Annotated in this window: 80 protein-coding genes, 1 pseudogene and 1 riboswitch (1 of these 82 running past the window's edge); of the genes and pseudogenes, 50 read left to right on the top strand and 31 right to left on the bottom strand. The window is 74.6% G+C overall.

Features of this window, described 5'->3' with window-relative positions; genetic code table 11:
• On the bottom strand, positions 1-1,478 hold the 5' portion of the coding sequence (locus CRP51_RS19460) for a right-handed parallel beta-helix repeat-containing protein (protein ID WP_097232550.1). 946 nt of this gene lie to the left of the window's left edge; the window shows 1,478 of its 2,424 coding nt (coding positions 1-1,478); its start codon is at positions 1,476-1,478; its stop codon lies off the left edge, out of view.
• Between the two features lie 456 nt (positions 1,479-1,934).
• Here CRP51_RS19460 and CRP51_RS19455 point away from each other — a divergent pair, with 456 nt between their 5' ends.
• On the top strand, positions 1,935-3,371 hold the full coding sequence (locus CRP51_RS19455) for a family 2B encapsulin nanocompartment shell protein (RefSeq protein WP_097232549.1): 1,437 nt from the start codon (positions 1,935-1,937) through the stop codon (positions 3,369-3,371).
• A gap of 352 nt (positions 3,372-3,723) precedes the next feature.
• Complete coding sequence (locus CRP51_RS19450) at positions 3,724-5,121, top strand: family 2B encapsulin nanocompartment shell protein (protein WP_097232548.1); 1,398 nt, start codon at positions 3,724-3,726, stop codon at positions 5,119-5,121.
• A gap of 52 nt (positions 5,122-5,173) precedes the next feature.
• Here CRP51_RS19450 and CRP51_RS19445 read toward each other — a convergent pair whose 3' ends face one another.
• Positions 5,174-5,749: a DUF6643 family protein gene (locus tag CRP51_RS19445; protein WP_097232547.1), complete on the bottom strand. Its 576-nt coding sequence runs from the start codon at positions 5,747-5,749 to the stop codon at positions 5,174-5,176.
• 245 nt (positions 5,750-5,994) lie between these two features.
• On the opposite strand from CRP51_RS19445, the gene CRP51_RS19440 reads away from it, so the two are divergent.
• The 3 genes from CRP51_RS19440 to CRP51_RS19430 are packed head-to-tail and all read left to right on the top strand — an operon-like array spanning position 5,995 to position 8,663.
• Complete coding sequence (locus tag CRP51_RS19440) at positions 5,995-7,287, top strand: TerD family protein (RefSeq protein WP_097232546.1); 1,293 nt, start codon at positions 5,995-5,997, stop codon at positions 7,285-7,287.
• A gap of 52 nt (positions 7,288-7,339) precedes the next feature.
• A complete protein-coding gene (locus CRP51_RS19435) occupies positions 7,340-8,134 on the top strand; it encodes a glutamate racemase (protein ID WP_097232545.1) in 795 nt (264 codons plus the stop codon).
• 7 nt (positions 8,135-8,141) lie between these two features.
• The gene (locus tag CRP51_RS19430; RefSeq protein WP_097232544.1) at positions 8,142-8,663 is read left to right on the top strand and encodes an NUDIX hydrolase; all 522 of its coding nucleotides are present in this window, start codon (positions 8,142-8,144) and stop codon (positions 8,661-8,663) included.
• On the opposite strand, the gene CRP51_RS19425 is transcribed toward CRP51_RS19430, so the two are convergent.
• Genes CRP51_RS19425 through dhaK form a run of 3 tightly spaced genes read right to left on the bottom strand, consistent with a single transcriptional unit; the run spans position 8,648 to position 10,674 of the window.
• On the bottom strand, positions 8,648-9,055 hold the full coding sequence (locus CRP51_RS19425; RefSeq protein WP_097232543.1) for a PTS-dependent dihydroxyacetone kinase phosphotransferase subunit DhaM: 408 nt from the start codon (positions 9,053-9,055) through the stop codon (positions 8,648-8,650). The genes CRP51_RS19430 and CRP51_RS19425 overlap by 16 nt on opposite strands.
• A complete protein-coding gene (gene dhaL, locus CRP51_RS19420) occupies positions 9,052-9,663 on the bottom strand; it encodes a dihydroxyacetone kinase subunit DhaL (RefSeq protein ID WP_097232542.1) in 612 nt (203 codons plus the stop codon). Before dhaL ends, CRP51_RS19425 begins: the two co-directional genes overlap by 4 nt.
• 12 nt (positions 9,664-9,675) lie before the next feature.
• On the bottom strand, positions 9,676-10,674 hold the full coding sequence (gene dhaK, locus CRP51_RS19415; RefSeq protein ID WP_097232541.1) for a dihydroxyacetone kinase subunit DhaK: 999 nt from the start codon (positions 10,672-10,674) through the stop codon (positions 9,676-9,678).
• Between the two features lie 221 nt (positions 10,675-10,895).
• Here dhaK and CRP51_RS19410 point away from each other — a divergent pair, with 221 nt between their 5' ends.
• From CRP51_RS19410 to CRP51_RS19395, 4 genes are all read left to right on the top strand, one after another.
• Positions 10,896-11,633 (top strand): maleylpyruvate isomerase family mycothiol-dependent enzyme, encoded by a 738-nt coding sequence (locus CRP51_RS19410; protein WP_097232540.1) that lies wholly within the window; start codon positions 10,896-10,898, stop codon positions 11,631-11,633.
• 206 nt (positions 11,634-11,839) lie between these two features.
• Positions 11,840-14,056 carry an MMPL family transporter gene (locus CRP51_RS19405; protein ID WP_097232539.1) on the top strand — a complete coding sequence of 739 codons (2,217 nt, stop codon included), beginning with the start codon at positions 11,840-11,842 and terminating at the stop codon, positions 14,054-14,056.
• Positions 14,057-14,200: 144 nt separating this feature from the next.
• Positions 14,201-16,030 carry a serine/threonine-protein kinase gene (locus CRP51_RS19400; RefSeq protein ID WP_097232538.1) on the top strand — a complete coding sequence of 610 codons (1,830 nt, stop codon included), beginning with the start codon at positions 14,201-14,203 and terminating at the stop codon, positions 16,028-16,030.
• A 154-nt stretch (positions 16,031-16,184) separates the two neighbouring features.
• The gene (locus tag CRP51_RS19395; protein WP_097232537.1) at positions 16,185-16,682 is read left to right on the top strand and encodes a hypothetical protein; all 498 of its coding nucleotides are present in this window, start codon (positions 16,185-16,187) and stop codon (positions 16,680-16,682) included.
• 25 nt (positions 16,683-16,707) lie between these two features.
• Here CRP51_RS19395 and CRP51_RS19390 read toward each other — a convergent pair whose 3' ends face one another.
• The 4 genes from CRP51_RS19390 to CRP51_RS19375 form a co-directional block, all read right to left on the bottom strand.
• Entirely contained in the window at positions 16,708-17,703 is a 996-nt protein-coding gene (locus CRP51_RS19390) for a LacI family DNA-binding transcriptional regulator (protein WP_097232591.1), read from the bottom strand.
• Between the two features lie 111 nt (positions 17,704-17,814).
• Positions 17,815-18,303 carry a pyridoxamine 5'-phosphate oxidase family protein gene (locus CRP51_RS19385; protein ID WP_097232590.1) on the bottom strand — a complete coding sequence of 163 codons (489 nt, stop codon included), beginning with the start codon at positions 18,301-18,303 and terminating at the stop codon, positions 17,815-17,817.
• A gap of 13 nt (positions 18,304-18,316) precedes the next feature.
• Complete coding sequence (locus CRP51_RS19380) at positions 18,317-18,799, bottom strand: SRPBCC family protein (protein ID WP_097232536.1); 483 nt, start codon at positions 18,797-18,799, stop codon at positions 18,317-18,319.
• Positions 18,796-19,179, bottom strand: a complete 384-nt coding sequence (locus CRP51_RS19375; protein ID WP_097232535.1) for an ArsR/SmtB family transcription factor — start codon at positions 19,177-19,179, stop codon at positions 18,796-18,798. Before CRP51_RS19375 ends, CRP51_RS19380 begins: the two co-directional genes overlap by 4 nt.
• Positions 19,180-19,352: 173 nt before the next feature.
• Here CRP51_RS19375 and CRP51_RS19370 point away from each other — a divergent pair, with 173 nt between their 5' ends.
• Entirely contained in the window at positions 19,353-20,876 is a 1,524-nt protein-coding gene (locus tag CRP51_RS19370) for an alpha-N-arabinofuranosidase (protein ID WP_097232534.1), read from the top strand.
• Between the two features lie 24 nt (positions 20,877-20,900).
• On the opposite strand, the gene CRP51_RS19365 is transcribed toward CRP51_RS19370, so the two are convergent.
• The 3 genes from CRP51_RS19365 to CRP51_RS19355 form a co-directional block, all read right to left on the bottom strand.
• Positions 20,901-22,865, bottom strand: a complete 1,965-nt coding sequence (locus CRP51_RS19365; RefSeq protein WP_245880680.1) for a DUF2264 domain-containing protein — start codon at positions 22,863-22,865, stop codon at positions 20,901-20,903.
• Positions 22,866-22,954: 89 nt separating this feature from the next.
• Positions 22,955-24,091, bottom strand: coding sequence for a substrate-binding domain-containing protein (locus CRP51_RS19360; RefSeq protein WP_245880679.1), 1,137 nt, complete (start codon positions 24,089-24,091; stop codon positions 22,955-22,957).
• 411 nt (positions 24,092-24,502) lie between these two features.
• Entirely contained in the window at positions 24,503-25,600 is a 1,098-nt protein-coding gene (locus CRP51_RS19355) for an aminoglycoside phosphotransferase family protein (RefSeq protein ID WP_097232533.1), read from the bottom strand.
• Positions 25,601-25,835: 235 nt separating this feature from the next.
• Here CRP51_RS19355 and CRP51_RS19350 point away from each other — a divergent pair, with 235 nt between their 5' ends.
• Positions 25,836-27,284: a DNA-binding protein NsdB gene (locus CRP51_RS19350; protein ID WP_097232532.1), complete on the top strand. Its 1,449-nt coding sequence runs from the start codon at positions 25,836-25,838 to the stop codon at positions 27,282-27,284.
• A 189-nt stretch (positions 27,285-27,473) separates the two neighbouring features.
• On the opposite strand, the gene CRP51_RS19345 is transcribed toward CRP51_RS19350, so the two are convergent.
• Positions 27,474-28,853, bottom strand: coding sequence for a PP2C family protein-serine/threonine phosphatase (locus CRP51_RS19345; RefSeq protein WP_097232531.1), 1,380 nt, complete (start codon positions 28,851-28,853; stop codon positions 27,474-27,476).
• Positions 28,854-29,079: 226 nt separating this feature from the next.
• Here CRP51_RS19345 and CRP51_RS19340 point away from each other — a divergent pair, with 226 nt between their 5' ends.
• Both CRP51_RS19340 and CRP51_RS19335 read left to right on the top strand, forming a co-directional pair.
• Complete coding sequence (locus CRP51_RS19340; RefSeq protein WP_097232530.1) at positions 29,080-30,501, top strand: HEAT repeat domain-containing protein; 1,422 nt, start codon at positions 29,080-29,082, stop codon at positions 30,499-30,501.
• A 212-nt stretch (positions 30,502-30,713) separates the two neighbouring features.
• A complete protein-coding gene (locus CRP51_RS19335) occupies positions 30,714-34,304 on the top strand; it encodes a hydantoinase B/oxoprolinase family protein (RefSeq protein WP_097232529.1) in 3,591 nt (1,196 codons plus the stop codon).
• Between the two features lie 10 nt (positions 34,305-34,314).
• Here the strand turns inward: CRP51_RS19335 and CRP51_RS19330 are convergent, their stop codons facing one another.
• Positions 34,315-34,767 (bottom strand): Crp/Fnr family transcriptional regulator, encoded by a 453-nt coding sequence (locus CRP51_RS19330; RefSeq protein ID WP_097232528.1) that lies wholly within the window; start codon positions 34,765-34,767, stop codon positions 34,315-34,317.
• Between the two features lie 197 nt (positions 34,768-34,964).
• Here CRP51_RS19330 and CRP51_RS19325 point away from each other — a divergent pair, with 197 nt between their 5' ends.
• The 4 genes from CRP51_RS19325 (at position 34,965) to CRP51_RS19310 (ending at position 44,848) form a co-directional block, all read left to right on the top strand.
• Positions 34,965-37,430 carry an ATP-binding SpoIIE family protein phosphatase gene (locus CRP51_RS19325; RefSeq protein WP_170970607.1) on the top strand — a complete coding sequence of 822 codons (2,466 nt, stop codon included), beginning with the start codon at positions 34,965-34,967 and terminating at the stop codon, positions 37,428-37,430.
• A 354-nt stretch (positions 37,431-37,784) separates the two neighbouring features.
• Entirely contained in the window at positions 37,785-39,287 is a 1,503-nt protein-coding gene (locus CRP51_RS19320; protein ID WP_097232526.1) for a hypothetical protein, read from the top strand.
• Positions 39,284-40,159, top strand: coding sequence for a hypothetical protein (locus CRP51_RS19315; protein ID WP_097232525.1), 876 nt, complete (start codon positions 39,284-39,286; stop codon positions 40,157-40,159). The genes CRP51_RS19320 and CRP51_RS19315 overlap by 4 nt, the downstream gene beginning before the upstream one ends.
• Before the next feature lie 54 nt (positions 40,160-40,213).
• Positions 40,214-44,848: a hypothetical protein gene (locus CRP51_RS19310; RefSeq protein WP_097232524.1), complete on the top strand. Its 4,635-nt coding sequence runs from the start codon at positions 40,214-40,216 to the stop codon at positions 44,846-44,848.
• Here the strand turns inward: CRP51_RS19310 and CRP51_RS19305 are convergent.
• Positions 44,752-45,162, bottom strand: coding sequence for a hypothetical protein (locus CRP51_RS19305; RefSeq protein ID WP_245880678.1), 411 nt, complete (start codon positions 45,160-45,162; stop codon positions 44,752-44,754). The two genes, CRP51_RS19310 and CRP51_RS19305, sit on opposite strands and share 97 nt — an antisense overlap.
• Before the next feature lie 291 nt (positions 45,163-45,453).
• On the opposite strand from CRP51_RS19305, the gene CRP51_RS30010 reads away from it, so the two are divergent.
• A complete protein-coding gene (locus CRP51_RS30010; protein ID WP_281259682.1) occupies positions 45,454-47,805 on the top strand; it encodes a sensor histidine kinase in 2,352 nt (783 codons plus the stop codon).
• An 88-nt stretch (positions 47,806-47,893) separates the two neighbouring features.
• A complete protein-coding gene (locus CRP51_RS19295; protein ID WP_097232522.1) occupies positions 47,894-48,331 on the top strand; it encodes a roadblock/LC7 domain-containing protein in 438 nt (145 codons plus the stop codon).
• A gap of 282 nt (positions 48,332-48,613) precedes the next feature.
• On the opposite strand, the gene CRP51_RS19290 is transcribed toward CRP51_RS19295, so the two are convergent.
• Entirely contained in the window at positions 48,614-49,345 is a 732-nt protein-coding gene (locus tag CRP51_RS19290; RefSeq protein ID WP_097232521.1) for a M15 family metallopeptidase, read from the bottom strand.
• Positions 49,346-49,492: 147 nt separating this feature from the next.
• Between CRP51_RS19290 and CRP51_RS19285 the strand changes: the two genes are divergently transcribed.
• Positions 49,493-51,514, top strand: coding sequence for an acetoacetate--CoA ligase (locus CRP51_RS19285; RefSeq protein WP_097232520.1), 2,022 nt, complete (start codon positions 49,493-49,495; stop codon positions 51,512-51,514).
• Positions 51,515-51,546: 32 nt separating this feature from the next.
• A complete protein-coding gene (locus CRP51_RS19280; protein ID WP_141514627.1) occupies positions 51,547-52,263 on the top strand; it encodes a hypothetical protein in 717 nt (238 codons plus the stop codon).
• Between the two features lie 77 nt (positions 52,264-52,340).
• Here the strand turns inward: CRP51_RS19280 and ptsP are convergent, their stop codons facing one another.
• Positions 52,341-54,017, bottom strand: a complete 1,677-nt coding sequence (gene ptsP, locus CRP51_RS19275) for a phosphoenolpyruvate--protein phosphotransferase (protein WP_097232518.1) — start codon at positions 54,015-54,017, stop codon at positions 52,341-52,343.
• A 200-nt stretch (positions 54,018-54,217) separates the two neighbouring features.
• On the opposite strand from ptsP, the gene clsA reads away from it, so the two are divergent.
• The 9 genes from clsA to CRP51_RS19230 all read left to right on the top strand — a co-directional run bounded on the left by clsA (position 54,218) and on the right by CRP51_RS19230 (position 63,244).
• Entirely contained in the window at positions 54,218-54,826 is a 609-nt protein-coding gene (gene clsA / locus CRP51_RS19270) for a cardiolipin synthase ClsA (protein WP_097232517.1), read from the top strand.
• Between the two features lie 132 nt (positions 54,827-54,958).
• Positions 54,959-57,454 (top strand): mannose-1-phosphate guanyltransferase, encoded by a 2,496-nt coding sequence (locus CRP51_RS19265; RefSeq protein WP_097232516.1) that lies wholly within the window; start codon positions 54,959-54,961, stop codon positions 57,452-57,454.
• A 53-nt stretch (positions 57,455-57,507) separates the two neighbouring features.
• The gene (locus tag CRP51_RS19260; RefSeq protein ID WP_097232515.1) at positions 57,508-58,440 is read left to right on the top strand and encodes a DUF881 domain-containing protein; all 933 of its coding nucleotides are present in this window, start codon (positions 57,508-57,510) and stop codon (positions 58,438-58,440) included.
• The gene (locus CRP51_RS19255) at positions 58,437-58,769 is read left to right on the top strand and encodes a small basic family protein (RefSeq protein ID WP_097232514.1); all 333 of its coding nucleotides are present in this window, start codon (positions 58,437-58,439) and stop codon (positions 58,767-58,769) included. The genes CRP51_RS19260 and CRP51_RS19255 overlap by 4 nt, the downstream gene beginning before the upstream one ends.
• 5 nt (positions 58,770-58,774) lie before the next feature.
• The gene (locus CRP51_RS19250; protein ID WP_097232513.1) at positions 58,775-59,554 is read left to right on the top strand and encodes a DUF881 domain-containing protein; all 780 of its coding nucleotides are present in this window, start codon (positions 58,775-58,777) and stop codon (positions 59,552-59,554) included.
• Between the two features lie 164 nt (positions 59,555-59,718).
• Positions 59,719-60,420, top strand: coding sequence for a double zinc ribbon and FHA domain-containing protein (locus CRP51_RS19245; RefSeq protein ID WP_097232512.1), 702 nt, complete (start codon positions 59,719-59,721; stop codon positions 60,418-60,420).
• Positions 60,421-60,496: 76 nt separating this feature from the next.
• A complete protein-coding gene (locus CRP51_RS19240; protein ID WP_097232511.1) occupies positions 60,497-60,970 on the top strand; it encodes a bifunctional nuclease family protein in 474 nt (157 codons plus the stop codon).
• 143 nt (positions 60,971-61,113) lie between these two features.
• Entirely contained in the window at positions 61,114-61,734 is a 621-nt protein-coding gene (locus tag CRP51_RS19235) for a MerR family transcriptional regulator (protein ID WP_097232510.1), read from the top strand.
• A gap of 76 nt (positions 61,735-61,810) precedes the next feature.
• Positions 61,811-63,244 (top strand): DNA polymerase IV, encoded by a 1,434-nt coding sequence (locus tag CRP51_RS19230; protein ID WP_097232509.1) that lies wholly within the window; start codon positions 61,811-61,813, stop codon positions 63,242-63,244.
• Here the strand turns inward: CRP51_RS19230 and CRP51_RS19225 are convergent.
• Positions 63,163-63,537: a PRC-barrel domain-containing protein gene (locus CRP51_RS19225; RefSeq protein ID WP_439333193.1), complete on the bottom strand. Its 375-nt coding sequence runs from the start codon at positions 63,535-63,537 to the stop codon at positions 63,163-63,165. The two genes, CRP51_RS19230 and CRP51_RS19225, sit on opposite strands and share 82 nt — an antisense overlap.
• Before the next feature lie 144 nt (positions 63,538-63,681).
• Positions 63,682-63,785, top strand: a riboswitch (glycine riboswitch).
• A gap of 176 nt (positions 63,786-63,961) precedes the next feature.
• On the opposite strand from CRP51_RS19225, the gene gcvP reads away from it, so the two are divergent.
• Positions 63,962-66,853, top strand: a complete 2,892-nt coding sequence (gene gcvP / locus CRP51_RS19220) for an aminomethyl-transferring glycine dehydrogenase (protein WP_097232507.1) — start codon at positions 63,962-63,964, stop codon at positions 66,851-66,853.
• A 79-nt stretch (positions 66,854-66,932) separates the two neighbouring features.
• On the opposite strand, the gene CRP51_RS19215 is transcribed toward gcvP, so the two are convergent.
• Positions 66,933-67,502, bottom strand: coding sequence for a hypothetical protein (locus CRP51_RS19215; protein ID WP_097232506.1), 570 nt, complete (start codon positions 67,500-67,502; stop codon positions 66,933-66,935).
• Between the two features lie 272 nt (positions 67,503-67,774).
• Between CRP51_RS19215 and CRP51_RS19210 the strand changes: the two genes are divergently transcribed.
• Positions 67,775-69,265, top strand: a complete 1,491-nt coding sequence (locus CRP51_RS19210) for a glutamate-cysteine ligase family protein (RefSeq protein ID WP_097232505.1) — start codon at positions 67,775-67,777, stop codon at positions 69,263-69,265.
• 124 nt (positions 69,266-69,389) lie between these two features.
• A complete protein-coding gene (locus CRP51_RS19205) occupies positions 69,390-70,154 on the top strand; it encodes a CPBP family intramembrane glutamic endopeptidase (protein WP_097232587.1) in 765 nt (254 codons plus the stop codon).
• A gap of 89 nt (positions 70,155-70,243) precedes the next feature.
• Here CRP51_RS19205 and CRP51_RS19200 read toward each other — a convergent pair whose 3' ends face one another.
• Both CRP51_RS19200 and CRP51_RS19195 read right to left on the bottom strand, forming a co-directional pair.
• Positions 70,244-70,987, bottom strand: coding sequence for a DUF4232 domain-containing protein (locus CRP51_RS19200; RefSeq protein WP_097232504.1), 744 nt, complete (start codon positions 70,985-70,987; stop codon positions 70,244-70,246).
• A gap of 189 nt (positions 70,988-71,176) precedes the next feature.
• Entirely contained in the window at positions 71,177-71,848 is a 672-nt protein-coding gene (locus CRP51_RS19195; RefSeq protein ID WP_097232503.1) for a pyridoxamine 5'-phosphate oxidase family protein, read from the bottom strand.
• A 69-nt stretch (positions 71,849-71,917) separates the two neighbouring features.
• Between CRP51_RS19195 and CRP51_RS19190 the strand changes: the two genes are divergently transcribed.
• The 3 genes from CRP51_RS19190 (at position 71,918) to CRP51_RS19180 (ending at position 76,173) form a co-directional block, all read left to right on the top strand.
• Positions 71,918-73,273, top strand: coding sequence for an aminotransferase class I/II-fold pyridoxal phosphate-dependent enzyme (locus CRP51_RS19190; RefSeq protein WP_439333194.1), 1,356 nt, complete (start codon positions 71,918-71,920; stop codon positions 73,271-73,273).
• 80 nt (positions 73,274-73,353) lie between these two features.
• Positions 73,354-74,259: a LysR family transcriptional regulator gene (locus CRP51_RS19185; RefSeq protein WP_097232501.1), complete on the top strand. Its 906-nt coding sequence runs from the start codon at positions 73,354-73,356 to the stop codon at positions 74,257-74,259.
• Positions 74,260-74,985: 726 nt separating this feature from the next.
• On the top strand, positions 74,986-76,173 hold the full coding sequence (locus CRP51_RS19180; protein ID WP_097232500.1) for a glycoside hydrolase family 64 protein: 1,188 nt from the start codon (positions 74,986-74,988) through the stop codon (positions 76,171-76,173).
• 64 nt (positions 76,174-76,237) lie between these two features.
• Here the strand turns inward: CRP51_RS19180 and CRP51_RS19175 are convergent, their stop codons facing one another.
• Positions 76,238-76,690: a Rieske (2Fe-2S) protein gene (locus CRP51_RS19175; RefSeq protein ID WP_097232499.1), complete on the bottom strand. Its 453-nt coding sequence runs from the start codon at positions 76,688-76,690 to the stop codon at positions 76,238-76,240.
• A 671-nt stretch (positions 76,691-77,361) separates the two neighbouring features.
• Here CRP51_RS19175 and CRP51_RS19170 point away from each other — a divergent pair.
• From CRP51_RS19170 to CRP51_RS19160, 3 genes are read left to right on the top strand one after another with little or no spacing between them, the layout of a single operon-like run.
• The gene (locus CRP51_RS19170; protein WP_097232498.1) at positions 77,362-78,000 is read left to right on the top strand and encodes a sigma-70 family RNA polymerase sigma factor; all 639 of its coding nucleotides are present in this window, start codon (positions 77,362-77,364) and stop codon (positions 77,998-78,000) included.
• A complete protein-coding gene (locus CRP51_RS19165; protein WP_097232497.1) occupies positions 77,997-79,217 on the top strand; it encodes a hypothetical protein in 1,221 nt (406 codons plus the stop codon). The genes CRP51_RS19170 and CRP51_RS19165 overlap by 4 nt, the downstream gene beginning before the upstream one ends.
• Before the next feature lie 43 nt (positions 79,218-79,260).
• A complete protein-coding gene (locus CRP51_RS19160; RefSeq protein ID WP_097232496.1) occupies positions 79,261-83,937 on the top strand; it encodes an FtsK/SpoIIIE domain-containing protein in 4,677 nt (1,558 codons plus the stop codon).
• A 72-nt stretch (positions 83,938-84,009) separates the two neighbouring features.
• On the opposite strand, the gene CRP51_RS19155 is transcribed toward CRP51_RS19160, so the two are convergent.
• Genes CRP51_RS19155 through CRP51_RS19145 form a run of 3 tightly spaced genes read right to left on the bottom strand, consistent with a single transcriptional unit; the run spans position 84,010 to position 85,797 of the window.
• Positions 84,010-84,450, bottom strand: a complete 441-nt coding sequence (locus tag CRP51_RS19155; protein WP_097232495.1) for a hypothetical protein — start codon at positions 84,448-84,450, stop codon at positions 84,010-84,012.
• 10 nt (positions 84,451-84,460) lie between these two features.
• Complete coding sequence (locus CRP51_RS19150) at positions 84,461-84,766, bottom strand: hypothetical protein (protein WP_097232494.1); 306 nt, start codon at positions 84,764-84,766, stop codon at positions 84,461-84,463.
• A gap of 59 nt (positions 84,767-84,825) precedes the next feature.
• Positions 84,826-85,797 (bottom strand): serine/arginine repetitive matrix protein 2, encoded by a 972-nt coding sequence (locus CRP51_RS19145; protein ID WP_141514626.1) that lies wholly within the window; start codon positions 85,795-85,797, stop codon positions 84,826-84,828.
• A gap of 228 nt (positions 85,798-86,025) precedes the next feature.
• On the opposite strand from CRP51_RS19145, the gene CRP51_RS19140 reads away from it, so the two are divergent.
• From CRP51_RS19140 to CRP51_RS19115, 6 genes are all read left to right on the top strand, one after another.
• Positions 86,026-98,229, top strand: a complete 12,204-nt coding sequence (locus tag CRP51_RS19140) for a hypothetical protein (RefSeq protein ID WP_097232492.1) — start codon at positions 86,026-86,028, stop codon at positions 98,227-98,229.
• The gene (locus CRP51_RS19135) at positions 98,226-100,526 is read left to right on the top strand and encodes a right-handed parallel beta-helix repeat-containing protein (RefSeq protein WP_097232491.1); all 2,301 of its coding nucleotides are present in this window, start codon (positions 98,226-98,228) and stop codon (positions 100,524-100,526) included. Before CRP51_RS19140 ends, CRP51_RS19135 begins: the two co-directional genes overlap by 4 nt.
• 63 nt (positions 100,527-100,589) lie before the next feature.
• On the top strand, positions 100,590-101,483 hold the full coding sequence (locus CRP51_RS19130; protein ID WP_097232490.1) for an RICIN domain-containing protein: 894 nt from the start codon (positions 100,590-100,592) through the stop codon (positions 101,481-101,483).
• Positions 101,484-101,595: 112 nt separating this feature from the next.
• Entirely contained in the window at positions 101,596-102,459 is an 864-nt protein-coding gene (locus CRP51_RS19125) for an RICIN domain-containing protein (protein ID WP_097232489.1), read from the top strand.
• Positions 102,460-102,854: 395 nt separating this feature from the next.
• A complete protein-coding gene (locus CRP51_RS19120) occupies positions 102,855-104,204 on the top strand; it encodes an MFS transporter (RefSeq protein ID WP_097232586.1) in 1,350 nt (449 codons plus the stop codon).
• Between the two features lie 290 nt (positions 104,205-104,494).
• Positions 104,495-104,854 carry a peptidoglycan-binding domain-containing protein gene (locus tag CRP51_RS19115; protein WP_097232488.1) on the top strand — a complete coding sequence of 120 codons (360 nt, stop codon included), beginning with the start codon at positions 104,495-104,497 and terminating at the stop codon, positions 104,852-104,854.
• 84 nt (positions 104,855-104,938) lie between these two features.
• On the opposite strand, the gene CRP51_RS19110 is transcribed toward CRP51_RS19115, so the two are convergent.
• The 4 genes and pseudogenes from CRP51_RS19110 to CRP51_RS19095 form a co-directional block, all read right to left on the bottom strand.
• The gene (locus CRP51_RS19110) at positions 104,939-105,121 is read right to left on the bottom strand and encodes a DUF397 domain-containing protein (RefSeq protein WP_097232487.1); all 183 of its coding nucleotides are present in this window, start codon (positions 105,119-105,121) and stop codon (positions 104,939-104,941) included.
• A gap of 40 nt (positions 105,122-105,161) precedes the next feature.
• Positions 105,162-105,212: pseudogene (locus CRP51_RS30245) on the bottom strand (hypothetical protein); the annotation flags it as partial.
• Positions 105,213-105,330: 118 nt separating this feature from the next.
• Positions 105,331-105,804 carry a hypothetical protein gene (locus tag CRP51_RS19100; RefSeq protein WP_097232486.1) on the bottom strand — a complete coding sequence of 158 codons (474 nt, stop codon included), beginning with the start codon at positions 105,802-105,804 and terminating at the stop codon, positions 105,331-105,333.
• Between the two features lie 8 nt (positions 105,805-105,812).
• Positions 105,813-107,111, bottom strand: a complete 1,299-nt coding sequence (locus CRP51_RS19095; RefSeq protein WP_097232485.1) for a helix-turn-helix domain-containing protein — start codon at positions 107,109-107,111, stop codon at positions 105,813-105,815.
• 303 nt (positions 107,112-107,414) lie between these two features.
• Between CRP51_RS19095 and CRP51_RS19090 the strand changes: the two genes are divergently transcribed.
• The 5 genes from CRP51_RS19090 to CRP51_RS19070 all read left to right on the top strand — a co-directional run bounded on the left by CRP51_RS19090 (position 107,415) and on the right by CRP51_RS19070 (position 110,090).
• A complete protein-coding gene (locus tag CRP51_RS19090) occupies positions 107,415-107,777 on the top strand; it encodes a DUF7848 domain-containing protein (protein WP_097232484.1) in 363 nt (120 codons plus the stop codon).
• Positions 107,778-107,824: 47 nt separating this feature from the next.
• Complete coding sequence (locus CRP51_RS19085; protein ID WP_097232483.1) at positions 107,825-108,283, top strand: NUDIX hydrolase; 459 nt, start codon at positions 107,825-107,827, stop codon at positions 108,281-108,283.
• A gap of 11 nt (positions 108,284-108,294) precedes the next feature.
• Entirely contained in the window at positions 108,295-108,678 is a 384-nt protein-coding gene (locus tag CRP51_RS19080; protein ID WP_097232482.1) for a hypothetical protein, read from the top strand.
• The gene (locus tag CRP51_RS19075; RefSeq protein ID WP_141514625.1) at positions 108,675-109,529 is read left to right on the top strand and encodes a Scr1 family TA system antitoxin-like transcriptional regulator; all 855 of its coding nucleotides are present in this window, start codon (positions 108,675-108,677) and stop codon (positions 109,527-109,529) included. The genes CRP51_RS19080 and CRP51_RS19075 overlap by 4 nt, the downstream gene beginning before the upstream one ends.
• 102 nt (positions 109,530-109,631) lie before the next feature.
• Positions 109,632-110,090, top strand: coding sequence for a hypothetical protein (locus tag CRP51_RS19070; protein WP_097232480.1), 459 nt, complete (start codon positions 109,632-109,634; stop codon positions 110,088-110,090).
• Positions 110,091-110,211: 121 nt separating this feature from the next.
• Here the strand turns inward: CRP51_RS19070 and CRP51_RS19065 are convergent, their stop codons facing one another.
• Entirely contained in the window at positions 110,212-111,153 is a 942-nt protein-coding gene (locus CRP51_RS19065; RefSeq protein WP_097232479.1) for a hypothetical protein, read from the bottom strand.
• On the bottom strand, positions 111,150-115,343 hold a 4,194-nt coding region (locus CRP51_RS19060; protein ID WP_097232478.1), incomplete at its 5' end, for a DUF6531 domain-containing protein. The genes CRP51_RS19065 and CRP51_RS19060, both read right to left, overlap by 4 nt.

Raw genomic sequence — 115,343 nt, 5'->3', positions numbered from 1 at the left:
CCGGGCGCCACCGCCTCGTCGCTGTGGCAGTCGACCACCTCGGGCCCCTCCTGGGCGAAGACGTAGCCGCCCCGCGCGCAGCGCTCGGTGCGGCAGCGGTGCAACGCGGTGCGGCAGCCGTCCAGCACGTGGAACCCGTAGCCGCCGGAGTCCGTCACCCGGCAGCGGCTGAAGCGGCCCCGGCCGCCCGCGGAGACATAGACCCCGGCCTCCGCCGGGCCGATCACGCTGGTGTCGGAGACCTCGGGATCGGCGCCCTTGGTGACGATCAGACCGGTCCTGCTGCGCTCGATGGTGCAGCCGGTGACCGAGCCGCCGCTGCCGGCGTCCCGGAACCAGGCGCCGGTGCCGGCGCCCGAGATCCGGCAGTCGTCCAGCCGCGCGGTCGCGCCGTCGCTCACCGAGACCGCCGAGCCGCGCACGTCCTCCACCGTGCTGTCCACCACGTCGGCGCGTGACCCGGAGTCCAGGACGAACAGCGCGTCCGGCACCCGGCGCACCGTGCAGGACTCCAGCACGACGGTCGCCCCGTCACTCACCCAGACCGCCGGGTAGTCGCCGGTGGACTCGGCTATCTCGCAGTCGTGCACGTCCGCGTGGGTGCCCGGGTCCCAGGCCGAGACGCCGTTGCGGCCGAAGCGGGTCACCTCGGTGCGCATCAGCGTCAGCACCGAACGGGACCGCAGATCCAGGGCGTTCTCCGGGATGTCGGTCAACCGGCTGTCGGCGAGGGTCAGTACGGCGTCGGTCTCCAGGGTGATCCCGTCGCCGGTCGTTCCCGACACCTGACACTCCGTCAGGTGGGCGGTGGCGCGCTCGGCCAGCCGCACCCCGACGCCCTTCACCTGTTCGAGCACGCAGCCGAGCGCGTCCACCGCGCTGCCCTCGCCGGTCACCGAGAGCCCCGCGCCCGTCGCCCGCTCCACCCGGCAGCGCTCCAGCCGCAGATGGGCGGCGCCGGACACCGCGATGCCCGCCTGGCCCGACTCGGTGACATGGCACTCCTCGAAGAGCCCGCCGGCCTGGTCGCTCACGTTGATGCCCACGCCCGTCGCGTTCGCGACCACGCAGCCGCGCACCGTCGGGCGGGCGCCGGCCCGCACCTCGACGCCGGCCGCCGAGGCGGTCCGCACCCGCAGCCCCGAGAGCTCCGGTGTGCTGCTCTCCACCAGCACGGCGGGCACGGTCGTGTCCTGGCCCTCAAGCAGCAACTCCCGCACGGTCGCGGAGCCGCGCACCGTCAGCGGAACGCCCTCGACGGGTGCGATCCGCGCGGGGCCGTCCCGGTCGTCCTGGGGGCCGCGTATCGTCACCGCCTGCTCGATCACCAGGTTCTCGCGGTAGGTGCCGGGGCCGAGCAGCAGCACGTCGCCGTCGGCGGCGGCGGCCAGGGCCTCGGCGACCGTGGCGTAGACGGCCGTCCGCCGCCGCCAGCGTGCAGTTCCGGTGTGCGTCACCTGGACCGAGCCCTTAGCCATGGACTGATGTGCCCCAACCTCGTGCGAAATCGAAAGACGCCTCATCGCGCGCGTCCGGCCGCTCCACCGTAGCGCGCCGTGAACCGGACGTAATGACAGGCGAGTTCGGACAGGGCGCTGGTCGAACGCCAGGCGCACGTGCCCCGGCGCGTGGTCACCGCGTCCGAGCGCCCCCACCCTAGTGCCTGGTGGGGGCCGTTCGGGCATCGGTCTGCGAGCCGGTCAGCGCCCTCCTCCCGGGCCGGCGAGCGAGGCGTGCCCCGTCTCCGGCGGCCGCCCTTCCGCCGGATCGTGAATCCGGGCGAGCTACCCATCAATTCGTCCTGCGAAGCGGGGAGTTGGCGCCACTTTTGAGTGATTGCGGCGACTTGGGAAATGCGCCTAGTTTCTTGGCCGGCCCTGCTCCCCAGGGCATTCAACTGGCCGCCGGACAACCGCAGATGGGGCACTCTTCGCATGACAACCTCCCTTGAGGGCGCGCTCGACCCGACGCCCGAGAACCAGGCCGGAACCACGGACCCGGCGCCTCGGCTCAGCCTCGACACGGCGGCCGCGCGCAACCTGGCGACGACCACCAAGACCCCGCCGCAGATGCAGGCGATCACCTCGCGCTGGCTGCTGAAGGTGCTGCCCTGGACACAGGTCTCGGGCGGCACGTTCCGGGTCAACCGCCGGCTGACCCACACGCTCGGCAACGGCCGGGTCGAGTTCTATGCCACCGGCTCCGAGGTCTCCGTCATCCCCGCCGAGCTGACCGAGCTCCCCGGCCTGGCGGGCTTCGACGACCAGGCGACCCTCCAGGCGCTGGCCGAGGCGTGTGTGCAGCGGGACTTCGTCCCCGGCGAGGTGCTGCTGCGCGAGGGCGAGGCGGCCGACCGCGTGGTGCTGATCGCGCACGGCAAGCTCAGCAGGCGCGGGCACGGCGCCTACGACAACGAGACCGAGTTCGACGTGCTGGCGGACGGCGACTTCTTCGCCGCCGACGCGCTCACCGCAGCCGAGCCGGGCGCCTACGAGAACGGTCTGACCGCGCTGACCAGCGGCACCGTGCTCACCCTCGCCCGAGCCGACTTCGACCGGATCGCCGAGAACTCCGAGGCGCTGACCGCCCACCTGGCCGCCGCCCGCTCCCGGGTCCCCGGCCAGCGCAACGCCAGCGGTGAGTCGGAGATCGCGCTGGCCGCCGGCCACGTCGGCGAACCGGCGCTGCCTGGCACCTTCGCCGACTACGAACTCACCCCGCGCGAGTACGAGTTGAGCGTGGCGCAGACCGTGCTGCGGGTGCACTCGCGGGTCGCGGATCTGTACAACGAGCCGATGAACCAGGTCGAGGAGCAACTCCGCCTCACCGTTGAGGCGTTGCGCGAGCGCCAGGAGCACGAGCTGGTCAACAACCCGGACTTCGGCCTGCTGCACAACGCGGACCCGCGCCAGCGCCTGCACACCCGCTCCGGTCCGCCCACGCCGGACGACATGGACGAGCTGCTGGCCGCCGTCTGGAAGGAGCCCAGCGTCCTGCTGGCCCACCCGCGCGCCATCGCCGCGTTCGGGCGGGAGTGCAACGCCCGGGGCGTCTACCCGGCGCCCGCCGAGTTCGGCGGCCACTCGGTCGCCGCCTGGCGCGGGGTGCCGCTGCTGCCCTGTGACAAGATCCCGATCAGCAAGACCGGCACCAGCTCGGTGCTGGCCATGCGCACCGGTCTGGAGCGACAGGGCGTCGTCGGACTGCACCGCACCGGAATTCCCGACGAATACCAGCCCAGCCTCTCCGTGCGCTTCATGGGCATCAGCGAGCAGGCCATCATTTCCTATCTGGTGAGCGCCTACTATTCCGTGGCCGTTCTCGTGCCCGACGCGCTCGGCGTTCTCCAGGACGTCGAAATCGGCCACTGAGAACCGGCCAGCCGCTGGTCCCCCTCACTGGTAACCGACCACCGGTCACCTTCACTGGTAACCGACCACTGGTAACCAACCACTGGCGACCGGCAACTGGTCAAGGAACCACCGCTCGGCACGGGGCCGTTCGGCCCGCCGAGCGGTGCGGGCCACGCCACGCGGAAACGGTTCCGCGCTCCGCGCGGCCGTCCGCCGGGCGCACCGCGGCGCCCGGGCCCGCGCGCACCCCACGGCGGGCGCGCCCCGCCCGCCGTTCCCCGCAGGACAGCCGCCGCCGCGCCACCTCCGCCGCGCGGCGGCGGCCCCACCCCGCCCCGCCGCCCGGCGGCGGCCCATCCGAAAGGCGCCCGTGAACGCCCCCACCCCGACCACAGAACCCGAGGTCACACCGGCGCCCACCGCGCTCGGCACCGAGGCGGCCGGCCGGCTCGCCAGCACCCTCAAGACCCCACCGCAGAACCAGGGCACCTCGCCCCGCTGGCTGCTGCGGACCCTGCCGTGGACCGAGGTCTCGGGCGGCACCTTCCGCGTCAACCGCCGGCTGACACACACCCTCGGCGACGGCCGGGTCGAGTTCCACGCCACCGGCTCCGACATCCGTGTCATCCCCGCCGAGCTCCGCGAACTCCCGGCCCTCGCCGGGCTGGACGACCCCGAGACGCTGGCCGCGCTCGCCGACCGCTGCGTGCGGCGCGACCACCGTGCCGGTGAGACCCTCGCCGAGGCCGGCGCGCCGGTGACCGAGGTGCTGCTGATCGCCCACGGCAAGGTGCGCCAGTCGGTGCCGGGCGCCTTCGACGACCAGGCCGCCCTCGCCACGCTCGCCGGGGGCGCGTTCGCCGGCGCCCAGGCGCTCGCCGGCGAGCCCGGCACCTGGCCGCACACCCTGCGCACCACCACCCGCTGCACCGTCCTCGCCCTCCCGCTGGCCGCCGTCGCCGAGGTGGCCGAGAACGCCCCCGCACTCGCCGCCCACCTCGCGCGGGAGGCCGAGCGCCCGGCCCCCGCCGCCAACCGGCGCGGCGAGGCCGACATCGCGCTGGCCGCCGGCCACATCGGTGAGCCGAGGCTGCCCGGCACCTTCGTGGAGTACGAACTGGCTCCGCGTGAGTACGAGTTGAGCGTGGCGCAGACCGTGCTGCGGGTGCACTCGCGGGTCGCGGATCTGTACAACGAGCCGATGAACCAGGTCGAGGAGCAACTCCGCCTGACCGTCGACGCCCTGAGGGAGCGTCAGGAACACGAACTGGTCAACAACCCGGACTTCGGCCTGCTGCACAACGTCGACCCGCGCCAGCGCCTGCACACCCGCTCCGGTCCGCCCACCCCCGACGACCTGGACGCACTGGTCACCCGCCGCCGCGACACCCGGCTGCTGCTGGCCCACCCCCGCACCATCGCGGCGATCGGACGCGCCTGCACGGCCCGCGGCCTCTACCCGGCGACCACCGAGGTCGAGGGCACCCCCGTCCACGCCTGGCGCGGCATCCCCCTGCTGCCGTGCGACAAGATCCCGATCTCCCCGGAGCGCACCAGCTCCGTGCTGGCCCTGCGCACCGGCTTCGAACGCCAGGGCGTCGTCGGCCTGCGCCAGACGGGCCTGCCCGACGCACACGAACCGGGCCTGAACGTCCGCTTCATGGGCGTGGACGAACACGCCGTGCTCTCCTACCTCGTCAGCGCGTACCACTCCGTGGCCGTGCTGGTCCCCGACGCCCTCGGAGTGCTGGAGGACGTCGAGCTGTGACGTGCGCCCGCCGGGGCGGGCGCCGCGCTCCCTCGCGTGGTGTCCCCCCGTCTCACTCCGACCAGTAGCCGGGCGCCGGCGCCTGCTGCGTCTGCGGGTACGGCGCGGCGCCCGGGTAGCCGCCGGGGCGCGGCGCCGCGGGGCGCATCGGCTGCGGGGCGGGCCGCATCTGCTGCGGCGCCGCCGGCCTGGCCTGCTGCGGCGAGGGCGCCTGCGGGGCCGCCGGCGCCGGGTAGGGGCGGCCGCCCTGCTGGGGCTGCGGCACATAGCCGCCGGGGCCGCCGCGGTACCCGCCGGGCGCGGGGGCGCCGAGCTGCTGCCCGCCGAACGACTGCTGCCCGCCGAACGACTGCCCGCCGCCGAGCTGCTGCCTGGCGGGCGCCGGCTGGTGCCCCTGGTAGCCGCCGCCGTGCTGCTGCGGGGGCGGGGGCGAGGCGGCCGAGGGGAGGGCCGGCAGGGCGGGCAGCGCCGGCTGGGGCGAGGGGGACTGGTACCCCATCGTGTCGTAAGCGGCCGGCACCCGGATGGGAGCGATCTGCGGGGTACCCCGCTCTGCCACCAGCCTGTCGTAGATCGGGGTGTCGGGGAAGGAGGAGTAGCCACCACCGTAGGGGCGCGGGAGGGTCATGCTCCATAAGTTAAGCCCACCATCGGGTCGTTGGGGAGACCGATCAGCCGCTCATTTGGCAGGCTGGAGCCCCCGCGCACCCGGCGATCCCGCCATATGCGGATAAAGCGGCGATCGGTGCCCTCATGATGTTGTTTCAGGGGTGCCCGAAAAACGACCCGGGAACCGGATGGCATAGTGAGTCGTTCCCAGCGCGAACAGGGGTACGCAGACGGGAACAGGCCCACCCGACGGAGGAACGCACGATGCTCAAAGGCTCTAATGTCCCGGTGTCCGCGCGAGCGGTCCGCGTCGAGATCGGCTGGAACACATCGGCCGGCGCACCGGACGTGGACGCCTCGGCGCTGCTTCTGAAGGACGGCCGGGTCCGCTCGGACGACGACTTCGTCTTCTACAACCAGGCGCGCCACGCCTCGGGCGCCGTGCGCCACGAGGGCAAGCAGCCCGCCGGTGCCACGGTCGTCGACCGGATCGGGGTCGACCTCGCCGACGTCGAGCAGGAGATCGAGAAGGTCGTCCTGGCCGCGTCCGCCGACGGCGGCACTTTCGGCCAGGTTCCAGGACTGCACATCCGGGTGCTCGACGCGGACAGCGGCGCGGAGGTGGCGCGCTTCGACAGCGAGGACGCCACCAGCGAGACCGCGTTCGTCGTCGGCGAGCTGTACCGGCGCCAGGGCGCGTGGAAGTTCCGCGCCGTCGGCCAGGGGTACGCCACCGGACTCGCCGGGCTCGCCACCGACTTCGGGATCAGCGTGGACGACGAGCCGGCGCCGGCCGCCGCGCCCACGCCGCCCCCCGCCCGGCCCGCGACGCCCCCGCCGCCCGCGCCGGCCCCGGTGACGCCCCCGGCGCCCGTGCAGACGCCGCCGGCCGCCTCGGGCGGCTCGCCGATCCGGCTGAGCAAGATCACGCTCACCAAGGACGCCCCGGCGATCTCGCTCGCCAAGCAGGGCGCCACCAGCGGCCAGCTCCGGGTCAACCTCAACTGGCAGCAGCGCAGCGCCGGCGCCGCCCCCAAGCAGTCCAAGTGGAAGGACCGCATCGCCAAGGCCATGGGCGGCGGCCTCGACCTGGACCTGTGCGCGCTCTTCGAGCTGTCCGACGGTCGCAAGGGCGTCATCCAGGCCCTGGGCAACGCGTTCGGCTCGCTCCACCAGCCGCCCTACATGCACCTGGACGGGGACGACCGCACCGGCGCCGTCTCCTCCGGGGAGAACCTGACGGTCAACCTCGACCACGCCAAGGAGCTGCGCCGGGTCGTCCTCTTCGTGACGATCTACTCGGGCGCCACCAGCTTCCAGGATCTCGACGCGACCGTCACCCTCACCCCCGAGCGCGGCGCGCCCGTCGAGTTCTTCCTCGACGAGTGCAACGTGCCCTCCCCGGTCTGCGTGCTCGCCACCCTCACCCAGCAGAACGGCGAGCTGGTCGTCAACCGCGAGGCGCGCTACCTGGTGCCGGACAAGGGCGTCAGCCCGCAGCGCACCGTGGACCACGCCTACGGCTTCGGGATGCAGTGGACGCCGGGCCGCAAGTGACCCGCCGGGCCGTGCGAGGAACGGCGCCCGAGCCCGCGTAGGCTGGGGTTTCGTGAGAATCGCACTGTTGGACTCGGGCATCGGCCTGCTGGCCGCGGCCGCCGAGACTCGGCGGCTGCGGCCCGACGCGGACCTGGTGCTCTCCGGGGACCCGGACCACATGCCCTGGGGCCCGCTCACCCCGGCACGGATCGTGGAGCGCGCCACCGCGTGCGCGCGCTCCGCGCTCACCGAGCGGCCCGACGCCCTGATCGTGGCGTGCAACACGGCCACCGTGCACGCGCTTCCCGCGCTCCGCGCCGAGTTGGAGCCAGGACTGCCGGTCATCGGCACCGTGCCGGCCATCAAGCCGGCCGCCGTCGCCGGCGGCCCGTTCGCCGTCTGGGCCACCCCCGCCACCACCGGCAGCGCCTACCAGCGCGGCCTGCTGGCCGAGTTCGCCGGCTCCACGCCCGCCGCCGAGGTGCCCTGCCACGGACTCGCCGACGCGGTCGAACGCGGCGACGCCGCCGCCGTCAGCGCCGCCGTCAAGGCCGCCGCCGGGCTGACCCCGCCGGAGACCGCCACCGTGGTGCTCGGCTGCACCCACTACGAGCTGGTCGCCGACGAGATCTCCCGCCAGCTCACCGCGCTCACCGGACGGCGCGTCACGCTGCACGGCTCGGCCGCCGCCGTCGCCGCCCAGACCCTGCGCCGGCTCGGCGCCCGCCCCGCCCCCAGCGCCCCGGCCACCGGCACGCTCACGGTGCTGGCCAACGGCCGCCGCGTCCCGCTCCCCGAGCCGGCCCTGCGCTACGCCGAGGGCCGCTCGCTGCTGACCGACCCACCGCCCGCCGACCCGACCTGAGGTATCCATGGCCACCCCCGACTTCATCCGCGACCTGCGCACCTCCATCGGCCACCAACTGCTCTTCCTGCCCGGTGTGACCAGCGTGGTGCGCGACGACCGGGGCCGGGTGCTCCTGGTGCGCCGCGCGGACGACGGGCGGTGGACGCTCATCGGCGGGATCCCCGAGCCGGGGGAGCAGCCGGCGGTCACGGCGGTCCGCGAGGTCGAGGAGGAGACGGCGGTGCGCTGCGTCGTCGAACGGGTGCTGGCCGTCGAGACCCTGTCGCCGACCCACTACCCCAACGGCGACGTGTGCCAGTTCCTCGACGTCAGCCTCGCCTGCCGGGCGGTCGGCGGCGAGGCCAGGGTCAACGACGACGAGTCCGTCGAGGTCGGCTGGTTCGCCCCCGACGCGCTGCCGCCGCTCTCCGCGCACGCGCGGGAGCGCATCAGGCTCGCCGGCTCCGACGAGCCGACCCGCTTCGTCCAGCCCGAGGACTCCCGCCCCGAGGCGGCCCCGCCGGCCGGCGCTCAGCCCTTGCGGTAGTCCCACGCCTCGGCCGCCGCCGCCTCGACCGCGTCCAGGTCGGCGCCGGTCGACGCCGTCACCACGGCCGCCACCGCGCCCTCCAGCAGCGGCGCGTCGACCAGCCGCGTGCCGGGCGGCAGCGTGTCGCCCTCGGCCAGCAGCGCCTTGACCGTCAGCACCGCGCTGCCGAGGTCGACCAGCACCGCGACACCGGCGCCGCCGTCGGCCCGCGCCGCGGCCTCGGCGATCCGCTCCGCGCTGGTGCCGAGCCCGCCGTCCGGCGCGCCGCCGGCGGGCTCCACCGGCGCCAGCGGGCCCCCGCCGGCCAGGCCGCGCGCCAGCTCGGCGACCGAGACCGCGACCTCGGCGCTGTGCGAGACCAGCACCACGCCGACCACCCCGGCCGTCACCTGGACACCTGGAAGAGCGCCCCGAGCAGCAGCGCCGCCGAGGCGGCCCCCGGGTCCTCGTGCCCGACGCTGCGCTCGCCCAGATAGCTGGCCCTGCCCTTGTGCGCCCGCAGCGGGATCGTCGCCTTCGCGCCGGCCTCGGCGGCGCGCGCCGCGGCCGCGTAGTCCGGCAGCTCGGCCACCGCGGGCAGCAGCGCGTCCAGCATCGTCTTGTCGCCCAGCGCCGCGCCGCCCAGCTGGGCCACCGCGTCCACGCCGGCCTCCAACGCCTCCTTCAGCTCCGCGTCGGTGACCCGCTCCGCCTCGCCCAGCGCCTTCCCCGCCCGGCGCAGCAGCGTCCCGAAGAGCGGCCCCGAGGCGCCGCCGACGGTCGAGACCAGCGTCCTGCCGGCCAGCAGCAGCACCCCGCCGGTCGCCTCCTGCCGCTCCTTCTCCAGGCCCGCCACCACGGCGGTGAAGCCGCGCCGCATGTTGTTCCCGTGGTCCGCGTCGCCGATCGCCGAGTCCAGCTCGGTGAGCCGGTCGGCCTCCGCCCTGACCGCGTCGGCCGAGGCGGTCAGCCACGCCGCGACGAAGGCGGCGTCACGTTCCGTCGTCTGCCCTGCCACGTCCGACTCCTCTCAACGACCCCGGCGCAGCCCCGGTGTGGAGACGGGAGCGTCCCACAACCGCAGCAGCTCGTCATCCACCTGGCACAGCGAGACCGAGCAGCCGGCCATGTCGAGGGAGGTCACGTAGTCGCCGACGAGGCTACGCGCCGGCGTGATCCCGCGCGCGCCGAGCGCCCTGACGACCTCGGCGTGGAAGCCGTAGAGCTCAAGCAGCGGCGTGCCGCCCATGCCGTTGGTCAGGCACAGCAGCGGGCCCGTCGGCCCGGGGCCGTAGTCCGCCAGCAGCGCGTCCACGGTCAGGTCGGCGATCTCCGCCGCGCCGAGCATCGCCCGGCGCTCCCGCCCCGGCTCGCCGTGGATGCCGATCCCCAGCTCCAGCTGGTCGGGCGGCAGGTCGAACGTCGGGCTGCCCTTGGCGGGTGTCGTCGGGCCGTGCAGCGCGACGCCGAAGCTGCGGGAGCCCTCCGCCGCCCGGCGGGCGACCTCGGCGACCACCGCGAGCGGCGCGCCCTCCTGCGCGGCGGCGCCGGCCAGCTTCTCGACGAAGAGGGTCCCGCCGGTGCCCCGGCGGCCGGCCGTGAACGTGCTGTCGGTGACGGCCACGTCGTCCTGGACCACCACCTTGGCGACCTCGATGCCCTCGTCCTCGACCAGCTCGGCCGCCATGTCGAAGTTCAGCACGTCACCGGTGTAGTTCTTCACGATCAGCAGCACCCCGGCGCCGCCGTGCACCGCGGCCGCGGCCTGGGTCATCTGGTCGGGCACCGGGCTCGTGAAGACCTCGCCGCAGCAGGCGGCGTCCAGCATCCCGTACCCGACGAACCCGGCGTGCAGCGGCTCGTGGCCGGAACCGCCCCCGGAGACCAGCCCCACCTTGCCCTCGACCGGCGCGTCCCCCCGCACCACCAGCCGCCGGTCGACGTCGACCCGGAGCTCCGGATGCGCCGCCGCCATTCCGCGCAGCGCGTCGGCGACCACCCGCTCCGCTCCGTTGATCAGCATCTTCATCGCTGCCTCCTCGTGGCTGAGCGCGTGACCGGCCCCCGCAGTATCGACGCTGAGGGGGGCGTGGTCACGTAGGAAAGCGCCCCGGGTGTGCGGGTCGCGCCCTCCGCTCCGGTCGGGCTGACGGCCCATCGTTGCCCCCGCCCGACCTCCGACGCAACGGTCGGACGCCGGAACCGCTCGGCCCGTTCCCCCGGGGGCGTCCTCTCTGCCACGCTCTCGCCGTGGAGACCGAAGCGCACATCGAAGCCCTGCGGCGCGCCGGCGACGCGCTGCTCGCCGTGACCGCCGGAACCCCCTGGTCGGCCGAGGTGCCCAGCTGCCCCGGGTGGCGGCTGCGCGACCTCGTGCGCCACCAGGGCACCGTGCACCGCTGGGCCGAACGGATCGTGCGCGAGCGGCTGGCGGAACGGGCCCCGTTCCCGGAGGCCGAGCCGTCCGAGGCCGCGCTGAGCGGCTGGTTCGCCGAGGGGCTCGACGCGTTGGAGGCGACGCTGCGCGCCGCGCGCGACGACCTGGACTGCTTCGTCTTCCTGCCCGGCGCGTCCGACGCCCGCGCGTTCTGGGCCCGGCGCCAGGCCCACGAGACAACCGTGCACCTGATGGACGCCCAGCTCGCCGCGGGACGACCGCTGTCTGGCGTGCCGGCCGCGTTGGCGCTGGACGGGATCGACGAGTTGCTCACCGGCTTCCACGCCCGCGCGCGCTCCCGCGTCCGCGCCCCCGAGCCGCTGGTGCTCGCCGTCCACGCCGACGAGGGCGGCCGGTGGACGACGCGGCTGACCGAGGAACCGCCGCGGACCGCGCGGGAGGCCGCCGCCCGCTTCGACTGCCGGATCAGCGGCCCGGCCGCCGCGCTGTACGCGACCCTGTGGAACCGCGCCGACCACCGGGACGGCACGCTGCGTCTGGAGGGCGACGCCCGCGTCATGGAGCTCTGGCGGGCGCGCGCCACCGTCTGACGCCCACCGGCCGACGCACCCCGGGGGACCGCGTCGCGGCCCCCGCCGGCCCCGGAGCCGCATCTCATCCGGAGAGCCGGAAAAGAGGGGAACATGTGCGCGATGGGTTGTTTTTGGCGAAGCGCCAGTTATGCACGATAGCGTCCGGCTGGGCCGGTTGCGTGGGCCCGTGCATCACCCGTTGACTCACCCTCCGTGGAGCACCCATGGCCACCCTCCTCTACCGGCTCGGTCGCGGCGCCTTCCGGCGCCGACGGCTCGTCGCCTCGCTCTGGCTCGGCGCGTTGGCCGCCCTGCTGGCGGTGAGCGGCGCGCTGGGCAGCGCGCTCGACGACGAGTTCACCATTCCCGGCTCCGAGTCCCAGCAGGCGCTGGACACCCTCCGCGACGTGCTGCCGCCTGCCGGCGGCACCACGGGGCAGCTGCTCTTCACCACCCCCGACGGCAGCCCCGTCACCGACGAGAAGTGGGCCGAGCCCATCGCCCGCTCCCTCGCCGAGGCCGCGCGGGCGCCCGAGGTCTCGGCCGTCGTCCCGCCCGAGGAGGTCGGCACCTACTCGCCCGACGGGCGCACCGCCCTGGCCACCGTGCGGTACCCCGAGACCGCCTTCCAGCTCGCCCCCGGCACCACCGAGGCGCTGGAGGAGACCGTCGAACCGGCGCGCGACGCCGGGCTGCGCGTCCACGTCGGCGGCCAGGCGTTCTCCCCGACCGGTGTCCAGATGAGCGCCAAGGAACTCGTCGGCGTCCTCGTCGCCCTCGTCGTCCTGGTGATCACCTTCGGCTCGCTGCTCGCCGCCGGGATGCCCCTGCTCTCCGCCCTCGTCGGCGTCGGCACCGCCGTCGGCGGGCTGCTCGTCGGCGGCCACCTCTTCACGCTCTCCTCGACCGCCGTCACCCTCGCCGTGATGCTCGGCCTGGCCGTCGGCATCGACTACGCCCTGTTCATCCTCTCCCGCCACCGCTCCCAACTCGCCCACGGCATGGACCCCGAGGAGTCCGCCGGCCGCGCCCTGGGCACCGCGGGCAGCGCCGTGGTCTTCGCCGGGCTCACCGTCGTCGTCGCCCTCTGCGGGCTGTCCGTGGTCGGCATCCCGTTCCTCACCGTGATGGGCCTCGGCGGCGCCGCCACCGTCGTGGTCGCCGTGCTCGTCGCCGTCACCCTGCTGCCCGCGCTGCTCGGCTTCGCCGGCGAGCGGCTGCGCCCCGCCCCCGGCTCCCGCGCCGCCCGCCGCGACCGGCCCGCCGCCCAGGGCGCCCCCGCCGCCACCCTCGGCGCCCGCTGGGTCCGCGCCGTCACCCGCCGGCCCCTGCTCACCGTCCTCGCCCTCGTCGTCGGCCTGCTGGTCGTCGCCCTGCCCGCCCGCGAGCTGCGGCTCGCCCTCCCGGACAACGGCTCCGCGCCCGTCGGCAGCACGGAGCGCGAGACCTACGACGCCATCAGCGACACCTTCGGCCCCGGGCTCAACGGGCCGCTGCTGATCCTCGCCGACACCACCGACGTCGAGGGCGACCCCGCCGGCGCGCTGGAGACGGTCACCGGCCAACTGGACGGCCTGCCCGGCATGGCCGAGGTCGCCCCGCCGCGCCCCACCGAGAGCGAGACCGACTGGCTGATCGAGGCCGTTCCCACCACGGGCCCCGACCAGGAGGGCACCGAGCGCCTGGTCCACACCATCCGCGACTGGTCACGCGACCACGCCGCCGACACCGGCGTCACCCTCGCCGTCACCGGCAACACGGCCGTCGCGGTCGACGTCTCCCGGCAACTCAGCGACTCCCTGGTCCCGTTCGGCGCCGTGGTGGTGGGCCTCGGGCTGCTGATCCTGCTGCTGGTCTTCCGCTCCCTGGTGGTCCCGCTCAAGGCCACCCTCGGCTTCCTGCTGTCGGTGGCCGCCGCGTTCGGCGCCGTGGTCGCGGTCTTCGAATGGGGCTGGCTCGCCGGCCTCCTGGACGTCTCCCGCACCGGCCCCGTCGTCAGCTTCCTGCCGATCATCCTCATGGGCGTGCTCTTCGGACTCGCCATGGACTACGAGGTGTTCGTCGTCTCCCGCATCCACGAGCGGCACGCCCACGGCGCCGACCCGACGGCCTCGGTCAGGGAGGGCGCGCCGCTGGCGTTCCGGGTGGTGACGGCCGCCGCGCTGATCATGTTCGCCGTGTTCGCCAGCTTCGTGACCATGGAGGACGCCATCGTCAAACCCATCGCGTTCGGCCTGGCGGTCGGGGTGCTGGTCGACGCGTTCCTCGTGCGGCTTACCCTGGTGCCCGCCGTGCTGGTTCTCGTCGGGCGCGCCGGCTGGTGGCTGCCCGGCTGGCTGGGGCGGCGGCTGCCGCACGTCGACGTCGAGGGCCGCGGCCTGCCCGCCACCGACGCCCACGACACGCCCGAGCCGGTGCGACGGCCGCACACCCGCGTGTGACGCCGCGCCCCGGCGTCAACGGACGCCGCGCATCCGCCCGTTCCACCTCTTTCCCGCCACTTGGCATAGGAACGTCCCGCGCGGGACGCCATACTGGTGCCCAGGGCGGACAACGGGTCGACGACGGGGGGTGGGTACCGGACGATGGCGGATGGCGTGCTGCTGCATGGCCGCTACCAGCTGCTCGAACTCATCGGGCGCGGCGGCATGGGGGAGGTCTGGCGTGCCAGGGACGAGGCGCTCGGGCGCCGGGTCGCGGTCAAGTGCCTGAAGCCGCTGGGCGGTCAGCAGGAGGAGTCGTTCCTGCGCGTCCTGCGCGAGCGCTTCCGGAGGGAGGCCCGGGTCGCCGCCGGGCTGCAACACCGGGGCATCACCGTGGTCCACGACTTCGGCGAGTCCGACGGCGTGCTCTACCTGGTGATGGAGCTGCTGGAGGGCAGGAACCTCAGCGAGCTGCTCCAGGCGGCGGGCCCGGGGCCGCTCTCCGTCGGCGAGGTCATCGACATCGCCGAGCAGGTCGCGGCGGCGCTCGCCTACACCCACGAGCAGGGCATCGTCCACCGCGACCTCAAACCGGCCAACATCATGCGGCTCACCGACGGCACGGTGAAGATCTGCGACTTCGGTATCGCCAGGCTGGCCCAGGGCATCGGCCTGTCCACCAAGCTGACCAGCGCCGGAATGGCCATGGGCACCCCGCACTACATGTCGCCCGAGCAGATCGCCGGCGTCAACGTGGACGCCCGCAGCGACCTCTACTCGCTGGGCTGCGTCCTCTACGAGATCGCCACCGGAGCGCCCCCGTTCGACCTCGGCGACCCCTGGGCCATCCTCATCGGTCACCGCGACACCCCGCCGGAGCCGCCCCGGGCGCTGCGGCCCGAGCTGACCGAGGGGCTGGAGCGCTTCATCCTGGCGCTGCTCGCCAAGGACCCGGACGAACGCCCCGACGACGCGGCCCGGATGCTGCGGGAACTGCTGGGCCAGCCCACCCCCGCGGCGACCGGCACCCAACTGGTGCCCCGCGTCCGGCGCGAGCCCGCCCGGCTCCCCGAGTGGACCAGGGGGATGCGCGTCGGCTCGCGCGCCAGCGGCTCCTGGTCGCTGCGGCTGGCCCCGCCGGACCGGTCCGCCGGGCTGACCGGCCAGTGGACGGGGATGACCGCCACCGTGCTGGCCCACCCCACCACCGTCCGGCGCGGCCCCTCGCCCGAGCATCTGGCCGTCCTCGCCAGCCGCCACCGCGCCGGCCTCAGCCTGGGCCGTCTCGGGCGCTGGGAAGAGGCCCACGAGGTGCACAGCGCCGTCGCCGAGCTGCGCCGCGAGGCCCTGGGCGAGCTGCACGAGGAGACGCTGACCAGCCGCTTCGAGGCGGCCTACGCCCTGGCGCGGCTGCGTCGTTGGGAGGAGGCGCTGGCCGGGCTGCGCGACACGGCGGAGGCCCGGGTGCAGGTGCTGGGCGCCGAACACCAGGACACGCTGGAGGTCGTCTACGAGGTGGGCATCTGCCTCGGCCGCCTCGGCCGCCCGGCGGAGGCGCTGCCGCTCTACGAGGTGCTGATCGAGGCGTACACCCGCACCCGGGGCCCCGACCACCCCGAGACGCTGCGCGCCCGCCACGGCCGCGGCATGACGCTGGGGCGGCTGGGCCGTTGGGAGGAGGCGCTGGCCGAGGCGGTCGAGGTGCACCGGGCCAGGACCGCCGCGTTGGGCGCCGAGCATCCGCACACGCTGGTCAGCGAGCGGGAGATCGCGGTGGCGCTGGGCTGGTTGGGCCGCTGGGAGGAGGCGCTTGAGCGCTTCCACCGGGTGCGTCTGGTGCGCGAGCACGTGCTGGGCGCCAGCCACCCGGACGCGCTGATCAGCCGCAACGACGAGGCGCTCTGCCTCGAACAGCTGGGCCGCGGCGCGGAGGCGGTCGAGCTCTACCGCCAGGTCGCGACCCTGCGCGCGGAGGACGCGGACACGGCCTGACCCCCTCGGCGGGCGCGGGGCGCCGCGCGGGCAGCCGTTCCCGACGCGCGTCGAACCTCGCCCCGGCGGTGGCCGGGACCGTGGTCGCCCGCGCGGGTCTCCTCCCGCGACCTGGCTGCCTTCGAACGGTCGTCACCGACGTACGATGGCCCCCATGTCCTTCCTCCGCCGCCGCAACGCAGCATCGCCCGCCGGGCCCGACTTCGACGTGCTGGCCATGGACCCGGGGGACTGGCCCGGGGTGCTCGGCGCCGGTCTGCTGCCCGCGCCGGACGGCAGCTGCCAGGGCGTCGTGCTCCGGTACGACCTCTTCGGCGGGCGGGGCCCGGCCATGGTGATCGGCAACCTTCCCGAGGGCTCCCCGGCCAGGGAACGCGCCGACGACGAGGCGCCGTTCGAGGTCCACCAGCTGATGTCGGCGCTGGAGATGAACGAGGAGGTCACCTGCACGGGCACCGAGGAGGTCCCCGTGATGCACGACGGGAACCTGCTGATCGTCCGCCGGGTGCTGTGCAGTGAGGGCCGGGTGGCCTGCGTGCAGTTCGACCGCAGCGACGGCGTGCTGGTGACCATCGCCAGCTGGGAGCGGCCGATCACCGACGAGCTTTACCAGTTGTTGAAACCGCTGCCCGCGGAGATGTTCCAGCGCTGAACCGCGCCCGCCCCACGACGGGTGGTCAACGGGTGGTCGACTCGCGCACCACCAGACGGTGCGGCCCCGTGAAGCTCCGGGCCTCGCCCGCCGGACGGCGGCCCGCGATCCGTTCGGTCAGCATCTCCAGCGCCGCCCCGACCATCTCGGTGTGGCCGGGGGCCACGGTGGTCAACGAGGGCACCGCGTAGGCGGCCTGCGGGATGTCGTCGAAGCCGGCCACCAGCACGTCGTCCGGCACGGACAGCCCCGCGTCCCGCAGCCCGCGCACCACCCCGAGCGCCAGCGAGTCCGTGAGACAGACGGCGCCGTCGAACGGGACGCCGCCGTCCCGCAGTCGACGCACCGCCTCGGCCCCGCCCGCCGTGGTGAACGCGCAGCCGGCGAGCAGCGCGTCGTCGCGCGCCACCCCGGCGTCGGCGAGCGCCGCCAGATAGCCGGCGGTGCGCAGCGTCGCCGCGCCGCTCTCGCCCTCCGCCCGCCCGCCGATCGCCGCGATCCGGCGGCAGCCGCGCTCCAGCAGGTGGCGGGTGGCGTCCCCGGCCCCCTCGAAGTTGGCCATGCCGACGTGGTCCACGTGCGCGCCCCGGAACCGTTCGCCCAGCGTGACCACGGGGAAGTCGGCGAAGAGCGCGCCGCCGTCCTCCTCGCCGAGTTCGACGGTGGCCATGATCAGCCCGTCGTAGGTCCGCAGCCGGGAGTGGGCCAGCGCCTCCGTCTCGCCCTCCCGCGAGGCGCCGGTCTGCTCGACCGCCACCCGGTACCCGAGGCTCCGCGCCCCCGCGATCACCTGCGCGGCGAGATGCCCGTAGTAGGGCTGGTCGACGCCGGGGATGGCCAGGCCGATCACCCCGGTGGTGCCCGAACGCAGGTGGCGGGCCGCGAAGTTCATCCGGTAGCCGAGCCGGTCGACCGCCTCCGTCACCCGTCGCCTGGTCTCCTCGCTGACGTGGGGGTGGCCGTTGATGACGTTGGAGACCGTCATCGCCGAGACCCCGGCGGCCCGTGCCACGTCGCTCATCGTCACCACGAGACGGCCACCTCCTCGGCCCCGGGCCGGGCACCCGCCGGCCTCGCCCGGCAACGATACCCAGGGCCGGCGGCGGGCCTTCCCGGGTGCGGGGCCGGCCGCTCAACCACCCCCGTCCCGGGCCGCGGCGAGCTCCTCGAGGGCGCTGGGCAGCGTGGTCTCGAAGTCCAACAGCTTGGCCCACTCCGGGGTGACCGCGATCCGCGTCATCCGTCGGTACAGGGCGCGCGCCTCGGCCGCGAACGCGGCCCGCTCCCCGGCACCCGCGGGGGCGCTCGCGTCGAGGAACTCCTCCGGCACCCCCTCGACCGTCCCCAGCCGCGCCGTGCCCCGCACCAGCAGCGCGCGCGGCGGAAAGCCCTCGGTGTCCAGGGTGAGGGCCACCTGCGGCCGGGCCTCAAGGGCCCGCACCTTCGGGGCGCCGGGGGCGGTGAACATCAGGAAGCCGGCGCCGTCCCAGTGGTGACCGATCGGGACCACCCGGGGCGTGCCGTCCCGCGCGACATAGGCGAGCCGCGCGGGCGCCCGGGAGGTGAGAAGTGCGCGCGCGAGGGGGCGGGAGAGGACCTCCCGCACGTCGTCGGGTCGCATGGCGCGCACCGCCCTACGCCCGGCGGCCGGGGCCGTCGGCCAGGGCATCGGTGAGGACGTCGAGGGCGGAGGACCAGCCGTCGTACACGGAGTCGTCCCCCGGCCGCCCCGGCACTCCCCGGAGGCGGAAGGTCATCCCGGTCCTGTCGCCGAGGTCCTCGAGGTCCACCGTGACGACGGGGGAGTCCTCGGCCGCCGCCTCCGGGTGGCCCCAGGTGAAGACCAGGCGCTCGGGGGCGGCGATCTCCAGATAGACCCCGCCGGTGGGGGTGCGTTCCCCGGTGTCGTCGGAGACCATCACGTACGCGTAGCGGCCGCCGACCCGCAGATCCGCGCGGAGGTGCTCGCGCGGTGAGGTCATCCCCCGGGGGTGGAACCACCGGGCCATCTCGTCGGGTTCGGTCCACGCCCGCCACACGAGGTCGCGGGGGGCGTCCAGCACCCGGGTGAGCGTGAAGCCCGGCGTCTCGCCGTTCGGCCGCGTGTCTCGGTTCATCGGTCCGTCTCTTCCCTGTCGCGCTGTTCCTCCGCCGTCCCGGTGGCCCGCTCGCGCCGCATCTCCCGCAGCCGGTCCTCCAGGTTGTCGAAGCTCTGCTCCCACACGGTCCGTTGCCGGTCCAGCCACGCGGACACCTCGTCGAGCGGCTCGGTGCGCAGCGCGCACGTCCGCCACTGCGCCCTGCGGCCGCGCACCACGAGCCCCGCCGTCTCCAGGACCTTGAGGTGCTGCGAGACGGCCGGCCTGCTGATCCGCAGCGGCTCCGCCAACTCCCCGGCGGTGACCGGGCCGTGGCTCAGCCGCGCCAGCATCGCGCGCCGGCGCGGGTCGGCGAGGGCGCCGAAGACGAGATCGAGAGTCCGGGAGGTGTCCTGCATTTCTGGATCTCCTTAATTAAGCAACAACGCAAATATAGCGAGGCGTGAGGGCGGCGTCAACGACTCCGCCCGTCCGGTGCCGCCCCTTGACGCCTCGAAGGTGCCATGCCAGTTTTTATCGATACAAGACGTCGACCAGCGACGCGGCCCAGCGACGACCGAGGAGCATCCGCATGTCCGGCAGCAGCGGCAGGGCGATCATCAACCTGGACATCGAGGGGCCGGTCATCAGCCGCCATCTCTACGGCCACTTCGCCGAGCACCTCGGGCGCTGTGTCTACGGCGGCCTGTGGGTGGGGGAGGACTCGCCGATACCGAACGAGGGGGGTCTGCGCCTGGACGTCGTCGAGGCGCTGCGCGCGCTGGACATCCCCAACCTGCGCTGGCCGGGCGGCTGTTTCGCCGACGAGTACCACTGGAAGGACGGCATCGGCCCGCGCGAGGACCGCCCCCGGATGGTCAACACCCACTGGGGGAACGTGGAGGAGAACAACCACTTCGGCACCCACGAGTTCCTGGCGCTCTGCGAACTCCTGGGTGCCGAGCCCTACATCAGCGGCAACGTCGGCAGCGGCACCGTGCGGGAGATGAGCGAGTGGGTGGAGTACCTCACGCGCGACGGGGACAGCCCGATGGTGGCGCTGCGCAGGGCCAACGGCCGCGAGGAGCCGTGGCGCGTGCGGTTCTGGGGCCTGGGCAACGAGGCCTGGGGCTGCGGCGGCAACATGCGTGCCGACTACTACGCGGACCTGGCGCGCCAGTACGCGACCTACTGCCGCGACCACGGCGACAACACGCTCTACCGGATCGCCGCCGGCGCCTCCGACGCCGACTACGCCTGGACCGAGACGCTGATGCGGCAGATCAGCTGCTTCGGCTGCGAGGCCACCCCGAAGAACTTCTTCCAGGCGCTCTCCGTGCACTACTACACCCTGACCGGCCCCTGGGAGGCGAAGGGCTCAGCGACGGAGTTCACCACCGAGGACTACTACCGCACCATGGCCGCCGCCGCGCGGATGGACCGGATCATCCAGGGCCACTCCACGGTGATGGACGCCTACGACCCCGCGCGCCGGGTCGGGCTGGTCGTCGACGAGTGGGGCACCTGGTTCGACGTCGAGCCCGGCACCAACCCGGGCTTTCTCTTCCAGCAGAACACGCTGCGCGACGCGTTGGTGGCCAGCACCCACTTCGACATCTTCCACCGGCACGCCGAGCGGCTGGCGATGGCCAACCTCGCCCAGACCGTCAACGTCCTCCAGTCGGTGCTGCTCACCGACGGTGACCGACTGGTCCGCACCCCGACCTACCACGTCTTCGAGATGAACAGGGGGCACCAGGACGCCACCTCGCTGCCCGTTCACCTGACCACCTCGGACGACGCCCGCCGTCCGGTCGGCGACGCCACGTTGACCACTCTCTCCGCCTCGGCCAGCGTCCGGGACGAGGCGGTGCTGGTCTCCCTGACCAATCTCGACGCCGACCGGCCGGCGGAGGTCACCCTGGACCTGCGCGGCGGGACCCTCGCCGAGCCGACCGCGCGCATCCTGACCGCCGACCGGCTCCAGGACCACAACACCCCGGAGCACAGCCCGGTCTCGGCGCGTCCGTTCACCGAACTGCGCGCGGAGAAGGGGACGTTGACGCTCACCCTGCCCCCGCACTCCTTCGTCACGGTGAGCGGACGGCGCGCCTGACAGCCCGTCAGGACGCCGGTCGGCTCAGGGAGAAGGGACGGGGGAGCGCCAACGCACCGTGTCGGAGGTGCCGTCGGGCCACTCGACCGTCGCCCGCCCGGGGGAGAGCAGGACCCGGGGCGGGACGGGCGGGTCGGGCTCGCGATGGACGCCGAGAAAGACGCCGACCGCGTGCAGCGGGCCGGTGGCCCGGTAGACCGGCGTCGCGCTGTGCGCGCCGAAGGCGTTGCGCCCCTCCTCCCGGTGCTCGGTGAGCGCGGCCGGTGCCTCGGTGAGCGCCGCCAGCGCACTGGTCAACCCGTCCTCTCTGGTCAACCACCTGGCCCTTGCGGTGGCCCCGCCGGAGGGCGGGGCGGGCGCGGCCAGCGCGTGGCCGCCGACGCTGACCAGTCGGTCGTCCCCGGCGACCTCCACGACCCGCACCTCCCAGGCGCCGTTGACCAGTGAGGCGGTCACCAACGGCGGGCCGGCCGGCCACCGTTCGCGGTCGGTGACGCCGGCCACCGGCCAGTGCGGGACATGCTCGGAGACGGCCGCCGGCGCCAGGACCTCCCGGCGGCGCAGCGGGCTGCGGTGGGAGAGCCGCCCCTCGGCGTCGACCAGCGCGACCCGGTTGTCGGGCCCCTGGTCAGCGCGGACGTCCCCGTCGCGGAAACCGGCCTCCGGGTCGTCGTGCCACGGGTCGGGCGGGCCGAGGTCGGGGCCCGCGTGGGTGGAGTAGGCCAGCCGCGCGTAGCTCGGGTCGTCGCGCGCCGGCCGGTCCGGCGGGGTGTGGTCGGTGCCGTGGTTGACCACCCGGATCACCCCGTCCGCCGCGGTGCCGGAGACCAGCCAGCCGGGCGGTCCCACGGTGCGGGTGAAGTCCCCGCGTTCGACCGGCAGTCGCTCCTCCGTCTCGGTCCAGACGGCGTGGTCGGGCGGCAGCAGCAGCCCGGAGAAGCCCTGGCTGGCCCAGTAGGGGGAGCCGGGCCCCGAGTAGCTCTGCCGCAGGGCGTCGAACCGCCCGTGCCAGCCGGCCGGCAGCAGCCCCCGCTCGTCGACCGCGCCCCGTTCGAGGAACGAGCGCAGCGTGCCGCTGGCGGCCCTGCGGGTCAGCCCGGGGGCCAGCGGGGTGGCGTCGAACAGCGCGCCGGCGAAGAGCGGCGCCGCCGTGGCGAACCGGTAGATCAGCGACCGTCCCTGGAAGAGCGGCGCGCCGTCGCCACCGATCAGATGGACGGCGTCGGCGAGGTGCAGGCGCAGCCGTTCCCGGTAGCGGTCGAGCAGCCCCGGCTCCGCCGCCGCGCCGGAGATCCGGCAGTACCAGAGCGGGAAGAGGTGCATCGCCCAGCCGTTGTAGTGGTCGAAGTTCCGGTGCCGGCCCGGGACGCGGCTGCCGTCGCTGTACCAGCCGTCGCCCGCGTACCACTCCTCCGTGCGCTCCACGGCCTCGGCGATGTCGGAGGCGGAGTGCGGGGCGCCCACCGAGCGGAGGAAGGCGGCGACCACGGCGCGGAACCACAGCCAGTTGTTCCGCGGCACGGGCGCCTCGGCGACGCCGGTGAGCCAGTCGACGGCGTGGCCCCTGGCCCGGTCGTCCAGCCGCTCCCACAGCCGCCCGCGTGACTCGTGCAGCGCGACGACCAGCGCGGCGGCCTCGACCCTGGCCTGCGGCAGCTCGGCGGGGTGCGGCCAGCGGCCCGGCGCCCCGGGGTCGGCGCCGTGCGCCAGCCCCGCGGCGTAGGGCGCCAGCAGCCGCTCGGCGTGTCGCGCCGGGGCGTGCGCGGCGCGGAAGGCGGCCAGCAGAAAGGTGCGGGCGTATGCCTCCAGGGCGTCGCTGGCCGGCCCCGATCCGCTGGCCGGGCCCGGGAGTCGGTAACCGGCGCCGCCGTGCACGGCGAACGGGGCGAGGGCCCCCAGCAGCCGGTCGGCGGTCTCCTCCCAGTGCCCTCGGTCCATGCCCGTCAGCGGGGAGGAGGGCGACGCGGGGTCGCGGGGGGCGTGGTTCACGACAGCTCCTTGGGAGGCGGTGCGCTCCGCACTGTCGCGCAGGTCAGGTCCGCCCGTCAATGGAATGCTGCATCTTGCTTCACTTCGCGTCAGTCCGCTGCAGGTGCCGTCATCCTGGCCCCGCAGGAGTCCCGGACGATCAGCCGTGGCTGCACCAGCAGTTGGCGCACGGGCACCTCGGCGGGGTCCTCGGCCTCCAGCCGCTCCAGCAGCAGCCGCGCCGCCAGCTCGCCCAACTGCTGCTTGGCCGGGGCGACGGCGGTCAACGGCACCTCGGCCAGCGCGGCGATCTCGTCGTCGTAGGCGATCAGCGCCAGGTCCTCCGGCGTGCGCAGCCCGGCCGCCCGGACCCGGCGCAGCAACTCGATCGCGTCCTGGTCGGAGTGCACCAACGCGGCCCTGGTGCCGCTCGCCAGACAGTCCCGGAGAAAGGCGTCGTAGTGACGGGCCGCCTCCGAAGTGCCGAGCGAGGGCCGGCCGCTGTCCACGACGGGCACCGAGGGGCGCAGCGCCAGCGTCTCGACGGCGGCCGCGTACCCGGCGGCCACCAGCGCGGCCGTCGGGCTGCCGTTGGTGAAGAGCGCGACCCGCTCGTGGCCGAGGCCCGCCAGGTGGCGCACGGCCGCGAACGCGCCCTGCCGATGATCGGAGGCCACGAACTCGCACGCCTCGTAGGCGTTCGCCGGCTGGCGTTCCATGAGGACGAACGGCAGCCCGCCCCCGCGCAGCCGCTCCAGGGTCCCGTGCGGCAGCAGATGGTCGCCGGACGGCGTCACCAGCAGCCCGTGCGCCCCGGCCGCCGCCAGCTCCGCGATCCGCTCCATCTCCCGGGACTCCGCGTAGTCGGTGAGCCCGATCATCACCCGCGCGTTCCGCTCGGCGGCCACCGCGCGGACGCCGGCGACCGCGCGCGGGTAGTAGTAGGTGGCGGAGGGGACCAGCAGCCCGAGCGACAGCCCTCCGGCCGGGCCGCCGGCCGGCCGAGGGCCCGGCCCGGTCGCGCCGTCGCGCGGAGGGCCCGTCTCCGCCGAGCGGGGAGTGGCGAGCAACGCGCCGCCCCGCACCCGGGTGACCCGCCCCTCGACCTCCAGCTCCATCAGGTCCCGCCGGATCGTCGCCCGGGAGACCCGCAGCCGGTCGGCCAGCTCGGTGACCTTGAGCACGCCGGACCTCTCCAACTCCCCGACCAGCAGCTCATGACGCTGGGCGACCAGCATGACGGTCATCGCCCCTCCCGTGACACGAAATGACGCACATCGTAGACGAGCACCCGAGCCGCATCCCCGGGGCGAACAGGCGCGAGCGCGCGCCGCGCGCGCACCCCGGCGGTGACGCGGGTCGGCCGCGTCCGATCGCTCGCCGCGGTGGCCACACGCCCCGCCGGTGCGTCGCCGCGGCGACGCGTCCGGTCCCCTCCGGGCCCTTCGCGCGCGCACACGTCACCGGCGCGCGGCACGCCCACCGGAGTCCGCGCCCCCGTGCGCCCCACCCACCGGCGCGCGTGGCACGCGACGCGCCCGCGGCACGGAACGCCGACCGCCGCCTCCTCCCCGCGCCCCCGGGCGCCCCCGTCCGGCCGGCCGTCCTCCCCCGCGAGGCGTCGGCCGGGCGGGGGCGTTCTCCCGCCGGGTGCCGCCTCAGCGGGTGCCGACCGCCGCCCGGACCGCGCGGCGGGTCAGCGCCCAGTCGTCGTGCAGCCGGCGCAGCAGCAGCCGCTTCTCCTCGCCGGGCGCCGTCCCGCCCGAGCGGTCGGCCGACGCGCTGCCGGGGCGGTCCATCGCCCGGCGGACCGCCAGCTCGCAGCGGCGGATCTCCCGGGCGAGCACCAGCATCAGATTGATCAGGAAGCAGTCCCGCGCCGGCCGTCCCCCCGCCTGCGCCGACTGACTGATCTGCCGCCGCACCAGCGGCGACTCGCCCAGCGCCACCCACAGCGTCGCCAGGTCGTACCCGGGCAGCCGCCACCCGGCCGAGGCCCAGTCGACCAGCACGGGACCGGTGGGGGAGAGCAGCACATGCGGCGGCAGCGCCTCCCCGTGGCCGAACTCGCGCGGCGGCTCGCCCCGCCCGCACGCGTCCCGGAGCAGTGTCCTCAGGTCGCTGAGATCGCGGTCCGTCAGCAGCCCGAACGGCTGGTAACACGCCAGCTGGGCCGCGTGGTTCACCTCGTCGGGGAAGACCCCCTCGGCCGGCCGCCAGGCGTTGACCCGCCGCACGGTCGCGAGCGTGGCCCGCAGGTCCGTCCACGCGGGCGGCAGCGAGGGGTGGCGCTGCGGGGACGCCACGCGTCCCGGCACGAACTCGGTGACCAGCGTGTGGTCGCCGTCGGCGATCAGCCGGGGCACCCGCACCGGGGGCCGGTGGCGCAGAAAGGCGCGGTTGACAGCCAACTCGCGCGCGAACCGCTCCCCGCGCCTCTCGCCCGGATCCAGCACGCACTTGGCGACGGCCGCGCGCCGCCCGGCCATGCCGGCCAGCACCACCGTGCCGTCGGCGTCCCGCAGCACCCGCGCCGGGGTGAAGTCCGGGCAGACCCGCTGCACCGAGGCGAGGGCGACCCGCAGCCGTTCGCCGCCCTCCCCCGCGAGGTCCCACCGGGAGCCGACCGGCACCGGGGGGCCGGGCCGGCGGATCCGGCGCGGTCGTTCCTCGCCGAGCGCGCCGCGCGCGCCGCCCGTGACGCCGACGGGGGGTGGCCGGTGCCGGGTTACCACGGGGGAGGGGGCTGGGTACATACCGGGCTGGGTCCCTTCGGTGGCGGCGGGCGGGTCGGAGGGGCGCCGCGCCGGACCACGCCGGGGCACCCTGGGGAAGTGCCCGCCGCTTCCTGGCCGGAGTGGCGCCAAGGACACACCACCCCCTCCCACGGGTGGCACACCATCTGGCGGGCCCTGGCGAACCCTGGCGAATTGTCATGTCGGTGCCCTCCCGCGGTTACTGTCAACTCAGCCGAGATCCTGGGGGCTTGACGTGAGCAGAGGACCCAACACCAGGCTGGCGGACCTCTTCAGGCTCGCCGGGTGGTCCAAGGGGGAACTCGCGAGGCTGGTGAACCGGCAGGCGGCGGCCCAGGGCTTTCCGCAGCTGGCCACCGACACCTCGCGGGTGCGTCGGTGGATCGACACCGGCGAGACCCCGCGCGACCCCGTGCCGGACGTGCTGGCGACGCTGTTCACCGAGCGACTCGGCCGTGTCGTGACCATCGAGGACCTCGGGTTGCGCAGGCCAGGGAACGGCGGACGACAGCCCTCGCTGCACGGACTTCCGTGGACACCCTGGCGGACGGCCGCGGTCCTCACCGAATTCACGGGAATGGACCTCATGCTGAACCGACGCGGCATGGTGGGCGCGGGAGCCGCGCTCGCCGCCGGCTCCGCACTCAGCGACGCCATGCACGACTGGCTCACCACCCCGGAGGGCGGGCCACGCCCCGGCCTCCCCGACGACGACCCGGGCCTCGACCGCTACGAGGCGGCTCCGGTCGGCTCCGAGGAGATCGAGGCGCTCGAGCGCTCCGTCGAGGTGTTCCGCGCCTGGGACGCGGCGCGCGGCGGCGGGCTGCAACGCAAGGCCGTGGTGGGCCAACTCAACGAGGTGGGCGGGCTGTTGGCCTACCAGCACCCGGAGCACCTGCGCCGACGCCTGTGGGGCGTGGCCGCCAACCTGGCGGTGCTCGCCGGCTGGATGTCCCACGACGTGGGTCTTGAGGCCACCGCGCAGAAGTACTTCGTGATAGCGGCGCACGCCGCCCGCGAGGGCGGTGACCAGCCCCGCGCCGGCGAGGCGCTGTCCCGGGCGGCCCGGCAGATGGTCCACCTGGGGCGGCCGGACGACGCCCTGGACCTGATGCGGCTGGCCAACGCGGGCGTCGGCCGGGAGGCGCTGCCGCGCACCCGGGCGATGCTCCGCACCATCGAGGCGTGGGCCCACGCCTCGATGGGACATGGTCAGGCGATGCGCCGCACGCTGGGCGAGGCGGAGGACCTGTTCGTCTCCGACCGGGGCGACGTGCCGCCGCCGAGCTGGATGCAGCTCTTCGACGAGGCGGACCTGCACGGGATGCAGGCGCTGGCCTACCGCACCCTCGCCGACCACGACCCCTCGGCGGCGGTGCACGCCGAGCGGCACGCGAAGCAGGCGCTCGTCCTGCGCGGCGGCGAGCTGAAACGGGCCAGGATCTTCGACCAGATCTCCCTGGCCTCCGCCTGCTTCATCGGGGACGACCCGGAACAGGCCGACCGCTACGCCCGGTTGGCGCTGGCCTCGGTCTCGGAGAACTCCTCGCACCGCACCTGGGACCGGCTGCGCGAGATGTACCGGCTGACCGGCTACTACGCCGGCTACGCCCGCATCGAGGAGCTGCGGGAGGAGCTGTCGGAGGCGATCCCCCGGCCCGCCCCGACCCCCCGCCTGGTGTAACGCCACGGCGGAAGGGCCGGCCGCCGTTCCCTCGACCGGGGCGGGAACGGCGGCCGGTGGCGGGCCCACGGCGTCCCGTGCCCGAGCGAGGCGTCCGCGAGCGCTCCCGGGCGACGCCGCCGCACGACGGGCCCTGTCGTGCGGGGCGTCCCTCTGACACGCGCCTGCCAGGTGCCCCCGAGGGCCGCCTCAACGCCCCACGCGGGCGACCAGGACGCAGGCGTCGTCGCCCCCGTCGCGCTCCTCGACGATCAGCCGCAGGCACTCGGCCGCGCTGTCGGCGGCGCTCAGCCGGCCGGCCAGGCCGATCAGCCGGTGGTCCCCGGCGTGGCCCGTCACGCCACGCGCCGGGATGTCCGAAAACAGTCCATCAGTATGGAGCACCAGCACGTCCCCGGGCCGCAGCGGATCGGTCCGTTCCGTGTACGCGGTGTCCCCGACCGCGCCCAGCAGGGTGCCCGTCGGGCGCGGCAGCGCCCACCCCGTGCCGTCCCGGCACAGCAGCGGCGCCGGGTGGCCGGCCTGCGCCCACACCAGGCTGCCGTCCCTCGGCTCGTAGCGGCAGCACAGCACGCTGGCGAGCACCGGGTGCGCCCCCCGGTCGAGCAGTTGGTTGAGGTGGCCGAGCAGCGCGGCCGGCGACTGGCCGGCCAGCGCGATGCCCCGGATCGCGCCCAGCGCGGTCGCCGTGCCGGCCACCGCCGCCGGGCCCCGCCCCGCCAGGTCACCGACGCTCAACAGGCTGGCACCGCCCGGTAGTTCGAGCGAATCGCACCACTTTCCCGTCAGCGGGGCGCCGCGCCCCGCCGGCAGGTAGCGGGCGGCCAGCTCCAGGCCGCCGGGCGCCGGCGGCGCCACCCCGCGCGCGACCTCGGCCAGCGCGCGCTCCACCCCGCAGTCGGCCCCGTCCGCCGCGTCCCCCGCGCCCCCGCCGCTGACGCGCGCCGGCGCGCGGCGCTGGCTGGGCACGGGATGCCGCACCACCTCGACGTCCCGGATCAACGCCCACAGCGCGACCGTGCCGCCGTCGTCGTCCAGCACCGGCTCCCCGGCCATCCGCACCGCGCGCAGCGAGCCGTCGGGCCGGGTGATCCGGAACTCGCAGTCCATCGGCCTGCCGTCCACCAGACAGCCGGTGACGGCCGCGGTCAGCGCCGGCTGGTCCTGGGGCGGCAGGAACGACGGCAGCTGGTCCAGCGTGAGCGGCCCCTCGCCTACCGGACGCCCGAAGATCGCGTACAGCTCGTCCGACCAGACGGCGCCGTCCGTCAGCAGGTTCCACTCGGCGCTGCCCACCCGGGGCACCGGCGCCGCGCCCATCGCAGGCCCCGGCGCGGTGCGCAGCTCGTGCAACTGCTCGGCCACGTCGTCGAGCCAGCCGCCGACCAGCTCCCACGCCGCCCGGCGCACCGGTTCCCCGGCCGTGGCGCGCGGGTCGGCGCGGCGTGCGGCGTCGAGATCGTCCCGCAGCCGGCGGGTGCGGACCACCAGCTCGTCGAGGGAAGGGCCCGCTGGGCTCTTCGCCAGCGGCGGCTTGCTCGGTGGCTGGGGGTTCTGGGAGGAGAGCATGGCTGACCTCGAAACGGCGAGTCGGGCCTGACGGCCGGAGCGGTCGGCGCGGACGACTCCAGACTGTTGCACAGCCCTACCCGCTCCGTAAGAGATTCAGCCGCCGCACGGGGCGCGCACGGGGGCACACCGGGTGTAGAACTCCTCGGGACGGCAAGGAGCCGTCTCGGGACATCCCACCGAAATCCCGTTGCCACCGACACCGACGCACCGGATGCTGACTCATATGTTCGCCAGTCCGACCGAAACCGACATAGCGCCCAGCGGGACCCTTCTGGGCCTCCTCCAGCGGGGGCGCGGTGACGGGTGGCTGCACGCCCTGGCCGCCCCCAGGTCAGAGGCGGTGGCCGCGCTGGAGCACTGCGTGCTCCACGACCCCCGCGCCGACTGGCAGCTGGAGCGCCGTTCCCTCTACTACGCGCGGCTCTACCTGGAGCTGGGCGCCGACCTGTGGCCGCTCACCGACCACCTCTTCCACGCCGACGACGCCACCGGCGGCGAGGAGCGCACCGGGCTGGCCCTCTCCGTCCTCGGCCACCTCGCCACCTACGGCCGCGGCCACGCCCTGCGGCTGCTGCGCGGCTATGCCGTGCGCGGCGCCAACTGGCGTTGGGCGCTCGACGAGTTGGCCGTCCGCGACAGCGACGCCGGCCTGCGCGGCCTGGGCCCGCGCATCCTGGAGCGCTTCCCGCGCACCGCCGAGGGCGAGGACGCGCTGGCCGCCGCCGTGCGCGACTCGTTCGAGCCGCGCCCCTGGCGGATCTGGGCCGAGGACCCCGAACGCCCCGCCCAACGGAAACGCCTGACCGCCGCGCTGGAGCGCGGCGACTTCGACCGCTGGCAGCGCCAGCTGCGCCCCTCGGGCCCGCGTCCCGGCTGGAGCGTCGCCTCCGTCCTCGACTGGGCCAGGGACGGCTACGAGCAGACCCCGCCGCAGTGGCGCGAGGCGCCGGCCGCCCGCTGCCTGGCCGCCGTGGCCGGCCCCGAGGACCGGTCCGCGCTGCTGGCCGCCGCCGGCGGCGGCCACCCCGCGCCCCGCGCCGCCGCGCTGCGCCACCTCGCCGACCGGGACGACGCCAGGGCCCTCGACCTCATCGAGGCCGCCACCAACGCCGCCCACCCGCAGCTGCGCAGGGCCGCGCTCACCGCGTTCTCCCGGATGGCGGGGCCCCGGGTGCTGGACCGGGCCAGGGCCTGGGCGGTGCGCGGCGACGAGCTGGGCACCACGGCCGCTGCGCTGCTGGCCCGGCGCGGCACCACCACCGACGCGCCGCGCGTGCTGGCCGCCCTGCGCCGGGCGGTGCGGGCGCCGGGCGCCGACAGCCGCGAGCTGGGCCCGCTCGTGGAGGGCGTCGGCCGGCTCCGCGTGGCCGCCGCCGTTCCCGTGCTGCGCCACCTGTACCGCGAGACGCCCTCGTCCCAACTGCGCTGCCACGCGGCGCGGGCGTTGGCCGTGACCGACCCGTGCTTCGCGAGCGGCCTGGCCGTCGAGTGCCTGTGGGACTGCGAGGAGGAGACCCGGCAGTTGGGCGCGGAGTCCGTGCCGACGGGCGACGCGCGGGCGCTGGCACGGATGCGCAGCCTGGCGAGCGACCCGGCCGAACAGGCGGGGGTGGTCAGCGCGGTGCGCTGCCGCCTGGCTCTCTGACGGGGGAGCGACCACCCACCGGTACGGCGCGCCACGGACGCGTGCCGCGCGGCTCCCGCGCCCCCGGGCCGCCCGCCGGCCCGGGAGGGGCGGGGCTGCCCGCGCGAGCGGCCACCCGCCGTGGTGCGGTCGACGATCCGCCAGGACCGTCCGCCACCGCTGTCGACCACGCCCCGCCGCTTCGCGGCGGCCCGCTGGGGCAGGATGGGGGGATGGACGGGCGCTGGGAGTTCTGGATCGACCGGGGTGGCACCTTCACGGACGTCGTGGGGCGCCGCCCGGACGGGCGGTTGGTCACCGACAAGCTGCTCTCCCACGCCCCGGAGCGCTACCGCGACGCCGCCGTCGCCGGCATCCGCCGGATGCTGGGTCTCGGCGCCGGTGAGCCGGTGCCGGCCGAGCGGGTCGAGATCGTGAAGATGGGCACCACGGTCGCCACCAACGCCCTGCTGGAGCGCCGCGGCGAGCCCACCGTGCTGGTCACCACCGCCGGCTTCCGCGACGCGCTGCGCATCGCCTACCAGAACCGGCCGCACCTCTTCGACCGCCACATCCGGCTGCCCGAAGCGCTCTACGACCGGGTGATCGAGGTTCCGGAACGGCTCGCCGCCGACGGCACCGTGGTGCGGCCCCTGGCCGTGGAGCCCGTCGCCGAGGCGCTGCGCGCCGCCCGCGCCGAGGGCTTCCGCGCCGCGGCCGTGGTGCTGATGCACGGCTACCGCCACCCCGCGCACGAGCGGGCCGTCGGGGCGCTGGCGCGGGAGGCCGGGTTCTGGCAGGTCAGCTGCTCGCACGAGGTCAGCCCCCTGATCAAGCTGGTCTCGCGCGGCGACACCACGGTCGTCGACGCCTATCTCTCGCCGGTGCTGCGCCGCTATGTCGAGCAGGTCGCCGACGAACTGCGCGGCGTGCGGCTGATGTTCATGCAGTCCGGCGGCGGGCTGCGGGAGGCCGGGCACTTCCGGGGGCGGGACGCCGTGCTCTCCGGGCCGGCCGGCGGCGTCGTCGGGATGGCGCGGTCCTGCGCCGAGGCCGGCCACCACCGGGTGATCGGCTTCGACATGGGCGGCACCTCCACCGACGTCTCGCACTACGCGGGCGCCCTGGAACGCGTGCTGGGCACCGAGGTCGCCGGGGTGCGGATGCGGGCGCCGATGATGGACATCCACACGGTCGCCGCCGGCGGCGGCTCCCTGCTGCGGTTCGACGGCGCCCGCTACCGCGTCGGCCCCGACTCCGCCGGCGCCCACCCGGGCCCCGCCTGCTACCGGCGCGGCGGACCGCTGGCCGTCACCGACGCGCAGGTGATGCTCGGCCGCGTCCAGCCCGACCACTTCCCCCGGGTCTTCGGCCCCGAGGGAGACCAGCCGCTGGACGCGGCGGTGGTCGCCGAACGGTTCACCGCGCTGGCCCGCGAGATCGCCGGGGCCACCGGCGACGACCGGGGCCCGGAGGAGGTCGCCGAGGGCTTCCTGGACATCGCGGTCCTCAACATGGCGGGCGCCGTCAAGCGGATCTCCGTGCAGCGCGGCCACGACGTGACCCGTTACGCGCTGGCCAGCTTCGGCGGCGCCGGCGGCCAGCACGCCTGCCGGGTCGCCGACGCGCTGGGCGTGGCGACGGTGGTGGTGCCGCCGCTGGCCGGGGTGCTCTCCGCGTACGGCATCGGCGTCGCCGACGCCACGGCGCTGCGGGAGCGCTCGGTGGAGAGCGAGCTCACGGAGGCCGGGATGGCCGCCGTGACCCGCGCCGCCGAGGAGCTGACCGCCGAGGCCACGGCCGCGCTCCGGGCGGACGGTGTGCCGGCGGACGCCGTCCGCCTCACCGCCCGCCTCCACCTGCGGTACGCGGGAACGGACGCGGCGCTGCCCGTAGCGCTGGCCGAACCGGCGGAGATGGCCGCCGAGTTCGCCGAGCTGCACACCGCGCGCTACGGGTTCACCATGGACAAGCCGCTGGTCGCCGCCGTCGTCGCCGTCGAGGCGGTCGGCACGGCCGGCGGCCACCTCGGCCGGCCCGCGCTCCCGCCCTCCGGCTCCGGCGAGCCGGAGCCGGCCACCACCGTGCCCATGTGGACCGAGGGCGCCTGGCGGCGGGTGCCGCTCCACCGGCGCGCCGCGCTGCGGCCTGGCGAGGCCGTGACGGGCCCGGCCATCGTCGCGGAGGACGACGCCACCACCGTCGTCGAGCCCGGCTGGCGCGCCCGCGTCGGGGACCTGGGCCACCTGCTGCTGGAGCGGGTCGCCCCCAGGCGCCGCGCGGTCGCCGTCGGGACCGAGGTCGACCCGGTGCGCCTGGAGGTGTTCAACAACCTCTTCATGTCGATCGCCGAACAGATGGGCGTGGCGCTGGAGAACACCGCCCACTCCGTCAACATCAAGGAGCGCCTCGACTTCTCCTGCGCCCTCTTCGACGCGGAGGGCAACCTCGTCGCCAACGCCCCGCACATCCCCGTCCACCTCGGCTCGATGGGCGAGGCCGTCAAGGAGGTGCTGCGCCGCCGCGCCGGCGGGCTGCGCCCCGGCGACGTGATCGCCGTCAACGACCCGTTCCACGGTGGCACCCACCTGCCGGACGTCACGGTGGTCACCCCCGTCTTCGACGGCGACCGGCTGCTGTTCCTGGTCGCCTCCCGGGGCCACCACGCCGAGATCGGCGGCATCACCCCCGGCTCGATGCCCGCGTTCAGCCGCACCGTCGACGAGGAGGGCGTGCTCTTCGACAACTGGCTCCTGGTCAGCGGCGGCCGGCTGCGTGAGGCGGAGACCCGCGCGCTGCTGACCTCCGCCCCCCACCCCTCGCGCGGCGTGGACGCCAACCTGGCCGACCTGCGCGCCCAGATCGCCGCCAACGAGCGGGGCATCGCCGAACTCCGCGCGGTCATCGACCAGTTCGGGCTCGACGTCGTGCACGCGTACATGGGGCACGTGCGGGACAACGCGGAGGAGGCGGTGCGCCGCATCATCGCCACGCTGCGGGACGGCCGCTTCCGCTACGAGACCGACGCCGGCGCGCACATCGAGGTCGCCGTCACCGTGGACCGCGCCGCGCGCCGCGCGGTGATCGACTTCGCCGGCACCTCCCCGCAGCAGCCGGGGAACACCAACGCCCCGCGCTCGGTCGTGCTGGCCGCCGTGCTGTACGTCTTCCGCACCCTGGTCGCCGACGACATCCCGCTCAACAGCGGCTGTCTGGCCCCCGTCGAGGTCCGCGTCCCGCCCGGCTCGATGCTCGACCCGCGCCACCCGGCGGCGACCGTCGCCGGCAACGTGGAGACCTCCCAGGCCGTGACCGGCGCCCTCTACGCGGCGCTCGGCGTCCAGGCGGAGGGCTCGGGCACGATGAACAACGTCACCTTCGGCAACGAACGGGCCCAGTACTACGAGACGGTGGCCAGCGGCTCGGGGGCGGGCGACGGATTCCCCGGCGCCGACGCGGTGCAGACCCACATGACCAACTCCCGGCTGACCGACCCCGAGGTGCTGGAGTGGCGCTACCCGGTGCGGGTGGAGGAGTTCCGGGTCCGGGCCGGCAGCGGCGGCGCCGGGCGCTGGCGGGGCGGCGACGGCGTGGTCCGCCGGCTGGCGTTCCTGGAGCCCATGACGGTGGCGCTGCTGACCGGCCACCGCCGCGTCCCGCCGTACGGCATGGCGGGCGGCGCGCCAGGCGCCCTCGGCCGCAACGCGGTCGAGCGCGCCGACGGCACCGTCGACGACCTCGCCGGCAGCGACAGCGTCGACGTCGGCCCGGGGGACGTGCTGCGCGTCGAGACGCCGGGCGGCGGCGGATACGGCGCGCCCTGACGGCGCGCGCTCACCGCCCGGCGGCGTGCGGCGCGAACAGGTCCAGCAGCCGCACCCGCGCCGCCTGCACCCGGTGCGCCAGGATCTCCGCGATCACCCGCAGCAGCGCGTAGCCGAACGCCGGGTCGCTCTCGCACCGCGCCTGCACCTCGGCGCCCTGGAACTCGTACGCCCGCACCGGGCTGAGCGCCTCCGCGCCGAAGTCCCACTGGAACGGCGGAAAGAGCCAGGACCAGCCCAGCAGGTCGCCCGACTCCAGCGAGGAGACTGCCGTCGGCCGGGGGCCGCCCAGCCGCAGGTCCAGCGTGACCGTCCCCGAACGGACGATCCAGAACCGGTCGGCGGTGCCGCGTTCCTCGAAGATCCGCCGCCCCTGCTCGAAGGAGACCTCGCTCGCCAGCTCCATCAGGGCGTCCCTGTGCGCCGGCGGAAGCACCCGCAGCAGGCGCCGTGGAGCGGTCATCGCCGCCTCCTTCCCCGCCCGGACCCGGCCGGGCGGCGCCGTCCACTCGCCGCCCCCGCCGTTCGGGGGCGGTCCCTCCATTGCACTCCCGTCCTGGCGCGCCCGCATCCCCGTATCGGACCGGTGAAGTCGCCGGTCCCGGCGGTGTCCGCGACAGTGGGGGAGAGGGCTGCGTCCCGCGGACCCGAGGGAGGAACGTGTGCGCGATCCCCACACCCGGTGACCTGGGCGGTGCGCCCGGCAGACCGGTGGTGTTGCTCGAAGTGGGCGAGGACGGGACGGTCCTCGCCACGACGCCCGGGTCGGAGTGGCTGACCGGCGTGCCCACCGGGCGGCTGCCCGGAACCCCGCTGACCGAGCTGGTCACCGACCCCGACGCCCGCGAGGCGCTGCGCGCCGGCACGGTCGGCAGCTGGCCCGTGCGCGTGCCGAGGGGCGACGGGCCGCCCGTCGAGGCGCGGCTTGACGTCTTCCCACCGCTGCTCGGCGAACGGGAACACCGCCTCGTCGCCTTCACCGACGCCGCCACGGCACGGCAGCGGGAGGAGGACCGGGCGCTGGTGCGGGCCCTGTTCGCCCAGCGGCAGGTCGGGCTCACCATCCACGACGGCGAGCTGGCCATCACCCGGATGAACGCCGACCCCAACGAGTGGAGCACCAAGGACCCGGCCCTCGGCCTCCGCCACGAGCTGCCCGTCACCCTCGACGAGGTCATGGACGCCGAGGACGCCGCCGCCGTCTCGGAACGGCTCGCCGTCGTCGCCCGCACCGGCGAGCCGCTGGTCAACTGGGAGCACGTCTACCGCCGCCGGGACTCCCCCGAGCGGGAGCGCAAGGTGTCGATCACCTCGCTGCGCCTGGACGACCCGCGCGGCGGGCTGCTCGGCGTGGTCAGCGTCTACACCGACGTCACCGAGGAACGCCGCACCCAGCTGCGGCTGGACCTGCTGCACCGCGCCGCGCAGCGCATCGGCCCCTCGCTCGACGTCACCCACAACGCCGAGGAACTGGCCCGGGTGCTGGTGCCCGACTTCGCCGACCTGGCCGCCGTCGACCTCGGCGAACGCGTCTTCGGCGGCGAGGAGCCGGGCGCACGCGCGCTCAGCACCGGCCAGGTGCGCCGGGTCGCGACCGCCGGCGCACACGGCGCGTGGCCCGAGGAGGTCCATCCGCTGGGCGCCGTCTTCCACATCGAGGCGCCACCGGGCGCCGCCCCCGACGACGGCCGCCGCGTCATCCGCGACGGGGACGCCGCCGCGCTGCGCGCGGTCCACGCCGGGGACCGCTCGCCCGGCGGCCAGGACACCGACCGGCTGCTGCTGCCCAGGCCGCCCGGCTCGCTGATGGTGGTGCCGCTGCGCGCCAGGGGACAGGTGCTGGGCGCGCTGGCGCTGTGGCGCTCGCCCGACCGTACCGCGTTCGACGACGCCGACGCCGACCTGGCGGAGGAGGTCGGCTCCCGCGCCGCCCTCAGCCTCGACAACGCCCGCCGCTACACGCGCGAGCACCACACCCTGGAGACGCTCCAGCGCAGCCTGCTGCCCCCCGCCGACTTCGAGGTCAGCGCCGCCAGCACCGCCGGCCACTACGTGCCGGCCGAGACCACCGCCGGCATCGGCGGCAGCTGGTACGACGTGATCCCGCTCTCCTCGGCCCGGGTCGCCTTCGTCATCGGCGACGTCGCCGGGCACGGGCTCAACGCCACCGCCACCATGGGCCGGTTGCGCACGGCGGTGCAGACACTCGCCGACATGGACCTGGCGCCCGACGAGTTGATGACGCGCCTGGACGACCTGGCCGTCCGGCTGGCCGAGTTCGCCTCCGACGAGCAGGACGGCGAGGGCGGCGCGATCGGCGCGACCTGCCTGTACTGCGTCTACGACCCGGTCAGCGGCGAGTGCGTGATGGCCAGCGCGGGCCGCACACCGCCCGTGGTGGCGCAGCCGGGGGAGGCGGCCGAGGCGCTGCCGTTCAAGCCGGGCCCCTCGCTCGGCGTGGGCGGCACCCCGTTCGACACGTTCTCGCTGCGGGTCGGCCCCGGCAGCCTGCTGGCCTTCTTCAGCGAGGAGTTGGTGGCCGACCGCGCCCGGCTCGCGGCGGGCGACCCGACACGGGGCGACGGCGCGCCGGCCGCCGACCGGATGTCCGAGCTGAGCGGCCAGTTGACCGACGCGTCCCGCGCCGACCGCTCACCGGCACAGACCGGCCGCGCCGTGCTCGACCGGCTGCTGCCCGGCCGCGCGCCGACCAACGACGTCGCCCTGCTCGTCGCCAGGGTCCGCCCGCTGCCCCCCGACTCCACGGCCGACTGGCAGCTCCCGGCCGAACCGTCCGTCGTCGGCCGCGCCCGCGACCTGGTCCTCGGCAAGCTGAGCGAGTGGGACCTGACGGAGAACGCCTTTCCCACCGAGTTGATCATCAGCGAGCTGATCACCAACGCCATCCGCTACGCCGGCGGTCCGGTCGGCGTCCGGCTGATCCGTGACGAGGCACTGATCTGCGAGGTCTCCGACCCCAGCGAGACCCAACCCCACCTGCGCCGCGCCCGCCCCACGGACGAGGGCGGCCGCGGCCTCTTCCTCGTCGCCCAACTCGCCCACCGCTGGGGCAGCCGCTACACCGCCACCGGCAAGACCATCTGGACCGAACAACCTTTGGCCTGACCCCCCTTCGCCCCGACGCGGCGCCCAGGGGCGCGGGGAACCGCGCGAGCAACTCCCCACCGGCCCGAGGCCGAGGACCCACCGCCGGCCCCGGCTCGGCTGTCGGCCCCGCACACCGCCGACCGCCGACCGCCGACCGCCGACCGCACGAGAATCGTGCCCCCACACGGCCGTTGGCCCGCACCCAGGAACCGCGCGGACACGCCCGGGACAAGCCGCACATCCGTGCCGAATCGAGCGTTGTCGGTGGCACCGCCTAGGGTGTGCCTCGTGACCGTACCCTCACCCAGCGGCGGCACCACGCCACCCCCGGCCCCCGCGCAGCCGGGACCAGCCGCGCAGACACCGCCCCCGGTGCCCGCGTCCGCGTCGCCGGCCCCCCGCCCCGCGCCCGGCCCCGCCGCCGACGAGGGCCTGGCGCGCCGGCTGCGCGCCCTGGCCTGCACCGCGCCGCTGCACGACCTGGACACCCGCAAGGCCAACCTGGCCGGGGAGTACGCCCGTTACGCGATGGCCGAGGTCGCGCTCGCCGCCATCGACCTGGTCACCCTCGCGATGGACTTCGACACCGGCGCCGAGCAGGAGCAGGTCATCGCCAGGCTGCTGCCGAGGATCGCGGCCCAGGCGCCGGGCCGCCCGGTCGCCGAGCACCGCCGCGTCGCCCGCTGGGTCGTGGACAACCTGATCAACGTCGGCAGCGTCGACCGCGGCTTCCGCGCCGTCTACGGCACCTTCGGCGCGGACGGCGAATACACCCGCAGGGACTACGACTTCAAGCTGATCGAGGAGGTCCAGGGCCCCGGCGGCGCGGTCTACCTGCGGACCACGGACGAGGCGGTCAACGTCCTGGTCGGCGCCCTCGACACCGACGTCACCAGCGCCCAGATCGCCGCGGAGGTCAAGCTGGAGGTGCTGGTCAACAGGGGCCGCCTCGCCGACGCGCAACTCGCCGCCGAGCAGGCCCGTTACCGCACCGTGCAGTACGCGGAGACGCTGCGCCGCACGCTGGACTCCACCCGGCGGGACGTGCGCGCCGTCGACTGGCTGCACACCGTGCCCGACATGGTCGACGAGGCGCTGGACCACATCGCCGACCGCTACCGCCACGAGAACGCGATCCTCACCCACATCCGGCACGCCAGGGACGAGGCCGTCGACTCCGAACACAAGCTGCGCGCCGCCGAGTTGGTCGACATCGTCCGCGACTGCATCCGGCGCCACACCCAGCTCCAGTCCCGGCTGCTGGAGGCCGGCCCGCTCTTCCGTGCCGAGCAGGACCGCCAGGCGTTCGCCGCCCCGGCCGCCCGCGCCGGCGTCGACCTGTACGGCCAACTGCTCGCCCCGCTGCTGCCGACGCCCGTCGCCGGGGCGACGCGGGTGACGGACGCCTGGTTCGCCCGGGGCACCGGCCCCCGCCCGCCGGGCGCCGTCCGGCTGACCGACCTCGTCGAGCAGTTGCTGACCCCGCCCGCGCCCCGCGAGCACCTGGGCGCCGAGCTGCCCGAGCCGGACCTGGTGGCGACCCCGGACGACAGCCGGTTCAGCGAGGCCCAGTTGGAGTCGGCGACGGAGCTGCTGCGGCTGCCGCCCGACGCCCCCCGCCGGCTCTCCGGGCTGCTCGCCGACGCCCGCGCCCGCGACCCCGAGCTGCCGCACCTGATCGCGCTGCTCGCGGCGCACGCGGCCAGTCCGCCCGTCGGCACGGCCTACCGGCAGGGCGAGCGGCGGCTGTTGTTCGCCGTGGACGACGGCACCCCGCTGACCGACCCTGACTTCGGCGGCGCCGACCTCGTCGTCGGCACCGCCCTGCTGGACGCGGCGGGCATGGCCGCCGCCCGCACGGAGGAGACCCGTTGACCATCCCGCCCGCCACCACAGCGCCCACGCCCCAGGGGCCCCCGGCCGCGGCGCCGCTCACCCCGGCCGACGCCGCCGACGCGGCCCGGCTGGTCTCCTTCGGCCTCCAGCCCAAGCTGCCGCCGGCCAGGGACGCCGACTACGCGGCCCTGCTCCGCCGTTACCAGGAGGAGCCGCCCTTCGCCCGCGTCGCCGACGCGGTCGCCGGCGGCCTCGGACTGGTCGTCCTGGAGGTCTCCCCGCGCGCCGGGATGGCCGTGGCCGCCGCCGAGGACTCGGTCTTCGCCGTCCGCATGGGCGAGTACGCCCGCCGCACCACCGCCGAGACCACCGACCGCTTCCTGCACGGCCTGGCCCATCTCGCCGTCGCCGCCCTGGCGTTCCCCCGCCCGGCCGACCTCGCCGACGACGACTACCTGGGCCGGATCACGGTCAACGGCGTGGAGTCCTTCGTCCGCCACGCCTGCGAGCGGCTGGCCGAGCGCGCCGCCGAGCGCGGGGAGAACACGGACCCCGCCAGCGAGGAGCCGGGGCTTGAGGCGGCCTGGCGGGTCTACGCCCGGCGTAGCGCCACCGGCGCCACCAAGGACGCCCGCCGGCTGGCCGGTTCGACGACCGGCATCGTCGGCAAGGCCGTCGCCTTCCTCGCCGACTCCGGCTTCCTGCACCGCGTCGGCGACGAGCAGGGCGGCACCTACCGCACCACCCCCCGCTACCAGCTCCAGGTCCGCGAGCTGGCGACCACCGCCGCGCTGACGGAGCTGACCGAGCTGGGTCTGGTCCCCGTCAGCGACGGCACCGGCACGCTGCTGCCCGGTGACCCGGACGCCACCGATCTGGCCGACGGCGCCGGACTGCCGTTCCACCGCTGAGCCCGCCGCACCACACCGCCCCTACCAGGTAAGAAACGCACGAGAGTCCCCGCCATGTACGAGCTGTCCCGGGTCCGCCTCTACTCCATCGGCCCAGCCGGCGCCCGCTACGCCGACACCGTGCTCGACCTGCGAGGCGTCGGCGCGCCCGTCCCCGAACCCGCCCCCGCGCAGGCGGACTTCTTCGAGGACGAGCCCACCGGCCCGCCGCTGCGCCCGGCCCCCGCCGGGGTGCTCTTCCTGGAGAACGGCGGCGGCAAGTCGGTGCTGCTCAAGCTGATCTTCTCCGTGATGCTCCCCGGCCACCGCAACACCCTGGGCGGCGCCAGCTCGGGCGTGCTGCGCAAGTTCCTGCTGGCCGACGACTGCGGCCACGTGGCCCTGGAGTGGCAGCACACCCGCACCGGCGAGAGCGTCGTCGTCGGCAAGGTCAGCGAGTGGCGCGGCCGCCAGGTGTCGAACGACCCGCGCCGTTTCGCCGAGGCGTGGTACTCGTTCCGGCCGGGCCCGGGGATGAGCCTGGACTCGCTGCCCGTCGCCGAGTCCACCGCGCTGCGCCGCCCCGAGTCCGGCGACGGCAGCTCGGGGGCGCGCGGCAGGCGCCGCACCATGAAGGGCTTCCGCGACGTCCTCACCGAGACCGGCCGCGCCTACCCGAACCTCGACGTCGTCTGGGAGGAGGTCCACGAGCGCTGGATCGAGCACCTGGGCCGGCTCGGCCTCGACCCCGAGCTCTTCCGCTACCAGCGGGAGATGAACGCGGACGAGGGCGAGGCGGCCGGCCTCTTCGCGGTGAAGAACGACGTGGACTTCACCGACCTGCTGCTGCGCGCCGTCACCGACCCCAGGGACACCGACGGCCTCGCCGACCTGGTGCACGGCTTCGCCGACAAGCTCGGCCGGCGCGCCGAGCTGACCGCCGAGCGCGACTTCACGGCCGGCTCCGTCGAGTTGCTCGGCCGGGTGACGGAGGCGGCCGGCGAGCGCGAGTCGGCCCGTTCCGTCCACTCGGCCGCCGAGCACCGGGCGCGCGGGCTGACCCGGCGGCTGGCGGCCAGGGCCGAGCGCGAGCGGGGGCTGGCCGCCGAGCTGGCCGAGAGCGCGGATAACGGCGCCGAGGCCGTCGCCGGCGCCGAGGAGGCCCGCGCCAGGGCCGCCCGCATCACCGCGGAACTCGCCTTCCGCCACGCGTCGTTGGCGCTGGCCGCCGCCGAGCAGGCGGCCACGGCCCAGCGCCGCGAGCTGACCGAGGCCCGCACCCGGCAGGCCGCCTGGGCCGCCGCCGAGACGGTGCTCCAGCACCGCGCCGCCGCCGACCGCGCCGCGCGGGTCGCCGCCGCCATCCAGGAGGCCGAGCGGGACGCGGCGCCCGCGCTGGCCGCCAGGTCGAAGGCCGCCGCCGCGCTGGTGCGCGCCCTGCACGCGGCGGCCGAGCGCGGGGAGGCCACCGCCGCCGAGCACGAGGAGCGCTCCGCGGCCCTCGTCGCCCAGGCGGGGACCGCGCACCGCGACGCCACCGCCGCCGCCACCGAGGCGCAGCGCGCCCGCAGCGAGGCCGACCATCTGCGGCAGCGCTTCGAGGAGGCCGAGCGGGAGATGGCGGAGGCCGTTCGCGCCGGCTGGCTGGAGGACGGCCCCGGCGCCGACCCGGCCGCCGCCGCGCTCGCGGCGGCCGACGCCTCCCGCGCGGCGGTCGCCGCGTTCGAGACCGCGCGGATCGCCGCCGCCGGCGCCGCCGAGCGCGCCGGCGAGCTGGCCGGCGAGCGCGCCTCGGCCGAGCTGGCCGCCGCCCGCGCCGCCGACGCCGCCCAGGCGGCCGAGGCCGCGCTGGCCGCCGAGCGCGCCACCGCCGGCTCGCTGGCCGCCGAGCCCCGCCTCGCCGAGCTGCTTGGCGTCGCCGAGGAGTTGACCGTCGCCGACCTCGACACGCACGCGGAGACTTTGGCCGGGCTGCTCGATGCCTCCCTGGAGACGACCGAGCGCCGCCTGTTCTCGCTGCGCACCGAGGCCGCCGACGACGCCCGCATCCTCGCCGCGCTCGGCGACGGCGGCCTGCTGCCGCCGGGGCCCGACGTGCTGGCCACCGTCGAGTTCCTCGGCGAGCACGGCGTTCCCGCCCTGCCCGGCTGGCGCTATCTCGCGCAGGCCGTCGACCCGGCCGATCACGCGGCGGTGCTGGCCGCCAGGCCCGAGCTGGTCGACGGCGTCGTCATCACCGACGTGGACAGCCACGCCCGGGCCCGCGAGGTGCTGGACGAGGCCGCGCTGCTGCCCCGTTCCGCCGTCGCCGTCGGCACCGCCGCCGCGCTGCTCGCCCCGACCCCGCCGCCCGGCGGCGCGGACAGCGGCATCTTCCTGGTCCCGCCCAACCCCGCGATGCACGACGAGCGCGCCGCCGACGACGAACGCCAGGCGCTGCGCGCCCGCGCGGGCGCGCGCGACACGGACATCAGGACGCTGGCCGCCCGTGTCACCGGCGACCGGGCGCTGGCCGCCCGGCTCGCCTCCTGGCGCGCGGGCTGCCCGGCCGGCCGGCTCGGCGAGCTGGACGCCGCGGCCGAACGCACCGCCGCGCGGGCGGTCGAGGCCGAGGCCCGGCTGACGGCGCTGGTCGCCGAGGCCGACGAGGCGGCCGCCGCCGCGACCGAGGCCGCCGAGGCCAGGGACGCCCGGCAGGAGGCGGCGCAGCGCGCCGGCCGCGCCGCCGACGCGCTGGTCGGCCTCGCCTCCCGGCTGCGGGAGCGCGGCCGGTGGCGGTCGCGGACGCGGGAGCTGGCGGCCGAGGCCGCCGACGCCGAGGCCCGCGCCGCCGAGCTGCTGACCGTCGCCCAGGCCGCGGACGAGGACCGCCGCGCCGCGCAGCGCGCCGCCGACGACGCCCGCCGCACCGCGCACGCGCTGCGCGCCGAGCGCGCCGAGGTCTCCGGCGCCCCCGACGACGCGGTCGAGGGGGCCTCGCCCGACGCGGAGACCTCGCTGCCCGCGCTGCGCGAGGCGTACCGTTCGGCCTCCCGGCTCTACGAGAAGGTCGGTGTCGGCGCCGACCTGCGCGCCGAGCAGGCCCGCGCCGAGGGCGACGAGTCGGCGGCCCGCGCCGCGCTGGACCGCCTGAGCAACAAGGTCCGCACCCGCGCCGCCCGCCTCCTGGACGGCCCGGACGGCGCCGACGGCCCCTCCCGCCGCGCCGCGGCCGAGCGCGCCGAGGCGCAGGTCCAGGCGCTGGAGGGGCGTTCTGCCGCCGCCAGCGAGCGGCTGGGCCGGCTGCGCGGCGAGGCCGAGCGGCTGGCGCCCGCCGAGGGCGCCGCCCACATCGAGCTGCCCGAGGACCGCGTCCCCGAGGACGCGCCGCGCGCGGCCGAGCTGCTGCGCGCCGCCGAGGCGGAGCTGGCCGCGCGCGAGGAGGAGCTTGCCGAGGCCGAGACCGCCCACCGGGCCCTGGCCGAGCAGCACGCCCGCGCGGTGCGCGCCGCCGAGGGCTTCGCCGAGAGCGCCGCCCAGCTCGGCGATCAACTCCGCGACCCCGGCGAGGAGTCGGACCAGGCGCCGGCCGCGCCCGAGCCCTACCCCGGCGCCATCGAGGAGGCCAGGGCGGCCGTCGGCGACGCCCGCCGCGCGCTCCGCGCCGCGGGCTCCGGGCTGGCCGCCGCCGAGTCCGCCGTGCGGGACGCCTGCGACCAGCTGGTGCGGCACGCCAACGCCAGCCGCTACGAGCAGGTCCGCACCCCGGCCCGCACCCAGATCAGGGAGCTGCCCGCCGCCGCCCTGCCCACCCACGCGGCGGCCTGGGCCGAGGCGTTCGCCCCCCGGCTGCGGGTGCTCGGCGACGAGTTGACCCAGCTGGAGCGGAACAGGGACGGCATCGTCGACCGGCTGCGCGGCCTCGTCGAGTCGGCGCTGGCCACCCTCCGTTCCGCGCAGCGGCTCTCCCGGCTGCCCGAGGGGCTGGGGGAGTGGTCGGGGCAGGAGTTCCTGCGCATCCGCTTCGACGAGCCCGACCAGGCGACGCTCACCGAGCGCCTGGGCGAGGTCGTCGACGAGGTGACCCGCGCCGCCGTCCGGAAGAACACGGACCTGCGCCGGGACGGCGTCTCCCTGCTGCTGCGCGGCACGCACGCGGCGATCCGCCCGGCCGGTGTGCGCGTGGAGATCCTCAAGCCGGACGCGGTGCTGCGCGCCGAGCGGGTCCCCGTCGGCCAGATGGGAGACGTCTTCTCCGGCGGCCAGTTGCTGACCGCCGCCATCGCCCTCTACTGCACGATGGCCGCGCTGCGCGGCAACGACCGGGGCCGCGACGGCCACCGGCACGCCGGCACGCTCTTCCTGGACAACCCCATCGGTCGCGCCAACGCCACCTATCTGCTGGAGCTGCAACGCGCGGTCGCCGACGCCCTCGGCGTGCAACTCCTCTACACCACGGGCCTGTTCGACACCACGGCGCTGGCCGAGTTCCCCCTGGTGATCCGGTTGCGCAACGACGCGGACCTGCGCGCCGGGCTGAAGTACATCAGCGTCGAGGAGCATCTGCGCCCCGGGCTGCCGCGTACCGACGAGGAGGCCGAGCCGGTGCACGGCGAGGTCACCGCCACCCGCGTCTACCGCAGGCCCAACACGTCCCAGTCGCCGGCCCCCTCGGCGCCCTCCGCCCCCTCGGCGCCCGCCCCGGACGCCGGCGCGGCGCCCCTGCCCTGACGGCGCGCCGCCTTCCTCGCGGCCCGGCGCTCGGCGCGCCGGGCCCTGGCGTTGGCCCGCGCGACGCTGCTCGGCACGGAGACCACGCCGTTGCGCTGCCGCCAGGACTGCGAGGTCACCCAGATGTCCAGCACGGACCAGGTCGCCACCACGGCGCTGAGCAACGTCGATATGGCCATCGGCAGCACCAGCCAGGAGCCGGCGAGCAACGCCAGCAGCATCACGACGAGCTGGCAGAGCGTCAGGGCGATGATGATCACCGCGCGCACGGCGGCGGTGCGCACGGGATCGGGAAGTCGGGGTCTCGCATACACGCCGCTGGGCCCCCTGCACGGTGAGATGCGCGGATATGTCCTCGGGTGACCATGGTAGAACGCCTTGCGCCCCCGCCGGTCACGGACCAGGATGAGGCGCCCACCGGGTCACCCCCATGATGACCGGAGTGCGCACCGAGCGGGTCCGCCGGCCTGACCGGTAGTAGGCTCGCGCTGTCGACACGTTGACTCGTGGACACCCATCGCGTGCGGAGCGGCCGGGCACAGCAAGGGGAGGGTATGCGCGTTCGCGGCAAGACGGTCCCACGCAGGGTCTGGACGCTGGTGTTGGTGCCGCTCCTTTCCCTGCTGCTGGTCTGGGCGTTCACCGCCGCGCTCACCGTCTCGGCGGCGCTCGACGCCACCGACTCGTCCTCCTCCGCCGACCGGCTCGCCGCCCCCGCGGACGAGTTGATCGCCGCCCTCCAGCGGGAGCGGCGCGACGCCGTCGTCTATCTCGCCGACCCCCGGCGGGCCGACGCCCTGGACGCGTTGGACGCGTCCCGGGCCGAGACCGGGGTCACGCTGCGCCGCCTGTGGCGGGCGACCGACGCCGCCGAGGGCCATCTGACGGGCGCGGCGGAGAGCCGACTCGCCACGCTGCGGCGGACGTTGGGCGAGCTGGACCGGCTGCGCGGCCAGACCGACAGCAACACCATCCCGCTCTCCGGCGCGTTGGACGCCTACAGCGACCTGACCGCCGCGGCGCTGCGCTTCCGCGCCGCGCTGCCCCCGGCGGAGAACGCCTCGGGCCAGCGCCACGCGAGCGCGGTCGCCGGACTGCGCCAGGCCCGCGAGTACGTCTCCCAGGAGGACGCGCTGGTCGCCGGCGTGCTCGGCACCGGCCGCAGCAGCGAGACCGAGCGCCGCGCGCTCACCGACCTGATAGCCGCCCGCGAGGCGGTCTACGCCCAGTCCGTGCCCGACCTCCCGCTGGACGACCGGCAGAACCACGACGGCTTCTGGGACAGCGGCACGGCCCGCATCCTCGCCGAGGCCGAGCAGCAGTTGGCGGGCGACCTCGGCACCCCGCTGCCGGGCCACTGGGAGCAGAGCACCTTCGACGTGCTGGAGGGCACCGGCGCGCTGGTGGCCGAGGCCGACGGCCGGCTGGCCGACCGGCTCGACTCCTCCCACACCCCGCTGGTCGTCCGCGCCGTGCTGGCCGGCGGCTTCGGCCTGCTGCTGGTGGCGGGCGCGGCGTGGATCGCGGTGCGCGGGGCGCGTTCCCTCACCCGCGACCTGACGGATCTGGCCCGGGAGGCGACGGACGCCGCCGAGGTGCGGCTGCCCGGCGTCACCCGCCGCCTGGAGGCGGGTGAGCACGTCGACATGGAGACCGAGGCGCCCCGCCTGGAGTACGGCGACGACGAGATAGGCCGCATCGGACGCTCGCTCAACACCCTGCAACGCGAGGCCACTTCGGCGGCCGTCGAACGTTCCTACACCCGGCGCGGCGTCTCCGAGGTCTTCGTCAACCTGGCCCGCCGCAACCAGGTGCTGCTGCACCGTCAGCTCCAGCTGCTGGAGACGATGGAGCAGCGCAGCCAGGACAGCGAGGCCCGGGTGGACCTGGTCCGCCTGGACCACCTCAGCACCCGGATGCGGCGGAACGCGGAGGGCCTGGTGATCCTCTCCGGCGCGGCCCCGGCCCGGCAGTGGCGCAAGCCGGAGCACCTGAGCGAGCTGGTGCGGGCCGCGGTCGACGAGATCGAGGACTTCGAACGCGTCGAGATCCGCCGCCTCCCCCCGCTGGTGGTCGCCGGCGGCGCCGTCGCCGACCTGGTGCAGTTGATGGCCGAACTCCTGGAGAACGCCACGGTGTTCTCGCCCCCGCACACCGCCGTCCAGGTCTCGGGCGAGCGCGTTCCGCACGGCGTGACCCTGGAGATCCACGACCGGGGCCTGGGCATGACGCCGGAGGCGCTGCGCGAGGCCAACCGGCGGCTGTCGGAGATCACCGAGTTCCAGCTCTCCGACACCGACAGGATCGGGCTGTTCGTGGTGGCCAGGCTGGCCGAGCGGCACCACGTGAAGGTCGCGCTGCGCGAATCGCCCTACGGCGGCACCACCGCCGTCACCCTGATCCCCGGTGAACTGCTGTCCGAGGCCCCCGAGGGAGTGCCGACGCGGGAGCGCCTCGCCTCGGCGCCGGGGCGGCCCGCGCTGCTGGACGGACCGGTGGACGGGCCGGTCGAGTTGGAGGCCGCGGTCGACGCCGAGGGCGACGTCGGACACCCGGCCGGCACCGAGGAGCACGCCGCGGAACACCCCGCCGCCCGCCCGGCGGCGGGCGGCCGGCGCCACGCGGCGCCCGTGCTCGTCGCCGACCACGGCCGGCCGGTGCCCCCGCCACCCGAACGGGGCGGCGCGGGCGCCGGCGCGTCCGAGCCCGAGCGCCCGGCGCGCGAGGGGGTGACGGGCGCCGGACTGCCGCGCCGCGTGCGCCGCAGGGCGCCCGCGCCCGAGGCCCCGGCGCGCGCCACCGGCGAGCCGGGCGGCCACCCCGACCCGGAGGCCGCGCCCGAGGTGGACGCGGAGGAGCTGCGCAGCAGGCTGGCGGCCCTGCAACGCGGCTGGCGGCGCGGCCGGGAGCAGACCGAGTCCGAGGGGGCGGACGAGCCGCCGCCCGCCGCCCCCTGAGGGGCCGTCGCACGCCGTCCCGGAGACCCGCGGCAACCGAAGAGACGTCAGACCGACCGAAGAGACGTCAGACCGAAGGACAGGACGCATGACCGTACCCGAGCCCACGACCCCCGGCCCCGCCGAGCGGAAGGGCCAGCCGGCGGCCGAGTCCCTCGACCCGTTGCTGGACGAACTGGTGGCACGGGTGCCCGGCATCCGCCACGCGCTGCTGCTGGCCGCCGACGGCCTGGCGCGCGGCGCCTCCAGCGCCCTGGGCCGGGAGGACAGCGAGCAACTGGCCGCCGTCGCCTCCGGGTTCCACAGCCTGGCGCGTGGCGTCGGCCAGCACTTCGACACCGGGACGGCCCGGCAGACGCTGGTCGAGCTGGACGAGGCGTTCCTGCTGGTGACGGCGGCCGGATCGGGCAGCGCCCTGGCCGTGCTGACGGACCCGGAGGCGGAGGTCGGTCAGGTCGCCTACGAGATGGCCCTGTTGGTCAAGCGTCTCGGGCCGCTGGTCGCGATCCCGCCGCGCCGCCCCTGAAGCCGCCGCCGGGTCGACCCCCGCGGCCGGCGAGAACCGGCCCCGGAACCGCCCCGGACCGGCCCCGGAACCGGTCCCGGGAGCGCTTCCGGTCCGTTTTGCCCCGCCCTCGGCCACTGATTGTCGCGAACAGGTGACAAAGCCGGGGAACGGGCGAACCAAGGTCGCGAAAGTGGCGTCCAGATACAGGGACGGCGGGTTCCGGGACCGACGGGGGTGGCTCCGGGACGCCGCCGTCACCGTTTTCGGGCGGTGGCGGACGGACGCGCGCCGGCGGGGCCGTCACCCGGTCCGCAACTCCTCCCGGCTGACGGGGAAGTCGAAGCGCCGGTCGGCATACGGTTCCCCGTCGTGGCTGAAGTGCCACCACTCCGTGTCGATCGGCGAGAACCCGTGCGCCGCCATCGCCTCCCGCAGCCGTTCCCGCGCGCGCCGGGGGCCCTCGTCCGGCTCGGGGGAGCCGGGGTGCGAGGCCGGGTCGAAGAAGTCGAATCCGGTGCCCATGTCCACCTCGCGGCCCTCCGGGTCCAGCAGCGTCAGGTCGACGGTGCCGCCCCGGCTGTGGCCGGAGTGCTCGGCCAGGTAACCCTCGTCGAAGAGCCGCTCCTTGGGGACCCGCGGGTAGAACTCCGCGCGCCGCTCGGTCGCCGACGGGTCGTCGGCCCACCGCAGGAAGTGGTCGACCGCGCGCTGCGGCCGGTAGCAGTCGAAGACCCGCAGTCCCGAGCCGTCCTCCCGCGCCAGGTCCCGCCGCACCCGCTCCAGGGCGCGCGCCGTCTCCTCGGCCAGCAGGCACTCGGCCTCCTCGTAGCCGTCGATCGGCTCACCCACGAAGTTGCGGTCCCCGGCGTACCGGATGTCCTGCTCGATCCCGGGCGCCACGTCGCGCAGCGCGACGAAGCCCGCCGGCGCGCGATCCGACCGCTCCGGCGCGCGCGCCGGAGCGAGCACGCCGGCCAGGGCGGCCAGCGCCCCCACCGCCAGCACGGCGGTCACCACGCGAAGCAAGCGCATTCTCCAGCAGTACCAGGGCGCCGTCCGACCCGAAAGCCGGTGCGGGCGTTGGCCGGCCGTTCGGGTGCCGCCACACTGGTGCCGACCGGGGCGAGCTGAGATCGTCCCGGTAGCCCAGCGCCAGTGTCGTCGCCCACGGAGCCGCCCATGACCACCGAAGACCGCACCGCCGAGCCCCTGTGGCGCCCCCGCCCCGAACGGGTGGCGGCCGCCCGGATCACCCGCTTCCACGCCCGGGCCGCCGCGGACCACGGCGCCCCGGCGCCGACCGGCGCCCCCGAGGCCGACTACGCCGCGCTGCACCGCTGGTCGGTCACCGACCTGGAGGCGTTCTGGCGCGCCGTCGCCGGCTTCTTCGACGTGCGGTTCGCCACCGAGCCGACGGCGGTGCTCCAGGACCCGAGGATGCCCGGCGCCCGCTGGTTCCCCGGCGCCACGCTCAACTACGCGGAGCACGCGCTGCGCGGCCCGGCGGACGCGGGGGACGACGCGCCCCCCGCGCTGCTGGCCCTGGACGAGGAGCTGACCGAGCGCGCGGTCGGCTGGCGGGAGTTGCGGCACGCCGTGGGGGCGCTCGCCGCCTCGCTGCGCGAGCTGGGCGTGCGCCCCGGCGACCGGGTCTGCGGCTATCTGCCCAACGTCCCCGAGGCCGTGGTGGCGCTGCTGGCCAGCGCGGCGGTCGGCGCGGTCTGGACCTCCTGCGCCCCGGACTTCGCGGCGCGCAGCGTGCTGGACCGCTTCCAACAGGTCGAGCCCGTCGTGCTGTTCGCGGTGGACGGCTACCGCTTCGGCGGTCGGGAGCACCGGCGCGCCGAGACCGTGGCGGAGCTGCGCGCCGGGCTGCCCTCGCTGCGCGCCGTCGTCCATGTGCCGCTGCTCGGCGAGGCGCCGCCGGAGTCGGCGCTGAGCTGGGACGAGGTGACCGCGGGCGAGGTGGAGCCGGTCTTCGAGCAGGTGCCGTTCGACCATCCGCTGTGGGTGCTGTACTCCTCGGGCACCACCGGGCTGCCGAAGGCGATCGTCCAGTCCCAGGGCGGCATCCTGCTGGAGCACCTCAAGCAGCTGGGGCTCCACCTCGACCTCGGGCCCGGCGACCGGCTGTTCTGGTACACCTCGACCGGCTGGATGATGTGGAACTTCCTCGCCTCCAGCCTGCTGACCGGCACCACGGCGGTGCTCCACGACGGCGCCCCCGCACAGCCGACGGCCGACGTGCAGTGGCGGGTCGCCGCACGCGTCCGGGCCACGGTCTTCGGCACCTCGGCGGCCTACATCACGGCCTGCGCCAAGAAGGACGTCCACCCGGCCCGCGACCTGGACCTGTCGGCGACCCGCTGCGTCGCCACCACCGGTTCGCCGCTGCCTCCTGACGGGTTCCGCTGGCTGCACGAGGAGGCCGGGGCCGACCTGTGGATCGCGTCGGTCAGCGGCGGCACCGACGTGTGCAGCTGCTTCGCCGGCGGCGTGCCGACGTTGCCGGTGTACGTCGGGGAGCTCCAGGCGCCCTGCCTCGGCACCGACCTGGCGGCCTGGGACCCGCACGGCACCCCGCTGATCGACGAGGTGGGGGAGCTGGTGGTCGGCACCCCGATGCCGTCGATGCCGGTGGGCTTCTGGAACGACCCCGACGGCGCGCGCTACCGGGAGAGCTACTTCGAGACCTATCCGGGCGTCTGGCGCCACGGCGACTGGATCACCCACACCTCGCGGGGCGGGGTGGTCATCCACGGCCGTTCCGACTCCACGCTCAACCGGCAGGGCGTGCGGATGGGTTCCGCCGACATCTACGAGGCGGTGGAGCTGCTGCCCGAGGTCGCCGAGTCGCTGGTCATCGGCGTGGAACGGCCGGACGGCGGCTACTGGATGCCGCTGTTCGTGGCGCTCGCCGAGGGCGCGGTGCTCGACGCGGCGCTGCGCGACCGGATCGCCGCCACGATCCGCGCGCGGCTCTCGCCGCGCCATCTCCCGGACGAGATCGTGGAGATCCCGGGTGTGCCGCACACCCGTACGGGCAAGCGCCTGGAGGTGCCGGTCAAGCGGCTCTTCCAGGGCGTCGCGCTGGAACGGGCCGCCAACCTGGGCGCTGTGGACGACCCGGAGCTGCTCCGTTTCTTCGCCCGCCTCGCCCACGAGAGGGCGACTGTCAGTGACGACCGCTACGGTGAGTGACCAGTTGCTGGTTCGACCGTGAGGTGGACGTCATGGGGTGGTTCGAGGGATTCGCGGACGCGGGGGACTTCGGGGCGGAGCGGTCGCGGGACCGCCGCCCGCGTCCCGGGCGGCGACGGCCGGCCGGAGGCCGGCGGGCGGCGCGGCGCCGCCCCTGGCCGTCCCGGCCGCCGGGCGCCCGGCCGGAGGAGGGGCCGCCGACCCCGGCCGACCATCCGCGGTACGTCTGGGCCCGGGGCACCCGCCTGCTGGCCGAGGCGGGGCGCTGCCCGCGCTGCGGCGCCCCGCAGCGGCGCTGCGCCTTCGCCAGGGCCGCCGGCCTGCTGCGCTGGCTGTGGGAGCGGGCCGGCCCCGGCGAGCACCACCTGGTGTGCAGCGTGCTGCTGCCCGACACCACGCTCAGCGCCAGCCTCGGCCTGCGGCCGGCCGCCTCGGGCGGCGGCCGGGCGTTCGGGGAGGAGGAGGCCGCCGTCTTCTGCGCGGTGCTGGCGGCCGGGCTGGTCAGCGGCGCCTCCGGCGGGCTGGTGCTGCGGACGGCCGAGGAGCCGCCGCGCCAGTCGGTCCGGGGCTGGAGGCTGACGGCCGGGCGGCTGGTGCCGCTGAGCGAGGCCCAGGTCTTCGCCGCCTACTGCACCGACCCCACCTCGGGTGAGCCGCTGCCGCCCGAGCCCGACGTCGACTACCGCGCCTCCCCGAGGCCGCCGACCGGTGACTGCCCCGGGCCGGCGGAGCCGGCCCCGCCCGGGTGACGTGCCCCGGGCCCGCGTCGGCCGCGCGGGCCCGGCCCCGGCGGGCGGTCGGGAGTGAGCCCGCGCCCCGAGGGGGCTCACTTCCCGGAGAGCACTCCGTGCGCCGCCGCCCGCGCGCCCTCCGCCCCCTCGGCGGCGCGCGCCGCCTCGGCCGCCCGGCGGCACTGCGCCAGCGTGTGCCGGGCCAGCGTCGCCCGCACCCCCGGGATCGCCCCGGCCCCCATCGACAGGCTGGTCACCCCCAGCCCGGTGAGCACGCAGGCGAGCAGCGGATCGGCCGCCGCCTCCCCGCACACCCCGCACCCCTTGCCCTCGTCCCCGGCGGCCCGTGCCGCCAGCGCCACCAGGTCCAGCAGCGCCGGCTGCCACGGGTCCTGCCAGCGGGAGACCGCCCCCACCTGCCGGTCGGCGGCGAACGCGTACTGGGCGAGATCGTTGGTCCCCACGGAGAGGAACTCCACCTCCCGCAACAGCGACCGCGCCCGCAGCGCCGCCGCGGGCACCTCCACCATCGCCCCCGGCGACGCCGCCAGCCCCGCCGCCCGGCACGCCTCGGCGAACGCCTTGGCGTCCGCCCGGTCGGCCACCATCGGCGCCATCACCTCCAGATGCACCGGCAGCCCGGCCACCGCCTCGCCGAGTGCCGCCAGTTGGCCGGCCAGCACCCCGGGGTGGGCCAGCAGCGCCCGCAGCCCCCGCACGCCGAGCGCCGGGTTGGGCTCCGTCGCCCCCGAGGCGAGAAAGGCCAGCGGCTTGTCCGCCCCCGCGTCCAGCACCCGTACCACCACCCGCCCCCCGGGAAAGGCCGAGAGCACCTCCCGGTAGACCCGCGCCTGCTCCGCCACCTCCGGAGGCCGGTCCCCGCCGGAGAGGAAGAGCAGCTCCGTGCGGAAGAGCCCCACCCCCTCGGCCCCCGCCGCCACGGCCGCCGGCACGTCGGCCGGGCCGCCGACGTTCGCCAGCAGCGGCACCCGGTGCCCGTCCGAGGTCGCCCCCGGCCCCCGGGTGTGCAGCACGGCCGCCCGCCGCCGCGCCGCCGCCTCCGCCAGCCGCTCCCGCCGGCTGGCGTCCGGCTCCACCACCACCTCCCCGGTGGAGCCGTCCACCGCCACCACCGTCCCCGTGGCGATCCGCCCCGCCCCCGCCACGGCCACCACCGCCGGCACCCCCAACGCCCGCGCCAGGATGGCGCTGTGGCTGGTCGGCCCGCCCTCCTCCGTGACGAAGCCCAGTACCAGCGAGGTGTCGAGCAGCGCCGTGTCGGCCGGCGCCAGGTCCCGGGCGATCAGCACATAGGGCTCGTCGCTGTCCGGCACGCCGGGCGTCGGCAGCCCCATCAGCCGCGCCACGATCCGGTTGCGCACGTCGTCCAGGTCCGCGACCCGCCCGGCCAGATAGTCGCCGGCGCCGGCCAGCAGCGCCCGGTAGGCCGCCAGCGCGTCGTAGACCGCCCGCTCGGCGCCGCTGCCCACGCTGATCCGCCGCTCCGCGTCGGCCAGCAGCTCCGGATCCTCCGCCATCAGCGCCTGCGCCTCCAGCACGGCCTGCGCCTCGCCGCCCGCCAGCGTGCCCCGCGCCCGCAGGTCCGCCGCCACCGCCTGGACGGCCCGCCGCGTCCTGGCCAACTCCCTGGGCGCCTCCGCGCCGGTGACACGCCGCGCCGGCGGCTCGATCACGCGCGTCCCCATGTGCCGCACCTGCCCGATCGCCACGCCGTGGCTGACCCCGACACCCCGCAGTCCGGTCTCCGTCACGCCCGCTCCACCCGCCTCGCCTCGGCTGCCCGGCGGCGCCCGCCGGGGCGCCCGGTGTCATCGAACGGCGCCGCCGACCCGGCGTCAAACGCCCCCGGCCTCCGGCGCGTCCCCGCTGTCCCCGGCGTCCCCGCGCCCGTGTCCGCCCGGTAGGGTCTAACCGCGTTGGCGACGACACGGTGCGATGGGGAGGCTTCCGGGTGGAGGTCCAGGAGACGCGGGTTCAGACGGACCGGATCTGGACCATTCCCAACGTGCTGAGCATGGCCCGCCTGCTGGGCGTCCCCCTCTTCCTCTGGCTGGTGCTCTCCCCGGTCTTCGACGGCCCCAACAGGGACGGCTGGGCGCTGCTCGTCCTCTTCCTCAGCGGCGTCAGCGACTACCTCGACGGCAAGCTCGCCCGCCGGTGGAACCAGATCAGCGCGCTCGGCCGCGTCCTCGACCCGGCCGCCGACCGGCTCTACATCCTCTCCACCCTGGTCGGCCTCACCTGGCGGGAGATCCTGCCGCTGTGGCTGACCGCGCTGCTCCTGGCCAGGGAGCTGATGCTGCTGGTCATGGTCTGGCTGCTGGACCGCCACGGCTATGCCCCGCCCCAGGTCAACTTTCTGGGCAAGGCCGCCACCTTCAATCTGATGTACGCCTTCCCGCTGCTGCTCCTCAGTGACTCAAGTGGTGCGATGGGGTCACTCGCTGCTATTTTCGGATGGGCGTTCGCCGGCTGGGGTACAGCGCTCTACTGGTGGGCAGGGATCCTCTACGTGGTCCAGGTCCGCCGTCTTCTCACGGTGGATGCCACGCCCGACTGATGTGCCCTGGCAGCGTCGCGGGGGTCCGGTGCCCGTACGTGTCGCACGCATCCGGGGAGCCACCCCGGGCCCGGGCCCCTCCCTGCGGGCACAGTCGGAACGACTGTCGGACCCAAGGAGGACACTTCCGATATGAAGGCCGTCGTAATGGCTGGTGGCGAAGGCACCCGGCTTCGCCCCATGACCGCGAGTATGCCCAAGCCCCTGCTGCCCGTGGCCAACCGCCCCATCATGGAGCACGTGCTGCGCCTGCTGAAGCGCCACGGACTCAACGAGACCGTGGTCACGGTGCAGTTCCTCGCCTCCCTGGTGAAGAACTACTTCGGCGACGGTGAGGAGCTGGGAATGGACCTCACCTACGCCCACGAGGAGAAACCGCTGGGCACGGCCGGAAGTGTGAAGAACGCGGAGGAGGCGTTGCGTGACGACTCGTTCCTCGTCATCTCCGGGGACGCGCTCACCGACTTCGACCTCAGCGACCTGATCCGCTTCCACCGCGAGCGCGGGGCGCTGGTCACCGTCTGCCTCACCCGCGTGCCCAACCCGCTGGAGTTCGGCATCACCATCGTCGACGACGAGGGCCGCGTCGAGCGCTTCCTGGAGAAGCCCACCTGGGGCCAGGTCTTCTCCGACACGGTCAACACCGGCATCTACGTGATGGAGCCCGAGGTCTTCGACTACGTCGAGCCCGACACCTCCGTCGACTGGTCGGGCGACGTCTTCCCCCGCCTGATGAAGGAGGGCCGCCCCATCTTCGGCTATGTCGCCGAGGGCTACTGGGAGGACGTCGGCACCCACGAGAGCTATGTGAAGGCCCAGGCCGACGTCCTGGAGGGCAAGGTCGACGTCGAGATCGACGGCTTCGAGATCTCGCCCGGCGTCTGGATCGCCGAGGGCGCCGAGGTCCACCCCGACGCCAAGCTCCGCGGCCCCCTCTACGTCGGCGACTACGCCAAGATCGAGGCCGGCTCCGAGGTCCGCGAGCACACCGTCATCGGCTCCAACGTCGTCGTCAAGGCCGACGCGTTCCTGCACCGCGCCGTCGTCCACGACAACGTCTACATCGGCCCCGGCAGCAACCTGCGCGGCTGCGTCATCGGCAAGAACACGGACGTCATGCGCGCCGCGAGGATCGAGGACGGCGCCGTCATCGGCGACGAGTGCCTGGTGGGCGAGGAGTCCATCGTCCAGGGCAACGTCCGGGTCTACCCGTTCAAGACCGTGGAGGCGGGCGCCTTCGTCAACACCTCGGTCATCTGGGAGGCCAGGGGCCAGGCCCAGCTCTTCGGCGCCCGCGGCGTCTCCGGGATCCTCAACGTCGAGATCACGCCCGAGCTGGTCGTCCGACTGGCCAGCGCCTACGCCACCACCCTGAAGAAGGGCTCCACCGTCACCACGGCCAGGGACCACTCCCGGGGCGCCCGCGCCCTCAAGCGCGCCGTGATCTCCGCGCTCCAGGCCAGCGCCATCGACGTCCGCGACCTGGAGAACGTGCCGTTGCCCGTGGCCCGCCAGCAGACCGCGCGCGGCAGCGCCGGCGGCGTCATGATCCGCACCACCCCCGGCGTCCCCGACTCCGTCGACATCATGTTCTTCGACGAGCGCGGCGCCGATCTCTCCCAGGCCCGCCAGCGCAAGCTGGACCGGGTCTACGCCCGCCAGGAGTACCGCCGCGCCTTCCCGGGCGAGATCGGCGACCTGCGCTTCCCGGCCAGTGTCTTCGACGCCTACACCGGCTCGGTGCTGCGCGCGGTCGACACCACGGGGCTCGCCGAGTCCGGCATCAAGGTCGTCGTCGACGCCGCCAACGGCAGCGCCGGCCTCGTCCTGCCCAGCCTGCTCGGCCGGCTCGGCGTCGACGCCCTGACCATCAACCCGGGTCTCGACGAGGCCCGTCCGACCGAGAGCGCCGAGACCCGGCGCGCCGGACTGGTGCGCCTGGGCGAGATCGTCTCCTCGGCGCGCGCCGCGTTCGGCGTCCGCTTCGACCCCGTCGGCGAGCGGCTGGCGCTGGTGGACGAGCGCGGCAGGATCATCGAGGACCAGCGCGCCCTGCTGGTCATGCTCGACCTGATTGCCGCCGAACGCCGGGGCGGCCGGGTCGCGTTGCCCGTCACCACCACCCGGATCGCCGAGCAGGTCGCCGCCTACCACGGCACCCAGGTCGACTGGACCACCACCTCGCCCGACGACCTGACCAGGGCCGCCCACCTCGACGACGCGGTCTTCGGCGGCGACGGCAAGGGCGGCTTCATCGTCCCCGAGTTCAGCAGCGTCTTCGACGCCACCGCCGCCTTCGCCCGCCTGCTCGGCCTCGTCGCCCGCACCCAGCTCTCCCTCAGCCAGATCGACGCCCGCATCCCGCGCGCCCACGTCCAGCGGCGCGACGTCGCCACCCCCTGGGCCGTCAAGGGCCTGGTGATGCGCCGGGTCGTCGAGGCCGCGGGCGAGCGCTCCGTCGACACCACCGACGGCGTGCGGGTCGTCGAGCCCGACGGCCGCTGGGTGCTGGTCCTCCCCGACCCGGCCGAGGCCGTCACCCACCTGTGGGCCGAGGGGCCCGACGACGCCGCCGCGCAGGAGCTGTTGGACGACTGGGCGCGCGTGGTGGAGGGCGCCGAGGACTGACCGGGGGCCGGTGGACCGGCCCGATTCGATCTCCGGACAACCGGCGTGCCACCATGTGCGCCATGCCAGAGCAGGAGCCGGGGGTCGCGCCCCGCGCGCGCCCCGACGCCTCCATGTCGTTACTGACCACCGTCATGGACAACACCCTCGACGAGGGGTACGCCCAGGCGGCGGCCAGGCGGCGGGAGGCCGGCCGGTCAGAGCTGCCGCGCACCGCCCGCGCGAAGCTCTGGCTGGCCGGCGGCCTGGTCCTCGCCGGCCTCGTCGTCACCCTGGGCGCCGCCCAGGCGCGCGAGGCGGCCCCGACGGTCGCCAGGGAACGCGAGGAGCTGCTCGAACGCGTCCACGACGGCACCCGGCAGCTGGACGACCTCCAGGCCCGGGTCGACGCCCTGCGCTCCGACGTCGACGCCCGCCAGCGGGTGGCGCTCAGCGACGAGGACGCCGAACGCGCCGAGCTGGTCGCGCTGTTGGCCGGCGCCAGCGCCGTCGAGGGCCCCGGCGTCAAGCTGGTCGTCGACGACGCCGAGGACGTCGCAGGCACCGCCGGCGGCCCCAGGGACGACGGCTTCGCCCAGACCGGCCGCGTCCGCGACCGCGACCTGCAGCGCGTCGTCAACGGCCTCTGGCAGGCCGGCGCCGAGGCCGTCACCGTCAACGACCAGCGGCTGACCGCGCTCTCCGCGATCCGCGCCGCGGGCGACGCCGTGCTGGTCGACAACCGGCCCCTGGTGCCGCCGTACACCGTTCTGGCCCTCGGCGACCCGGACGGCCTGCTGGAGGCGTTCGACGCGACCCTGGCCGGCCACTACCTGACCACCCTCCGGGACGACTACGGCATCCGCGTGGAGCGTTCCACGGAGAACGGGCTGCGGCTGCCCGCCGCGCCCAGCCTGACCACCCGCAGCGCCCGCCCGCTCCCCCCGGAGCCGGACGCGGGAACGCTCTCCCACCCCGAGGACCCGGAAGAGGTGACCGCCCCGTGATCGCCGTGCTGGGCCTGGTGTTGGGCGTCGTGATCGGGGTGGTCACCCGCCCGGTGGTGCCGACCGGGATGGAGCCCTACCTGCCCATCGCCGTCGTCGCCGCGCTCGACGCCGTCTTCGGGGGCCTGCGGGCCACCCTCGACGGGGTCTTCGACGACAAGGTCTTCGTGGTCTCCTTCCTCTCCAACGTGGTGGTCGCCGCCCTGATCGTCTTCCTCGGCGACAAGCTGGGCGTCGGCGCCCAGCTCTCCACCGGCGTGGTGGTGGTCCTCGGCATCCGGATCTTCTCCAACGCGGCGGCCATCCGCCGCCACGTCTTCGGGGCGTGAGGCCGATGACCGAGCCCACCCCCGGGCACCCGGAGCCCGCGCCCGAGCCCGCCGAGCCGCCCCGCCCCACCGGCCGGGCCGCGCTGCGGGCCGCCCTGTGGCCGCCGCGCGCCAGCCGGGGCCAGCTGGTCGCCGCCGTGCTGCTGTTCGTCCTCGGGCTCGGCCTGGCCATCCAGGTGCGCGCCGCCGGGAGCGAGGACACCGCGCTGCGCGGCGCCAGGCCCGAGGACCTGGTGCGCATCCTGAGCGACCTGGAGGACCGCTCGGCGCGACTGGAGGACGAGAAGTCCACTCTGGAGGACCAGCGCACCGAGCTGGAGAACAGCAGCGACCAGGCCGAGGAGGCCAGGCGGCAGAGCGAGGAGCGGGAGCGACAACTGGGCGTCCTGGCCGGTACGGTGGCCGCCGAGGGTCCGGGCATCACGCTCCGGGTCGACGATCCGACGGGAGCCGTCACGGCGGACATGTTGCTCGACGCGGTTCAGGAACTGCGCGCCGCGGGCGCGGAGGCGCTCCAGATCAACGGGGTGCGCGTCGTCGCGAGTACCTCCTTCGTGGACCACAACGGGGGAGTCCACGTGGACGACGAGCGGATACGCGCGCCGTTCGTGGTGGACGCGATCGGCCGGCCCCAGGATCTGGAGCCCGCGCTGAACATCCCGGGCGGTGTGGTGCAGTCCCTGGAGAACAAGCAGGCGACCGTGGCAGTGACGCGTCCCGAGACAGTGACCGTGGACGCCTTGCGGTCGGCGGAGCAGCCTGACTACGCTCAGTCGTCATCATGACCGAAACCCGACGTCACGGGGGTTGTCGATCACGGTGCCGCCCAGTGAGGGAAACTTAAGGAAGACCACCCACGTTGTCGGTATGACGTGTGTGGTCGGTGGAGAGAGAGAATGGACCGTCCCGCCACCGGTGGCGGGACGGGCTAGGTGCGAGGGGATCGCTGGTGAGTTTTTTCGCTAGGTTGTTCGGCAGGCGTCAGAGGGGTACCCACAGTGCCGCAGGGGCCCGCGCCCGCCAGCAAGGCCAGCCCCCGGCGCCGCCGTCCGAGCCCGGCCGCCCGCTGTTCCGGGACGAGGTCCCCGGGGCCGGCGGGATAGCGGACCAGGGTCAGGCCGCCGCCGGCCCCGCCTGCGGCCGCTGTGGCAACGCCAACACCCCCAACAGCCGCTTCTGCTCCTACTGCGGAGCCCCGCTGCGCCCGGGTGTCGAGGGCTCGTCGGAGACCACCTCCACGATCTCCATCTCCGGCCTGGAGGCGTACGACGCCGAGGCGACCGGTCAGCACCCCGTTCCGGTGCTCTCGCCGGAGGCCCAGGCCGCGGTGGACGCGCTGCCCGCGGGCTCGGCCCTGCTCGTGGTGCGCCGGGGACCGAACTCGGGCTCCCGCTTCCTGCTCGACAGCGACATCACGACGGCCGGCCGTCACCCGCAGAGCGACATCTTCCTGGACGACGTCACCGTCTCCCGTCGCCACGTGGAGTTCCGGCGCAGCCCGGACGGCGGTTTCACCGTCGGCGACGTCGGCAGCCTCAACGGCACCTACGTCAACCGGGAGCAGATCGACTCCGTCGCGCTGGCCAACGGCGACGAGGTCCAGATCGGCAAGTACCGGATGGTGTACTTCGCCGGACGGCAGGGGCACTGAGGATGCGGGGGCGCGCGAGCGCGTGGGATCGAGGCTCGACTATCCAAATGCACCGGCCACGGCCTAGGGTTGCTGTGTGAATCAGCTCGATGTCGTGGGCGTGCGGGTGGAAATGCCCAACAACCAGCCCATCGTGCTCCTCCGAGAAGTCGGTGGTGATCGCTACCTCCCGATCTGGATCGGTCCGGGAGAGGCGACCGCCATCGCGTTCGCCCAGCAGGGGATGACCCCGGCCAGGCCGTTGACCCATGACCTCTTCAAGGACGTTCTTGAGGCGGTGGACCAGGAGCTCAGTGCCGTGCGCATCACGGACCTGCGCGACGGCGTGTTCTATGCCGAGCTGGTCTTCGCCAGCGGGGTCGAGGTCAGCGCCCGCCCGTCGGACGCGATAGCGCTCGCGCTGCGGATCGGCACGCCGATCTACGGCAGCGACGCCGTGCTCGACGACGCCGGGATCATCATCCCCGACGAGCAGGAGGACGAGGTGGAACGGTTCCGCGAGTTCCTCGACCAGATCTCCCCCGAGGACTTCGGTACCAGCAGCCAGTAGCCGCGCGTGGCGATCGTTGACGCGTTCGGTGTGGATACCTAGCTTCAGTGGGGCATGTCTTGGGAGGAGCGCTGTGTGCCTACTCATCGTGACAGCCGGTGAGTGACGAGGGCACGGTCGGGACATGTGGAACGGAGGCCGGCGTGACAGGTGACGGCGACAGCAGGGCGGTCGGGGGCAGCACGGCACTTCCGGGTGCCGCGCCCCTTCCGGGCTTGCGGCAGTCGGTGGCACCCCCGGCGGGCCCCCGGGAGGAGACGCCGCGTGAGCGGCTCGGCTACCCGGGGCCCAGCGCCTGCGCGGCGGCCGGGATCACCTACCGGCAGCTCGACTACTGGGCCCGCACGGGGCTCGTCCAGCCCGAGGTCCGCCCGGCTCCCGGCCAGGGCGGACAGCGGCTCTACAGCTTTCGCGACGTGCTGGTCCTCAAGATCGTCAAGCGGCTGCTGGACGCGGGGGTCTCCCTCCAGGCGATCCGCGCCACCGCGGAGGCGCTGCGCACGGCGGAGCTGGGCACGTTGGCCCAGATGACGCTCATGAGCGACGGCGCGGCCGTCTACCGCTGCGGCTCGCCGGACGAGCTGGCCGAGTTGCTGCGCGGCGGCCGCGGGGTCTTCGGCATCGCGGTCGGCGCGGTGTGGAGCGACGTGGAGACGGCGCTGGCCCAGCTGCACGCGGAGCGCGCCGACACGGGGGAGCGGGTGGTCCCGCCGCAGCATCCCGAGGACGAGCTGGCCCGCCGCAGGGCGCGCGTGCGCCCCTGATCGTGGTGGGTGCGGTCAGCCGGGTGCGGGTTCACCCTGACGTCAGCGCCCGTCACGGTAGGGCAGTATCGAACGTGTGAGGGGTCAGCCAACGATCCTCCACCTCGACATGGACGCCTTCTACGCCTCCGTCGAGCAGGCTGCCAAGCCCAGCCTGCGCGGCAAGGCCGTGGTCGTCGGCGGCATCGGGCCGCGCGGGGTGGTGGCCACCGCGTCGTACGAGGCCCGGGTCTTCGGGGTCCGCTCGGCCATGCCCACCGCCCAGGCGCGGCGGCTGTGCCCGCACGGGGCGTATCTGGTGCCGAGGTTCGAGGTGTACCGCTCGGTCAGCGAGCGGGTGATGGCGCTGCTGGCGCGGCTCTCGCCGCTGGTCGAGCCGCTCAGCCTGGACGAGGCGTTCGTGGACCTGGCCGCCGGCGGAAGCGCCGGGACGGCCGCCGAGGCGCGGGCGGTGGGGGAGCGGTTGCGGGCGGAGATCGCGGCCGTCACGGGGGTCACCGGGTCGGTCGGTCTGGCCGGCGCCAAGATGCTGGCGAAGATCGCCTCCGAACGGGCCAAACCGGACGGGCTGGTGCTGATCGCACCCGGCACCGAGCGGGAGCTGCTGGCCCCGTTGACCGTGCGGACGCTGCCGGGCGTGGGCCCGGCCACGGCGGAGGTGCTGCGGCGGGCCGGCATCCACACCATAGAGGAGACCGTGCGGGCCGGTGAGGCGGAGCTGACCCGGCTGCTGGGCAAGGCGCACGGGGCGGGTGTCTTCCGGATGGCGTGCGGCGTCGACGACCGGCCGGTGGTGGCGGAGCGGGAGGGCAAGTCGATCTCCGTGGAGGACACCTTCCAGGTCGACGTGACCGACCGCGCCAGGATCAGGTTCGAGGTGCGCGGACTGGCCGAGCGCTGCGTGACCCGGCTGCGGGCGGCCGGTCGTTCGGGACGCACGGTCGTTCTCAAGGTCAGACGGTACGACTTCAGCACGTTGACCCGGTCGGAGACCCTGCGCGGCCCGACGGACGACCCGGCGGTGGTGCGGGAGGCGGCCGAGCGGCTGCTGGAGGGGGTGGACACCACGGAGGGGGTGCGGCTGCTGGGCGTCGGCGTCAGCGCGTTGGCCGACTTCACCCAGGAGGACCTCTTCGCCCAGTCGGAGCGCGCGGCCGCCGACGGCGCGCCCGCGCCCGAGCCGGCGCGCGCGCCGGGGGGCGAGGAGAACGAGGAGCCGGCCCCGGACCGCACGTGGCTGCCGGGGCTCGACGTGCGGCACGAGCGGTACGGCCCGGGGTGGGTGCAGGGCAGCGGGGTGGGGCGCGTGACGGTGCGCTTCGAGCGGCCGGAGGACCGCGCGCCGGGGCGGGTGCGGACCTTCCCCGTGGACGACCCGGAGCTGCGGCGGGGCGAGCCGCTGCCGCTGGTGCCGGGCCTCCCGGCCGGTCAGGACTCCGGGTCGGAGGCCAGCGTGCCGAAGTCGCCGTCCGGGGGCGGCTCGTCCTCGGGCGGCAGGTCCAGCCCGTAGTGGTGGTAGAGCAGCAGCTCCTGCTCCGGGGAGAGATGGCGGCCGACGCCGAGGTCGGGCGCCCGGCGGATCAGCGCCCGGTCGAACGGGACGCGCAGCGCGTCGCCGACCAGCTCGCTGGGCTCCAGCGGCACGAAGGCGTCCCTGGTGAAGAGCCCGGTGCGCACGGCGGCCCACTCGGGGACGCCGGTGGCGTCGTCCAGATACACCTCGTCCACGGTGCCGATCTTCTGGCCGTGGCGGTCGAACGCCTTGCGGCCGATCAGACCGCGCGGATCGATGTCGGTTCGCACGGGTTCCTCCAACTGCGCGCCGGGTCGCGGCGCCCCTGGGACGGTCCCCCTGACTCCTACCCAAAGCCACAACGGGCCGATCGGCCAGTCGGGATCCGCCCCTCGGCCGTGCGCCGGCGCGCTGGTAGTCTCGGAGGCGGTTGTCGACCTCGTGCGGGAGAGTTCCGTCGTCCCCGCCAGGGGGCGCCGGGCGCCGAAGGAGCAAATCCTCCCCGGAATCTCTCAGGCACCCGTACCGCGCGAGCGAAACCACTCTGGAAAGCAGGACGGCGGCGGAACGGCGTTTCCGCGGTGGTTCTCACCGACGGTGCAAGCCCGGCGCGTGCGCGGGGCGAAGCTCTCAGGTCGTATGACAGAGGGGGAGGCAGTCAGGCGGTGTCGCCTGGCGCCCCGTAGGTCGCCCACGGCCCAAGGAGCCTCCACGATGACCGCGCAGACCCCGCTGACCGCCCTGGAGCAGGGCATCCCCTTCGCCGACCGGCACATCGGGCCCGACCAGGGCGCGGTGGCCAAGATGCTGGCGCAGGTGGGCTTCGGCTCGCTCGACGAGCTGACCGACGCCGCCGTGCCCGAGACCATCCGGCAGACCGAGGCGCTCGACCTGCCCGACCCGCTGGACGAGGCGGCCGTGCTGGGTGAGCTGCGGTCCCTGGCGGCGCGGAACACCGTGGCCCGTTCCATGATCGGTCTCGGCTACTACGGCACCCACACCCCGCCGGTCATCCAGCGCAACGTGCTGGAGAACCCGGCCTGGTACACGGCGTACACCCCGTACCAGCCGGAGATCTCCCAGGGCCGGCTGGAGGCGCTGCTCAACTTCCAGACCGTGGTGGCCGACCTGACCGGGCTGCCGACCGCCGGCGCGTCGCTGCTCGACGAGGGCACCGCCGCCGCCGAGGCGATGGCGCTGGCCCGGCGCGTGGTCCGGGGCGACGGCGGGGTCTTCCTGGTCGATGCCGACTGCCTGCCGCAGACCGTCGCCGTGGTCCGCACCCGGGCCGAGCCGACCGGCGTGGAGGTGCTGGTCGCCGACCTGAGCGAGGGCATCCCGGAGGAGGCCGTCGCGCGCGGGGTGTTCGGCGTGCTGCTCCAGTACCCGGGCGCGTCGGGCGCCGTGCGCGACCCGCGCCCGGTGATCGCGCGGGCGCACGAGCTGGGCGCGGTGGTCACGGTCGCCGCCGACCTGCTGGCGCTGACCGTGCTCGCCTCGCCGGGGGCGCTGGGCGCGGACATCGCGGTGGGCACCACCCAGCGGTTCGGCGTGCCGATGGCGTTCGGCGGTCCGCACGCCGGCTACATGTCGGTGCGCGCCGAGTACGCCAGGAGCCTGCCGGGGCGCCTGGTCGGCGTCTCGCGCGACGCGGCCGGCCGGCCGGCCTACCGGCTGGCGCTCCAGACGCGCGAGCAGCACATCCGCCGGGAGCGCGCCACCAGCAACATCTGCACCGCCCAGGTGCTTTTGGCCGTGATGGCCGGGCTCTACGCGGTCTACCACGGCCCCGACGGGCTGGCCGCCATCGCCCGCCGCACCCACCGGATGGCGGCACTGCTGGCCACCGGGCTGCGGGAGGGCGGCGTCGAGGTGGCGCACGACGCGTTCTTCGACACGGTCACCGCCCGCGTGCCGGGGCGCGCCGCCGAGGTGGTCGCCGCCGCCGGCGCCGCCGGGGTCAACCTGCGGCACATCGACGCCGACCGGGTCGGTGTGGCCTGCGACGAGACCACCGTGCGCGCCGACCTGGCCGCCGTGTGGGCCGCGTTCGGTGTGCCCGCCACCGAGGCCGACATCCCCGCGCTGGACGCCCGGGTCGCCGAGGCGCTGCCGGCCGGGCTGCTCCGCGAGGACGACTACCTCACCCATCCGGTCTTCCACGCGCACCGCTCCGAGACCTCGATGCTGCGCTATCTGCGCCGGCTGGCCGACCGGGACTACGCGCTGGACCGGGGCATGATCCCGCTCGGCTCCTGCACCATGAAGCTCAACGCCACGGTGGAGATGGCCGCCATCACCTGGCCGGAGTTCGCCGGGCTGCACCCGTTCGCCCCGCCGGAGCAGGCCGAGGGCTATCTCGCGCTGATCCGCGAACTGGAGTCGCGGCTGGCGGAGATCACCGGCTACGACGCGGTCTCGCTCCAGCCCAACGCCGGTTCCCAGGGCGAGTTGGCCGGGCTGCTCGCGGTGCGCGCCCACCACCGCGCGGCCGGCCAGGAGCAGCGCACCGTCTGCCTGATCCCCTCGTCCGCGCACGGCACCAACGCGGCCAGCGCCGTCCTCGCCGGGATGCGGGTGGTGGTCGTCGCCACCAGCGAGAGCGGGGACGTGGACGTCGCCGACCTGGAAGCCAAGATCGCCAAGCACCGCGACGAGTTGGCGGTGCTCATGGTGACCTACCCCTCGACGCACGGCGTCTTCGAGGAGCGCATCGGCGACATCTGCGCCGCCGTGCACGACGCCGGCGGACAGGTCTACGTGGACGGCGCCAACCTCAACGCGCTGGTCGGGCTGGCCAGGCCCGGCCGGTTCGGTGCCGACGTCTCGCACCTGAACCTGCACAAGACGTTCTGCATCCCGCACGGCGGCGGCGGCCCCGGCGTGGGCCCGGTCGCGGTGCGCGCCCATCTGGCGCCCTATCTGCCGGGGCACCCGGCGCAGCCGGCCGCGGGCCCCGAGGGCTCGGGGCCGGTCTCGGCCGCGCCCTGGGGCTCCGCCGGCATCCTGCCGATCTCCTGGGCGTACGTCCGGCTGATGGGCGCCGCCGGGCTGCGCCGCGCCACCCAGGTCGCGGTGCTCAGCGCCAACTACGTGGCCAAGCGCCTGGAGGCGCACTACCCGGTCCTCTACACCGGTCCCGGCGGGCTGGTGGCGCACGAGGCCGTGATCGACGTGCGTCCGCTGACCAAGGCGACCGGCGTGACCATCGACGACGTCGCCAAGCGGCTGATCGACCACGGCTTCCACGCGCCGACCATGTCGTTCCCGGTGGCGGGGACGCTGATGATCGAGCCCACCGAAAGCGAGGACCTGGCCGAACTTGACCGGTTCTGCGAGGCGATGATCGCCATCCGTGGGGAGATCGACCGGGTCGCCTCGGGCGAATGGCCGGCCGACGACAACCCGTTGGTCAACGCCCCGCACACCGCCGAGCAGTTGACGGGGGAGTGGCCGCACCCGTACGCGCGCCGGGAGGCCGTCTACCCGGGCGTCTCCACCGCCGACGCCAAGTACTGGCCGCCGGTGCGCCGGATCGACGGCGCGTTCGGCGACCGCAACCTGGTCTGCTCCTGCCCGCCCGTGGAGGAGCTGGCCGAGTCCTGACCGCGCGCCTCCGCCCGGGGTGGGCGCCCGCACCCCACGGGTGCCGGCGCCGCCCCGGGCGGAGCGGCACGGCGGCGCCTCAGCTGGCGAGGCCCAGCGGCGCGAGGCGGTTGGCGACGAGGGTGACCAGTGCGTCCACGGTGATCAGCCGCTCCGCGGCGATCCCCGGCGGCGCCGGGGCGAGCGGGATCAACGGATCGCTCCCCGAGGGGCTGCCCTGCGCCGGGTCGGCTGACGGGTCCGGGTGCAGCCAGAGCGTCAGCATGTACAGCTCGGGAACGCTCAACAGCCGTGGCTGGTAGTGCTCCTGGCGCTCCTCGGCGAGCCGGAGCGCGCGCTCGGTGGAGGAGATGTAGGGCCCCTCGCCGAAGTGCGAGAACTCCCAGCCCTCGGCGGTGAGCCGGCACTCGGCCGTGCCCACGGACCGGCCGTCCTGGGCGAGCAGGCAGCGCCAGCCGGTCAGTCGGGAGGTGGGCGGCTCCGCGGGCGCCGTCAGGCGTGCGAGCCGGTGCACGGGCAGCGGCAGGGTGGGGCGCAGGGCACCGCGGTCGAACCGGAGCCCGCGCGGGGCGGGCACCGCGGCCGAGCGCAGCGCCTCGTCGATGGTCCGCTCCACGACACCGGGAGCCGGGGGGATGCTCAGGGGCATGATGGGTCGCCTCTCGCTTTGGAGTAGGTCGCCTCTAATAGGAGACACGCCGTACCGAGATCCTATACGATTTTTCATTGCGGATTGTTTCCACTAGCCTTACCGCGGTGTTTCGGCAAGGGTAAATCCGGCCGGCAAATCGGCGCTTTCTCCCGGCTTCATGCCAGAGGAATATGCCTCCGCCTCAGGGGGCGAGCATCACGTTGCGTGTTACCTCCGGCGTGACGTGGGCAGGATCGAGGGCGCCCATCGCTCGACGCAGGAGGTGCCCCATGGGGGAGAAGGTCGCGGCTGACCGGTTCGATCTCACCGCCCGAGGGCGGTTCAGAGAACGGCTCGGCTCCTGTCTCGACGCCATGGGGACGCTCCTGGCCGAGGGGCGCTTCCACGGTCCTGAGGACCGGGTCGGCATGGAGGTCGAACTCTGCCTGGCCGATTCCGACGGGTCGCCGCGAATGGTCAACGAGGAAGTGCTCGGTCGAATGGCGACCCGGGATTTCCAGAGTGAGCTGGGAAAGTTCACCATCGAGCTGAATATGTCGCCGCGCTCTCTCGCCGGCGGGGTCTTCGCCGACATGGCCGAGGAGCTGCGTATCGCGCTGCGCTACGCGGACCGAATGGCCGGCGAATTCGGCGCGCAGGTGGTGATGACCGGCGTGCTGCCCACCATCACCGCCGAGCAGATGGTGCCCACCAGCCTTTCGCTCGGTGACCGCTACACCCTGCTCAACGACCAGATCATGGCGGCGCGCGGCGAGGCCATCCAGTTGGACATCACCGGCGCGGAGCGTCTGACCAGGACGTTCGAGTCGATCGCGCCGGAGTCGGCGTGCACGTCCGTGCAGTACCACCTCCAGGTGACCCCCGAGCGCTTCGCGCCGGTGTGGAACGCGGCGCAGGCCGCGTTGGCGGCGCAGACGGCGCTCGGGGCCAACGCGCCCTTCGTCTTCGGACACGAGCTGTGGCCCGAGTCCCGGCCGCTCTTCTTCCTCCAGTCCACCGACGACCGGCCGCCGGAGCTGGCCGCGCAGGGCGTCCGCCCGCGCACCTGGTTCGGCGAGCGGTGGATCGACTCCGCGCTCGATCTCTTCGAGGAGAGCGTCCGCTACTTCCCCGCGCTGCTGCCGCTGCTCTCCGACGAGGACCCGGGGGCCGTGCTGGCCGCCGGCGGCGCCCCCGCGCTGGGGGAGCTGACCCTGCACAACGGCACGGTCTACCGCTGGAACCGTCCGGTCTACGCCGTCGTCGACGGCGTCCCGCACCTGCGGGTGGAGAACCGTGTCCTGTCCACGGGGCCGACCGTCACGGACACCATCGCCAACGGCGCCTTCTACTACGGTCTGGTGCGCGCGCTGGCCGACGAGCCCGACCCGGTCTGGCGACGGCTTCCGTTCGACCAGGCGGAACGCAGCTTCGAGGCGGCCTGCCGGCACGGTCTTGACGCCCGGCTGAGCTGGCCGGGGCCCGACGGTGTCCCGCGCGAGACGCCGGCCGCCGAGCTGATCGAGGGGACGCTGCTGCCGCTGGCCGCCGCCGGTCTCGACGCCTGGGGCGTCAGCGCCGCCGACCGGGACCGCTACCTGTCGGTGATCGAGGGGCGGTGCCGTCGCGGGGTGACCGGGGCGGGCTGGCAGACTGCCGTCTACCACCAGCTGGTGGCGGACGGAAAGGACCGGGCGGCGGCCCTGCGGGGCCTCGTGCGGCGGTACTGCGAACTGGCGCGGACCGACACCCCCGTGCACGACTGGCCGACGCGCCCCTGAAGGCGCGCGGGTCGGTCCGCACGCCGGGGCGGAGCGGCGCGCGCGCCGGACGGGAGAAGGAGTGCGGCTCACGCGTGACGACGGGTCGGCGGCCGACCCACCGGCACAGGAGGCGCCCTGCGCACTGCCGGCGCGCGCCCTGCGCCACGAGCTGCTGCTGGTGCTCGGCGTCTCGCTGGGCGCGAGCGCCGTGCGGGCGTTGGTCAGCTTCGCCGGGACGGTCACGCGACCCGGCGGGCTGGGCGACCAGGCGGCCAACCTCAACACCTCGCGCGCCCCCGACCGGCCGTGGCTCGACCTGGCCTGGCAGGTCGTCTCGATCTCCACGGCGCTGGTGCCCGTGGTGCTCGTGGCCCATCTGCTGCTGCGCGAACGCGGCTACGGCGGGGGAGGGATGCGGCTGCTCGGCTTCGACCTGGCCAGGCCGCGCTTCGACCTGGCCTGGGGCGCGGTCGTCGCGGCGGGCATCGGCGGCAGCGGGCTGGCGCTCTACCTGGGCGCCCACGCGGCCGGGGCCAACCTCACCGTGGTCCCCGAGTCGCTGCCCGAGGTGTGGTGGAAATACCCGGTGCTGATCGCCTCGGCCATCCAGAACTCGGTGGTCGAGGAGGTCATCGTGGTGGGCTTCCTGCTGCGCCGCCTCGACCAACTGGGCTGGAGCGCGACCGGTTCGCTGGTCTTCAGCGCGCTGCTGCGCGGCACCTACCACCTCTACCAGGGCATCGGCGGCTTCTTCGGCAACGTGGCGATGGGCGTGATCTTCGTCTGGCTGTACCGGCGTTGGGGCCGGGTCATGCCGCTGGTGGTCGCGCACGCGCTGATCGACATCGTGGCCTTCGTCGGCTACGGGCTGTTGGCGGGGCGGGTGGACTGGCTGCCCACGCTCTGAGGAAACGGCCGGCGTGGGCGGTCAACGGGCTGGTGTGCGGAGAGCCCGTTGACCGCCGGACCGCTGCGGCCCTCAGGCCGGCCGGCGCCTCAGGGGCCCTCGCCGGCGGCCAGGGCGCGGGCCTCGATGCGGCCGTCGCCGCAGACCTCGCCCCACTGCCAGTCGGCCTCGGTGGCCTCGCGGGTGTCCGGGGGGATCACCCGCAGCGTCGTCGGCTCCGGGCCGCAGGACCCGTCGGCCGGGTCCTCCTCGCCGGGCACCACGGTCCACCGCAGCTGTGACCAGGCGCTCTCGCCGGGGGCCAGCGTGAGCTGGTCGGCCTCCCGCGAGGTGTCCCTGACCGTCGTCGTGGGCAGCGAGCCGTCGTCAGCGGCCAGTTCGAGACCGGGCCAGCCCTGGGTGCGGCAGTCGGTGTCCGAGGTGTTGGTGAGGACGAGGGTCGCGTGGCGGTTCCCCGCGCCGGAGTCCAGCGGCGTGACCGTCGCCGACAGGGCGTCCGTCGCGCACCAGTCGGCCGCGTTCGCCGCGTTCGCCGTGTCTTCCGCGTCGGTCGCGCCGTCGTCCTCGGCGGGAGGCGGCGCGGCGCCCTCGTCGTCGGGCGCGTCCGCGTCCTCCGACCCGGCCTGGGGGCGGGGGTCGGAGCGCTCGTCGGGCGTGCTCGCCTCGCGCTGCGCCGCGTCGTCCTCGGAGTCCTCGCTCCCGGAACAGCCCGTCAGCAGCAGGCCGGTGGCGGCGAGCGCGGCGCCGAGGGCGAGGGGGAGGCGGGGGGCGGCACGGGAGGGGGAGCGTCGGGAGAGGGATCGGGGGAGAGGGGAGGGGGATCGTGGGGTCATCGGGTCCTCCGGGAGGGGTCTCGGCTGGTTGCGGAGGAGTGCTGTCCGGTTCGACGAGCGGCACCTACCCCGGGTTCCGTCCCGTGATGCCCCGGCGCGGGCGCGGAGAAGCGGGGGAGGGGCGCGGGGGCGGCGCAGCGCGCCGGGCCCTTGCCGGGCGCGCCGCCGCCCGCGCGGCCCCACGCCCGGTCAGCCGGCCAGTTCCCGCAGGTAGGCGGGGAGTTCGACCGGGAGAGCGCCGTCGTCGGCCGGCTCCGGCGGGCCGGCGACGGTCCGCAGCGGAACGACCCCGCTCCAGTGCGGCAGTCCCAGGTCCCCCGGTTCGTCGTTGGGCCCTCCGGCGCGCACCTTGGCGGAGACCTCGGCCAACTCCAGCTCCAGCACCGCGGTGGCCGCCAACTCCCTGGCGTCCGCCGGACGGCAGTCCGCCGACCTGCCCGCCGCCACCGCGTCGATCACGGCGTCGAGCGCCGACCTGGCCCGCGCCTCGTCGGTCACCCGCCGCGCGGTGCCGTGCACCACGACCGAGCGGTAGTTGATCGAGTGGTGGAACGCGGACTTGGCCAGAACCAGACCGTCCAGATGGGTGACGGTGAGGCAGACCGGGAGCGCGTCTTGGCGCAGCGCCCGCGCGCCGGTGGAGCCGTGGAGATAGAGCCGTTCGCCGTCCCTGGCGTAGAGGGTGGGCAGCACCACGGGCCGGCCGTCGGCCACGAAGCCCAGATGGCACAGGAAGGCCGCGTCCAGGATGGCGTGCACGGCCTCCCGGTCGTAGGAGACCCGCTCCCGGGCCCGGGTCGGGGTGGTGCTCGCCGTGCGGGCGTACTCCGTCGGCGGGCCGGTCGGCGTGTGCGCGGTCATCTCCTGGCTCCTTCGCTCGCGTGCGATCACGGGGGACGCGCCTTGCGTCCTCTTTCGCACTAGTGCAAACTGCGTTTTGTGCTAGATGAAGACAACCCAGGAGAGTATCCGATCAGCGGGCGCGGCGCCGCCGAGATCGCCGCCAGCGTCGAGCGCGCGGTCGGCGCCGGCGCCCTGCCGCCGGGCCGACTCCTGCCGCCGCAGCGGGAGTTGGCCGCCCGGCTCGGGGTCAACGCGAACACCGTCGCCGCCGCCTACCGCACCCTGCGCGAGCGCGGGGTGATCGAGACGGACGGCCGGCGCGGCAGCCGGGTGCGCGCCAGGCCGGCGACCGCGCCCCGCGAGGCGCTGCCGTTCGCCCTGCCGCCCGGCGCGCGCGACCTGTCGCTGGGCAATCCGGACCCCGCCCTGCTGCCGCCCCTCGGCCCGGCGCTGGCGCACGCCGCCGCGCGCGCCGCCGAGGCGCCCGTGCTCTACGGCGACGAGCCCCTCGACGCGGAGCTGACGGCGCTGGCCAGGGAGCGGTTCGACGCGGACGGCGTGCCGGCCGGGCCGGTCGCCGTCGTCTCCGGCGCGCTGGACGGCATCGAACGGGTGCTGGCCGCACGGCTGCGGCCCGGCGACGCGGTCGCCGTCGAGGACCCGGGCTGGGGCGCGCTGCTCGACCTGGTCGCCGCGCTCGGGTTGCGCCCGGTGCCCTGCGGTCTCGACGACGCGGGCCCGCGCCCCGAGGAGGTGGCGCGCGCGCTGGACGCGGGGGCGCGGGCTCTGGTGCTCACCGCCCGCGCGCAGAACCCCACGGGCGCCGCCGTCACGCCGGCGCGCGCCGGCGAGCTGCGCACCCTGCTGGCCGCGTGTCCCGGGACGCTGGTGATCGAGGACGACCACGGGCGCGGCATCGTCTCGGCGCCGCTGGCCCCGGTGGTCGGCACCACGGAACACTGGGCGCACGTGCACTCGTTGGCCAAGTCCCACGGCCCCGACCTGCGCGTCGCCGTGCTCACCGGGGACCGCGCCACGGTGGACCTGGTGCTGGGCCGGCAGCGGCTCGGCCCCGGTTGGGTGAGCCGGCTGCTCCAGCGCGCCGCCGCCCACCTCTGGCGCACCGGCGCGGTGGACCCGCGCCGGGTGGCCGCCGCCTACGACGCCCGCCGCCGCCTCCTGCTCACCGCGCTCGCGGAGCGCGGAGTCGCCGCGCGCGGCGGCAGCGGGCTCAACCTCTGGGTTCCGGTGCCGGACGAGACCCGCGCCGTCGCGCAACTCCTGCGCGACGGCTGGGCGGTGGCGCCCGGCACCCGCTTCCGGGTGGCCTCGCCGCCGGGCGTCAGGCTGACCGTGGCCGCGCTGCCCGAGGAGGAGACGGAGGCGCTGGCCGACGCGGTCGCCGAGGCGGCGCGGCCGGCGGCCGGGCGCAGGTTCGGGTGAAGGGTGCGTGACCCCGGCCCGCGCCCCCACAGTGAAGCACCACTGACAGAAATTCCGGGGAAGTCTGTAGCATCACTGAGGTGTTGAACATCGACCGGCTCCGCGTGCTGCACGCCGTCCACCACCACGGGTCGGTCAGCGGCGCCGCCCTCGCCCTGCGGGTGACCACCTCCGCCGTCTCCCAGCAACTCGCCAAGCTGGAACGGGAGGCCGGCCAGCGGCTGTCCGTCAGGAACGGGCGCGGCATCCGGCTCACCGACGCCGGCCGGCTGCTGGCCGAGCACGCCGACCGCGTCCTCTCCCAGCTGGAGCTGGCCCACGCCGACCTGGAGGCGCAACGCGGGCAGGCCGTCGGCGAGTTGCGGGTCGGCGCGTTCGCCACCGCCGCGCGCGGTCTCTTCCCCGCCGCGCTGGCCGCGTTGCGCGAAGACCACCCGCGACTGCGCCCGACGCTCCGGGAGATGGAGCCGGACGCGGCGCTCACCGTGCTGGCGCGCGGGGACATCGACCTGGCGGTGGTCCTCGACTGGTTCAACCGCCCGCTCGCCCTGCCCGGCGGGCTCGGGCGGCAGCCGCTCTTCGACGACGTGGCCGATCTCGCGCTGCCGGTGGACCATCCGCTGGCGGACCGCGCCGAGTTGGACCTGGCCGACCTCGCCGACGAGCCCTGGGTCTCCTGGCCGCCGGGCGCGACCTGCCACGACTGGCTGATGTTCACCCTGCGCGGGCGCGGTATCGAGCCGCACATCGTCCACACCGCCGCCGAGCACCACACCCAACTGGCCCTGATCGCCGCCGGTCTGGGCGTCGCGGTGGCGCCCCGCCTCGGCCGGACCCCGGTACCGGAGGGGGTGGCGCTGATCCCGGTGCGCGGCACCATCACCCGCCGGGTCTACGCGGTCTGGCGCGAGGGCTCCGGCGCCCGCCCGTCGATCCGCGCGGCCGTCACGGCGCTGAGCGCCGCCTCCCCGGCGCCGCTGCTCTGAACTCCGGTGCGACGGGGGCGCGTTGCCCGCCACCCGGCGGCCGGGCCGCGGAGCGCGGGGAACGCCGGCCCCGGGGTCCCCGACGCGGAGGAGGCGTGCCGGGCAGGCGTGCGCGCCTCGCGGGTCGAACACGCGCGCGGTGCGCCACGCCCCCGCCGCGCCCCCACTGCGCCGTCACGCTCCCGCCACGTCCCCGCCGCGCCCCCGCCGCGCCGCCACGTCCCCGTCGCGCCGTCACGCTCCCGCCCCGTGTCGTCGTGTCGACATGTCATCCGCGGACCGGCGGCCGTTTCCCGCGTGCGCCCCGTGGCCCGCCAACGGCCGTCTCCGCGCCACAGGTTGAACGGTCGCCCGATCCGCGTCACCCTCAGGTGGGGCGCGTTACGGCGGCCCGTCGGGCACTGCGCGCGAGCGGAGGGCGCGCTCCGTTTCCACCGCGCGGCGCGCGGGTCGGACGACGGTCGGTGTCCGCCCGGAACCCCGCGAGAGCGGGTTCAAGTCTTGACAGCCACAGGGCCTTACGGGACGGTGAGAGCGCTCTCACCCCCACTGGGAGCGTGTGCGAACTCTGCGACATGTCAACACCTGACGCTTCCCGGGCGCCCCTGGTCGCCCGCGCCGCGTCGTGGCGGCGGGCCAGCGGGAGGGAACCACCGGCCCGTTCCCCGCGCACGCGGCGGCGACCCGCCCGGCGCGTCCACCATCCAGCCGAACTAGGAGGACCCGGTGTTCCGCTTGCGGACAATACTGGTGGCCGCCGCCGCGAGCCTGGCCGTGGCGACGGGCCTGATCGTCTCGGGCCCGGCGCCCGAGGCGGAGGCTGTCCCCGACACCATCCCGCTGACCATCACCAACAACTCGGGCCGGGGCGAGCCGGTCTACATCTACAACCTCGGCACCGAGTTGAGCAGCGGGCAGTTGGGCTACGCCGACGCCGAAGGCACCTTCCACGCCTGGCCGGCCGGGGCCAACCCGCCGGTCCCCGCCCCCGACGCCTCGATCGAGGGCCCCGCCGACGGCGAGACCCTCACGATCGACATGCCCAAGTTCTCCGGGCGCGTCTACTTCTCCGTGGGCGAGAAGCTGCACTTCGCCCTCACGCCGGACGGGCTCGTGCAGCCCGCCATCCAGAACCCGGACGACCCGAACCGGGACATCCTCTTCAACTGGTCCGAGTACACGCTCAACGACTCCGGCCTGTGGATCAACAGCACCCAGGTCGACATGTTCACCGCCCCCTACACCGTCGGTGTGGAGCAGCAGAGCGGCGAGGTGCTGTCCACCGGTGAGTTGAAGCCCGGCGGCTACTCCGCGGTCTTCGACGGCGTGCGCGACGCCGGCTGGGGCGACCTGGTCCACAACGGCCCCGACGGCGAGCCGCTGCGGGTGCTCTCGCCCGGCCACGGCGTCTCCACCGGCGACGTGCCGGCCGACGCGATGAGCGACTACATCGACCGGGTGTGGGAGCACTACTCCTCCAACACCATGACGGTCACGCCGATCACCCACGAGCCGGAGAACCAGTACGCGGGCACGGTCGAGGGTGACGTCATGAACTTCACCGACGGCTCCGGCGAGGTGGTCGCCAGCTTCAACAAGCCGGACACCGACAGCGTCTTCGGCTGCCACAAGGACCTGGCCGCCCCGAACGACCAGGTCGTCGGCCCGCTGGCCCGCACGCTGTGCGCCGGGTTCAACCGCACCACGCTGCTGGACAACCCGAACCAGCCCGACCCGGACAACTCGAACTTCTACCAGGACGAGAACACCAACCACTACGCGCGCGTCATCCACGAGCAGATGGTGGACGGCAAGGCCTACGCCTTCGCCTTCGACGACGTCGGCAACCACGAGTCGCTGGTGCACGACGGCGACCCGGCCGCCGCGTTCATGACGCTGACGCCCTTCGACTGAGCGCCTGACGATCCTCTCGCCCCCGGCGGCCGGGCCCGTGCCCGGCCGCCGGGGGCGAGGCCGTTCAGCCGCGCAGGATCGACTCGCCCTCGACCGTGATCGGCTCCGCGGGCAGCGGTTCCGTGGCCGGGCCCTCCACGACCGAACCGTCCGCGAGGGCGAACACACTGCCGTGGCAGGTGCAGAGGATGCCCTCCTCGGTGACCTGCGAGACCGGGCAGCCCTGATGCGTGCAGATCGACGAGAACGCCAGAAACTCGCCCTCGGTGGGCTGGGTGACGACCAGTTTCTGTTCGTCCAGGATGGTGCCGCCGCCGACCGGGACGTCCGCGGTCGACGTCAGCTCCTCGGCGCCGCCGTCCGAACCGCCGTTCTCCGCACCGCCGTTCTCCGTGCCCCCGTCGCCCTCCGCGCCGTTCTCCTCGTCGTCGGAGCCGCAGGCCGTCAGCGCGGCGGCGGCGAGGCCCGCCGCGCCCGCCAGCACCGCCGTGCGTCGTGTGGTACCCGGACCGTTCATGCGCGCAACCTCTCTTCCCGGAAGGCTCTGCCAGGCGGCGCGGAGGCGTCCCCCCACCCACCCGGCCGTCGGGCGAGGGTAGCCGACCGGCCCCCGCTTCCTCTGCCCCGCGCCGGGCCCGGAACCGGCCACCGCGGCGACGGAGTCCGCTCCCGTGCCCGCTTTCCCGGGGAATCGTGCCCGTTTTCCGCCCGCTTCGGGGGCGAGGCCCGCGAAACCGGGAAGCTACCGACGGGTCACCTTTTCCGTGGGGTCCGCGTTCCCTTCTTCCGGACTTCCGAACTCGGCCCCCGAGGGCAGCCGTACCAGGTCACGGGGTTCCTGACGTACTGTCTCCGGCACGGCACTGAACGAAAAAAATCAAGTTCAGAGCTTTTCTTGAGCTACATGTGATGTCTTTCGACCCTATAAACCATAGAGAAGCAACCCAATCGAAACCCTCTTCCCATCCTCCACGGCCTAGGGTCGGTCCGGGGGATCTTCGCAGGGAACGCGCGACGCCGGGAACGGCGGCTCGCCGGGTACCGGATCGCCCCACGCCCGTGGCCACACAGGGGGGTTCGGCGGCACGGCGAGGCGTCGGCGACGGCGTCGGGGACCCGCGAGGACCCGCCGGACAGCCCCCAGCCTCGTAAGGCGCCCTTCCACAGCGCGCTGTTGGAGCCGACCCCATGCACACACAACCCTCCCGGCCCCCCGCACCGCGGGCGGCCAAGGCCGCCGCCCGTCACCAGGCGCCGCCGGCGGCCGAACCGCACCCCGCGGTCGAGCGCCGCGCCGCCGCCGAGCGCCACCCCGCGGTGGAACGCCCCCCGGCCGCGGAACGCCACCGCAACCGTCTGCTGCGCTACGTCAACCGCCTCACGGGCGGTGACCCGCACGGCGCGGAGGACATCGTCCAGGAGACGATGCTGCGCGCCTGGCTCGCCTCCGACGAGTTCGCCGACGACGAGTCACGCTCCCGGCAGGACGACGACCGCCTCGCCGCCTGGCTGTACGTCGTGGCGCGTAACCTTGCCGTGGACGCCCGTCGTCGCGACCGGAGTGTGCCCGCCGGCATCACCCCCACCGGCCTGCTCCAACGCGCCGCCGACACCCCCGACATGGCGGAGGCCGTCGTCAACCGCATCGCCCTGACCGGGGCGTTGGCCCGCCTCGGCCCCCGCCACCGCGACGCGCTCGTCCACGTGCACCTCTGTGACCGTTCCCGCGACGAGACCGCCCGGTTACTGGGCATACCCCAGGGGACCGTCAAGTCCCGGGTGCACTACGCTCTGTCCACCCTGCGACGGGAGTTCCCGGCCGGATGAGGACCACCGACCCCATCGACTTTCTGAACCGCCACCGCGACACCATCTTCAAGGTGCTGGGCCTGCTGGCCGTGCTCCTGGTGTTGTTCCTGATCATCCGCGCGGTGGCCATGCGCCTCGGCGGCTGGGGGGCCGCCTGGGCGCGGGTGAAGCGCGAGTGCGCCGTCACCGCCCACGCGTTCGCCGCACCCGTCAAGGCGTGGCTGCGCCACCGGCGTTCGCTGCGCGTCCTGGTGCACGGCCTGCGCGCGCCGGAGACCTGGCGGGACGCCGAACTCGCCCTGGCCGCCGCCCGGCACGCCACCAGGGACAGCCGCTCCAGGCCCTACGCCGTGCTGGTCACCGACCGCACGGTGACCGTGCTGCTGACCGGGCTCGGCGAGGAGCCGCCCGAGGACGGCCCCTGGTGGGTCGCCGAGGGCGACACCCCCGACCACTGGAGCGCCGAGCGCGCCGAACTCCCGCCCGTGGTGCCCGTGCCCGACCTCGCGCCGCCCGTGCTGGTCGCCGTCGGCGCCGCCGAGGGCGGCTGCTGCCTGCTGGACCTGGGCTCCGGGCCGCCCGTGGTCTGCGTCGAGGGGGAGAGCCGGGCGGCAGTCGCCCTGCACCAGGCGCTGGCCGCGCAGGTCGAGGTCAGGCTCCCGCAGGGCATGGTCGTGATCGCCGAGGGCGTCCACCGGGGCTACGAGGGGATGCCCACCCGCGCCGCGCACCGCGCCGCCGACCGGCTCAAGCCGCGCGCCGGCATCGCGCCGGTGCTGATCGCCGCCGAGCTGCCCGACCCGCTGCCGCCCGAACTCACCGCGCCGCCCAGCGACTTCCCCGAACTGCGGCTGCTGCTGCTCGGCGAGGGACGCGCCTATCTGCGGATCGTGCTGACCGACAGGACCGGGCAGGTCCGCGTCGTCGGCACGCCCCTGCTCGCCGAGGGCAACGCGCTCAGCCGCGCCATCGCCAAGGTGCTCACCGACATCCCGCCGGTGCTGCCGCGCGAGCCCGCGGGCGAGACCGACAGCACCGCCCGCACCTTCGCCGAACTGGACGAGGAGGCCGTCGACGAGGAGGGCGACACCCTGCCGTCCACGCCGACCGCGCCCGGACTGACCGCGCCGCCGGTCGCCGAGACCGAGGAGGAGGACGAGGCCGAGGCGGCGCCCGTGCCCGCCCCCGAGGCACCGGACACCCCGCTGCCCTCGGCGCGCCCCGTGCGCTCCTGACCCGCCGCCCCCCGCCACCCTTCAACACACCGTTGGAAGGCCCTTGAAGCTCACGTTGACCACCGCCGACCCCCAGGGGCGGCGGACCGACCACCTGCTCGACCTGCCGAGCGACGCCACCGTCGCCGAACTCGCCGCCGTGCTGTCGACGCCGCGCCTGTACCTGGGCGAACGACTGCTGGACTCCGGGACGCCGCTGGGCGCCGGCGGCGTGCGCGACGGCGTGCTGCTGGGGCTCGACGCCCCGGTGCACGTCGACGAGGACTCGGCCGACGCCTGGGACCCGCCGGCCACCGACCCCGTGCTGCTCGAACTGCGCCATGTCTCGGGTCCGGGCGCCGGCCAGGTCTGGCGGCTCGGCCCCGGCACCTACGAGGTCGGCACCGACCGCCGCTGCGCCATCCGGCTCGCCGACCCGCGGCCCGACGCCCCCGAGGGCGGCGTCCACGAGGAGTCGGCGACCCCGCCGGAGGGCACCTGGGTCACGGTGCACGCCGACGGGACGGTCAGCTTCCGGCTGCCCGAGGACGCCGACCCCGAGGAGTGCGGCCTGCGCAGCCTCACCCCGCCGCCGCCCGTCGACCCGGAGACCGGCACGCCGCTGACCGACGAGGAGCCGGCCGGCTCGCGCGACGGCGGCCCCGGAGGGCACAGCGAGGAGCCGCCGCCGGCCGGCGAGGACGGCCTGCCCGAGCCCGAGCCGCTGCCGCCGCCCGGCTACCGGCCGCCGCCCAGCGACGGGTCCACTCCCTGGCCGGCCTTCGCCGACCTGACCCTCGGCGACCATCTGCTGCGGCTGGCCGCGCCGTTCGAGCCGGACGCCGCCGTGCGGCTGTCCGACGACGGGATGACCCTGGAGTACAGCCGTCCGCCGCGCATCCTGCCGCACCTCGACGCCGAGAACCTGACCCTTCCCGGCCCGCCGGCGCCGCAGGGGCCGCGACCGTTCCCGTTCATGCTGATGATCTCCCCGATGATCATGGGCATGGCCATGGTGGCGATCTTCCGGTCCTTCTACTTCCTGATCCTGATCCTCTTCACCCCGCTGATGGCGCTCGGCAACTGGATGCTGGGCCGCCGCACCAACCGCAAGCGGCACGAGGAGCAGGTCCGCCGCTACCGGCTGCGCCGCGCCGCGCTGGAGCGGGAGATGCGCCGCGCGACCGTGGAGGAACGCCACCAGCGCAACACGGCCTCGCCCGACCCCGCCGCCGTCCTCCAGATAGCCAGGGGCCCGGGGCACCAGCTGTGGGAGCGCCGCCGCCCGCACGGCGACTATCTGACCCTGCGCCTGGGCACCGTCACCCGCGCCTCGTTGAAGCGCATCTCCGACCAGGCCCGGGAGAGCAACCACCGCAGCGTCAACTGGCGGCTTGCCGACGTGCCGGTCGGCGCGGAACTCCCGCTGCTCGGCGTGCTGGGCATGACCGGCACCGACCAAACCGTCCGGGCCGTGGCGCGCTGGGCCGTCGCCCAGTCCGCCGTGCTGCACAGCCCGCGCGACCTGCGCATCGTGGTGCTCACCGACGAGGAGCACACCGCCGAGTGGGCCTGGGTGCGCTGGCTGCGGCACCTGCGCCCGGTCCGGCCCGGCGCCCGCGCGCCGCTGGTCTCCTTCGGCCGCGACCAGACCTCCACCACCCGGCGGGTCAGCGAGCTGTACGCCGACGTCCAGGCGCGCGTCGCCGCCTCGGGCCAGAACACCGGGCGCGCCGCGGTGCCGAACGAGCCCGACGTGCTGGTCGTGATGGACGGCGCCTACCGGCTGCGCGACGTGCCGGGCGTCATCGGCATCCTGCGGCAGGGCCCGCCGGTGCGGATCTACAGCCTCTGCCTCGACGAACGCGAGTACCTGCTGCCCGAGGAGTGCGCCGCCGTCGTCACCGCCAGCGGCAACCGGCTGACCATGCGGGTCTCCGGCACGCCCTCCGTCTCGGAGATCCGCGCCGACCAGGTCACCCCCGAGTGGTGCGAGCAGACCGCCCGCGCGCTGGCGCCGCTGCGCGACGTCACCGTGGAGTCCGACGCCGGAATGCCCTCCGAGGTGCGGCTGCTGCCGCTGCTCGGCCAGGAGCCGCCGGACCCGGCCGCGCTGGTGCGGGCCTGGGAGCGCACCCCGGCCAGCACCCGCTTCCCGGTGGGCGCGGGCTACGACGGGACCACCTATCTGGACCTGGTGACCGACGGACCGCACGGCCTGATCGGCGGCACCACGGGCGCGGGCAAGTCGGAGCTGCTCCAGACGATGATCGCCTCGCTGGCCGCCGTGAACCGGCCGGACGAGCTGACGTTCGTGCTGATCGACTACAAGGGCGGCAGCGCGTTCCGCGAGTGCGCCGAACTCCCGCACACCCTCGGCATGATCACCGACCTCGACGGCCACCTGGTCCAGCGCGCGCTGGCCTCGCTCGACGCCGAACTGCGGCGCCGCGAGCAGGTGTTGGCGGACGTCGGCGTCAAGGACCATCGCGAGTACCAGGCCCGCCGCGCCAGGGAGCCCGAACTCCCGCCGCTGCCCAGGCTGTTGCTGGTCATTGACGAGTTCGCCACGCTGGTCAGGGAACTGGTCGAGTTCGTTCCCGGACTGGTCAGCCTGGCCCAGCGGGGACGCTCGCTCGGGCTGCACCTGCTGCTGGCCACCCAGCGGCCGGCGGGCGCCGTCTCCAACGAGATCCGGGCCAACACCAACCTCCGCATCGCGCTGCGCGTCACCGACCGCACCGAGAGCACCGACATCATCAACGCGCCGACCGCCGCCTCCATCTCTCCGTCGACCCCGGGCCGCGCCCTGGTGCGGCGCGGCGACGGTCCGCCGCTGCCGTTCCAGACCGCCTGGGCCGGCGCCGAGCGCCCCCCGGAGGGCGCGGACGGCGTGGAACGCGCCAAGCCCCGCACGGCGCGCGGCGCGGAGCTGAGCCTGGAGCAGCTCGGCCAGCCGCTGCCGGCGCCGCAGTTCGTCCACGAGCCGCCGGTCATCGGCGAGGAGGAGGACGAGGAGGAGACGCCGCGCGCGGAGGGCGAGGAGGAGCGTCCAGGCGACCCGCCCACGGAGCTGACCGCCCTGGTCGACGCCGTGCGGGCGGCGGCCGAGGCGCTGGAGGACTTCGAGCCGCAGCCCAGGCCCTGGCTTCCGCCGCTGCCCCCGACGATGCCGCTGGAGGCGCCGAAGGCCGACCCCAGGCCCGGCGCCACCCGGCTGCCGCCGGTGCCGTACATCTTCTTCGACCTGCCGAGCCATCAGGACCAGCGGCTCGGGCACATCGACTTCGGCGTCTTCGGACACCTCTACGTCATCGGCGCCCCGCGCTCAGGACGCACCCAGACCTTGCGCACCATCGCCGGGTCGGCCGCGCTGCACCTGACCACGGACCAGCTGCACGTCTACGGCATCGACGCGGCCGGCGGCGGCCTGGCGGCGCTGGAGTCCCTGCCGCACTGCGGCGCCGTGGTGCCCCGGCACGACGGGGAGCGGCTGGACCGGCTGATCCGCCGGCTGATCGACGAACTCACCCGTCGCCAGGCGCTGTTGGCCAAGCACGACGTGTCCTCCCTGACGGAGCTGCGTCCCAAGCTGGCGCCCGCCGAGCGTCCGGCGCACCTGCTGCTGCTGATCGACGGCTGGGACGCGCTGGTCACCATGCTGGAGAAGCAGGACGGCGGCCGGGCCACCGACGACCTGCTGCGGCTGCTGCGCGAGGGCGCCACCTCGGGGCTCCACGTGATCGCCACCTCGGAGCGGATGCTGCTGGGCGGCCGCGCGGGACAGCACAACGACCGGCGGCTGATGCTGCGCCAGGCCGACCGCATGGACTACGCCGTGGTCGGCGTCAACCGGCGGGTGGTGCCGGAGAACGTGCCCGCCGGGCGCGGTTGGTCCTCGCCCGGGGGAGTGGAGGGCCAGGTCCTCACCCTGCCGCTGTCCGCCCTGGCCAAGGGCGGCGACCAGGCCGACGCGCTGCGGGCCATCGGCCGGCAGGCGACGCTGCGGGACGGCGGGGTCGCCGACGAGCAGCGGCCGTTCGCGATGGCCTCGCTGCCGGAGATGGTCGGCTTCCAGGAGGTCGCCGACCAGATGACGGACGAACAGCGCAGGCCGCTGTGGGCGTTGCTGGGCGTCGGCGGTGACGACGGCGGGGTGCTCGGCTACGACTTCGCCGAGGGCTCCGGTTCGTTCCTGGTCGCCGGGCCGCCGCACAGCGGGCGCTCCACGGCGCTGGCGGCGATGTGCGTCTCGCTGGTGATGAGCGGCACCTCGCTGGTGGTGCTCACGCCCAGGGACTCGCCGCTGCGGCAGCTGTCCCGGCACGGGCTGGCCCGGGTGATCGCCGAGGTCGACCCCGATCCCGAGGTGCTGGAGGAGGCGTTGGCCGAGGTCGCCGACCGGCCGGCCGTGGTCGTCGTCGACGACGCGGAGCTGCTGGTCAACAGCCGGCTGGACCGGCCGCTGCGGCAGGTCGGCTCCTCGGGCCGCGACCGCGGCCACGGGCTGCTGCTCGCCGCGCCCGCGGAGTCGATGACCACCATGGGCTGGATCGGCGTGGCCCGCCGCGGCCGGCGCGGGCTGCTGCTCGGCCCGAAGGGGCTCAACGAGGGCGAGCTGATCGGCGCGCGCCTGACGCCGGAGCACCTGCGCGGCGGCGCCGTGCCCGGCCGGGCCTGGACCGCCGGCCCCGGCGGGCGGGTGCGGGCGGTGCAGGTGCCGCTGACCGTGCTCCAGTAGCGGGCACCGCCCGGGAGGACCAGGGCCCGGACGCCTTCTCGGCGTCCGGGCCCTGGCGGTGCGACGGCCGTGTCAGGTCTGGCTGATCTCCGTGCGGTCGTCGTTCCACTCCACCGGGGTGCCGTCCAGGCCCTCGGAGTCGTTCCACTCCGGCGGGTCGTCGGTGTCGGTGGTGACCTCCTCCGCGGTCACTTCCAGGCCGCCCTCCCCGTCGATGCTGGAGAGCGTCGCGGCGAACAGCTCCGCGTCGTTGTTCTGGAACGCGTCGTTGAGGCTGGTGAACAGGTTCGCCCAGTTCTGGATGTTACTGGCCGCCATGTGCATGGACTTGCTGAATTCCTCGTACGCGGTCTTCAGCGCCGGGCTCGCCTGCTCCAGGTAGAGCCCGTTGTCCAGCAGGTTTCCCACCGTGCTGAGGAGGCTGTAGATCTCGGGCACGATGATGTTGCACTGCGTGCTGAGCTTGCCCGCGGTCTCGGCGATGCCGGCGTAGTCGGCTGAGATGTCTGCCATGTCCCCGGCCTCACTTCGGGTTGCGGATGTTCTCCGCGTACTGCTTGTCGAAGTCCTTCATGCCTTCCATGATCTGCCGGAACTGCTCGGCGAAGCCGTCGATCGCGTCGCAGAGCTGGCCCAGCTGCTCGTGGAGGATGTTGTACTGGTCGGTGATCGCCGCGTTCGTCTCCGGCAGCACCAGCGAGGTGCCCAGGGCGTCGTCGATCGCGCCCTTGGCGGCGTCCTTCGCCGGCCTGATGGTGTCGTCGTTGGCGGTCTTCATCGCGGCGGCGGCGGACTCGACTTCCTCGTACGTGATGCTGATGTTGGGCATGACCACTCACTTCCTGCTCGTCAGGGATGTCCGTCGGATGGCCGGGCGGGCGCCGGCGGTCAGTCGTCCTCGTCCACCTCCACCCACTCGGCGTCGTCACCGCTGGGCCCCTTGCGGGTGTACTCGGTGACCTCGGTCTCCTCTTCGCCGTCGTCGTTCTTCGACGTCGTGGTGGAGGTCTGGCTGCCCGAGCCGTCCTCGTTGATGGTCACCTCGGAGACGGTCTCGCTGCCGTCCGGGTTGATGGTGGTGATCGTGTAGTCCCGCCGGTCGTAGGTGTTCCCGTCGTCGTCGGGTTCGCTCGGGTCGGGCGGGCCGTCGTACTCGATGGTGGTGGTGGTCTCCTGGCCGTTGCCGGTGTCCACGGTGGTCTTCTCGCCGATGACGTTGTGGTCCTCGTCGAACTCCAGCCACACCTTGACGCTGCTGCCGTCCTCGTCCTCCAGCCAGATGTGGGTGGGCTGGTCGTCCTCGGGGTCCGGCGGCCGCTCGCCGGGCGGGGCGGGCCGGTCCTCGCCGTAGTCGTCCCTCCACGCCTGGCACCACTCGGGGGCCTCCGGGTTCGAGCAGACCTCCCAGATGTCGGCGTCCGGGTGCTCGTCGAAGTAGTCGGCCGCGCCGATCTCCTCCAGGTAGGCGTTCCAGGCGTCGTTGCGCTCCTCCCAGTTCTCGACGGCCTCCTTCTCGCCGAGCCACCGGTCGTGCAGCGTCTGACCGGCCATCACCAGCGCGTTGCTCGCCAGCGTCGCGTCCTGCTGGAGCATCGCGTCGGCGACGCCGCCGAACATGTCGCCGAACCGCTCCAGCTTGTCCTTGCCCTCGTCGATCCGGGTCTTGGACAGGCCGTAGAACACCTGGAACTCGTAGGAGAGTTCGTAGTTGCCGAAGATCGACTCGTTGGAGGTGGCGGTGCCGTCCCCGATCTCCTGCCAGGTCCCGATGCCGCCGGCCGTGTCCGCCCGCTCCACCAGGGCGTGCAGTCCGCGCTGCATGGCGTAGAGCTTGTCGTAGTCCATGGCGAGGTCCGCCATCGTGCCTCCCTCCTCGTCGTGCGCCTCGGCGGCCCCGTGAGGCGCGCCCTCACCCCTTTCCACGTACCGGCCCGGCGGAAGGTTCAGCATTTATGCCACTCCCGGTGAACCTCGGGGCCCTCTCGTACGTAGAAGGAGACGAGGGGCTGGTCGCGGACGGCCCCCGACCGTCCCCGGCGGGGACGGCGCCGCCCCGGCCGACGCGCCGTCGAGAGGAGAGGACACGTCGTGGCCCGTTCGTCCGACTGGAGTGCCCTCGACCTGGATGAGGACCCCACCCCCGGGGACCCGGACAAACTCGAGGCGCTGCTGGAGGCCCAGAAGGAGATCATCGACCTGGCGGCCGACATCGACGACGGCCTCGACGAGTTGATGAGCGAGAACAGCTCCTACTTCATCGGCGAGACCGCCGACGCGCTCCGCGAGGAGATGGACAACCGGGTGCGGAAGTTCGTCCAGAGCTTCCGGGACGCCCACCAGTCGGTGTACGACGCCCTGTCCACCTACCACGGCGTGATGGTCACCCAGCAGGGCATCGCCGACGGCGCGTTGAGCAGCGCCGCCGGTCTGGACAAGGAGGACTCCGAGTGGGAGGAGCACCAGACCACCGCGAAGAACGCCGGTGAGGCCCTCTCCGAGGCGGCCTCCACCGCGGCCGGCGTCGTCTCCACGGCGGGCTCCGACATCAGCTCGATGATCGACCCCTGCGAGGAGTTCTGGAAGTTCCTCACCTACTTCGTCCTCGCGCTGATCCTCCCCGCGATCATCCTCGGCGGGCCGACCGCGGTGCTCTTCCTCACCCTCAGCGCGGTGCTGATGGTCAAGACCGCCATCGACTTCGCCGGCGGCAAGGCCAGCGTCGCCGAACTGGTCCTCTCCGTGCTGGGGATGCTGGTCCCCACCACCCGCGGTCTGAACGTCATCGGCGCCTTCAAGTCCATCAAGAGCTGGGGCGCCTCCACCTGGACCAAGTTCTCCGGCATGACGTTCCGCGACATCGTGACCAAGCTGAGCACGCTCCCCAAGCGCCTCGTCACGGGTGGCATCGCGTTCATCGGCGGGATCATCACCACCACCATCAAGGGCACCAAGGAGCTGATCAGGGGCGGTGCCTGGGCCGACAACGCCATCTTCAAGGGCCTCGGCGGGGTGGACGGCTTCGCCGGCTATGTGACGTCCCACTTCAAGGGGATGGGGCCCTCGGCGATCATCCTGCCCGTCAACGTGATGGAGATGGGCTCCAAGGCGTGGTCCCTCTCCGGCTTCACCAACGCGTTCAAGATCTCGATGTTCAACCGGGGCGTCCTCAACCAGTACCGCACCGGGGCCTTCGTCCACGGCACCCACACCATCGACGTGCGGGCCATCGCGGGGTTCGACGGCGCCCGCAACCCCCAGGTCAACGTCGCGCTGTGGTCGCGCTACCAGCCGGGCGGCGCGGCCACCGCGCGCTTCCTCGGCGGCCTCGGCGCCGGGCTGAGCGACGCCAGCAAGGCCCCGGTCATCACGATCGGCGGCGGGTTCAACGGGCTCGGCACGCCCAACCGCACCTCGGTCGACCTCACCATGGGCGACATCTCGCCGACCGGCACCCCGCACTCCCTCACCCCGGGCAACCGCACGCCGATCCTCACCCCCAACTCCTCGGTGATGGACCTCTCCGTCACCAACCCGCCGCCCAGCAGCGCCTTCCAGCCGCCGACCGCCGTCACCTCGCCCTCGGTCCCGACACCGGCGAACGGCCAGATGGTGGACATGTCCCTGGCCGACATGCGGCCGGTGTCGCCGATCTCGGTGCACATGGCCGAGACGGGCACCAGGATGGGCGTGCCCGACCTCGCCCCGCCCAGCCCCCAGATCGGCTCGGTCGAGGGCATGGGCCACATGCCGGGCGATCTGTACGTGGCGCCGCCCGCCTCCGTCGTGACCCACATGCCCTCGCCCGGCGGCCAGGTCGTCGGCGTGGAGATGCCGCTGCTCTCCCAGGTCGACACGCCCACCCCCGCCGTCCCCGGCGGCCAGGCCGTCAACACCGGCGGGGCCGGCGCCGACGTCTCCCAGGCCAACGTGGGCTCCCTCCGCTTCGACCAGGCGCTGGACACCGGCCGCATGGTCGGCGCCGACGGCGTCGTGACGGAGCTGCCGGCCGTCAACGTGACGGGGATGCAGCAGCTCGGCGAGACCATGGCGGTGCCGCCGGTCAGCACGGCCCCGCCGCGCGCCGAGACCGGCGCGGTCAACGCCAACACCGCCGCCATCAACCCGGCGACCGTGCCCCAGATCGGCACCTCGACCGGCGTGACCGGGGGCGTCGGCGGCAAGGTGACCGGCGACCTCGGCGTCAACCTGACGCACAACGCGCCGCCGCCGCTGCGCGTCGGCTTCGCCGACCAGGGCATGGGGATGGCCGCCCCCGACGCCTCCCAGATCGGCAACGGCGCCCGGGTCACCTCCGACTTCCACACCGCGCCCGTTGAGGGAGCCCCCGGCAGGACCGTCGACCAGACGACGCCCGGCACGGGAGTCACCGACACCACGGGCGGCGTCACGCCCACCCCGGTGCGCGGCGACAACGGCGGGGCCTCGCTCGTCGACCTCGGCGACGGCGCGGCGCGCGCCGCCGGCGACGTGCCGCTCGCCCGGCCGCTCGGCGGCATCGGCCATGTCGGCGGCGAGACCTCGGGGGCCGTCAGGGCCACCAGCACCCCGCCGCCGCCCAGCACCGTCGCGCCGACGCTGGACGGCACGGTCGCGGCGCCGGTGCGGCAGCCGCGCGGCGGCGGGCTCGAAGGCGAGGGCGCGGGCGGCTCCGGCATCCAGCCCGTCCGGCTGGAGAGCATCGACGGCAGGACCAGCGCCCCCGCCGACGGCATCGCCGCCTCCGTCCCGCCGCCCGTCACCCGCGCCGGCGGCGGCGAGGGCGGCGCGGACAACGGCGCGCTGGGGCTCGCCGAGCGCCCGGGCGGCCACGGCCCCGGCGTGGTCCCCGTGGAAAACATCGTCGTCACCCACCGGCCCGCGGCCTCCGCGCCGCTCGCGCCGCCCCCGGCCGCCGCGGTGCCCCCACCGGCGCTCATCCCCCGGGGCGCCGGCGGGGGCGAGGCGAACGGCTTCGGCCTCTTCCACGGCCCGGGCAACGGTGCCACGCCGCCGCCCGCCGACCCGGTGCGCCACCTGATCGCCGCCCTCGACGACGCGCCGGCCGCGCCCGTCGGCGCCCCCGCCAGGGGCGCGGAGGCCGACGGCGGCGGCGTGCTCCGGCCCGACTCCCGCGTCGAACTCCTCGGCCAGGACGGCGCTCCCACCGGCGTCACCGTCGTCGGCCGGGGCGAGGGCGCGCCCACGCTGCTGCGCGGCGACACCCAGGCCCCCGGCGAGGTGCGGATACTCCCCGACGCGCTCACCGTGCGCGGCGGCGACAGCGTCACCCTGCACGACCACGCCGGCGCCTACCTCGGCGGCCTGAACGCGCACCGCTCCGGACCGCTCGCCGGCCACGCGGTCGTCACCTCGCTCGACGGCCCGCCCCGCCTGGTCACCCTCGGCGGCCAGCCGGTGGCCGGCGCCTCCATCAGCCGGGTCGGCGACCTCGGCTGGGCCGTCGTCCCGCCCGGCGCGCCGCGCGGCGCCGTCGTCGACACCTCCGGCGCCCACACCCACGACCTGGTCCCGCTGCGCGGCGGCTCGGGCGACACGGCCGGCGGCTTCGCCGCCGTGCCCCGCGCCGGCGGCGAGGTGGCGCTCGTCGGCAGGGGCGGCGACCAACTCCCCAACCCGGCGCAGGTGGTGGGCGACTCCCTGCTGGTCCAGCGCAAGCCGGGCACCGTCGACTTCCACTCCCTCGACGGCGACCTGCTCAGCTCCGCCCACGGGCTGCCGGGGCGCGGGGGCCACGAGCTGATGACGCCCGCCGGCGGCCGGCCGGCCCACGTGCTCGGGCCCGACGGGCAGCTCCTGGACGGCGCGGGCGTGCGGCCCTTCGGCGACGGCCTCCTCGTCGAGCGCCCCGGGCACCGGGCGGTCGTCATGGACGGCGACGGCGTCCACACCCACGACGCGTTCCGCTTCACCCACGGCGGCGAGGACTGGATGCTGGCCGTCCCGCAGCGCGCGCTCGACGGCAAGCCGGTGCTGGTCCGCGACGTCGGCGGCGCCTTCACCGACGCCGGCCCCGCCGTCCGCCTCGGCGCGCACGGCACGCTGGTCCGGCTCGGCGACGGCGCGTTCCACCTGGTCGACGCGGCGGGCGGGGTGACCCCCGCCGTGCGGCTGATCGACCGCGCGGGGCAGCCGACCGAGCTGATCCACACCCCGCCGACCGGCACCGCCGGCGGCGCCGTCTACCGCACCGACGGCCGGCTGCTGACCGACGACGTGCTCGCCGGCTTCGACGGCAACCGCGTCGTCGTCCGCACCGGCGCCACCTACAGCGTGCACGGCGCCGACGGCACGTTCCTCGGCTCCGGCGCCGCCCGCGCCGGCGGCCCGCTGGGCGAGGGCAACCGCCTCGACGTGCCCGTCGACGGCGGCCCGGCCCGCGTCGTCGACGCCTCCGGCGCCCCCGTGCGCGGCGCCACCGTCCACCCGGCGGGCGACGGCGGCCACCTGGTCCAGGTCCCGGGCCAGCGGCCCGGGGTCGTCGACGCCTCCGGCGCCCACACCCACGACGTCTTCCCGCTGCGCGGAGGCAACGGTGCCTCCCACGGCCTCGGCGCCATGCCGCTGCGCGACGGCGGCGCGCCCCTCGCGTTCCGCCCCGACGGCACCCCGACGCGCGGGGTCGGCCTCACGCACGACGGCGACCTGCTGATCGTCGGCCGCGAGGGCGGCGCGGGCGCCGTCTACGACATGGGCGGCCGCTTCGCCGGGCTGCGCCGTGGCGTCGACGAGGGCCCGCTGGCCGGCCACACCATCACGCTGCTGCCCGGCACAGGCGCGCACCGCGTCGCGGACGCCTCCGGCGCGCTTCTGGACGGCGCGACCGTCACCCGTTTCGGCCCCCACCTGTTCCTGGCCGAGGTGCCGGGCAAGGGCGCGGTGCTGCTGGACCGCGCCGGCCTCGGCACCCAGCCCGTCGTCCCTGTGCCCGTGGCCGGCGGCGCCGACCGGCTGGTGGCGCTGCCCGCCGGCGCCGGCCGCTCGGGCCCGCTCGACGGCGCCTGGCTGGACGGCGCCGTGCTGCGCCGCGAACTCCCCGACGGCACGGCCGACTTCGTCGCCGCCGACGGCTCCGTGCTGGGCCGCGCGCTGCCCGTCACCTCCGGGCCGCTCGACGGCCGGGTGTTCCTCATCCCCGAAGGCGCGCCGCCCCGCCTGGTCGAGGCGGACGGCCGCGCCGTGCCCGACGCCGAGTTCACCCCGCTCGGCTCCGGTGGTCACCTGTTGTCCACCGACGGTGGTATGCACCACCTGATCGAACCGGGCGGCACGGACATCCACCGGGTGATCGTGCTCACCGGCCGTCCCGGCGAGCCGGACATGATGGCGGTCGTCCGTTCCCAGGGGGAGATCTACCCCCATCCGCGCGGCGCCGACGGCGTCACGCTCACCGACCACACGGTGCGCCGTGTCGACCCGACGGAGATCGGCGCCGACGGGCGGTACGTCCGGGGAGCGCCCAAGCTGGTCGTGTACACGCCCGACTCCCGGGCCGTCAGCCACGACCTGTTCAGCGGGGCCTTCCGGTCAGACCAGCCCTCCATGCCCGGCGCCCACCGCGTCACCGAGGTCGACTACCGCCTGCTCACCGCCGAGGACCGGGCCGTGGTCCACCAGTACCTCATGGAGGCGGCCAAGCGCCCCGCGCCCCCGACGCCGGACATCCCGCGCACGCTCATCGTCGGCAAGGCGATGGACGAGAGCCCGCTCTGGCCGGCGCCCGGCGGGGCGAGCGGCTCCGGACACGCGGGCGGCGCGGGCACCGCGGGACACGGCGCGTCGTTCGCCCCCGACGACCTGCGTATCGCGTTCGACCCCGACACCGGACGCGTCGCGCGCGCCGACCTCGCCGGCTCCGCCGCGGGTGCCGACGCCCCGGTCGTCCGCGTCGAGGCCACCCCGGACGGCGACCTGGTGCGCGTCACCAGGGGCGGCGCGGAGATCCACACGGAACGCTGGGTCTCCTTCGGCGCCGACCTGCGGGGACGGCTCACCGGCGGCGATCTGACGCTGCACCGGGTCACCCCCGACGGCGGGCTCGCCGCCGTCGACGACGCGGTCACCCCGCTCGCCGACGGCTCCGGCTTCCACCTCGCCCTGCCCGACGGGCACCGGGCGGTCGACCACGCCGGCGCCACCACCCACACCGTGCTCCCGCTGCGCCCCGCCGGTGGCGGCCCCGCCGCCGACCACGTGTTCACGCCCGTCGGCGGCGCCGGCGGCGCCCCCGCGCTGCTGGACGCCGCCGGCAACCCCCGGCCCGGCGCGCTGGACGTCACGGCGGACGCCGTCACCATCCGCCGGGGCCAGACCACCGACATCCACGACCCCGCGACCGGCGCCCTCGACACCCGCGTCCACCACCTGACGGAAGGCCAATGGAACGGCTACGACCTGCGCGTGCCCGACACCGGCCACACCCCGGGCGCGCGGCCGGCGCTCGACCCCCCGCCCGGCCGCCCCGCCGTGGAGGCGAGCGTGGACGTCCTCACCGACGGCAGGTTCCGCGTCCAGCCGCCGACCGGCACCGGCCAGGTGATCGGCGCGGACGGCACCAGGCTCGGCGACAACCTGCCGCTGCGGCACGGCCCGGACGCCACGGGCGAGCACGTCGTGGTGCCCGCGCGGCCGGCCGGCGGTGAGACCGCGTGGCTGGAGTCCGCCGGCGGCGGCCGGATCGCCGGCTCCGCCGTGGACCGGGTCGGCGACGGCTTCCACGTCCGGCGCCTGGACCAGCCGGACACCGTCGCCCTGCACGGCGCCGACGGCGCCCTGGTCCACGTGGCCCAACGCGTGCGCGTCGGCCCCGCGTTCGACGGCGCCTGGCTGGCCACCCCGGTCGCCGGCGGCCTCCGCGTCGTCGACGACGCCGGCGGCGCCTTCGGCGCGCGGGCCGTCCCCCGGGGCGACGACCTGCTGCTGGTCTCCGACGACGCGGTCGCCGGCGTCACCCGCGCCGGCGCCCCCACCGAGGTCACGCTGCCGCTGCGCAACGCCGACGGCACGGATTCCCCCTGGACGCTGCACACCCCGCCCGGCGGACAGCCGCAGGTGCGGAACGCCACCACCCACGCCGTGGTCGGCGGCGACGACGTGCGGATCGTCGGCGGCGCCCTCGAAGTCCGCCACGGCGACTCCGCGTTCACCCACGGCACCGACGGCTCCCTGCTGAGCGAGGCGCACCGGGTGCGCGGCGCGGGCGACGAGCTGGACGGCGTCGACCTGGTCGTGCCGCACACCCCCGGCGGCGTGCCGCACCTGACGCGTGGCGGAGCCGCCGTGCCCGGCGGCTCCGCCACCCCGCTCGGCGACCACGGCTACCTGGTGCGGGCCGGCGGCGCGCACGGCGTCGTCGACGACACCGGCGCCTTCAGCCACCGCCTGGTGGAGACCACGCTGCCCGACGGCACGACCGGCCTGGTCGCCTGGTCCCAACGCCCGGGCGGGCGACACTTCTTCGTCAACGCGACCGACGAGGTCGGCGACCTCGGCGTCAGGTTCCACCCGGCCATCGACGACCAGTTCACCGTCACCAGGGGCGGCTCCACCTTCGAGTACCGGGCCGACGCCATGGCCGGCGGCGGCTTCGCCGGCCAACTGCTGCGCGAGAGCCACCCGATCACCGGCGGCCCCGTGCCGGGACGCACCCTGGTCGTCCCGCACGACGGGCAGCCGCCGCAGATCCGCACCCCGGGGGAAGCGAACCGGGAGGTGACCCCGCAGCACTGGGGCGGCTTCGACGGCTTCCGCATCGACGAGGGCGGCGGCCGGCCGCACACCGTGGTCGACGGCACCGGCCGGGTCACCCACACCGCCGTGCCGCTGACGCCGCGCCCCGGCACCGCCGACCCGTTCGACGCCTGGGTCTTCCGGCCCGCCGACGGTGCCGCCGGCGGCGGGCCCGTCCTCCGCACCGCGGGCGGCGCGGAGCACACCGCCGACTTCCGGGCCACGTCGGGCCGTTACCACGTCTCCGAGCCGGGCGGCGGCGGGATCACCCGGGTGCACGAAGCCGACGGCCGGTTCGTCGAGGAACGGCTCACCCTCAACGGCGGCGCGCTGGACGGCCACCGGCTGCACCTCCCGGAGAACCTGGACAACGCCCGGATCACGCCCCCCGGCGGCAACGCGCGCCCCGTCGCGGCCGTGCCCCAGACCGACGGCGCGCTGCGCGTCGGCTTCGGCGACCACCACCTGATCATCGACCCCGCCACCGGCGGCGCCACCCACCGCGTGATCAGCTTCAGCGGCTCCGGCGCCGCCGCCGACACCCACGCCTGGGTGCGGCTCGCCGACGACGCGGTGCTGCCCGCGCCGCGCGCCGCCGACGGCACGGAGGTGGCCGGCGCCCAGGTCGTCCGCGCCGCCGACGGCGACCTGCGGGTGACCCGCACGGGCACCGCGGCGATCGACGTCTTCAGCGACACCGGTGCCTTGCGCTTCCAGGCCAGGCCGCTGACCGGCGGCAACGCCGCGGAGGCCGGCGACTTCGTGCGCGTCTACGAGATGACCTACAAGGGGCAGACCTACCGCGCCTACGACGTGGTGGACGACGCGCTGACGCCGCGCGCCGGCCGCGCCGCGGTCGGCCGGCAGGCCACGCCCACCGACGTCGACCTCAACGGCGGCTTCCGGGTGCGCGACACCGGGGACGGCCGGGTCTGGGTCTTCGGCCGCGACGGCCGGCTGGAGGCCCACCTCGGCGCCGCCGCCGACGGCACGCGCATCCGGACCCTCACCACCTACGAGCGGCCGGCCGGCGGCGGCGCGATCGAGCCGCGGACCGTCCGGGTGGTGGAGATGGGCGACGCCAAGGGGCGGCGCTTCGCCGAGATCGAGGGCGGCCGCGCGGTGCGGGACGTCGACCTCGCCCCGATGCCCGGGCGCACCACCACCGCCACCGACGGCGGCGGTTTCCGCTACACGGGCGACGCCCGGGGCCTGCGGGGCGGCGAGTACCGCCAGTACGCCGCCGACGGCCGGCTGCTGGAGCAGCGCATCAACGTCATCCACCGCGGCCAGCACACCGAGGGCGAGTTCTACCTGGTCCGCAACGAGCACGACGCCGGCGGCAAGGTCACCGGCGGCAGCTGGGAGCGCTGGCGCGGCGGCGCCGCGCCCCCGGACCGGGCGTCCGTACTGGATCGGGGCCGGGTCGACCCTAAGGGCGCCTCGCAGGGCCACGTCTTCCTGCTCACGGAGAACGCGCTCGGCGTCCGCGGCCACGCCTTCGAACGCCGCCCGATGCCGACCGGCGACGTCCTGGACGCCCACGCCCCGGGAACCGTCACCGGCTTCGTCAAGCGCTGGCACGACCTCCCGGTCGGCACGTCGCAGCGCGAGCGGTGGCAGAAGGTGAGCGCCGACGGCAACGCCGCCGGCGACGGCATCCGCGTCTGGGGCACCAGCCGCCGCACCTTCTACGACTACCGCGACGAGATCCACGTCTCCCGCAGCATCCGCGGGCCGGAGCACCACTACCGGGAGACCCCGCAGGGCGGTTACGTGTTCGGGGTGCGGGGCACCGACAGCGGTGCCCCGCCGCGGAACGGCGCGGTCGGCCGCTGGTACCGCTTCGACAGCGACCTGGGGGTCCAGGCCACCGGCAACCGCCACATCGGGCTGGCGTCCAACGGCTGGCGCGACGAGATGCCCGACCCGCGCCTCGGCTCCGCCGTCGAGGTCAACGAGAAGGTCGGACGCCTGGGTTGGCACGGGCTGCGCACCTTCAGGGCCGAGGACCTGGGCACCGACGGGCTGCCCACGCGCGGCGTCACCGCCGTCTCGCCGCAGGGCAAGGACGTGCGCTCCGTCCGCACGATGCCGAACGGCGACGAGCTGCACCTCAGCCGGAACGCGGAGCAGCGGCCGCCGAACTTCTACCGGGCGCTGCTCTCCCCCGAGTTCCGCAACATGGACATGACCACGCCGCGCGGTCGCTTCTTCGCGCTGCCCCATCCGTTCCTGCCCCGGGAGAACCGCTACGTGGGCCGGAACGGGGAGGCCGCCTGGGTCAACGACAGCCGGCTCCAGACGTTCGACTACCAGATCTACCGCGACGGCCGGGTCGTCGACCACGGCGTGCAGGTGGTCACCACCCGGGGCTTCAACACCACGCTCATCTCCCACAACGGCCGCATCGCCGGTGAGACCCGGGAGCTGCCCAACGGGAACAAGCTGGTGGTCGGGCCCGAGGTCAAGATGCCGGACGGCGTCGAGCGCCGGGACGGCTATCTGCCCTGGACCCAGGGCGACGGCAAACTGTCCGGCCACCGCACCTTCCGCCCGGACGACTTCGTCGACCCGCCGGCGGCGACGGGGAAGACCCGCGAGGACGTCGTCTGGCAGGACCAGTTCCGCGCCGACCTCCCCGCCGGCGGAAACTGGTACACCCGGGACGCGGGTCAGGTCTGGCACGCCAACCGCATGGGCTTCAAGGACGGCACGATCCTCGACTTCCGTCCCCCGCCCCGCGCCGGCGGCCAGGTGGGCGACGGCGGTCTCGACTTCCAGCGCACCGTGCACGCCGGCGCCGACGCCGACTGGTCCCTGCTGACCCACCAGGGCAAGCTGATCGGCCGCGCGGACACCTGGCTCGGTGCCGGCGCGGACGGCGCCGCCATCCGGGTCGTCAGCCGGTACGGCGGTGGCAGGGTCAGCTGGTCCGTCGAGGGCGACGACGCGCTCACCGGGGGCCGCAACCTGGCCTCGCGCAACCAGTTCGACCACCACCAGTACTTCGACCGGGAGTCGTTCCGCGACTACGCCACCGTCAACGGGCAGCGGGAGCTGATCCGGGAGTTCCGACTCCTGTCCGACGACACCGGCGTCATGGCCTGGAAGACGCGCGGCGCCGACGGCGGACCCGACGTCTGGCAGTGGAACAAGGTGGACCGGTTCGGCAACGTCATGGAGTTCGGCGAACAGGGCCAGCGCGTCCGCTGGTGGTCCGACGACATGCGCCGCTGGGAGGATCGCCTGATGCGCCCGGACGGGGGATACACCGTCGTCCAGGAGCTGCCCGTCGCCGTGGGCAGCGCGATCCGCCAGGCGTTCAACGACTCCCCGCTGCGGGTGCGCGAGTACTTCCCCGACGCGGCCAGCCTCGGCACCGTGCCCCGCACGCTGGACGACCACCGCGGTCTGACCTGGAAGGAGTTCGAGTCGGGTGCCGTCGCCCGCCGCAAGGTTCCGTGGGGCGACGACGGCACCTACATGGAGATCGAGGCCATGACCAAGCAGTGGCGGCGGTGGGGCTACGACGCGGAGACGGGCAGGTGGCAGCTGCTCGGCGAGCGCTCCGTCGCCGGCTATGTCCGGGAGCTGCCGGCCGAGTCCCTCGCCGGCGGCCCGCCCTTCACCGGGGACCTGCGGCTGATCGGCAGGGAGACCTACTTCTTCGACGTGCTCAACGAGTTCCGCACCTTCGAGCGCATGTACCGGCAGCCCCGGCGCACGCCCTGGGGCTCCGGCGTCGAGGCCACCGGCGAGTCCACCTACACGCCGTTCGCGCTGCGCAACTTCGAGCACATGGCGATCGAGTTCGCCCAGGAGTTCGTGCTGGACTTCGGTGTCGGCATGGCCATCTACGCGGCCATGCCAGGCGACTTCGGCCTCAACGACGTGGCCGCGGCGGCGCTGCGCGCGCTCGTCGGCGCCTCGGTCAAGGCCGGCTTCATCGGGCTGCACAACTTCGCCGCCCACCACTCGCAGTTCCGCGTCGGCCTCAACTGGCAGGACCGCGGCTTCCCCTACCGCCACCGCCAGGACGACGACGACACGGCGGGGGAGTGGGCCTCCAACGAGTTCGTGCTGCGCTGGCGCGGCGGCACCTACGACTTCTTCAAGGACGGCTTCGTCGTCGCGCCGCTGGGCTCCTTCCTCGGCACCCTGGTCGCCGCCGAGGCGCTCGGCGTCAAGGGCCCCGACGGCGAGTGGCACGACGTCTCCCTCGGCCAGGCCGCCGCGCTCGCCGGCGCCACCGCGCTGGGCACCGTGGTCGGCGGCCTCGCCACCGGCGCGCTGAAGGCCGCGATGCAGAACACGATGGGCGCCCGCTGGTACCACCGGCAGGGTGTGATGGACTTCGTGGTCGTCCCGGTCATGGGCAAGTTCATCGACAAGCCGCTCGGGCAGCTCGTCTTCGGCCCCGAGGTCCGCGACATGCTCGGCGTCACCTCACCGGTTCCGCCCCCGCCGCCGGAGACCCCACCCGTTCCCGACGCCTCGGGCGAACCCGAGACGACCTCAGACGCCCCCGGAGAGAACCCATGACAGAGCCGATCCGCGTAGCGCCCCGCACCCGGGGCGCCTATCGGACGATCACCGAGGCGTTGGGCGCCGCCCCGGCCGGGGCCGTGGTCAGCATCGCCCCCGGCGAGTACCGGGAGTCGTTCCGCCTGATCCGCAAGGTCTCCCTCGTCCCGCAGCACGGCCCCGGCTCCGTCACCGTCGCCGTCCCGGCCGCCGCCGGCGCGCTCTCCGTCGCCGCCCCCGACTGCCGCGTCAACGGCCTGGTGCTGCGCGGCGTCGACCCCGGCGAGGCGCTGCTGCGGATCGAGGACGCCGCCGGGCTCACCCTGGAGCACTGCGTCATCAGCCAGGGCCGCGTCGAGGTCCTCGGCTCGCGCAACCACGCCGCGCGCCCCGACCAGCCGGTGACGGACATCCCGCTCAACAACGACCTCGCCGCCGACCTCGCCGACCCCACCGCCGGCGGCGTCCTCGTCGCGCGCCGCAGCCGGCTGCGCGCCGCCCGCCACACCGCGCTCCACCTCACCGGCGACGCCCTGGCCCGGCTGGACGACACCGCCATCGAGGACGTCGAGGGCATCGGCATCGCCGTCTCCGGCACCGCCGTCCTGCGCGCCGACCAACTGCGGGTCCACGGCGGCTCGGGCTCCGCGCTGCGCGCCCGCGACGCCTCCCGCGTGCTGCTGCGCGGCAGCGGCCTCTTCGGCGCCGGGCGCAACGGCCTCCTCGTGCAGGACGCCGCCGAGGCGCTGCTGACGGACTGCCGGGTGGAGAACGCCGCCCGCTCCGGCATCCGCCTCGACCACACCGCGCGCGCCGAGATCGAGGAGTCCACCCTGCGCGACGCGCGCCTGTCCGGCGTCGAGGTGCGCGACCAGGCGCGGGTCACGATGCGCGGCGTGCGGGTCGTCGGCGGCGAGACCGGCGTGCGGCTGCGCTCCACCGAGGAGTCGACGCTGCTGCACTGCGCGGTGACGGGCCAGCAGGGCAACGGCGTCGAGCTGGAGTCCGGGGCCGACGCCCGGGTGCGCGGCGTGCGGGTGGCCCGCAGCGGCAAGCACGGCGTGATGGTCGGCGAGGGCTCCCGGGGCACCTTCGACCACTGCGACGTCATCGCCACCGGCTTCCCCGCGCTGCACGTCGGCCGCGAGGCCGCCCCCCGCTTCCGCGGCTGCCGCGTCTTCGACTCGGCCCACGACCTGGGCGTCTTCGAGGGCGCCAGCCCCGTCTTCGAGAACTGCGTCTCCATCAACGTCGGCTCCCCCCGGCTGCCCGGCGTCCGACGCGGCGGCACAGAGCCCGGCGCCCCCGCCCCCCGTACCCGCGACCGCGCCGGCGACGGCGGCCCCACCCCGCCCCCCGGCGGTCCCCAGGGCCCGAACGGCCCCCAGGGCCCCGCCGGCACGCCCCCCGCCCCCGCCGGCGCCGGAGCGCGCGCCGGCGCGCCGGCGGCGACCGCCGCCGACGGGCAGCGCCCGGACGGCGACGACGGCGAGATCGAGGCCGAGTCGCTCACCGACCTCCTCGCCGAGCTCGACGAACTCGTCGGCCTGGAGACCGTCAAGCGCGACGTCGGCGGCATGGTCAAGCTGATGCAGACCGTCCGGATGCGCCAGGAGGCCGGGCTGCCGGCGCCCCCGCTCAGCCGCCACCTGGTCTTCGCCGGCAACCCCGGCACCGGCAAGACCACCGTCGCCCGCCTCTACGGCCGGCTGCTGCACGCCCTCGGCCTGCTCTCCCGGGGCCACCTCGTCGAGGTCGACCGCAGCGCGCTGGTCGGCGAGTACATCGGACACACCGGCCCCAAGACCACCGAGGCGTTCGACCGGGCGCGCGGCGGCGTGCTCTTCATCGACGAGGCGTACGCCCTGACCCCCGCCGGCGTCAGCCAGGACTTCGGCCTGGAGGCCGTCGCCACCCTGGTCAAGCTGATGGAGGACCACCGCGACGAGGTCGTCGTGATCGCCGCCGGCTACCCCGGCGAGATGAGCCGCTTCGTCGACTCCAACCCGGGCCTGGCCTCCCGCTTCACCCGCAGCCTGCTCTTCAGCGACTACTCCACCGAGGAACTGGTCAGCATCGTCGAGCACCACGCCAGGCGCCACCGCTACGACCTCACCGACGGCGCCCGCAAGGCGCTCGGCGACTACATCGGCTCGATGCCCAGGGGGGAGGGCTTCGGCAACGGGCGCAGCGCCCGCCAGATCTTCCAGCGGATGACCGAGCACCAGGCCATGCGCGTCGCCGAGCTCACCGCCCCCAAGGAGAGCGACCTGACGACCCTGGACGAGAACGACCTGCCCGACTCCACCTCCTGACCCCCGCGCACCCCGCCCCGACCGCCCGAGCCCCCCACGCCGGGCCCCGACCGTGAGGCACCGATGACACACCAGCCGCACCGGACCGACGGCCGGTTCGCCGACACCTTCGCCCGGAAGCCGGCCAGGCCCCGCCGGGGGCTGCTGCCCGGCAGACGCGTCTACGCCTCCGTGCTGTGGGCCGTGCTGACGGTGGCGGTGATCACCGGCTCCGTCCGGGCGGTCGGCGCCGTCTTCTCCGACGGCGAGGAGACCGACCCGGTCGCGGCCGTCGCGCCCCCCGTCCCGGAGCCGGAGCCCGAGCCGGAACCCGTTCCCGAGCCGGAGCCCGAACCGGAGCCCGAGCCCGAACCGGAGCCGGAACCCGTTCCCGAGCCGGAACCGGTCCCGGAGCCGGAACCCGAGCCCGAACCGGAACCCGAGCCGATGGCCGACCCGGAGCCCGGACCCGTCCCGGCCGAGAACGTCATGCTGCGCAACTACGCCACCGGCCGCTGCCTGGACATCCCCGGTGCGGGCAAGGGCGAGCCGACGGGCAAGGTCCAGCAGTACCGCTGTCTGCCCGAGGACGACAACCAGCTGTGGAACCTGGAGGTCAGGTACGAGGACCAGGGCCCCGGCGGCGTCCCCCTCGTCCAGATCCGCAACGCCCTCGACGGCCTCTGCCTCGACCTGCCCAAGTACGGCGCCCGGCCGCTGCACACCCGCGTCTACGAGTTCACCTGTGACGGGACCACCGAGGACAACCAGCTGTGGTGGTTCGACGAGCAGGACAACGGCACCTACTGGATCCGCAACTACGCCAGTAACAACGTCTGCCTCGACGTCCCGGGCAACCGGGACGACGCAGAGCAGCTGCACCTGATGATCTTCACGTGCACCAACACCGACGACCAGGAGTGGGACATCGTCCGCCCCGAGGACATCGGTGGCAGTGCGCGGCAGGGAGGTGGCTGACCAGGAGAGAACACCCGAGGGCCGTCGCCGCTCCGAGGCCGCGACGGCACCCCCTGACGACCCACGACGAGGACGCCCACGGGCGGGTCCTCGTCTTGACCGTGAGGCACAGATGAAACGAAAGCCGAACCGCACCGACGGTCGGTTCGCGGACGCGTTCGCGCGTCAACCGACCAAGGCGCGCCGGGGGTTGCTGCCAGCCAAGCGCGTCTACACCTCCCTGGTGTGGGCGTTCGTGATGGTGGCCGTGATCGCCGGCTCGGTCCAACTGGTCGGTGGCGTGTTCCGGGGCGACGACGAGGCGCGCACCGTCGCGGCTCCCGCGCCGCCGGAGCCGGAACCGACCGAGGAGGAGCCGGAGCCGGAGCCCGAGCCCGAACCGGAACCCGAGGAGGAGCCCGAGCCGGAACCCGAACCGGAACCGGACCCCGCTCCCCCTCCCGCCCCGGAGCCCGAGCCCGAGCCGGAGCCCGAGCCCGAGCCGGAACCCGAGGAGGAGCCGGAGCCGGACCCCGAGCCCTTCGCCAACCAGCCGTCCGTCACCATCGTGGACGGCGCCGCCTACTACCTGGTCGCCACGACGGGACCCGACCGCTGCCTCGACGTCGAGGCCAGCAACACGGAGGCCGGCGCCAAGATCCAGCAGTGGGAGTGCAACGGGACCTCGGCCCAGCAGTGGACACTGCGCAAGGCCGAGTCCCCGAACGTTTTCACGCTCTCGGCCATGGGCAACTGCCTGGACGTCCCCAATGGCACCACGTCCATGGGCGCCGAGATCCAGACGTGGACGTGCAACGGCATGACGCCGCAGCAGTGGCGCGTGGAGCTGAACGACGACGGCACGGTCAGCCTGCGGTCCGTGAAGAGCGACTACTGCCTGGACATCCAGTCCAGCAGCAACGCCCTGGCGGCCCGCATCCAGCAGTGGAACTGCAACGGCAGCATCGCCCAGTCCTGGAGGCTGGAGCGCGTGTAGCCACCGCGGCACCACGGCGCGACGAGACGGCCTCCCTCCCCGGAACTCCCCGGGGAGGGAGGCCGTTTCCGCGGGTCCACCGGTCCGCTCGACGCCCGGAGGGGCGGCGCGACCGGCGCCGGACGCGGGTGGCGCGCCGCCCTGGTAACGTCTCCGGCATGTCTGCTGCCTCGTGCGCGGCCGCTTGTGCCGCGGTGACCAGGACGTCCCGCTAGCGGCGGGGCGTTCGACGCACACCTTCCCGGGCGTCCAGCCGCTTCGTGATCAGACCGGAGCGGCACCTTCGTGCTGCTCAGAGCCTCTTCTGAGTAACGGAGCACCTGATGTTCCCGGACAACCTCTCTTCACACGGGCATCGTCCGTCCGCCGCGCGCGCCCGGCTGGTGCTGTGCGCGATGTCGATGCTGCAGTTCTTCATCGCGGTCGACGTGACCGTGGTCAACATCGCCCTGCCCTCGATCGGCGCCGACTTCGGGGTCGACGGGCACGCGCTGACCTGGGTCGTGGTCGGCTACACGGTCACCGGTGGCGGCATCCTCATGCTGGGCGGCCGGCTGAGCGACCTGTTCGGGCGGCGGCGCGTGCTGCTGTTCGGCACCGGTCTGTTCGGTGCCGCGTCCCTGCTGGCGGGCATGGCGCCGACATTCCTCCTGCTGGTGGTGGCGCGCCTGTTGCAGGGCGTCGGTGAGGCCATCGCGCTGCCCGCCGCGATGGGCACCATCGTCCTGATGTTCCCCGAGGGGCCGCGCCGGTCGCGGGCCCTGAGCGTGTGGGCGGCAGTGGCCAGTTGCGGCCTCGTGCTCGGCTTCGCCCTGTCCGGACTCGTCACCGCCCACCTGGGATGGCGCTGGATCTTCCTGGTCTCGGTCCCGTTCATCGCGGTGGTGCTGCTGGCGGCCGTCTTCCTGGTCGAGGGCGACCGACGCGTGGTCCGGGACGCCCCGCCGCTGGACCTGCCCGGCGCGCTGCTGCTGACCGCCTGCCCGCTGCTGTTCGTCTTCGGCGTGGTCGAGGCCGGCGAGCCCGGAACGCCCGCCTGGGTGGCCCCGGCAGCGCTGGCCGGGGCGGTGGCGGCCGGGGCGGGCTTCGTGCGCGTCGAGGCACGCTCGCGCGACCCGCTGCTGCCGCTGCGCTTCTTCGCCCACCGCACGCGGGTGGCCGCCAACCTGGCGACCATGCTGCTGAGCGGCGCGTTGTCGACCTCGTTCCTGCTGTTCACGTTCTATCTGCAGGACCGGCTGGGCATCGGTCCGCTGGGCGCGGGTCTGACGATGCTGCCCCTGGCGGTCTCGCTGATCGTGTTCTCGGTGCTCGTGCCCGGGATGCTGGGGCGCTGGGGGGCGCGCGCGTGTGTGCTGGCCGGCCTCGGGTTCACCGGGGCCGCGATGGCGGTGATCGCTCTCGTCGCGACCTCGCGGGCGGGCGGGGCGGCGATGGTCCCGGCCATGCTCCTCATCGCGGCCGGGATGGGGTTCGGCCTCGTGGGACTCCAGTACCTCGCGGTCAGCGGCGTCACCGAGGAAGACGCCGGGACCGCCTCCGGGATCCAGCGCGCGGCCGACCAACTGGGCGGCGCGACGGGGGTGGCGGTCTGCGTCGGGCTCGGGTTCGCGCCGAACCTGCACTCCCTCGATCCGTTCCTGGTGGCCACCCTGCTCGCCGCCGCGGGCCTCGTGACCGGCGGGGTCGTGGCCTGGCGCATTCCCGCGCCGGACCCCGCGGCGGAGCTGCGGCAGGCCGGCTGACCCTCGCCCCGCCGGGGTGCGCCACGCCCGCCAGGGGGGCGCACCCCGGCCGAACCCGGTCCGTGCGCGGGCGAGTTCGCTGGTAAGCCGCTGGTAATGGCCAGGCGGTCGGTCCGCCCCCTGCCACGGGGTCGCCGTCCTCGCTACCATGGCCACGCCTCCGCACCATCGCGACCGGGGGGCCGTGCCTGACGCACGGAAGAAGGTCGCGGTGCCGGCGGGGCATCGGGGGGTCCTCCCCTCTGCGATCCCACAGTGGACTGTCAACGCAGGGAAGGTAGATACAACTCATGAGGCATGTCTTCCGCTCCACGCTGGCCCTCGCCGTCCTTCTGGTCGGCGTCGGCCTGGCCCCGGCCGCGACGGCGGCGACCGCCGCCACCCCGGCAGCCGAGTCCTCCGCCGCGCCCGCCGCGCCCACGTGCCGCCACACCGACACCCACCCGCTGCTGGCGTACGGCAGCGCCGGCCCGGAAGTGGCGCACGCGCAGTGCCTGTTGCGCACGGTGCACGGCATCGGCATCGACGTGGACGGCATCTTCGGCCCCAAGACGGAGGCGGCGGTCTTCCACGTGCAGAAGAAGTGCGACATCGGCGTCGACGGCATCGTCGGGACCATCACCTGGAAGGTGCTGCACAGCGGCTGCTGAGCTGACCACCGCTGCTCACTCCGAACACCTCGCGCCCGCCCGGCCGTTGGCCGAGCGGGCGCGGGTGCGTCACGCGCGTGCGCGTCAGTGTTCCTTGACGGTGGTCAGGAACGTGTTCCAGGCGTCGGGGGTGAAGGTAAAGGCGGGGAGGGTGCGGTCCTTGGTGTCGCGGATGGCCATGGCCTGGCCGTCGTCCAGTCGCGCGGCCTCGACGCAGGCGCCGCCCTGGTCGTTGCTGTAGCTGGAGGTCGCGCATCGACTCGCCATCCCCGACCCGCCGTCGCAGCACCGCCTCGTTGACGATGGCCGTCAGCCGCAGCGGCGACGCCCTGCGCCGCAGCACCTCCTGCCGCGCCATCCGCACCGCTACCAGCCGGTCCACGTCCTCACGGTCTTGTGTCGATACCCCGCAACGCACAATCGGCTACCCGATGGCAGGCCGGGTAGCCGATGAGGCTGGTAGGGGGCAGGCGCGCCTAACGCGTCGCTCCTTCGGGCCAGATGATGTGGACCGGCACACCAGCGCGTCGGGCGTGGGCCACGACATCGGCGGTCCCTCCGTATCCCCGGGCAGGTGCTCCGTCCCAGACCGCGATCAACTGCTCCACGACGCCCAGCAGCACCTCGCTTCCCGCCATGTGAGCCTCCTCCGTCGACTCCCGCATACCGGTGCGGTGGACCACATGTGCGGCGGCCAACAGGGAGTCGTACTCCGGGTGGTGCCATCGAGGCAGACCGGCCCGGTAGGTTTCCGCCGGAATGACGACCTCGATCGTTCCCCCCAGATCGAGGACGGCACGGGCGAACCAGGCGTCCGGTCCATCGGCGATGCACGACACGCCGACCAACTCCGTGGGAGGGTAAGGAGCGAGGGCGGTGTACAGGGAGTTCCTGATCTCGGCTGCGAGATCATCAGGCAGGCCGCGATGGCCCGTAATGCCGAGGCGCATGTTTCTCCTCACATATAGGTGCTGTGCAGTCGTTCGTCGAATTCACGCACGACCTGCGGCGGTGTCGTTGCCCTGTAGCTCCGTCGAAGTACGCGCGCACGTTCCACGATCCGGCCCGAACGGTGCCGAAGGCCACTTTCCAAAGCGGACCGCCCGATGGTGAATGCCGCGTCAAGGCGACCTGCGGCGATATGGCCTTGGGCGATGTCGAGCAGCGCCAAGGCCCGTTGTTTCTCGTGCCCTGAAGTGAGCACGCCTCCGGCGGTAGCTTGCGCCGAGGCGATCCATTCCGGCAACGAGAGCCAGGCCCCACAGGTCAGGCGTGCCGCCGCGATCTTGGCGTGTCCAAAACGAAAGACCCACGGCCATGGTGGAGCTTCCTCCGCCATGTTATCCACCGCTTCGTCGGCGGCGTTCAGTGCCTGGTTCGCGGCCGAGGCGTCACCACCGGACGCGTGCGCCATTCCTTCGATCATGAGCAGCCACGCTTCCGCGACTGTCAACGGCGACGTGAGGTGATATCGCGCCGACGCGACATGTGCGAGCGCTCGCGTTCGGTTGCCCGCGTGCGCCTCCAACTGGGCGAGACTCCCCAACTGGTAGGCCACAAGCAGCCCATGGCTGGAGCGCTTGGCGACGGTAACCGCCGTTCCGTACCAGGTGCGCGCCGACCCCATGTCTCCCATATCCCAAGAGAGCCAACCGGCAAGGCTGGCGGCCTCACTGCCGGCTTCGTCCAGCCTTTCGCGTGCCTTCCCTCCCTCCGCGCCACGCGCGAGGTGCTGTACCAGTTCCAAGTGAGCCCGCACCGGTACGACAAGGCGGTGAGAAGGCGTCGTTCCGTCCAACTGCCGGTATGCGGTCGTGGCCAGGCGCACGCGATCAGCCGAGCCATCCGCGTGCCTGCTGGTCGCACCGGGGGGCAGTGCGGGAGCGGCGACCGCAGCGGCGGCGGCACCGAGGAAGTTCCTTCTTTCCATGGGGCCTACAGATTGTTCCTTCTGAGCGAGTCCGACAAGGTGCAAGGGGATTTCCAGGTGCCGTGCCACGGCTTCCAGCATCTTCATGTCGTAGGAGCCGGTTCCCCGGCTCTCCATACGTGAGATGGCGGACTGACTTGCTCCGCAGGCTTCCCCGAGCTGTCGTTGCGTTTGCCTCCGGTTCTCACGAGCCAAGCGCACAACCCGGCCGTAGTCGCCCGCCGTTGCTGCTTGCCCAATCGCTCTTGACGCCCAGTTCACCCTTATACCGTCCCCTTCGTACAGCTTGCCGAGCGTCAACAACGCGCGGATATGCGCCGCGTGCATCGGCTTATGCGTTGCCCGCATCGCTGCTGGCTCTCCACAGGATGCCCGGGTTTCCCTCTCCCCACTACCCGCTGTCTGCGAGAGGGCACGCATGGCAATCAGAGAAGGTCGATTGAGCAGTCGAGGGGCACCTCCGAGCCACGATGAGGACCGGGTCGCGTGCCCCCCGGGGCCGACCGATTCCAGCGCGACGTACAGCGCCGACCCTGGCGCGGAAGAGTCCCGTCAACGGCTTCGTGCGCGCCTCCGTGCACGCAATGTTCAGAGCGTCCAGAACTTCGCCTTCATGGACGGACGTCACTCATGAGCGACGGGCCGGCCATCGTGCTGGCGGCCGATTGGGTCCTGACGGAAGAGCGTGGTACCGGGGCGCCCGAGGCGATCTACGGCGTGGACTGCATGACATGCGAGGCGCGCTCACCACTCTTCGACGACGACCATCTCCCCGTCGCGGTCTGGGCGATCCAACACACCCAGCAGGAGCCGACGCACACCTTGTTCCTGAGCCGCGTCGAGAAGCACTGGCGGGTGCTTCGCCGACCGGAGCCCGAGCCGGCCACAGGGAACGACCGCCGCTCCGAACGCATATGGGGTCCTGTGTTCGTCGGGCTCATGTGCCTGCTGACGGCCGCCGCCGGGTTCCTCCCTGCCCTGGGGCGGACCTGAAAGCCAGGCCACCGCACACACGATCCCCCTCTGAGAAGGAGACCTTGATGCACACGACGATTCTCAGCTCCTCCGTGCCGATCAGGTTCCACATTCTGGCCACCGTCGGTGTCAGTCACGTGCTGATGGTGCGCGGCGAGCGCGAAGGGCGTGACGAAGGGTGGGTGCTGCCCCATGGACCGTTGCCCCAGGGGCGGTGCATGATCCTCACCGCCAGGGAACTGCTGGCCTCGACCACGGGGCTGGACCGTGCGCTCTCCCAGGTGTTGGCCTTCAGCCTCGACACCGACGACAGCGGTGAGCTGAACGGCATCTCCTACGTCCTGGACGGCGGGCACCTGCCGGACCTGCCCTCCGTCGATCCGAAGGACGGGGCGAGCTGGGTCCCGATGCGGGAACTGCATGAGCCCCCCGCCCTCTACCAGTACGGCATCATCGCCGCCGCCCAAGGCCGCCCGCTGCCCTTGCTGGTCAACTCCGACCGTCCCGACGCGGCGTTCGTCTAGGAGGAGGCGCCATGTCCATCCCCATCGACCGAGCGCCCGAGTGGGAGTTTCTCCTCCCCGCCCCCGGACGCGGTGACAACGCGTGGGTCCTGGGACCGTGCTGGCTGTTCTGCGGACACCAGGTCACCGCCGTGACATGGATCGGGGCCGTGACCACGCTGGGGGCACTCGCCCCGCTGTACGCATGTAGCACCTGCCTCAGCCAACTCAACGCCATGGTCTGGGACTTCGCCGACATCTCCTCCGCGGCCCCGGTCGATGGGGAGGGGCGCCGCACGGCGCTGTACCGCGAGACGGCGGCCGACCACCCCGCATCCACCTTCGCGGGCCCCGGCCCCCTCATCCGGACGCCGCTCGGAAAGCGGTTCGCGCAACTGCTCGGGTGGCCCCGATGACCGGTCAGGCCCTTCCGGCAGGCGCCACGGTCGTCGGGATGTACATGGAGGCCGTCCGCGAGGCCCGTGGGGTCACCACCGCCGACGCCGTCCGCTTCCTCTCCACGACCCATAGGACCCTCACCCGCATGGAATCGGGATGGACCCGCTTCCGCGAAAGCGACGTCAAGCGACTGCTGCTGGCCTACGGAGTGCCGTGCAAGGCGTGCATGAGCGATCTTCTCTCCCTGCTCACCCTGTCCAGCGACCTCTTCCAGATCACGGACCGTGGCGCCGGATGGCTCACCCGACTGAAGGCTTGCCACCGAAAAGCCGACTCCATCAGGCACTTCACCGGAATGCGCATCCCGACAGGGCTCCGAACGCCGGAGTACGACCGGCACCTCAAACCCTCCCCGGACCTGCCGACCCACGAGGAGCACGTCACCGTGGCCGAAGCCGGATCGAGGATGATTACGCTCTTCCTCGACGAAGCGGTGCTCCACCGCAGGGTCGTACCCCCGGACGCCATGGCCGAGCAGTTCCGGGCGCTGAACGCCTCCGCGTCGAACGGGGCCCTGCGCCTACGAGTCGTACCGTTCACCGCCGGCCCGATCGTTCCCCTCACAGCCCTCACAGAGCTGACGTTCACGACCCATCAGCTGTACGCCCAGGAGACCGCCGGCATCCACTACAGCCTCGGCGGGCCCCTCACCCGGTCCGCCACCCTCTGGTTCGACGCCCTGGACCGCGCGGCGCTCTCCCCCGAGGAGAGCCATCAACAGATCACCCACGCGACCAACCACTTCACCGCCCTCGCGGAACGGTCACCCCGTGGGGGCGGTCGGGGCTGGCAGCCTTCGATGCTTTAGGCAGCCACCAGGGGGCGAGCCTGGCTGACCTCCTGACCACTTGACCAGTTGCCCCACTTGACCAGTTAAGCCGCGTGACCAGTTCACCAACCGGAGGCACTCATGCGTACCACGATCACCCGTTCGCCCCTGTCCCTGATCTTCCACATCCTGGCCACCACCACCAGCAACCACGTCCTGATGGTGCGGGGCCGCCGCGAGCAGGGCGAGGAGGGATGGGTGCTGCCGCGGTCCGAACTCCCGCCCGGCCGCTGCCTGATCCTCACCGCTCGCGAACTGCTGCTGACCACCACGGGCTACGACCGCGCCCTGAACGACGTGCTGGCGTTCAGCCCGCGCACCGACGAGGCGGGGGAGTTGACCGGTCTGGAGTACGTGCTGGACGGCGGCGTCCTGCCGGAAGTGCCGGGCAGCGACCCGCGCGAGGGCACCAGCTGGGTCCCGATGCGCGAACTCCACGAGCCGCCCGCCATTTACCAGTACGCCATCATCGCCGCCGGTCAGCACCGCCGCCTCCCCTTCCTGGTCAACGCCGATCGCCCGGACGCGGCGTTCGGTTGACCCGCCTGAGGGGTCGTTCCACTCGGGTCCTGATCGGTGTCGCGCGCGTAGCGTCAGAACAGCGGGCGACCGCCCCCGGTGCGGACCGGTCCGCACCGCGCGCGAGCGACACCGACGGGAGCTAGAACGAAAACCCCCCGCGCTCCAACAACCCCGGGACGTCGGCGCTCAGATACGTCTGGCGGTAGGAGCCGTCGAGGAGGCCGACGGCCTCCGCCTCGTCGCGGTCGACGGGGCGCAGGGCGCCCGCCGCGGTCTCGGCCGCGCCGTACGCGCTGTCCACGGTGCCAGGCGGCAGCGTGTCGGCCCGGTGGTAGATCTCCGGCTCGCGGGGGAAGCGCGCGGCCAGCGACGGGTCGTGGTCGACGACCCGCCAGGCGCCGGAGGCGATCGACTGCTCCTCGGTGTAGACGGCGCGCGGGTGGAACTCCGGCGGGCGGCCGCCGCCGATCCGGGGCAGCGTGAACGTGCCGCGGAGGACCCCCAGCGCGGTGCCGAACCGGTCGCGGGCCAGGATCACGGCCAGCCGGTGATGCCCGCCCTCCGGGGTGGGGATCGCCACCACGTCGCCGACCCTGGGCTTGGGCACCCGCTTGGGCGGGCTCAGCGGGGCGAGCCGCACCGGCTCGCCCTTCTCCACGTCGGCGAGGGTGACGGCGCCCGAGGCCACGGCGGAGCCGAGGACGGTCGCCAGTGCGGCGGTCAGCTCGGCGACCGTGACCGGCCGCCCGGTGCGGGCGCCGACCCGCTCGGCCAGGAAGAGCGACAGCGTTCCGGCCTCCGCGAACTCCGCGTCCGCCAGCTCGGGGACGCGTGAACCCGCCGGCGGCTCGTAGCGCCGCCCGCCGCGCACGTTGGCCCGGAAGCGCTGGGGGAGGGCGACCGCCTCCGCGAGCGCGTCACCGGCGGTCGGCAGCGACCAGCCGAGGAGCTCCAGGAGTTCGCCGAGCGTCGGCGGCCCGCCGAACCGTTCGGCCAGCCCGCCGACGACGGCGGCGAGCCGGGGGACGGCGGTCTCGGCGTCGGCCTCGGTGAGGCCGGGGGAGGAGGACTTGTCGCTCACGGTGACGATCCCTGGCTGGTCTGGGTCTGAGTCTGGGTCTGGGGCTGTGTCGAGGACTGGCTCTGCGTCGGGGGCGGGTTCTGCGGCGGGTTCTGGGCCTGCTGCGGTACCTGCTGTCCCGGTGGCGGTTGCTGTCCCGGCGGAGGTTGCTGTCCTGGCGGTGGCTGGGCACCCGGCTGGCCGCCGGGTTGCTGGGCGGGCTGCTGCCCCGCCGGCTGCCCGCCCTGCTGGCGCTGCTGCAGCCAGGCGTCGTACTCGGGGCGGGAGCTCTGCGCCAGCGGCTGCTCCCGGTTACCACGGTAGTTGTTCCCCGCCCGGCCGATGTACGTGTTGTAGGTGTTCGCGTTCTGCTGCTCCAGCAGCCGGGCCTCGCCGTAGGTGCGGGTGCCGGGGACCACCACCATCTGGTCGCCGTTGGCCGGGTTGAAGCGGTTCTGGTTGGCGGCGTGTCGGGCCTGGGTGGAGGCGGCGGTCGAACCGGGGCCGAACAGTCCGGAGTAGTACACGTTGCCGTTGGCGTCCCGCAGGGTGTAGTTGCTGTACCCGGGGCGGTTGAGATGGGCGTGCCGGATGGGCCGGCCGGTGCCCCCCGTCGGCTTGTTCACGCGGTAGGGCGCGAGACCCAGCGGGTCCGCCCAGGCGTGCGGGTTGTGCGGGTAGGCGTAGGAGTTGGGCGCGGCGGACACCCCGAGCGGGTCCTGGGTGGCGTAGCGGCCGACCGCCGGGTCGTAGTGGCGGAACAGGTTGTAGTGCCAGCCGGTCTCCGCGTCCTCGTACTGCCCGGGGAGGCGCAGCGGGGTGCTGGTCGCGCCGCCCGGCGCGGCGGCCGTGGCGCCCCACAGGGTGCTTCTGCCCTCCCAGGCGATGTCGCCCTCGTCGTCAACCAGATGGGTGGGCGTGCCGACCAGGTCGGTGACGATCGCGTAGAACCGGGCGTCGACCTCCGCCTGGTCGCTCTCCGCCTGGCCGCTCTCCGCCTGGCCGATGTCCTCCTGGTCGATGTCCGCCGCCGTGTCGCCGGCCCCCGCACCCGCCGCGCGCTCCGTCTGCGCGACCGGGTGCAGCCCCCGGTAGTCCCAGGTCAGGGTGGTCGGAGCGGCCGGTTCCCGCCCCGCCGCCGTGGCGGTCTGCTCGGCCAGGGTCAGCAGGAACCAGGTGAACTCGACCCGTTCCACCACGGTGACCCCGTCGGCGGCCAGCCGCTCCTTGGCCACCCGCCGTCCGAACGGGTCGTGGACATAGGTCCAGACGGTGCCGTCGGCCGAGGTGACGGACGTCAGCCGGTCGTCGGCGTCCCACGTGTAGCGCCAGGTCCGCGTGCCGCCCGACAGCAGCTTGCGGCGGCGGAGCGTGACCCGGCCGGCCTCGTCGTACTCGTAGCGGAACGCCCCGGCGCGGGTCAACCGGGTGCCGGCGTAGGCCCGTTCGCCCACGGCGTCCCCGCCGGTGCCCGGCAGGTCCCAGCGGGCGGCGGTCTGGTTGCCGGCGGCGTCGTAGGCGTAGTCCTCGCTCCAGCCGGGGGCCCGGACGGCGGTGACCCGCCCCAGGGGGTCCAGGGTGTAGTGGGTGGTGCCGGTCGGATCGCCGAGCGAGCTGAGGTAGCCGTCGGCGCGGTAGCCGTAACTCCGCTGGTGGACGGTGCGCGACGCGCGCCCGTCGCCGCCGGAGGACACGGTCAGGCCGGCCAGCCGGTCGGCGCGGTCCCAGCTGTGGGTCAGGCTCAGCGAGGAGTCGAAGCGGCGCCCGGTCTCCCGGCCCAGGGCGTCGTGGGCGAAGTTCACGGCGCGCCCGCCGGTGACCAGGCGCAGCGGCTGCCCGGCCGGGTCGTACTCCCAGGTGCTGACGTGCCCGCTGGGCGTGGTGCGGGAGGCGAGCCGGCCCAGCGCGTCGTAACCCAGGCGCAGCGTGCGGCCGTTGACCGTCTCGGTCAGCAGATTGCCCAACGCGTCGAAGGAGCGGTCGAGTTCGACGCCGGGCGAGGTGGCGTGCACGACACGGCCCAGGCTGTCCAGCTCGTAGCGGACCGCCCGCCCGTCGTCCCCGCTCCAACCGGTCAGCTCACCGCGCCGGTCGTGGGTGTAACGGACGGTCTGCCCGGCCGGGTTGGTGCGGGTGGCCAGCCGGCCCGCCGCGTCGTGGGTGAAGGTGGTGGTGCGTCCCTCGTGGTCGGACTCCGACGTCACGCGGCCGGCCGCGTCGTAGGTGTAGCGCCAGGACCGGCCCTCGGGGTCGGTGACCGCGGTCAGCCGCAGCTCCGTGTCGCGGGTGAAGGAGTGGCGGGTGCCGTCGGGGTCGGTGACCGAGGCAAGCAGGTCGAACGGGCCGTAGGTGTACCGGTGGGTGCCGCCGGAGGGCGACTCGTGGCGCAGCAGGTTCCCCTCCGCGTCCCACTCCCAGCTCTCCCGCAGCCCGGCCGGATCGGTGCGGGTGCGCGGGTCGCCCTCGGCGGTCCAGGTCAGCAGCGTCTCGCCGCCCAGCGGATCGACGAGGCGCACCGGCCGGCCGAACGCGTCCCGGTCGACCCGGGTCACCTCCCCGAGCGGACTGGTCACGACCACCGGCAGCCCGGCCGGGTCGGTGCGGAACCGGGTGGTCTGCCCCGAGGCGTCGGTGACGGCGACCAGCGCGCCCCGCCCGTCGTAGGCGAAGGCGGTGCGGTTGCCCAACGGGTCGCGCAGCGCGGTCCGGTTGCCGGCCTCGTCGTAGCTCTGGTGCCAGCGGGAGCCGTCGGCGTCCTCCATGGTCTCCGGCAGACCCCACGCGTTCAGCTCCGCCGACAGCCGTGTCCCGTCGGGCCGTTCGACGGCGACGAGCCGGCCGAACGCGTCGTGGACGTGGCGCGTGGTGTGCCCCAGCGGGTCGGTGACGGTCAGCTGCCGGTCGTAGCGGTCCCAGGTCACACGGGTGGTGTTGCCCAACGGATCGGTCTCGGCGATCCGTTGGAGGCAGTCGTTGAACGCGTGCACGGTGGTGTTCCCCAGCGAGTCCACGACCGTGGTGCGGCGACGCTCCGTGTCGTAGGCGTAACTCCACTCCAGCGCCCGGTCGGTGCCGGTGGCGAAGACGCAACGGCCGTCCGCGTCGTAGTCGTAGCGGTACGCCAGCCCGTTGCGGTCCTCCCAGCCGGTCATCCGGCCGTGCGCGTCGTAGGAGTAACGCTGGGGCAGACCAGAGGAGTTGACGATCTCGGACAGGTTGCCGTCGGCGTCGTAGCCGTAGGAGCGCAGCACCGGCCTCCCGGGGTCGCTCAGCAGCGTCAGGGCGGTGACCCGGTTCTCCCGGGTGGTCACACCGATCCGGTAGCCGCCGGAGTGCACCAGCTCGCTGGGCGCGCCCCGCTCGTCGTGGCGCACCTCGACGCGATTGCCGTTGCGGTCGCTGACGGCGGTCAGCGGCAGCACGCCGCCGGGGTGGCCGGGGCGCGGCGCGAAGTGCAGCGTGCGGCCGGTCGCCGGCTGACGCACCGTCATCGGAGACCCGGGGTCGCCGTCCCAGGTCAGGCCCCAGCGGGGGCCTTCGACGGGCAGCACCTCGTGCTCCCCGTCGGTCAGCGGGACCGGGTACTCCAGGCGCATCCCGTCGGCCGTCAGAAAGCGCACGCCGTGTGCGCCCAACACCAGCCGCTGGTCCAGGGTGGACGCCCACGAACGCCCGAACCAGCGCCCGGAACGGTAGTCCGAGAGGTGGTATCGCTCGACCAACAGCGGCAGCACGCCCGGGAGTTCGACGTCGACGGCCGGCATCGCCACCACGCCGGTCGCCAGGTCGACGGGGTCGTCGGAGAGGCTGCGGCTGCCGAACTCGACACCCCTGCCCCGGGTGGCCGGCCCCTGGCGCACGGCGCCCACGGAGACGCCGCGCAGCCCGGTGCGGGCCGCGCCGCGCGCACCGGCGGCCAGGGCGCCCACCGTGGTCAGGCCCTTCAGGCCGGGGATGCAGTCGAGCGCGGCGAAGGCGACGTCGAGCAGGCCGGCCTCGCCGTTCGCGTACTTGATCAACGTGTCCACGAGGACCACCGCGGCGGCGGCGACCACCACCCAGGCGAGGGGGCCGCCGATGATCATGACGACGACGCCGAGGACGGCGACGATGACTTTGCAGATCTCGACGAGGGTGTCCCAGGCGTCGGAGAACCACTCGATGAGCTTTTCCCACCACTTCTTGTTCTGGATGCCGGCGTCGGAGGCCTC

It is taken from the genome of Streptomyces zhaozhouensis (genome assembly GCF_900230195.1).
In the GTDB taxonomy this organism is placed as follows: Bacteria; Actinomycetota; Actinomycetes; order Streptomycetales; family Streptomycetaceae; genus Streptomyces; species Streptomyces zhaozhouensis.
Note: the sequence above shows the minus strand (reverse complement) of the source record. Positions and strands in the feature narration are given on the sequence as shown.

Excerpts from the sequence above, each read along its gene's own strand:
- CRP51_RS19455 (WP_097232549.1), top strand. The coding sequence starts at position 1,935 with ATGACAACCTCCCTTGAGGGCGCGCTCGACCCGACGCCCGAGAACCAG.
- CRP51_RS19445 (WP_097232547.1), bottom strand. The coding sequence starts at position 5,749 with ATGACCCTCCCGCGCCCCTACGGTGGTGGCTACTCCTCCTTCCCCGAC.
- CRP51_RS19440 (WP_097232546.1), top strand. The coding sequence starts at position 5,995 with ATGCTCAAAGGCTCTAATGTCCCGGTGTCCGCGCGAGCGGTCCGCGTC.
- CRP51_RS19430 (WP_097232544.1), top strand. The coding sequence starts at position 8,142 with ATGGCCACCCCCGACTTCATCCGCGACCTGCGCACCTCCATCGGCCAC.
- dhaK (WP_097232541.1), bottom strand. The coding sequence starts at position 10,674 with ATGAAGATGCTGATCAACGGAGCGGAGCGGGTGGTCGCCGACGCGCTG.
- CRP51_RS19405 (WP_097232539.1), top strand. The coding sequence starts at position 11,840 with ATGGCCACCCTCCTCTACCGGCTCGGTCGCGGCGCCTTCCGGCGCCGA.
- CRP51_RS19400 (WP_097232538.1), top strand. The coding sequence starts at position 14,201 with ATGGCGGATGGCGTGCTGCTGCATGGCCGCTACCAGCTGCTCGAACTC.
- CRP51_RS19395 (WP_097232537.1), top strand. The coding sequence starts at position 16,185 with ATGTCCTTCCTCCGCCGCCGCAACGCAGCATCGCCCGCCGGGCCCGAC.
- CRP51_RS19390 (WP_097232591.1), bottom strand. The coding sequence starts at position 17,703 with ATGAGCGACGTGGCACGGGCCGCCGGGGTCTCGGCGATGACGGTCTCC.
- CRP51_RS19385 (WP_097232590.1), bottom strand. The coding sequence starts at position 18,303 with ATGCGACCCGACGACGTGCGGGAGGTCCTCTCCCGCCCCCTCGCGCGC.
- CRP51_RS19380 (WP_097232536.1), bottom strand. The coding sequence starts at position 18,799 with ATGAACCGAGACACGCGGCCGAACGGCGAGACGCCGGGCTTCACGCTC.
- CRP51_RS19375 (WP_097232535.1), bottom strand. The coding sequence starts at position 19,179 with ATGCAGGACACCTCCCGGACTCTCGATCTCGTCTTCGGCGCCCTCGCC.
- CRP51_RS19370 (WP_097232534.1), top strand. The coding sequence starts at position 19,353 with ATGTCCGGCAGCAGCGGCAGGGCGATCATCAACCTGGACATCGAGGGG.
- CRP51_RS19360 (WP_245880679.1), bottom strand. The coding sequence starts at position 24,091 with ATGACCGTCATGCTGGTCGCCCAGCGTCATGAGCTGCTGGTCGGGGAG.
- CRP51_RS19355 (WP_097232533.1), bottom strand. The coding sequence starts at position 25,600 with ATGTACCCAGCCCCCTCCCCCGTGGTAACCCGGCACCGGCCACCCCCC.
- CRP51_RS19345 (WP_097232531.1), bottom strand. The coding sequence starts at position 28,853 with ATGCTCTCCTCCCAGAACCCCCAGCCACCGAGCAAGCCGCCGCTGGCG.
- CRP51_RS19340 (WP_097232530.1), top strand. The coding sequence starts at position 29,080 with ATGTTCGCCAGTCCGACCGAAACCGACATAGCGCCCAGCGGGACCCTT.
- CRP51_RS19335 (WP_097232529.1), top strand. The coding sequence starts at position 30,714 with ATGGACGGGCGCTGGGAGTTCTGGATCGACCGGGGTGGCACCTTCACG.
- CRP51_RS19330 (WP_097232528.1), bottom strand. The coding sequence starts at position 34,767 with ATGACCGCTCCACGGCGCCTGCTGCGGGTGCTTCCGCCGGCGCACAGG.
- CRP51_RS19310 (WP_097232524.1), top strand. The coding sequence starts at position 40,214 with ATGTACGAGCTGTCCCGGGTCCGCCTCTACTCCATCGGCCCAGCCGGC.
- CRP51_RS19295 (WP_097232522.1), top strand. The coding sequence starts at position 47,894 with ATGACCGTACCCGAGCCCACGACCCCCGGCCCCGCCGAGCGGAAGGGC.
- CRP51_RS19290 (WP_097232521.1), bottom strand. The coding sequence starts at position 49,345 with ATGCGCTTGCTTCGCGTGGTGACCGCCGTGCTGGCGGTGGGGGCGCTG.
- CRP51_RS19285 (WP_097232520.1), top strand. The coding sequence starts at position 49,493 with ATGACCACCGAAGACCGCACCGCCGAGCCCCTGTGGCGCCCCCGCCCC.
- CRP51_RS19280 (WP_141514627.1), top strand. The coding sequence starts at position 51,547 with ATGGGGTGGTTCGAGGGATTCGCGGACGCGGGGGACTTCGGGGCGGAG.
- CRP51_RS19265 (WP_097232516.1), top strand. The coding sequence starts at position 54,959 with ATGAAGGCCGTCGTAATGGCTGGTGGCGAAGGCACCCGGCTTCGCCCC.
- CRP51_RS19260 (WP_097232515.1), top strand. The coding sequence starts at position 57,508 with ATGTGCGCCATGCCAGAGCAGGAGCCGGGGGTCGCGCCCCGCGCGCGC.
- CRP51_RS19250 (WP_097232513.1), top strand. The coding sequence starts at position 58,775 with ATGACCGAGCCCACCCCCGGGCACCCGGAGCCCGCGCCCGAGCCCGCC.
- gcvP (WP_097232507.1), top strand. The coding sequence starts at position 63,962 with ATGACCGCGCAGACCCCGCTGACCGCCCTGGAGCAGGGCATCCCCTTC.
- CRP51_RS19215 (WP_097232506.1), bottom strand. The coding sequence starts at position 67,502 with ATGCCCCTGAGCATCCCCCCGGCTCCCGGTGTCGTGGAGCGGACCATC.
- CRP51_RS19210 (WP_097232505.1), top strand. The coding sequence starts at position 67,775 with ATGGGGGAGAAGGTCGCGGCTGACCGGTTCGATCTCACCGCCCGAGGG.
- CRP51_RS19200 (WP_097232504.1), bottom strand. The coding sequence starts at position 70,987 with ATGACCCCACGATCCCCCTCCCCTCTCCCCCGATCCCTCTCCCGACGC.
- CRP51_RS19195 (WP_097232503.1), bottom strand. The coding sequence starts at position 71,848 with ATGACCGCGCACACGCCGACCGGCCCGCCGACGGAGTACGCCCGCACG.
- CRP51_RS19175 (WP_097232499.1), bottom strand. The coding sequence starts at position 76,690 with ATGAACGGTCCGGGTACCACACGACGCACGGCGGTGCTGGCGGGCGCG.
- CRP51_RS19170 (WP_097232498.1), top strand. The coding sequence starts at position 77,362 with ATGCACACACAACCCTCCCGGCCCCCCGCACCGCGGGCGGCCAAGGCC.
- CRP51_RS19165 (WP_097232497.1), top strand. The coding sequence starts at position 77,997 with ATGAGGACCACCGACCCCATCGACTTTCTGAACCGCCACCGCGACACC.
- CRP51_RS19155 (WP_097232495.1), bottom strand. The coding sequence starts at position 84,450 with ATGGCAGACATCTCAGCCGACTACGCCGGCATCGCCGAGACCGCGGGC.
- CRP51_RS19150 (WP_097232494.1), bottom strand. The coding sequence starts at position 84,766 with ATGCCCAACATCAGCATCACGTACGAGGAAGTCGAGTCCGCCGCCGCC.
- CRP51_RS19145 (WP_141514626.1), bottom strand. The coding sequence starts at position 85,797 with ATGGCGGACCTCGCCATGGACTACGACAAGCTCTACGCCATGCAGCGC.
- CRP51_RS19135 (WP_097232491.1), top strand. The coding sequence starts at position 98,226 with ATGACAGAGCCGATCCGCGTAGCGCCCCGCACCCGGGGCGCCTATCGG.
- CRP51_RS19130 (WP_097232490.1), top strand. The coding sequence starts at position 100,590 with ATGACACACCAGCCGCACCGGACCGACGGCCGGTTCGCCGACACCTTC.
- CRP51_RS19125 (WP_097232489.1), top strand. The coding sequence starts at position 101,596 with ATGAAACGAAAGCCGAACCGCACCGACGGTCGGTTCGCGGACGCGTTC.
- CRP51_RS19120 (WP_097232586.1), top strand. The coding sequence starts at position 102,855 with ATGTCGATGCTGCAGTTCTTCATCGCGGTCGACGTGACCGTGGTCAAC.
- CRP51_RS19115 (WP_097232488.1), top strand. The coding sequence starts at position 104,495 with ATGAGGCATGTCTTCCGCTCCACGCTGGCCCTCGCCGTCCTTCTGGTC.
- CRP51_RS19110 (WP_097232487.1), bottom strand. The coding sequence starts at position 105,121 with ATGGCGAGTCGATGCGCGACCTCCAGCTACAGCAACGACCAGGGCGGC.
- CRP51_RS19100 (WP_097232486.1), bottom strand. The coding sequence starts at position 105,804 with ATGCGCCTCGGCATTACGGGCCATCGCGGCCTGCCTGATGATCTCGCA.
- CRP51_RS19095 (WP_097232485.1), bottom strand. The coding sequence starts at position 107,111 with ATGCACGCGGCGCATATCCGCGCGTTGTTGACGCTCGGCAAGCTGTAC.
- CRP51_RS19090 (WP_097232484.1), top strand. The coding sequence starts at position 107,415 with ATGAGCGACGGGCCGGCCATCGTGCTGGCGGCCGATTGGGTCCTGACG.
- CRP51_RS19085 (WP_097232483.1), top strand. The coding sequence starts at position 107,825 with ATGCACACGACGATTCTCAGCTCCTCCGTGCCGATCAGGTTCCACATT.
- CRP51_RS19080 (WP_097232482.1), top strand. The coding sequence starts at position 108,295 with ATGTCCATCCCCATCGACCGAGCGCCCGAGTGGGAGTTTCTCCTCCCC.
- CRP51_RS19075 (WP_141514625.1), top strand. The coding sequence starts at position 108,675 with ATGACCGGTCAGGCCCTTCCGGCAGGCGCCACGGTCGTCGGGATGTAC.
- CRP51_RS19070 (WP_097232480.1), top strand. The coding sequence starts at position 109,632 with ATGCGTACCACGATCACCCGTTCGCCCCTGTCCCTGATCTTCCACATC.